Source organism: Streptomyces sp. NPDC048696, from assembly GCF_043198895.1.
Classification (GTDB): Bacteria; Actinomycetota; Actinomycetes; order Streptomycetales; family Streptomycetaceae; genus Streptomyces.
Map to the genome: position 1 here is coordinate 56,735 of NZ_JBICVJ010000014.1, position 115,343 is coordinate 172,077.

Below are 115,343 nucleotides of genomic sequence, written 5' to 3' on the forward strand. Positions count from 1 at the left end.
TCGACGTCCGTGTCGCCGCCGCTGAGGACGCCGATGAGGTGGCCGAGGCGGCCGGGCCCGCGGTAGTCCGCGAGCCACGGGCTGCCGCTGGTGCCGGTCCAGAACCCGGCGCACTCGATCCGTACGTCGCTCGCCCTGTCGCCGTCCCGGCGGCTGTCGGTGGTGCAGGAGATCGGCCGGTTGTCGGGGTTGTGGTCCTCGGCCGGGTAGCCGACGACGGTCACCCGGCGCTCGGGCCCCGAGGCCCAGTCCGCCTCGGCGGCGCCGACGACGCTCTGGACGCTGCGGCCGCGCGCGTCCGGCTCCAGGGTGAGGAAGGCGTAGTCGTAGGCGTCGTCGCCGTCCTTGGACCACTTGTCGTCGGTCTGCACGGCCTTGACCTTCCAGGTCCCGTACGGATACGAGCCCTTCACCGCCCCCGAGAACGCGGGCGCGAACTCCATCGAGCCGACCGACCCGGAGTCGGCGCAGTGCGCGGCGGTCGCCACCACGTTGCCCTTGGGGCTGGCGACGACGCTGGCGGTGCACCAGTGCCGGTCGCCGTCGACCAGCACGCCCACGGACGGCAGCCCGGCGGTCGCGCCGGCGGAGGTCTGCGGGGCCGGCGCGGGCGGGACCTCGTCGCTCTGGTCCGGCTGCGGTGCCGAAGCCGCCGACCAGCCGCATCCGGTGACCAGCGCGAGCATCCCCGTGGCGGAGACTCGCAACACCGTTCGCATCACGCGCATGGCGACCATCCTGTCGTATGACGGGTCGGAATGCGCTGAGGCCCCCGGGTGCGCGTCGACGCACCGGGGGGCGCAGCACCGTGGCTAGCCGTTTGCCAGTGCCTGTAGGCGGTCGTACGCGCCGTTGAAGTGGGAGTGGTCGCCCACCGTCGGGCCGGAGGAGGTGTACTGCCACATCGTGTAGTAGCCCCAGCCGGCCGGGAGTGTGCCCGGGGTGGTGTTGTAGCGGGCGATCCACAGCGGGTCGGTGGAGCCGAAGGCGGCGGAGTTCCCGGTGCACTGGGTCCACCAGCTGGTGGCGGTGTAGATCACCGCGTCCCGGCCGGTGCGGGCCCGGTACTCGCCCGTGAAGTCGGCGATCCAGCTGACCATCTCGCCCTGCGAGAGCCCGTAGCAGGCGGCGCCGTACGGGTTCCACTCGATGTCCAGCGCGCCCGGCAGCGTGCGGCCGTCGCCCGACCAGCCGCCGCCGTGGTCCACGAAGTAGTCGGCCTGGGTTGCGCCGTCCGTGGTGTCCGGTGTCGCGAAGTGGTACGCGCCACGGATCATCCCCACGTTGTACGAGCCGTTGTACTGCTGCGCGAAGTACGGGTTGGTGTAGTACGTGCCCTCGGTGGCCTTCACATAGGCCCACCTCACCCCGCTGTTCCAGAGCGTGGACCAGGCGACGTTGCCGTTGTGACTGCTGGTGTCGACGCCTTCGGTCTGGACGGCGAGGGTGTCGCCGGGCGGGCCGCCGACGCCGTCGTGGGCCGCGACGCCCATGCCCATGGTGGCGGTGCCACGGGCGGGGGGCCGGGCCGCGCCGGCGGTGCCGGGGGCGGTCAGCAGCAGAACGAGTGCGGAGAGGAGGATTCCGGCCGCGGCGAGGGGGCCGCGGCGGGCCGTTCCGGGTCTGTGCACGGGCATTGCGTGCCTCCGAAAGGCGTGGGGTGGGGGGGACGTGCCGGTCGACATGTCGCTGTGGACATGTCATGTCGAAAAAGCTACGCACGTAGACCGTGCCGCGAAAGGGTTTGCGGAACTGCCATTGGCCCAGGCCACTGGGGCGCCGACACCGGCCTTGCCCAGCTGCGGTGACGGATCGGATCCGTAACCAACTTTCAGACAGCGGCAGTTGGCGTCAGTCGTCCAGCCAGCCGCGCAGAGTGGCCCGCGCTCCCGCCTGGAAGCGGGTGTCCGCGTCCAGGTCGTGCAGCAGCCGGGTGATCCGGCGCCGGGCGGTGTGCACATGGACGCCGAGGCGGCGGGCGATCGCCTCGTCCTTGAGACCCTCGGCCAGCAGGCCCAGGAGCTCCAGCTGGTCCTCGCTCGGCCGCCCTTCGCCCGGGCACCGCCCCTCGCCCGGTCCCTCGGTCCGCGCGGCCCGTAATCGTCCCAACTCCGCCCCCAACGGTCCCGGATTGGACTAATCGCCCCCCAAACGTGCACAGGATTCTCGCTCCGTGCACAGCTGCCTCACAAGTGGGCATGTCCACAAGTCACCGCAGAGGCCCCGTTGAGGAGTTCGGGCACCGCGGGCTTGCATGGTCATGACCAGTCGGCGCTGTCAGGCGCCACCCGCCGTCCATCGGCCCGTGGAGGAAGACCTTGCGCAAGCCCAGAGCAGGTACGTCAGGAACAGGAACGGACCGGGCGGAGGGGTTACTCGCCCGGGGCGCGGGCGTCGCGGCCCTCGTCGGCGCGGCCGCGCTGCTCGCCACCGCCGTACCGGCGGCCCAGGCCGCGCCCCCGGAGCGGACCCCGGCCGCCGATGTCGTCCCCGGCACCGGCACCCGGACCCCGGCCCTCGTCGGCGGCCTCCACGAGAGCGCCGACGCCGAGGCCGCCCCGGCGGACGCGGCCCGCGGCCATCTCGCCGCGCAGCAGGGCCGCTACGGCATCGCGGACCCCCGCCGCGACCTCACCCCCGTACAGACGCTGAAGCAGGGCGCGGACGAGACCGTGCGGCTCCAGCAGAAGCACCACGGGGTCGAGGTGCTGGGCGGGCAGTACCTGGTGCGGATGGAGCACAAGGACGGCAAGCGGGTCGTCACCGGCACCTCCGGCAAGTACTTCACCGGGCTGACCACGTCGACCACCGCGACCGTCGCCGAGGACACCGCCGTGCGCCGGGCCGTCTCCTCGGTGGCCGCCCGCCTCGGCGGCGCCACCCTCGGCAGGAAGGACATCCGGCGGGCCGAGGGCGCGAAGAGCGCGGCGAGCGCCGCGCTCACCGGGACCTCGGCCGGCCTGGTCGTCATCCCCCGGGGCGCGGGCGTGCTCACCTACCGCGTCACCGTGCGCGGCACCGAGGCGAACACCGGCAGGCCGGTCCTCCAGGACGTGTACGTGGACGCGCACGCCGGGTTCCCGGTGCTCCAGTACAGTCGTATCAAGACGCTCACCGCGCCGAAGCCGGCCACCGGCACGCAGAGACCCGCGGCGGCGCGGGCGGCGGCGGGAAGCGACACCCCAGCCACCCCCGCCCACCCCGGCACCAGCGGCACCGGCGTCAAGTACAGCGGCGAGAAGGTCCCGCTGAACATCTACTTCGACGGCGCCGCCAAGCAGTACAGCCTCGTCGACCACGCGCGGATGGCGGCCACCAGCAAGAACACCCTGCACACCTGGGACGCGCGCGCGGTCGACGTCGGCGACGCGTCGGGACGGTGGCCCAGCGGGCTCAAGGAGTTCACCAACCCCGGCCCCGACTACAGCGGCGACGCCACCGCCGCCGGCGCGGTCGACGCGCACTGGGCGGCCGGGCAGGTCTACGACTACTACAAGAACGTGCACGGCCGCGACAGCCTCGACGGGCGCGGCATGGGCATCGACTCGCTGGTCGGGGTGACGCTCTTCGGCGGCCCGTTCGTCAACGCCTTCTGGGACGGCCAGAAGATGGTGTACGGCGGCGGCGACGATCAGTACAAGACGCTCTCCGCCGACCTCGACGTGGTCGGCCACGAGATGACGCACGGCGTGGTCGAGAACACCGCGAACCTGGTCTACGCGGGCCAGTCCGGCGCCCTCGACGAAGCGCTCGCCGACTACTTCGGCAACGCCATCGACGTCACCGTCAGCGGGACCAAGATGGACGACCCGGACTCCGGGCTCATCGGCGAGGACCTGTGCCGCACCGCCAAGCCCCGCGACTGCGCGTTGCGCGACCTCAACGACGGGCGCACCACGGCCAAGGACTACCTCGGCGTCTCCTTCGCCACCGACAACGGCGGGGTGCACCTCAACTCGACGATCTTCTCCGGCGCCCTGTGGGACATCCGCCAGGACCTCGACCCGAAGGACCCCTTCCTCGCGGACGAGCTCGTCTACAAGGCGCTCACCACATACATGACGCCGCTTGACGGCTACACCGAGGCCCGCAACGCGATCCTCGCGGCCGCCGAGGACCTGGGGCTCTCGGTGCGCCAGCAGAACATCGTCAAGCGCTCGTTCAACGCCCACGGCATCGTGCCCGGCTGGGAGAACGCCATCGGCGTCGACTCCGACCAGCTCTTCGGCAAGATCGACACGACCGGTACGGGCACGGCCGCGGGCGGCGGCTGGTGGGCCACCTCGAAGTCCAACGACGACGGCACCGAGCCGTACTCGATCTGGGCCGGCAAGGCGGACGGCACCGGCTCGCCCAAGCTGATCAGCCCCAACGACGGCCGCTTCCACGTATATCCGGCCACTGACGGCAAGAGCGTGGTGTGGGCCGCGTTCGGCACCAGCAGCCTCGACATCCTGTCCCGGCCGATCGCGGGCGGACCGATCAAGAAGCTGTACACCTCGACCACCATCGTGCAGAACCTGCGGGTCGAGAACGGCACCGTGGTCTTCGAGTCCTACGACTCGTTCGGCGGGCGGCACGTCGGCTTCCTGAAGCCCGGCGACCGCGAGCCGACCTGGGTGGACGGCGGCACCTACGCGCTGGGCACCGCGCTGCCCTCGCTGCACCACGGCAAGGCCGCGTACGCCAAGCTCTACCCGGTCGGCGACGACTACAAGATCGGTGTCGAGACGTACGACATCGCCACCGGCGCCACCCGGCTCGCCCAGCAGCTCGGGGAGCCGCAGGCCATCGGCCAGACCGGGATCACCGGCAAGAACGTGTTCTGGCTGGCCGACGAGAACCCCTCCGACCAGGGGCAGATGGCGGTGCGCCGGGCGACCCTCGCGGGCACCGGGACCACGGACATCAGCGCCGAGGCCGGGCCGGGCGCGCTGATCCCGTTCGACCTGACGGCCTCCGACGACGCGGTCACCGTGAACACCCTGCTGCCGGACACGCGGTACCGCAATGAGACCCTGCCCAAGCTGTGGCAGCTCAGCGCGGACGGCACCCGCAAGGAGCGGGTGTCCTGCAACCGCGGTGAGCAGCTGTACCCGTCGTCGGCGGGCGGCAGGAAGGTCGTCTGGCTGGACGGCACGACCGGCTTCACCGACCTGGTCACCCGGGACCGGCCCGCCGGAACCTGCTGACGCTCGTGATTGAGCCAAAGGGCCCCCGGCACCGGGTGCCGGGGGCCCTCGTCCACAGCGGACTGGGAAATACTGTCCCGTCGGGACAGCCGTGGGATGGGAGCTGATGTGGACGGTCCGGACCAGGAGTTTCTCGCACTCGAACGCGAGCTGGCCGTGTTCCTGCGGCGTGCCCGGGCGTCCTCCGGCGAGATGGCCCGCGCGGTCCATCCCGAGCTGGAGGCGGCCGCGTACGGGCTCTTCGTACGTCTTGAGGAAGGCGGGCCGCAGCGGGCCACCGAGCTCGCCGCGTACTTCGGCGTCGGCAAGGCGACCATGAGCCGCCAGCTGCGGGCCCTGGAGGACCTGGGCCTGGTGGCGCGCGAGCCGGACCCGGCCGACGGGCGCGCCTCGCTGGTACGCCTGACCGACGAGGGCCTGGCCCGCTTCCGCCGCGTCCGCGACGCCCGCCGCGCCCAGTACGTCACCAAACTGGCCGACTGGGACCGCATGGAGATCGCGGAACTGGCGAGACTGCTGCACCAGTTCAACGAACGAGCGGACATGCAGGAGCCGGGGTCCATGCGCCCCTGAGAGGGCGCCCCCTTAGGGGCGCGGGGCTGTGACATCGTGCGGCTCCGCCGCGATGGGGGTCCCCCCTGTTCGAGCGGAGCCGAGAACTTGGGGGAGCGAGCAACCCAGCACGGTCCGCAGCCGAACAACTACCCGCTCAAAGCTCGACGAACACGGCGGTCGCATCGTCGTGCGTCTTGCTGCGCCGCAGATACGTACGAGAGGTGTCGGCGGCCTCAAGCTCCCGCACCCGCTCCACAAGCCCCCGCACCCCCGCCTTGCGGATCAGCGCGAGGCAGTCCGCCCAGTCGCCCTCGCGGAACTTCTCCACCCAGCGGCTCGCGCCGTCCGTGAGCGCGGCGAGCGACCGCAGCTCGCGGGTGGGGGTGCGGCCGGTGACCGCCCGGGCGGTCACCGACGGATCGGCGGCGGCGGTGAAGAAGCCGCCCTCCTTGTTCCGGGCGAGCGCGTCGGCGACCTCGTCCGAGACCAGCGACGAGCCCGGCACCCGGTCGAGCCGGTCGTCGAGGACCGCCCGGACCGTGCCGTCCGGCGATTCGAGGAGCAGTACCGAGTCGGAGAGCACCAGGTGCTCCACGTACTCCTCGTCCCAGCGCGCCAGGACCACCGTCGCCTGCGGAGTGCGCGGGTGAGAAAGGTCACAGGTGTCGCGGTGGGCGTCGGCGGTGCGCCTGATGGACTCGGCGAGGATCTCGGTCAGCGTCATGTCGCGCCGCGAACCGGACAGTTCGGTCAGCGCGCCGCCGAGCCGGGCGGTGAACCAGGGCACGTCGTGCACACAGTCCCCGTTGCCCGGCGGTGGCGTCACCCCGTCGAGCACCACCAGCGCCCCGCCCCGCCCCGCGGCGGGCAGTACCTGGCTCACCCAGTCCTCGTTGGGGCGGGCGGGGTCGCCGGGGGCCGTGGTGAGTTCGATGCGCATACGGCCAGTCTGCACGACGCCTTCACGCGCCTTCCATGGCCGGTGAATTGGCCTGGACCAGTGCGGCGGGCTGCGGATTTCCCGGCGGATGTGGACCTGTCAGGAAGCTGTGGGCGGGCATCCTGCCAAAGCCCGCGCGGAAGTTCCAACCGGCCGCGCGCACGAGCGGGGGCAGGCATTCCGCGGGAGTTGATGGCCAACTCCCGAGTGTTGTTCACTCGTTCGGGTGGCGGGGTGGATGTTGCATGCCTCCTTCCCAAAACCACTGGAATGGTCGTAAGCCGCGCAGGGGTGGGAACGCGTCGCACAGGGCGCAGGAGACGCATGACCGGTCGTCACCTCGGCTTCATGGGTGGACGAGTCAAGATTGAGAGCACCGGTGCAGAACAAGCGGCCTCGGGGCAAGGACGGCGAACCCGCGGAGGGTGCCGCGCGCACCGTGCGGGTACGGACCCGGCTGGTCGCCTCGGTCGCCGTGGTCTCGCTCACCGTGCTCGGCGCGGGCGCGCCCGCCGTGCTCGCCGCCTCCTCGGACCTCAACGACTCGCAGAACCTGGTCACCCTCGCCCAGCTCGACCAGCAGGCCGTCACCCTGGCGCACGCGCTCGGCGATGAGCGCGACGACGTCACCGCGTACATCGCCGGCGGCCGCGACCCCCGCCAGGAGGCCCAGCTCAAGGACCGCGCGGCGCAGGTCGACCGGCGCATCGACGAGATCCGCGCCAACGCCTCCGCTACGCTCAGCCGCGACCTCGCCACCGTGCCGTCGCTGCGCCGCACCGCGCTCACCGGCAAGGGCACCGCCCTGGAGGCCCACCGGGCGTACACGGACGTCATCGCCAAGCTGCTCGCCGTCGCCGACGAGCTCGCCGACAAGACGCCGCCGCGCGCCGCCGAGGCCACCCGCGCCCCGGCCGACCTCGGCCGCGCCGCCGAACTGGCCTCCGCCACCCGGGGCCTGCTCGTCGCCGCGCTCTCGGTGCCGCAGAAGTCCGCCGGCACGGTGTACGACCCCGTCACCGGGCGGTACGTACAGAAGGACGCGGCCGACAGCGACGAGGCGCGCACCCGGGACGCGCTGAGCGCCGCCGGACAGCAGACGCGGGTGCGCGAGCAGTCGGCGCTGGCCGACTTCGACCAGGCCGCGTCGGCCGCCGCCCGCGACAAGCTCGCCACCACGGTCACCGGCCCGGACGTCGACGCCGCCGAGCGCTACCTCGCGCGCCTGACCGACCAGCCCCAACTCAGCGCCGCCGACCGCAAGCTGGGCGCCGACAAGGTCGATGCCGCGCTCACCGCCCGGGTCGACCGGATGCGCGGCACCCAGTCGGGGCTCGCGGCGGCCGAGGTCAAGCGGTTCGAGGCGCTGCGCGACGACGACGTCACCGACCTGGAGATCAAGGTCGCCCTGGTGGGCGCGCTCGTGCTGCTCGCCATCGGCGTCTCGGCCGGCACCGCCCGCTCGCTGACCCGCCCGCTCGCCGTGCTGCGGCGCGGCGCGGCGCGGCTCGCGGCGGCCCCCGAGAGCGAGGAGCCGGTCCGCTTCACCGGCCGCAACGACGAGTTCGCCCAGGTCGTACGGTCCCTGAACACGCTCCACGGCCGACTCTGCGACCTCGGTGTGCGCGCCGACACGCTCGGCGCGGAGGTCTCCGGCGCCCGCGCCGCCGAGCAGGCGCTCGCCGCCGAGCGGGCGGCGCTGCTCGCGGACCGCGCCGAACTCGCCGATTCCGTACGCGAGTTGACCGCCCAGCTGGAGCGGGCGCGCGGGACCGTGGAGCACACCTTCGTCAACCTCGGGCTGCGCAGCCTCGCGCTGGTCGAGCGTCAGCTCGGCATCATCGAGGGCCTGGAGGAGCGCGAGCAGGACCCGGACCAGCTCGCCACGCTCTTCAAGCTCGACCACATGGCCACGGTCATCCGCCGCCACGGCGAGAACCTGCTGGTCCTCGCGGGCGCCGAGCACCACCACAACCACCCGGGCCCGGTCCCGCTGGTGGATGTGCTGCGGGCCGCCGTCAGCGAGATCGAGCGGTACGAGCGCGTCGTCATCCAGGCCGTGCCGCCGCACGCGCAGGTGGCCGGGTTCGCCGCCGACGACCTCAGCCACCTCGTCGCCGAGCTCCTGGAGAACGCCACCTCGTTCTCGCCGCCGGACGCCCAAGTGCAGCTCTCCGGCTGGCAGTTGGAGAACGGCGAGATCATGCTCTCGGTCCAGGACGAGGGCATCGGCATCGGCCCCAAGCGCCGTACCGAGCTGAACCTGCGGCTCGCGGACCCGTCCACGTACGAGCCGGGGGAGCCCGGCACGGACGCGGGCGGCCTCGGTCTGCACGTCGCCGCGCTGCTGGCGCGCCGCCACGGCGTACGCGTCGAGCTGCGCGAGCAGAGCCAGGGCGGGGTGGCGGCGGTGATCGTGCTGCCCGAGGCGATCCTGCCGACGACGCCCCCGGTCGCGGCGCCGCATGTGATGCCGGTCCCGGGCGACGCCCCGAGGTTCACCCTGCCGGGCGCGCTGGCGGAGGCCAACTCCAATGTGCTGCCCGAGCGTACGGAACGGTCGGGGCAGATTCCGCTGGTCAAGGCGGCGGTGGCCGAGCCGGACGCGGCGGAGGCCGAGGCCGACGAGCCGGAGGCGCACGAGCCCGACGCGCAGGAGCCCGACGCGCACGAGCGGGTCGTGGACCAGCCGACGTTCGAGATGCGGCTTCCCGCGTCCGCGCCGGAGGCGTCCGCGCCCGATCCGGTCGCAGCCGAACCGGTTGTTCCCGCGCAGCGGGTCACCGACAAGGGGCTGCCCAAGCGCACCCCGAAGGTGGTCAAGGCGGGCGGCACCGTTCCGGCCGCGCGCAAGGGCGGCGCCGATGTGGCCGACGCCCTGCGCCGCCGCCTCGGCGGTTTCCAGCAGGGCGCCCTGGAAGGCCGCCGGGACGCCGAGTCGGAGATCTCGGACGCACGTGGCGACGCGCGTGGCGACGTACGCGACGACGCACGCGACGAAGAGAAAACGGTACAGACACCACAACAGACGGGGGAGACAGTCGAGGAGGCACGCAGTTGACTGCGACCGGCACCGGCACGTTCGGACTGAGCAGCGAGGCACGCAATCTGCACTGGCTGCTGAAGAATCTCGTGGAGGAGGTGCCGGGGCTCATCTCGGTCGCGGTCGTCTCGTCGGACGGGCTGCTGCTGCTCTCCTCCGACCCGGAGCAGCGGCGCGGCCGCCCGGAGCCGCGCCCCCAGGGCCCGCGCGGCTCCAGCGCCGACCTCGCCACCATCGTCTCCGGCATCGCCAGCCTCACCCACGGCGCCGCGCGCCTGATGGACGGCGGCAACGTCAAGCAGACGGTGGTCGCGATGGAGCAGGGCAGCGTCTTCGTCATGGCCATCAGCGACGGCTCGCTGCTCGGTGTGCACGCCACACCGGACTGCGACATGAGTGTGGTCGCGTATCACATGGCGCTCTTCGTCGGCCGCGCCGGACATGTGCTCACCCCCGAACTCCGCAGCGAGCTGCGCCAGTCGATGGAGGCCGTCCAATGAGTCCGTCCGCCCCGAAGCTGCCGATACGCGGCGCCGGCTGCAAACCGGCGCGTGTACGCCCCTACTCGCTGACCGGCGGTCGCACCCGCTTCGGGCACGTACTGCTCGTCGAGACGTTCGTGGCGGCCATCGAGGCGCCCGAGGAGCGCAAGGCGCTCACCGGGAGCGCGGCGCGGATCATGCCGGAGATGCTGGCGATCGTGGAGATCTGCCGCGCGATGCGGACGGTCGCGGAGATCTCGGCGCTGCTGCGGATGCCGCTCGGCGTCGTCCGCGTCCTGCTCAGCGACCTGGCCGACCAGGGAAGAATCCGTGTGTACGGGACCGGGCACGGCCCCGGTCGGCCGGACCGCGCGCTGCTCGAAAGGGTGCTCAGTGGACTCCGCAGGCTCTGACGTCCTGACTTCCGATGTCCCGGCTTCCGGCGTCCCGGCTCCCGAGGAGGAGCTGAAGGACTGGCAGCGCGACCGCACCCGGGCCCCCATCGCCACGAAGGTCGTGGTGGCGGGCGGTTTCGGCGTGGGCAAGACGACGTTCGTCTCCTCGGTCTCGGAGATCACCCCGCTGCAGACCGAAGCGGTGATGACCCAGGCGAGCGAGGCCACCGACGACCTCGCGGCCACCCCGGAGAAGTCGACCACCACGGTGGCCATGGACTTCGGCCGGATCACGCTCGACGACGACCTCGTCCTGTACGTGTTCGGCACGCCCGGGCAGCAGCGGTTCTGGTTCATGTGGGACGACATCGTGCGCGGCGCGATCGGCGCGGTGGTCCTGGCCGACACCCGCCGCCTCACCGACTGCTTCCCGGCGCTCGACTACTTCGAGAGCTGCGGCCTGCCGTACATCGTGGCCGTCAACCACTTCGAGGGCACCGAGTCGTTCGAGGCCGAGGACGTCCGGGAGGCGCTGACCGTGGCGCCGCACATCCCCGTGGTGATCATGGACGCGCGGGACCGGATCACGGTGATCGAGTCGCTGCTGAGCCTGGTGTCGCACGCGCTGGAGGAGCTGCCGGAGTAGTTCCTCCGGCACGTTCTCGCAGGACCCGCCGCCATGCGGCGTTGCCACAAGACCCCGCCACCCCCCGTGTCGTACCCCTTTACGTATCGGTATCGGAGAAAATTCGTATGCGGAGAATCCTGATAGTCGGAGCCGGGCAGTCCGGTCTTCAGCTGGCCCTCGGACTTCAGTCCCAGGGGTACGAGGTCACCCTGATGTCCAACCGGACGTCCGACGAGATCCGGTCCGGCCGGGTCATGTCCACGCAGTGCATGTTCCACACGGCGCTCCAGCACGAGCGGGACCTCGGTCTGAACTTCTGGGAGTCGCAGGCCCCGCGCATCGAGGGCGTGGGCGTGTCGGTCGCGGCGCCCGACGCCTCGCGGGCGGTCGACTGGGTGGGCCGCCTCGACGGCTTCGCGCAGTCGGTCGACCAGCGGGTCAAGATGGCGGGCTGGATGGAGACGTTCGCGCAGCGCGGCGGCCAGCTGGTGATCCACGGCGCGGCCGTCTCCGACCTGGACTTCTTCGCCCGCACCTATGACCTGGTGCTGGTGTCGGCGGGCAAGGGCGAGCTGGTCTCGATGTTCGGCCGGGACGCCTCGCGCTCCCCGTTCACCGAGCCGCAGCGGGCGCTGGCGGTGGCGTATGTGCACGGGCTCGGCCCGCGTCCCGAGCACCCGGACTTCGACGCGGTCCGCTGCAACCTGGTGCCGGGCGTGGGCGAGCTGTTCGTGATGCCGACGCTGACGACGTCCGGCCGGGCCGACATCCTCTTCTGGGAGGGCGTTCCCGGCGGCCCGCTGGACGTGTTCCAGGGCGTGACGGACCCGGCCGAGCACCTGTCGCTGACCCTCGCGCTCATGGAGAAGTTCACGCCCTGGGAGTACGCGCGGGCGACGAAGGTCGAACTGACCGACGAGGGCGGTACGTTGGCGGGCCGCTACGCCCCGACGGTGCGCAACCCCGTCGGCCGGCTGCCCGGCGGCGGCCTGGTCCTGGGCGTGGCCGACGTGGTCGTCGCCAACGACCCGATCACCGGCCAGGGCTCCAACTCGGCGTCCAAGTGCGCCGCGTCGTACCTCGCGTCGATCGTGGAGCACGGGGACGGGGCGTTCGACGAGGCGTGGATGCGGGCGACGTTCGAGCGGTACTGGGAGACCGCGGGGCCGGTGGTGAAGTGGACCAACGCGATGTTGGGGGTGCCGCCGGAGCATGTGCTCAACCTGATCGGTGCGGCGGGCGAACTCCAGCCGGTCGCCGACCGGTTCGCGAACGGGTTCGACGACCCGGCGGACTTCGAGAACTTCTTCTTCGAGGAGGAGAAGGCGACGGCGTACCTGTCGCAGGCGGCGTCATCCCCCACCCCGCCCGTTCCCTAAACCCTCCGGGGGTGGGTGGGGGTGGAGGTGGTTCTCCCGGGGGCTACGCCCCCGGACCCCTTGGCGGGGGCTGCGCCCCCTGCACCCCGCCACGGGGCTGCGCCCCCTGCACCCCGCCACGGGCTGCGCCCCTGCGGGTGGGTGGGTAGCGGGGCTTCGCCCCGGAACCCGTTTTCGGCTGCGGATCGTGCTGGGTTGCTCGCGCAGTTCCCCGCGCCCCTTGGATGGGCCCTTCGGGCCCTCCTTCAGGGGCGCGGGGAACTGCGCGAGCAACCCAGCACGGCCCGCAGACGAAAGCGGGGTGCAGGGGCCGCAGGCCCCGCGAAGGGGTCCGGGGGCGTAGCCCCCGGGAGTGGGGCACAGAGAACGCGGGACGGCGGTCTCCCGGCCGTTGGACCCGTGCCGCCCCGGCCGGAGGCCACCCGGCGGCGGCCCGCCGAGCGTGCCCCCCGGCCGGGGCACACCCCGTACCGAAACGCCGGACGACCGGAAGAAGACGACCGCAAGAAGGGGACCGCATGCTCGACCACCTCATCCGCCACGCGACCGTAGTCGACGGCACCGGCGCCCCCGCGTACCCCGCGGACATCGGCATCCAAGACGGCCGCATCGCAGAAATCGCCGAGCCCGGCACCCTCGCCACAACCGCCGCCCGTACCAGCGAGGACGCCACCGGCCTCGTCCTCGCCCCCGGCTTCGTCGACCCGCACACCCACTACGACGCCCAGCTCTTCTGGGACCCGTACGCCACCCCGTCCATGAACCACGGCGTCACCACGGTCGCGGGCGGCAACTGCGGCTTCACCCTCGCCCCCCTGCACCCCGACCGACCCGAGGACGCCGACTACACCCGGCGGATGATGGCCCGGGTGGAGGGCATGGCCCTGAAGGCGCTGGAGGAGGGCGTCGAGTGGGGATGGTCCTCGTTCGGCGAGTACCTGGACGCGCTCGACGGCCGCATCGCCGTCAACGCCGGATTCATGGTGGGACATTGCGCCCTGCGGCGGTACGTGATGGGCGCGGACGCCGTCGGCGGGCAGCCCACCCCCGGCCAGCTCGACGCCATGCTCCGGCTGCTCCACGACGCCATGGACGCCGGGGCCTGGGGGCTCTCCACCACCCAGTCCACCACCCACTCCGACGGCGACGGCGAACCCGTCGCCTCCCGGCACGCCCGCCCCGCCGAACTCCTCGCCCTGGCCAGGGCGGTCGGCGAGCACGAGGGCACCCAGATCGAGGCCATCGTGGCGGGCTGCCTGGACCAGTTCTCGGACGACGAGATCGATCTGCTCGTGGAGATGTCCGCCGTCGCCGGACGCCCGCTCAACTGGAACGTCCTGACCGTCGACGCGGCCGTCCCCGCCCGCGTGCCGCGCCAGCTCCTCGCGAGCGAGCGCGCCCGCGAGGCCGGTGGCCGCGTCGTCGCGCTCACCATGCCGATCCTCACCCCGATGAACATGTCGCTCGGCACGTTCTGCGCCCTCAACCTCATCCCGGGGTGGGGAGACGTCCTCGAACTCCCCGTCCCCGAGCGGATCGAGAAGCTGCGCGACCCGCAGGTGCGCGCCGAGATGCTGCGCCGGGCGAACAGCGAGGAGGCCGGGATCTTCCGGCGGCTCGCCGACTTCGGGCGGTATGTCATCGGGGACACCTACTCCCCGGCCAACGAGGGCCTGACCGGCCGCGTCGTGCGCGACATCGCCGCCGAGCGCGGCCAGGACCCCTTCCTCTGCCTCGTCGAGATCTGCGCCAACGACCGGCTGCGTACGGTCCTGTGGCCCATGCCGAGCGACAACGACCCGGCGAGCTGGGCGCTGCGCAGGGCGACCTGGGAGCACGAGGACGTGCTGCTCGGCGGCTCCGACGCGGGCGCCCATCTGGACCGGATGTGCGGCGCCCCGTACACCACGCGCTTCCTCGGCGACTGCCTGCGCGGCCGCGGACTGCTGCCGCTGGAGGCGGCCGTGAAGATGCTCACGGACGATCCGGCCCAGCTGTTCGGGCTGCGCGGGCGCGGCCGGATCGAGGTGGGCTGCCACGCCGACCTCGTCCTGTTCGACCCGGAACGGATCGACGCGGGCCCGGCCACCCTCGTGCACGACCTGCCCGGCGACAGCCCGCGCCTGGACGCGAAGGCGATCGGCGTGGTCTCGGTCCGGGTCAACGGAGTCGAGACGATCCGCGACGACGTGGTGACCGGCGCGGTCCCGGGCATCGTCCTGCGCTCGGGCCGCGACACGAGGACGGTGGCCACCAAGTGACCTCGTACGAGGAGAAGTTGTTCATCGGGGGCGAGTGGGTCGAGCCTCACGGTGGGCACTACGAGATCCTGAACCCCGCCACCGAGACCGTCGTCGGGCTCGCGCCCGAGGCGAGCCGCGACCAGGTGTACGAGGCGGCCGCCGCCGCGCGCGAAGCCTTCGCCACCTGGTCCCGCACCCGCCCCGAGGAGCGTGCCGCCGTCCTCGACCGGGCGGCCGACCTGATCCAGCGCGACTTCGCCCCGTACGCCGAACTCGCCCGCGCCGAGACCGGCGCCACCACCGCCACCGCACGCGGTATGCAGGTCGCGGTGGGTGTGTCGCGCTTTCGCCGGTACGCGAAGGGCGCGCTCGAACCGGTCGAGGCGGCGGTCGTCCCGCAGGTCAACGAGGCCGGGCCGATGGGGAAGGCGGGCGTCTTCGGCGCCATGACGATCCGTCAGCCCGTCGGGGTCGTCACCTGTATCACCTCGTACAACAACCCCTGGGCCAACGCGGCCGGCAAGGTCGCGCCCGCGCTCGCCATGGGCAACACCGTGGTGGTCAAACCCGCGCCGCAGGACCCGCTGTCCGTCCTGCGGATGGCGCGGGCGCTGGAGGAGGTGGGCGCGCCGAGAGGCGTGGTCAACGTCGTCACCGGCTCCGCGCCCGCCGTCGGCGAGGCGGCCGTCGACTCCCCGGACGTCGACATGGTCAGCTTCACCGGCTCCACGGCCGTCGGGCGGCGCATCGCCGAGGTGTGCGGCCGGGGGATGAAACGCCAGCTCATGGAGCTCGGCGGCAAGGGCGCGGCGGTCGTCTTCGACGACGCGGACCTGGGGGCGGCGGTGCTGGGGATCGGCACCACGTTCTCGTTCTACAGCGGCCAGATCTGCACGGCCCCGACGCGGGTCCTGGCCCAGCGGGCGGTGTACGAGGAGCTGATCGCCCGACTCGCCGCGTACATCGGGCACTTGCCGGTCGGCGACCCGGCCGCGCCCGGCACGGTGGTGGGTCCGGTGATCTCGGCGGCCCATCGCGACCGTGTCGAGTCGTACGTGGAACTCGGCCGCAAGGAGGGCGCGCGGGTGGTCGCGGGCGCCGAACGCCCCCCGCTCGACCGGGGGTTCTATGTCGCCCCGACTCTCCTCGCCGACTGCACCAACGACATGCGGGTGGTGCGGGAGGAGATCTTCGGGCCGGTGGTGGTCGTGGTGCCGTTCTCCGACGAGGAGGAGGCGGTGGCGCTCGCCAACGACAGCGAGTACGGCCTTCTCGACTACGTCTGGTCCGGCGACGTGGCGCGCGCGTTCCGGGTCGCTCGGCGGCTGCGGGCGGGGGGTGTCGGAGTGAATACCGTCGCCCGCAACATGGAGGCGCCGTTCGGGGGGTTCAAGATGAGCGGGGTGGGGCGGGATGTGGGTTCGTACGCGCTGCATGCGTACGGGGAGACGCAGTCCATCGTGTGGCCGGGGTGAGCGTTCCGCTTCGCGGGGCGTGCGGTCATTCGTCTGCGGACCGTGCTGGGTTGCTCGCGCAGTTCCCCGCGCCCCTTAGATGGGCCCTTCGGGCCCTCCTTCAGGGGCGCGGGGCTGTGACATTTGCGGCTCCGCCGCGATGGGGGTCCCCCCTGTTCGAGCGGAGTCGAGAACTTGGGGGAGCGACCAGCCCCCACCCACCCGCAGACGAAAACCGCACCCCCGCGGAGCGCTAGTCGCCCAGGAACACCGGGTTCGTGAACGCCGCCAGCGGGCCCGGCAACCCCGGTACCAGTGGGGCGTGGCGGAGCTCGGCGCGGACGTACGTCGCGTACGACGGTGTCGTCTGCCACTCGGCGGAACCCGTTCCGGACGACGGCAGTGGGGTCGTGAACAGGGTGCCCTGGTCGGTCACGAAGGAGGCCGTGCAGCCGGGCGCGCCGGTGACCTCCAGGCGCACGGTCACCCGCTCGTCCCGCTCCGCCCGCAACCGCTCGCCGATGCCCGCGTGCTGACCGTGTCCACCCGCAGCCGTCAAGGTCAGCGACACCGCCGACGACTCCGCCACGTACGAATGGCCCGCCTTCAGGCCCGCCTGGATCGCCGACCGGGAGAGCTCGTCCGCCAGGACGACCGTCTGGGGGCCGCCGATGCGGTCGGGGTCGCGGTGGGCGTCGCTGTTGCCCATCGCGGGTGTCCAGGAGCCGCCCGAACGGGCCGCCACCGCCAGGGTGTTGTCCCACTCCGCCAGCGTCACCTCGTCGTCGGGGGTGTACTGCCCGTTCCACACCTCCACCACGTCCGCCTCGCCGAACCCGAACTTCCACCCGCAGCCGACGCAGGTGGCGTGCGGGTGGGCCGGGACGACCAGGCCGCCCGCGCGGCGGATCTCGCGCGCGTAGTGGCCGAAGCGGTTGTCGCGGGCCCGGTAGCGCCAGTCGATGAACGTGCCGGGGTCGGTGCCGAGCGCCACCACGTGGCCGTTGCGGGTGGTGATCTCCTCGCCGGTGAGGATCAGCAGGTCGTCGCCCCACAGGCCCTCCCACGCCGGGTGTGAGGCGTGGGTGTTGTGCTCGGAGGTGTTGATGAAGTCCAGGCCCGCCGCGCGCGCGAGCGCCACGATCTCGGCCGGGGTGCGCCTGCCGTCCGAGTACCAGGAGTGCATATGGCAGTCGCCCCGGTACCAGGCCCGGCCCCGGCCCTTGGCCCGCGGCGGCGGGTACACCGGGGCCGGTGTGGTGCCGCGCTCGCCGAATCTGAGCGTGACGGTCACCGAGTACGGCAGGCCCTGCGGCGCGACCGTGTACGGGCCGAGCGCGATGTGCCAGGTCCCGGCCCGCACCGGACCCGGGATGTAGCCCGGGGTGGCCGCGTCCGCCCGGATGAAGAACTCGGTGCGGGCGCCGCCCGACCAGCCGCGGAAACCCCGGCCGCCCAGGGCGGTGCCGCGCTCGTCGAAGACGCCGATGTCCAGCGCGTTGTTCTGCGTCCCGGCGGGCACGGTGGTCTTCTCGTACGTGTACGAGACCGCCAGCTCCCGCACCCCGCGCGGGACCTCCACCGGGAGGTAGACGAAGTCCGGCGCGCCGGGCGGCAGGGTGCCCGTGACGACCCGGGTCCGGTCACCCGTGCCGCCACCGGCGCCCCCGTCGCCCGGGGCCGCGTTCGCGAAGCTCACGGTTCCCAACGTAAGCGCGGTGGCCGCTCCCGTCACGAACAGTCCGCGCCGTCCGATCGATCTGTCGTGCGCCGTTTCGTCCGGTCTGCTCTGCGGTCCGGTCATACCCAGTGCTCCCAGCGGGATGGAAATGGAAGGGGTGCCTGACAGTTCCCCCCACAGTCGTACGCTCGCGTGAACTCCCCTACAAGGAGCGGCGGTTGCCGAATGACCGGCCCGTGGCGGTTCCCGGCGCGCCATGGCCGGTTCGCGGCCCGCGATGGCCGTATGACCTCCCTTGCACCCGTGACCCCGCGGGGATATGAAGAGGCATGCGTATCGCCACCACGATCTTCCTCACCGACGAGACGGTCACTCCCGTATGGATCGCGCGCGAGCTGGAGGAGCGCGGCTTCGCGGGCCTCTACCTGCCCGAGCACACGCACATCCCCGTCGAGCGGATCTCCCCGTACCCGGCCGGCGGCGAGCTGCCGCGCCAGTACGGCCGCACCCTCGATCCGTTCGTCGCGCTGGGGCAGGCGGCCGCCGTCACCGAGACGCTGGGGCTCGGCACCGGGGTCACCCTGGTCGCCCAGCACGACCCGATCGACCTGGCCAAGCAGGCCGCCACCCTGGACCACCTCTCCGGCGGCCGCTTCACGCTCGGCATCGGCTACGGCTGGAACCGCGAGGAGGCCGCCGACCACGGCGTGGAGTGGTCCACGCGCCGCGAGCTCGTACGGGACCGGGTGGCGCTGATGCGGGCGCTGTGGGCCGAGGAGCCGACCGCGTACCAGGGCGCGTTCGGCTCGGTGCGGGCCAGCCACGCCCACCCGAAGCCCGTACGCGGCGGGGCGCCGCGCGTGCTGATCGGCGGCTCGCCCGGGCCGAAGCTCTTCGCGCACATCGCCGAGCAGGCGGACGGCTGGCTGCCGATCGGCGGCGCCGGGTTCACCGAGTCCCTGCCGCGGCTGCGCCAGGCGTGGGACGCGGCGGGCCGCGACCCGGGCGACCTCCAGATCGTCCCGTACGCGGTGGCGCCCAACCCCGGCAAGCTCGCCCACTTCGAGGAGCTGGGCATCGGCGAGATCGTGGTGCTGCTGCCGTCCGGCGACGAGTCGACCGTGCTGAAGGCGCTGGACGAGTACACCCCGTATCTGTGACAGGCTTCGGCGGCCCGGCCTCTTCGGTTCCTTTCGGGGCCTTCGGCCGGGCCGCCGCGTTGCTCAGCCGAGCGGAAGGTCCAGGTGGGACGGGTCGTCGGCCGGTGAGGTGACCGTGATCGTGCCGCCGGGGGCGTTGGCGTCCCCGTAGAACGGGTCGACCGTGTCGAGGACCAGCATCAGCCGGTGATCCGCCGGGATGTCGTACCCGGTGGCCTGGAACTCGACGTCGACGCTCACCGGACGGCCCGGGGAGTGGTCGAGCCGGGTGAAGGGCGCGTGCGTGACGATGTGCGCGCTGCCGTCCGGGCCGACGTCGAAGAGGTGGGCGACGAACGTCGACGAGGCGTGTGTCGAGGTGTACGTGAGGTGCAGCCGCGGGATGCCGCGCAGCCGCGCGCCCGACGGGTACCCGCCGGTGACCCAGACGGCGGCGTCCGCGCGGTCGATGTCGTGGGTGGGGTAGACCTTGGGGTTGCCCGCCATCTCCTGGTTGCCGGTCTCCAGGATCTTGTCGGCGACGGTGGCCGGGGTGTCGGTGCCGACGCGGAACTCGCTGGTCCAGCCGGTCTCCGGCTTCTCCGCGAGCCCGCCGTCGCGCTCGTGCCTGCCGCGGCCGTCGCCGCTGACGGCCGTGCTCGTCAGATACAGCCGGTCGGTGGTTTCGGTGACCGCGCCCCAGTCGTCCCTGAGCTCCAGCTCCTCGTTCCACATGATCTGGCCGAGCACCCGGCCCTCGGTGGCGATGCCGTTGGGCTCGCCCTTGAGGTGGTGGTCGAACCAGCGGTGGGCGTCGGCCCAGATCCGGTTGGGCAGCCCGATCATGCCGCTCATCTCCGGGCCCGAGTGGTCGCCTATGGACAGGTCGATACGGCGGGGGCCGGTCAGCGCCGTGAAGGTGCGCAGCGCCTGGTTGGCCGGGAACAGCGTCTCGTGCCAGGCGTTCGCGTAGAAGACCGCCACCGGGCGCCCGTTGAGCAGGTCGACGTAGGTGTACGGGGAGCGCTCGCGCGCCCACTCCAGGGTCTCCTCGACGTTCCGGTCGGCCAGCACGTCGTCGAAGGCCTGCTCGGTGCGGGCGCTGAGGCGGGCCCGCTGGGCGGCCTGGCGCAGCAGCCGCACCGACTCCACATGGCGGGTGCTGTTCTCGTAGAACGCCTCGCCCAGATCGCCCCAGGTGCTCAGCGCGGCCACCGCGTCGACGCGCGGGTCGTGGGCGGCGACCAGCTGGCTGATGCCCGAGCCGTACGAGTCGCCGAGGAAGCCGGTCTTCGTCACCGGGCCCTTGACCTGGTCGATCAGATACGTGAGCGCCGCGCGCCCGTCCGCCACGTCGAGCGGGCCCGCGACCTCCACCTCGCCGCCGGAGGCCCCGCCGAACTGGGCGAGGCCGAAGCCGCGCGGGGTGTAGGCCAGGACGTGGTAGCCCTTGAGCGCGAACCTCGTGGCCTGCACCGCGTACACCAGCCAGCCGAAGTCGGTCCACGGCGCGGGCATCACGATCGCCGGGCGCGGCCTGTTGCCGGTGTGCCGCCACAGCGCCCCGGCCAGCTTGACGCCGCCCTCGCCGGGGACCTGGACCTGGGCGAAGGTGAGCACGGAGAGCGCGCGGGTGACCTCGCCCGCCCGCGCGGGCGAGAGGTGCGCGGTGTCGCCGCTCCTGAGCGCGGCGGCGAACTGGGTGAGCGATGCCTCGTCGAGCTCCGGATACAGGCTCACGTGTTGCTCTGAAGTCACGTCAGTACCGTCCCACTTCGTCGGAGGTGCGGGATGTGGACTGCGGGTGGTTCTCAGGGCCCGGGCGCCATGGCGTTGCGGCCCTCAGTATCGACGCGGACACACAGAGAGACGCAGCCGTATGCGGCACTTTGGCCCAAAACATGTGCCGCGCCCGCTTCTCCGGGCCGCGAGCAGGCGCCCCCGGACCGCTCGTATGCTCGGGTAATGACTTCCAGCGCGCAGCGACCGCAGGCAGACGCACCGACCGCCAACGCGATGCGGCGCGCGCTGAAACGTGCCCGCGACGGCGTCGCGCTCGACGTCACCGAGGCCGCGGTGCTCCTCCAGGCGCGCGGCGACGACCTGGCCGACCTGACCGCGTCGGCCGCGCGCGTGCGCGACGCGGGCCTCGCGGCGGCGGGCCGGCCGGGGGTCATCACGTACTCCAAGAGCGTCTTCATCCCGCTCACCCGGCTGTGCCGCGACAAGTGCCACTACTGCACCTTCGTCACCGTCCCCGGCAAGCTGCGCCGGGCCGGGCACGGGATGTTCATGTCCCCGGACGAGGTCCTGGACATCGCCCGCCGGGGCGCCGAACTCGGCTGCAAGGAAGCCCTGATCACCCTCGGCGACAAGCCGGAGGACCGCTGGCCCGAGGCCCGCGAGTGGCTGGACGCGCACGGCTACGACGACACCATCGCGTACGTACGGGCCATGTCGATCCGGATCCTGGAGGAGACGGGTCTGCTCCCGCACCTCAACCCGGGCGTGCTGTCGTGGACGGACTTCCAGCGCCTCAAGCCCGTCGCCCCGTCCATGGGCATGATGCTGGAGACGACCGCGACCCGGCTGTGGTCCGAGCCGGGCGGGCCCCACTACGGCTCGCCGGACAAGGAACCCGCCGTGCGGCTGCGGGTGCTTGAGGACGCGGGCCGCTCGTCGGTGCCGTTCACCAGCGGGCTGCTCATCGGGATCGGCGAGACGTACGAGGAGCGCGCCGACTCGCTGTTCGCGCTGCGCCGGGTGGCCCGCGCCTACCACGGCATCCAGGAACTCATCATCCAGAACTTCCGCGCCAAGCCCGACACGGCGATGCGCGGCATGCCGGACGCCGACCTCGACGACCTGGTGGCCACCGTCGCCGTCGCCCGGCACATCATGGGCCCCTCCGGCTGCCTCCAGGCGCCGCCCAACCTGGTCGCGGGCGAGTACGCGCGGCTCATCGGCGCGGGCATCGACGACTGGGGCGGGGTCTCGCCGGTCACCATCGACCATGTGAACCCCGAGCAGCCGTGGCCGCTCATCGACGAACTGGCCGCGCGCTCCGCCGAGGCGGGCTTCGAGCTGCGCGAACGCCTCTGCGTCTACCCGGAGTTCGTGCGGCGCGGCGAGCCGTGGCTGGACCCCCGGCTGCTGCCGCACGTGCGCGCGCTCGCCGACGCCGGGACGGGCCTGGCGAACCCCGACGCGCCCGTGCGCGGCCTGCCCTGGCAGGAGCCCGACGAGAGCTTCACCGCGACCGGCCGCACCGATCTGCACCGCACCATCGACACCACCGGCCGCACCCACGACCGCCGCGACGACTTCGACGAGGTGTACGGCGACTGGGAGGCCCTGCGCGAGGCCGCGGCCCCCGGCATGGTCCCGTCCCGTATCGACACCGACGTACGCCAGGCGCTGGCCACGGCCGCCGACGACCCCACCAGGCTCACCGACGACGAGGCCCTGGCGCTGCTGCACGCCGACGGCCCGGCGCTCGACGCGCTCTGCCGGATCGCGGACGAGCTGCGCCGGGACGTGGTGGGCGACGACGTGACGTACATCGTCACCCGGAACATCAACTTCACCAACGTCTGCTACACCGGCTGCCGCTTCTGCGCCTTCGCCCAGCGCCGCACCGACGCCGACGCGTACACCCTCTCCCTCTCCCAGGTCGCCGACCGGGCCGAACAGGCGTGGGAGGTGGGGGCGGTGGAGGTGTGCATGCAGGGCGGCATCCACCCCGACCTGCCGGGCACCGCCTACTTCGACATCGCGCGCGCGGTGAAGGAGCGGGTCCCCGGCATGCATGTGCACGCCTTCTCGCCGATGGAGGTCGTCAACGGCGCCACCCGCACCGGCCTTTCGATACGGGAATGGCTGGCCGCGGCCAAGGAGGCGGGCCTCGACTCGATCCCCGGCACCGCCGCCGAGATCCTCGACGACGAGGTCCGCTGGGTCCTCACCAAGGGCAAGCTGCCCACCGCGACCTGGATCGAGGTCGTGAAGAGTGCCCACGAGCTGGGCATCCGCTCCTCCTCCACGATGATGTACGGCCATGTCGACCAGCCCCGCCACTGGCTCGGCCACTTGCGCACCCTGGCCCGCATCCAGCAGGAGACGGGCGGCTTCACCGAGTTCGTGACGCTCCCGTTCATCCACACCAACGCGCCGGTCTACCTCGCGGGCATCGCCCGCCCGGGCCCGACGATCCGCGACAACCGCGCGGTGACGGCGATGGCGCGGCTGCTCCTGCACCCGCACATCCCCAACATCCAGACCAGCTGGGTGAAGCTGGGCACCGAGGGCGCCGCCGAGATGCTGCGCTCGGGCGCCAACGACCTGGGCGGCACGCTGATGGAGGAGACCATCTCCCGGATGGCGGGCTCCAGTTACGGCTCGTACAAGTCCGTCCAGGACCTGATCGCGGTCGCCGACGCCGCGGGCCGACCGGCCCGGGCGCGCACCACGCTGTACGGCGAGGTGCCCGAGGAGCGGCAGCGCGCGGCCGCCGCCTCCGACGGCCATCTGCCCGAGCTGCTGCCGGTGCTGGAGGACTGAGACCGCCACGAGTCGAGGGACCGGGGCCGCCGCCCGGGCCGGGAGATCGCATACTGATCCCATGGCAGCGGCCAAACCCTCGATGCAGGAGCTGATCCGGCGGCGCAGACGGGCCGGGTTCGTCGGCCGACGCGGCGAACTCGCGGTGTTCCGCGAGAACTTCGCGCTCCCGCCGGACGACGAGCGGCACCGGTTCGTCTTCCACGTCCACGGCGCCGCGGGCGTCGGCAAGACCTCGCTCGTGCGCGAACTGGAGCACACCGCGCGCGAGCGGGGCGCCGTGACCGCGTACGCCGACGAGGCCGTCAACAGCGTCCCCGAGACGCTGGCCGCGATCTGCGCGCACTTCGCCCGCCAGGACCGCCCGCTCAAGGCCCTGGAGCGGCTGCTCGCCACCTACCGCCAGCGGCGTTACGAGGCGGAGTCCGCCGTCCCCGACGGGCCCCCGCCGCCCCCTTCGCCGGGTGGCCGCATCGCCGCCCGGGCCGGTCTCGTCGGCCTCGGCATGGTGCCGGGCGCGGGGGCGCTGGCGGGCGGCCTGGACCCGGACCAACTGGCCCTCGGCGCCGACCGGCTGAGAGCCGCGCTCAGCGCCCGCTTCGGCAAGCAGGAGGACGTCCAGCTGGTCCTGGACCCGCTCCAGGTGCTCACTCCCGTACTGGTGACGGAGCTGAGCCGGATCGCCGAGGACGTCCCCTGGATCACCCTGTTCTTCGACACGTACGAACGCACCGGCCCCTTCCTGGACACCTGGCTGCGCGACCTGATCACCACCGAGCGGTACGGGGCGCTGCCCGCCCAGGTGGTCGTCGTCCTCGCGGGCCAGCGCCGGCTCGACCCGGTCTGCTGGGCGGACAGCGCGGACCTGGTCGCGGAGCTGCCGCTCGACCTGTTCACCGAGGCCGAGGCGCGTCAACTCCTGGCGACCAAGGGCGTGCTGGACGAGGAGGTCGTCCGGGACGTGCTGCGCCTTTCGGGCCGTCTGCCGGTCCTCGTCTCCACCCTCGCCGAGAACCCGGGCGACGCCCGCGCGCCCGGCGCCACCGCCGTCGACCGGTTCCTCAAATGGGAGGCCGACCCGGTCCGCCGGGCGGCGGCGCTCGCCTGCGCGCTGCCCCGCCGGATCGACGAGGACATGTTCCGGGCGGCGGTCGACGAGGACGTGTTCCGGGGTGCGGTCGAGGCGGACGCGGCGGGGCTGTTCGGCTGGCTGTGGTCGCTGCCGTTCGTGAGCGACCGGGGCGGGCGCGCCCAGTACCACGCGGTGGTGCGCGCGGCGATGCTCGGCGTCCAGCGCACGGGTTCGCCGCAGCGCTGGAGCGAGCGCCATCAACGGCTGGCCGAGGCGGTCGCCGTACGCCGTGAGGCCGCGGCCGAGGAGCTGCCCGTGCGCCGCCTGTGGGGCCAGGAGCAGTGGCGCGAGCTGCGCCTTGAGGAGTCGTACCACCTGCTGTGCGCCCGCCCGCAGGCCGCGCTCGCGCGCGTGCTGCGCGACGGCGTGGACGCCTGCGACGCCGGGCCCGCCGTCGCCCGCCGCTGGGCCAGGACGCTGGCCGAGGCGGGCGAGGACGCGGACGCCGAACCGCTGCGCCGCTGGGGCGCGGACTGCCTGGCGGCACTGGACGACGAACGGGCGGGCACAGCCCGGATGCTGGGCCTGCTCCTGTCGCGGGGCCGGCTCTCGCCCGAAGGCCGGGCGTGCGCCCACATCGCACGGGGCCGGGAGCTGCGCGATGCGGGCAGCCACCGGGAGGCGCTGGCCGAGTTCGACCAGGCGATCGCGCTCGACCCGGAGCGGGCCAGGGCGCACTACGGCCGCAGCGTGGTGCGCAACGCCCTCGACGGCCCGGCCGCCGCGCTCGACGACATCGCCCGGGCCTGCGAACTGGCCCCCCAGGACGCGTACTACATCGGCTACCGGGGCGACCTGTACCGCAGGCTGGGCCGCTTCGAGGAAGCCCTCGCCGACCTCGACCGCGCGATCCTGCTCGACCCCGGCGACGCCTGGGCCCCCGCGAGCCGGGGCCGCACCCGCCACCAGATGGGCCTCCTGGAGGGCGCCCTGTCCGACCTGAACCGGGCCCTGGAGCTGAACCAGGACTACCTCTGGGCCCTGGTCCGGCGCGCCCAGGTCCGCCACGGCCTGGCGGACACGGCGGGCGCGCTGGCCGACCTGGACCGCGCGGAGCGCCTGGCGACGGACACGGCCTGGGTGGTCGGGGTGCGCGGCGACGTCCTGCGCACGGCGGGCCGCCACCGGGAGGCGGTGGCCGAGTACACCCGCGCCCTCGCGGCCGACGCGGGTTACGCGTGGGCGCTGGGCAGCCGTGCGATGTGCCTGGAGGAACTGGGCCGCCACGATGAGGCGCTGGCGGACTACGACCGGGCGCTTGAGCTCGACCCGACGTACGCGTGGGCGCTGATCATGCGGGCGAGACTGCGCTCGGAACTGGGCGACGCGGAGGGCGCGCTGGCGGACCTGGACGGCGCGGTGGCCCTGTCGCCGGACGACGTCTACGCGCTGACGTGGCGAGGCAGGATCAACCGTCGGCTGTGGCGCCCGGAGAGGGCGTCGGCGGACCTGGACAGGGCGGCGAGAATCGCCCCTCACGCGGTATCCCCCCTGGTGGAACGATCGTTCCTACGAGCGGACCTGGGTGACTGGACGGGCGAACTGGCCGACCTGGACAGCGCGGTGGCCCTGTCCGGCCCCGACGACCGTGGCATCCGCCTCCTGCGCGGCGAGGCCCACCGCCGGGCGGCACGCTACGAGGCCGCGCTGGCGGACTGCCGGGCGGCGGTCGAGGAGGAGCCGGAGGAGGCGCAGGCGGTGGCGGCGCTGGGGCAGGTGCTGCGGGGCCTGGGCCGCCACGAGGAGGCGTACGAGTACGCGAACAGGGCGGTCCTCCTGTCCGGTGAGTCGGGCTGGATGTGGGCGTCCCTCGCCGCGACCCACCTGGCCCTGTCCCGCCCGGCGGAGGCACTCGCGGCCCTGGACCGGGCGATCGAGCTGGACCCGAACGTGGGGTGGGCGCGGGGGAGCCGGGCGAGGGTGTGGCTGGCGGCGGGGCTTACGGAGGGGGGTGCGGGGGAGCGGGCCGCTGGGTTCATGGCCCGGGGTGCGGCGGAGCTGGAACGCTGCCTGTCCCTCGCCGACGGCCGCGCGGCCCGCGCGGCGGACCCCGACACCCCCGAGGGCATCGAAACCCTCTGCACCACCCACCGCGCCCAGGGCAACCACGCCCTGGCAGCGGCCCTGGCAACCCGGCTGCCGGGCGAGCGGGGCGCGTACCACCACGCGATGGCATCGAGCCGCGCGGGGTTGGCCTCGTCCCCGTGGGCGGAGGCGGGCGACGGGGTGGTGGCGGTGTGCGCGCGGGGGGAGTGGGAGCGGGCGGACGCGTTGGTCTCGGAGCTGGTGGGTGCGGCGACGACAGGGGCCGCCCCGGCCTGGGAGGCGTTGATGGAGGCGGCGGAGGGGTTGACGGAGCTGGGGCTGTGCGAGGCGGTGCCGCCGGGTGAGCTGCGGGACCGGGCGGACCGCGTGCGCACGGCGCTACGGGAGTGCCCCCCAACCCACCCGTTCCCTTGAGCCCTGGGCGGGCCCACCCCGTGGGGCTCAAGGAACTGAGGGGGCGCAGCCCCGCCCGGGGGTTCCGGGGGCGGAGCCCCCGGGAACACCCCTCCCTCCCTCACCCCAACCACCCCCGGAGGGTTCAGGGAAGGGGCGGGTGGGGGACAAAATTCGCCCCAAGTACGACACTTCGCATAACCATCGCGGTCTTATTCGGCACCCACCCAGTCGATTACAGTGCTTCGCCATGAGCGCAGCAGCCACCGGACCGGCCACGTCCATATGGGGCCGCACCGAGCAGCAGGACTTCCGCAGCCGAGTCCGCGGCAGCCTCCTCGGCGGCGCGATCGGTGACGCGCTCGGCGCCCCCGTCGCCCACCTGACCCTGAACGCGATACGCGCCCACCACGGCCCCGAGGGCGTGAGGACCCTCAACCCGCCGCCCCCGGCACCCCCGACCGGCCAGCCGGAGGCACCCGCACCCGCACCCGCCCCCACCGGCCGAATAACCGCCGCCACCCAACTCACCCTCTTCACCGTCGACGGCCTCATCCGCGCCCAGGTCCGCCGCGACACCGGCGCCTGGCATCCGCCGACCGACGTCCACCGGGCGTACCTGCGCTGGGCCGCCACCCAGCACGACTGGGGGCCGGACGAGCGGCGCAAGGACAATGGGTGGCTCGCCGCGCAGGAGTGGCTGTACAGCCGCAGGGACCCGGCGCGGCCCTGCCTCGTCGGTCTTGCCGACGACGTGATGGGCACCCTCGACCGCCCCAAGAACCCCGACGCCCGCGACCCCGCCGCCCTCACCCGCTCCGGCCCGTTCGGGCTGCTCGTCGGGTGGGAGCCGCAGCTCGTGCTCCAGCTCGCCGTCGAGTGCGCCGCCCAGACCCACGGCGCCCCCGCCGCGTACCTCTCGGCCGGGGCGTACGCCGTCATCGTGCACGGACTGGCCCGGGGCGAGTCCCTGGACGCGGCCGTCCAGCGCACCCTCGCCCTGCTCGCCCAGCGCCCCGGCCACCAGCCCGTCACTGACGCCCTCAAGCACGCGCTCGGCGCCGTACGCCAGGGCATGCCGAGCCCCGGCCTGCTCGCCACGCTCGGCGAGGGGCATCTCGCCGAGGAGGCGCTGGCCATCGCCGTCTACTGCGCCCTGGTCGGCGAGGACATCCGGCACGGCCTGCTCCTCGCCGTCAACCACGACGGCCCCTCCGACGCCACCGGCTCCCTCTGCGGCACCCTCCTCGGCGCCCAGCACGGCGAGACCGCCCTGCCGCCGGGCTGGCTCGCCGAACTGGAGGGCCGGCCCACCGTCCTGGAACTCGCCGACGACTTCGCCATGGAGATGACCCAGGGCCCGGCCCTGCATGGACCGGCCGTCAACACCCCGGGATGGCTGGCCCGTTACCCACGGGCGTGAGCCCGGCGCCCGCTGTCGAGGGACCGACTACCGCATCAACTCACCCGCGTTCACCAGCAGCGACTGCCCCGTGATCGCCCTCGCCCGGTCGGAGGCCAGGAACACCACGGCCTCGGCCACGTCCCCGTCCGTCGCCAGCTCCGGCAGCGCCATCCGCTCGGTGAGGCGGGCCAGTACCTCGGTCTCGGGCAGCTGCTCGGTGTGCGCGGTGAACTGGACGTACGCCTGGACCGGCGGGCCCCACATCCAGCCCGGCAGCACCGTGTTGACCCGGATCCGGTGCGGTCCGAACTCGCGCGCCATCGAGTACATCGCCGACGTCAGCGCCCCCTTCGACGCCGCGTACGCCGCCTGCCGCACCTGCGAGGGCGCCGCCACCGCCGACTGGGTGCCGATGACCACCACCGACCCGCCGCGCTCCTTCAGTGCGGGCAGGCACGCGCGGGTCATCCGCAGGGTGCCGAGCAGGTTGACGTCCAGGACGCCCTGCCAGGTGGCGAGGTCGGCGTCCTCGATCCCGCCGAAGTAGCTGTCCCAGGCGGCGACATGGACCACCGCGTCGATCCGCCCGAACCGTTCCACCGCGAGCGCCGCCAGCGCCTCGCACTGGACCTGCGAGGTGATGTCCGTGGGGCGGTACGCCGTGTGCGCGCCCTCGGGGTCGATCTCGTGGGCCGCCTTCACCAGGTTCGCCTCGGTCCGCGCCCCGAGCACCGCGTTGCCGCCGTCGCGCACCACGGTCGCGGCGACCCGGTGCCCGAGCCCCGCGCCGACCCCGGACACCACGACCGTCTTCCCGTCCAGCAACATCCGGTACCTCCCGGCTCTGGCAGTTCTTCTGACGGAGCGTCAGAGTAGGTCGGTCCGCAGCATGAGGGAAGCCATCGGGGAAAGCGCCGGGGCGGCACGGAAGGGGAGTGGCGTGGGCGAGGAGACCAGGAGCGAGACGTACGCGGAGCTTGCGGCCGTCGGGCCGTACGGCGTGCATCCGGGGCACGCGCTGATCACCATGGTCGAGCCGCATCCGGGCCATGAGTACGCCTACAACCGCTGGTACGAGGACGACCACTACTACGCGGGCGCCATGGCCATGCCCTGGATGTACGCGGGCCGGCGCTGGGTCGCCACCCGTGAACTCCAGGAGCTGCGCTACCCGGAGAAGTCCGCGATCGCGCGGCCGGTGACCGCCGGGTGCTATCTCTCCACGTACTGGATCACCGAGGGCCGCTACGACGACCACATGAAGTGGACCGTCGGCATCAACAAGCGGCTCAACCGGGACGGCCGCGTCTACCAGGACCGTACGCACGTCTTCACCGCCTTCCAGGACCACGAGGGCACCGTCTACCGGGACGGGGCCGCGGGGCCGCGCGACTTCCACGCGCTCGACCACCCCTACGCCGGGCTGGTGCTGGAGGTGATCGACGCCGAGAGTCCCGAGCGGCGCGGTGAGCTGGTCGAGTGGCTGCGGGACCGGCGGCTGCCCCGGCGGCTCGCGGGCGGGCCCGCCGCGATGGTGACGCTCTTCGGGCCCACCCCGCTGCCCGGCGACCGTATGACGTACGTCAAGCAGGTCGAGGGGGTCGGCACCCGGCTGACGCTGCTGTGGTTCCTGGAGCGGGAGCCGGGCGAGGTCTGGGCGGAGCACTTCGCGGGACTCGGTGAGGAGGTCGCCGAGTCGGGCCTCGGGCGGGTGGAGTTGGTCGCGCCGTTCCTTCCCACCGTGCCGGGGACCGACCGGTACGTCGACCGGTTGCGCTGAGCGGGCCGCGCGGGGAGGCGTACGTGCCCGGACAGCAACCAGCCCCCTCGGCCAGGACGGCGGACCGGTCGAGAGGGCCTTGCGCGGGTTGTGCGGGTTGTGCGGGTTGAACTACTGCGGGCGGTGCGGGTTGTACCGGTGGTGCTCCGTGCTGCGTTACGGGCGGCTGATGTCGAGGACGAAGGCCGACCAGGTCTCCGGGGCGAAGTCCAGGATCCCGAGCTCGGGGTTCTTCGAGTCGCGGACGGACAGCGTCTGGCGGTTCTGCGTCTTGACTTCCACGCAGTCGCCGTTCACCGCGGAGTACGAGGATTTGGTCCACTCCGCGAACGCGTTGGGCTGAACAGACATGGTAACTCCGATGGTTGTGCCGGTTTGTCTGGGTGTGGTGCACCCTGCCGCCGTTGCCAGCGACTGTGCGTGCGACGCTACGCCGCAACATCACCCGGAGCAGGGGGTGTTCACCCATTCGGGCGGCATATTCCATGGGGGTCTTTTGAGTTGAGGGGGCCTAGGTGTAAGGTGCGCGCCTCGCGGCGGGCGAGCCCCCACGGCTGGATTCCGTCAATCCCGGTAGCCGTCGGCCACCTCGTGGATGAACGCCCGGGACAGCTCCGCGCTGAGCGCCTTGGCCCGCAGATGCTCGTACATGACCGTGTAGCTCTGGACGTCGTTCGCCTTCTCCAGATACAGGTCGCTCGTCACGCCCTCCAGATAGACGACGCTGGCGTCGAGCGCGTCGTGGAACTCCAGGATCGCGAACTTGCCGTACATGCCCGGGTGCGCCCCGGCGTCGTACGGCAGCACCTGGAGCGTGACGTGCGGCTGCTCGCTGAGGTGCGCGAGATGTTCGAGCTGGGCCGTCATGATCTGCCGGTTGCCGACGACGCGGCGCAGCAGGGCCTCGTCGATCACCGCCCAGAAGCGCAGCGGGTTCACCGGGTCGGTGAGGCGGTCCTGGCGTTTGAGCCGGATCTGGATCCGTTTGTCGACGTCGGTCTGGGTGGCCTCGGGCCACATGCCCTCGATCACCGCCTGCGCGTACTCGCGCGTCTGCAGCAGCCCGGGCACGATCAGCGACTCGTAGACGCGCAGGCTCGCCGCGTCCGTCTCCAGACCGATGTAGACGCTGTACGGGATGTCGCCGAAGGCGTGCCACCAGCCCTGCTGCCGGGAGTCCTTGGCCATTTGCATCAGCGAGTCGACGATCCGGTGGTCGTCGACCTCGTACACCCCGCACAGATCGCGTACGTCGCGCTGGCTGATGGAGCGGCGGCCGTTCTCCAGCCTGCTGATCTTCGACTGGGAGACCAGCAGGCGCTCGGCGACCTCCTCGGCCGTCATGCCTTTCAGCTCGCGGAGCCGACGGAGCTCCTGGCCCAGTCGGCGTCGCCTGACGGTGGGATTGACGTTGGACGCCACGGGAACTGCACCTCCGGCTGCGGCACTTCGCTCTTTCTCTGCTCTTCCGCTCAGCAGACTGCCACCAATGTTCGTGGCCCCGCTGGGAAATGGCCACACACGGTGGAGTACCGGCTACCGGGGGTACGAAATTCTTTCTCGCGTTCCGCCGGGGGAAGCGAGTGCGGGAACTCGCGAAGCGGGCGCCGAAAGACCCCGGGGACCGCGGGAGGGCGTCGAAAAGACGCGAAGCGCGCGGGACCGGCGTCGGCCGGCCCCGCGCGCCCGTGCTGCGGCTCCCGAACCGGGTCGTGAGGGGGACGTCGGTGCGGCGGGTCGTACGGGTGGTGCGAGGCGTTCCGGTGGTGCTGGTGGAACGCGTGGTGCGGGTCTTGCGGGTCGTGTCTGCGGTGCGGGTGGTTCCGGTGATTCGGCGCATGCGGTGCTTCTGGTGCCCGGTGGTACGGGTGTGGTGCTAGTGGGCCACCGCGCGGGCCATGCTGCCGCGCCGCGGCTGCATCGGAACCCCGGGTGCCGTCGCGGTCGGGCGGCTGCCCGCCGTGGCTCCGGCGCCGGTGCCGTTGGCGTTGCGGCGCGGTGCCGCGCCCACACCGTTCTGGACGTCCATCACGGCGTGCGCCACGAGTCCGCCCATGGGGTCGTGCCTGATCAGGTCCCGGAGCCGGGAGCGGGATGAACGCCCCTCGTTGCCCGGGTACAGGTGCTTGCCGAGCCCGACCGCGTGGGCCAGCGCGGCAAGCGCCGCGGTCCGCGGGTCCGGCGGTACGCCGGTGCGGATCGCACTGTCCAGCCGGGACCTGATTTCCCGGCTGATCGCCGTGTCCGTCGCCTGGTAGCGAGTCGTCGGCAGCACCCCGCACATCTGGCCGGCCACGGCATGAACCATGCCGCACCTCTCCAGATGCGAGAGATACGTCTGGCGCAGCCCCAGCCGGGGCCCGCCGATCCAGTGGACGGCCCGTACCGGACTGCCGCGCCTGCGCAGCAGTTCCAGTGCGGAGTCCAGTGTCGGATCTCCTGTCGGCCGTGCCATCACCACGGCGATACGATCCCCGTCTGGGGCTATCCGTCCTGCCAGAGCCAGCTCCACTAGCTGTGCTCCGGCGAGGCCGAGGTCGAGCGACTGCGGCTGCGCTGTGGTACCCGTGGTCGGGTCCAGAGCGAGCAGCAGAAGCTCCTCCGGAATTGTTCTGCGGCTCCTGCCCATCCATGCCTCCCCGCGTGGATGAATGACAGGGTGACCCCTCTCACATTCATCTGTCGAGAGCGCCTGGGCGGTAAGTACGGGAACCGACAGGTATGTCGTTCTCGTCTAGCAGGGGGGTCAACCCCGCACACAGGACACTGGTAGATGGTTCGGACAGGTTCGGACGGCGCCCCGGGGCGCCGGGAGGAGGCATCGGTGGCGGGCGAGTCCCCCGACAGGTCGAAGCAGCAGCAGTCGTCGGGGGAGACGACTCCGGGCGAACGCGATCCGCGTGTAGCGGTGTTCGGGGCCGGGGACGGCCCCGCCCGCCCGTCCGGTTCCCCGGTGGACGCGGCCGAGTCCGTGAACGGTTCGGCGAATCGGTCCACCAACGGGTCTTCGAACGGGTCCTCCAAGGGGGGGTCCTCGAACGGGGCCGTGTCGGGCAAGGCCGGAACCAATGGTTCCGCCAACAGTTCCGCCAATGGTTCGGCGAACGGTTCCGTGAGCGGTTCGGTCAACGGGTCCGCGAACGGGTCCGCGAACGGGTCCGCTCCCGACCTCGCCGAGGACGGCGGCTCCGCTTCCGCCTCCACTTCCGCCTCCGCTTCGGTGGACCAGGCGACCGCCGTGTTCCGCGCCCCGCGCCAGGAGGACGCCGAGTCCCGTGACACCCGGCTGCGGGCGGCCGTGGCGGCGTGGGTGGCCACCGACGGCGACCCGGAGGACGGCGACACGCCGAGCGCCGAGGACGGTGCGAAGGCCGCGTCCGGCCCCGCCGAGCCCGACGACGTACGCGAGAGCGTGCCCGCCCCCGCGGCGGGGCCCGGCGACGAGCCGAAGCCGAAGCAGGAAACGGACGCGAAGCCGAAGCCCGACGCCGACGCCGAGCCGGTCGCTTCCGCGAAGCCGGACAGCGACAGCGAGCCGGACGCCGAGCCGAAGGGCGAAACCGAGCCGACGCCGAAGGCGGAAGCCGAGCCCGCCGTCGAGCCGAAGGCAGACGCGAAGCCGAAGGCCGACGAGGCCAAGGCGGAGCCCGACGCCCGGCCCAAGGCCGAGAAGCCCGCCGCCGCGGCCAAGACGGCCCCGGCCACCCCCAAGGCCGACGACGACGCCTCTGACGCCACCGCCGAGGACGGCGACGCCGACACCGACGCCGACAAGCCCGCCGCCCGGGCCGCCTCCTGGGGTGCGAAGCTCTCCCCGGGCAGCGAGGTCGACGGCGCGGACGCGGACAAGTCCGACGACAAGAACGACGACAAGGGCGGCGACGCGGTCGACCAGCCCACCACCGTCTTCAAGGCCGTCCGGCCCCCCGTCGTGGACCAGCCGACCACCGCCATCCGGCTGCCGTCCAAGGGGAAGGGCGCGGGGAAGCCGGAGTCCGACTCCGAGCAGACCAGCACCTTCGTCCCGCTGCGCTCCGACGACGTACGCCCCGCCGCGAAGGCGACCGAGGCCCGAGCCGGTGGCGAGGCCAAGGCCACGAACGCGGCCGCCCCGTACGTGAAGACCCCCACCTCCCCCCGCATCCAGGTCCCGGACGCCGCGCCCGCGCTGCCCGAGGCCGCCGAGCGGACCCGGCAGCAGCCGCTGCCGCCGAAGCCGCCGCTCGATCTGCTCGCCGAGCTGACGAACACGCCGCCCCCGGCGCAGACCCCGGTCCGTACCGTGGTCCGGCGGTTCAAGATCTGGACCCCGCTGGTCATCCTGCTGCTGGTGGTCTTCGCGGTCGTGCAGTACGTGCGCCCGTTGCCGGACCCGGCCCTGAAGATGACCTCGGCCGCGGAGTACACCTTCGACGGCGCCGCTCCCCAGCTGCCGTGGCCCACCGAGGGGCAGGGCCTGATCACCGTGTCGGGGCTCGGCACGGTGGGGCGGTTCGGCGAGGAGAAGCCGGTGCCGATCGCCAGTGTCACCAAGTCGATGACCGCGTACATCATCATGCGCGACCACCCGATGAAGCCCGGTTCCAAGGGCGCCTCCATCCCCGTCGACAAGCTCGCGGAGAAGGAGGGCGGCTACAACAAGACCGGCGACGAGTCGACCGTGGACACCATCAAGGCCGGTCAGAACCTCTCCCAGAAGGACGCGCTCAGCGCGGTCATGATTCCGTCCGCGAACAACGTGGCACGGCTCCTCGCACGCTGGGACGCGGGCTCCGAGGCGGCGTTCGTCAAGAAGATGAACGACACCGCGAAGGAGCTCGGGATGACGAACACCACGTACACCGACCCGTCCGGTCTGAACGCCACGACCGTCTCCACGGCGGTCGACCAGGTGAAGCTGGCCACCGAGCTGGTGAAGATGCCGGCGCTCGTCGACATCACCAAGCAGCCGAGCTGGACCGACCCGTCCGGCAAGGCGTGGCGCAACTACAACACCCTCGTCCCCTACAACGGCGCGATCGGCATCAAGACCGGCTCCACCACCAAGGCGGGCGGCAACCTGCTCTTCGCGGCGACCAAGGACGTCGGCGGGACGAAGCAGACGATCGTCGGCGCGGTCCTGAGCCAGCACAAGGGCGTCTCGATCCTCGACACCGTGAACAAGGTGAGCAAGGACGTGCTGATCGACACCCGCAAGAGCCTCACGTCGGCGACGGTGATCAAGAAGGACACGGTCGTCGGATATGTGGACGACGGGCTCGGCGGCAAGACGCCGGTCGTCGCCACCAAGGACCTGACCGTCGCCGGCTGGCCGGGGCTGCGGACCACCATCGCGCTGACGGCGACGGGCGCCAAGGTGCCGCACTCCGCGAAGGCGGGCACCGTGGTCGGGCAGCTGACCGTGGGTTCCGGTGCCGGTCAGGTCTCCGCGCCGGTGGCCCTGCAGAAGGCGCTCGCCGAGCCCGGCTTCGGGTCGAAGCTCACCCGTTTGGGCTGATCGTCGGCCGCTGACCACGAGGGCGCCCCGGTCTCCGGTGGCGCCCTCGTGCTAGCTTCGGTCAACTGGAGGACGCGGGGCGGCGTCCCTATGAGCGACGGGGCGAGAGACGTCCCATGAACGTGACAGTGTGAGGCGGGAGAGCCGCAGTGACCACCGCTGAGCCGACGCCCGCGCGCGCCGACGGCAGCAGCTCCGCCGAACCGGAGGGGCGAATACAGGACACGAACGAGGACCGGGACGTGAGCACGGACAGCGGCCTGGACACGCGCGTGGACGACACGTCCGAGGGCGATGCCCCCGAGACGGACCGCAGGCTGCTGTGCCGGGTACGTGCGCTGATGCTGAAGCATCCCGTCTGGTCGATGACGGCGGTCGCCGCCGTCGGGCACGTCCTGTGGTTCCTGTTCTTCGCCAACAGCGGCGGCGACCTCGCGGCCCAGGACGCCTGGGCCGAGTTCGTCGGCCGCCACCCGGCGTCCGCGTACAACCTGGCCTGGTACGGCGGGATGCACCCCGTCTCGTACAGCGTGGTGTCGCCGTATCTGATGTCGGTGCTCGGCGTGCGCAGCACGATGATGATCGCCGGCACCGTCTCGGTGACGCTGACCACGCTGATCCTGGTGCGGGTGCGGGCCGTGCGCAATCCGCTGCCGTGCGCCTTCGCGGCGCTGTTCGCCTTCCTGTGCAACGCCACGTCCGGCCGGGTGACCTTCGGGCTCGGCACGATGTTCGCGCTCGGCGCGGTCGCGGCGGTCTTCTGCTGGCCGCACCGCTGGCGCACCGAGCGGTGGGCCAAGGGCGCGGTCGTGGCTCCGCTGGCGGGCCTGGCGACCCTGAGCAGCCCCGTCGCGGGGCTCTTCCTCGGCGTGGTCGCCGCCGCGCTGTTCCTGAACGGGCGCCGCCCGGGCGCGTACTCCCTCGGTGTGCCGCCGGTCATCGTGGTGGCGCTCTCCGCGTGGCTGTTCCCGTTCTCGGGCACCCAGCCGATGTCGCTGGCCAGCACCTCGCTGCCGTTCCTCTTCGCGGTGATCGTGCTGTACCTGGCGCCCAAGGAGTGGAAGACGGTCCGCACCGGATCCGCCGTCTACGCCGTCGGCACGCTGCTGACCTGGCTGATCGACTCGCAGATCGGGTCCAATGTGACCCGGCTCGCGATGCTCTTCGCGGGCGTGGTGCTGCTGGCCACCCTGCCGTACGTGGTGCCCCGCTCGCGCCCGTGGTACGTCCTGGTCATCGCCTTCGCCGGGATGAACTTCTGGATCGGCTTCAAGGCCGTCGACGACATCGTCCGCACCCTGCCGGCCGCGTCCTGGGCGCGCGAGCTCGCCCCGCTCGTCGACCAGCTCCAGGAGGTCGGGGCCGAGCGCGGCCGCGTCGAGGTCGTGCCCGCCTCCAGCCACCGCGAGGCCTCGGCCCTCTCCCCGTACGTCAACCTCGCCCGGGGCTGGAACCGCCAGGCCGACATGGAGCGCAACCCGCTCTTCTACGACGACACGCTGAACTCGGCGAGCTACCGGGGCTGGCTGGACCGCTGGGCCGTCCACTACGTGGTGCTGCCCATGGGCCCGGCCGACGGCAAGGGCGACATCAAGGAGGCGAAGCTGCTCCAGGAGGGCCAGCCGTACCTCAAGGAGCTGTGGCGCAACGCCAACTGGCGGCTGTACGCGGTCACCGACCCGACCCCGCTCGCCGACCCGCCCGCGACCGTGCAGCGGGCGGACGAGGGCGAGCTGACGGTGATCGTGAAGTCCCCCGGCCGGATCCTGATCCGCATCCCGTACTCGCCGTGGCTGAAGCTGGTCGACGAGAAGGGCAAGGGTGTCGAGCCGCCGCAGGAGACCGCGGCGTCCAAGCGTCGGGCGCGTGGTGAGCCGAAGACGTACGACAACCCGAACGGGTGTTTGTGGAAGGCGCCGGAGGATGCGGCGGGGGATGAATGGACCGAGCTGCTCGCCCCCAAGGCGGGCACGTATCGCCTCGCGGCACCGTACAGCCTGCGGCGGGGTACGGCGTGCCCGGCGGAGCTGCGCACCCAGCACTGATTTCGGCTGCGGACCGTCTGTGGCTGGTCGCGCCCACGCGGCGGAGCCGCAAATCGACACAGCCCCGCGCCCCTAAGTGGGCCCTTCGGGCCCTCCTTTCGGCGACGCCCCGCGCTTCTGAATGGGCCCGAAGGGCCCTTCCAGGGGCGCGGGGAACTGCGCGACCAGCCCCCACCGTGCCGCAGCTCACCCGCAGCCGCAGCTCCCGTGGCGCCCGCCGTGCACCCCGGACAGGGCCGCCGGGCGGGCCGGGGACGGCGCAGACGGGGACGGGGGCGTGCCCTCGTGGACCACCCGGCCGCCCACCAGGGTCAGACGCACTCCCACCCCGGAGATCTCCCGCACGGGCACCCGTGTCACATCCCGGTCCAGGACCACCAGGTCCGCCGCCATCCCCGGCAGCAGGCGGCCGGTCAGCCGTTCCATGTGGAGCTGGTACGCCGTGCCCGCCGTGTGCATGCGCAGGGACGACGCCCGGCTCAGACCCTCCCGCTCCGGGTACAGCGCGCCTTCGCCCGCCTCCGAGCCCTCGCGGTCGACCGCCGTGCGGATCTGGTTCCACGTCTGGAGCGGGTCGACCGGCCAGTCCGAGCCGCCGGAGAGCGTGGCGCCGTGGCGCTCCAGGCTGCGCGCGGGGTAGAGCAGGCGGTGGCGCTCCGGGCCGATGTACGGCAGCAGCGCCTCCATCGTCCAGATGTCCCGCATCGCCCACTGGAGCTGCATGCACGCCACCACGCCGAGCGGCGCGAACCGCCGGTGGTCGTCGGGGTGCACCAGCTGGAGGTGCGCGACGGTGTGGCGGTTGCCGCGCCGCCCGTTCGCCCGCACCGCCGCCTCGTATCCGTCGAGCGCCGTCCGGACCGCCCGGTCCCCGATCGCGTGCGCGTGCAGCTGCCAGTCGGCGCGGTCGAGGACGGTCGCGAGGCGGCCGTAGTCGGCGGCGGAGACGTAGAGGTCGCCCCGGTGGTCCGTCGGCTTCCCGTCCGCGTCCAGGTACGGCGAGAGCAGCGCCGCCGTCTGCGACGGGTACTCGATCACCCCGTCCAGGAACACCTTGGCCGTGCCGAACCGCAGCCCGGGCACCTGCCCGTACCGCGCGCGCAGCTCGCGCAGGTGGCGCAGCGCCGCCGCCGGGTCCTTGGCCAGGTCCGGGCCGATCAGGAGCGCGGGCACGATCCGCTGCGGCAGCCGTCCGGCGGCGGCGAGCGCGGCGTACGTGTCGAGCTGGTGGGTCCCGACCGACGCGTCCATGAACGTGGTGATCCCGCAGGCCGCCGCCTGCGCGAGCGCCTTGGCGCAGGCGTCGACGAGCTGGGCTCGGGTGGGCGGCGGGATCACCCGGGTCAGGAGGTCCTGCGCGGTGTCCTTCAGCAGGCCGCCCGGGGTTCCGTCCGGGTCGCGCACGATGTGGCCGCCGGACGGGTCGGGGGTCGCGGCGGTGATTTGTGCGAGGTCGAGGGCGCGCTGGTTGGCCCAGGCGTTGTGCCCGTCGTCGCCGATGAGGGCGATGGGGCGGCGGGTGGGCAGCGCGTCGAGCATCCGGTGGTGCGGCACGGTACCGGCGGGGAGCAGCCCCACGGGGTTCCAGTCCTCGACGACCAGCCAGCCGTCCGGCTCGTGGGCGGTGTCGGCGACCAGGAACTCCCGGATCCGGTCCTGGAGTTGGGGGACGGTCAGGCTCTCCCCGGCCAGGGAGGGGTGGAGGGTGCGCTCGCCCGCGTTCAGCGGATGCGCGTGGCCGTCGTGGATCCCGCTCATGACGGTCGCCCCGCGCGCGTCCACGACTTCGGTGTCCCGCCCGATGAAGCGCTTCAGCGCCGCGTCGGTGCCGGTCGCGAGCACGGTCCCGTCCCGCCCGACGGCGACGGCCTCCTCGACGGGCGCGTGCGCCTCACCGGTGAGCACGCGCCCGTGGTGCACGACGAGCGCGGCCGACCGCCGCTTCGACGAGGCGGTGGCCGCCGTGGCCGCCGTGGCCGTGCCGGGTGCCGCGACCGGCACGGCCACGGCCGCGCCCAGGGCGGTCGCGAGGACCCGGCGACGGGAGGGCTGGGAACTGCTGCTGCGCATGGCTGCTCCTGGGGGTGGGTGGAGGGGCGGTGAGGGTGTCGTGACCGCCTCGACCCTTCGCGATTAATCCCTTAACCACCAGCGCCCCGCCGCAGACGATCCGCTCCGCGAACTCCCCTTCTTCCGACGGATTCCGTACGCTGAGACCCGTGCCCCGAGTGACCCGCGCCGAAGTGGCCCGCGCGGCCGAGGTGTCCACGGCGACCGTCTCCAACGCCCTGAACGGCACCGGCCGCATGGCCGAGGCGACCCGTGCGCGGGTGCGCGCGACCGCCGTCGCGCTGGGGTACGGCGAGCCCCCGCCGCGTACCCTCGGGCTCGCCGTCACCACGTACGGGACGCTCTCCTGGGACTTCGCCGGGATCCCGTTCTACGCCCGGGCGATCAGCGCCGCGACCGCCGCCGCCCACCGGCGCGGGTACGCCCTGATCGCGCTGCCCGCCGGGCCCGCCGAGGCGCTGTGGCGGACCGTGCCGGTCGCCGGGGTGGTGGTCCTGGACAGCCCGGCCGACGACCCCGTCGTCCGCGTGCTGCGCGAGCGGGGGCTGCCGCTGGTCTTCGACGGCCGCCCGGACCGGCTCGGCGCGCGCGAGGCATGGGTGGACAACGACCACCGGGCCACCACACGCGAGGTCCTGGACCACCTCGCCGCGCGCGGCGCACGCCGGATCGCCCTGGTCGCGGGCCCCGGCGAGGAGCACTACACGCGCGGCTGCCGCGCCGCGTACGAGGAGTGGTGTGCCGCACGCGGCACCTCGCCCCGCGTCGTGCCGCTGGACTTCGGCGATACGGCCGGTCGCACCCTGGACGCGCTGCTCGGCGGGGGCGATGCCCCGGACGCGGTGTACGGGCTCTACGACCCGTGCGGGCACCGGGTGTTGGCCTCGGCGGCGCGCTGCGGGCTGCGGGTGCCGGGCGATCTGCTGGTGGTGTGCGCCAGTGAGGACCCGGCGTACGCGACGACGGCCCCGCCCGTCTCCACCGTCTCGCTCGCCCCGCACCGCACGGCGCGGGCGGCGGTGACGGCCCTGGTGGACCTGGTCGAGGGCGCGTCCGGTGGGAAGGTGCCGCAGGAGCAGACGATTCCGGCGCGGTTCATGCCGAGGGAGTCGTCGCTGCGGGGGGCGACGACTCCCTCGGGTGCCGCCGGGTAGGCGGCGCCGCCGCTCAGACGACGCGCGGCGTCCAGCCGCTGTCGTCCCAGAAGCGGAGCTGGCGGGACTTGGTGGGGTGCGCGACGCGCGGGCCGCCCGGCTCGCCCAGGATCAGCGTGCTCGGGCGGTCCGGCGAGAACACCGGCCAGCCGGGGTCCCCGCTGCGGGCGAAGGACGCCACCGCGTCGACGAACGCGTTGCTGACCCCGCGCTCGCCGGGCCCGGTCCCGCACTCGGGGGCGTTCTCCGCGATCCCGTACGTGCCGAACAGGAACGGCGAGGTGTGCTCGTGCGGGGTGCCGAACCAGGGCGCGCGGGCCGGGTGCGCGAACTCCATCAGATACCCGGGCGCCGACCCCGTACGGGCGTGCCGCTCGGCGAGGCGGATGTCCAGGTACCGGAAGAGGCCGTCGCCCCAGATGTCGGTCCACAACGACACGGGATCCAGCGGCAGTCCGTCGGCCACGGCCGCCGCCCGGTACGCGTCGAGGCAGCCGTCCACCAGCGAGTCCGGCACGCTCGCGGCACCCTTGAGCAGCACCCCGCGCACGGCCTCGCGAAGGGACGCGTCGTCGGTCGGGGCCGGGGTGGGGATCGGCGAGCCGGGGCCGGTGTAGAAGGAGCCTTCCGTACGGGTGTGAACGGAGAGCACCGGCAGCGCGGGCGTGGGGAGTTGGTGGTCGAAGCCGTGCATCCAGCGCCCGTCGACGACCGGGCCCCGGTACTCGCGCCCGCTGCCCAGCGCGCGCCCGGCCGGGGCGCCCGCGAAGAGCCCGTTCCACGTGGTGCGGATCGCGTCGGCGGGGACCGCGCGCAATCCCCGTACCGTGGTGCCGAGTTGGGACGCCAGCTCCTCGTACGCCCGGCGCGCGTCCGGGACGGTCAGGGAGGTGGCGGGTGTCCAGACGTGGCAGGCGCTGATCGGCACGATCCGCCGCACGATGCTCCGTACATCCGCGCGCAGCGCCAGCTGCCAGGCCGAGGCGCCGCCCGCCGAGGTGCCGCTGAGGGTGATGTTGTGCGGGTCGCCGCCGAACGCCTCGGCGTTCTCGCGCACCCAGCGCAGCAGGGCCGCCTGGTCCTGGAGGGCCCAGTTGGCGCAGTCGCCGGTGGCGTCGTCGGTCAGGTCCTCGTGGTAGCCGAAACCGAACGGGCCCAGGCGGTAGTTGAAGGTGACCACCACGAGGTCGCCCCGGGCGGCGAGGCGGCTGCCGTCGTACGTGGGCAGGCTGCCCGCGCCGACCTGCCAGCCGCCGCCGTGGATGTAGACCAGGACCGGTCTGCGGCCGTGGGTGTCGGGGGTCCAGACGTTGGCGCAGAGCGCGTCCTCGCGGCTGTCCGGGTCGAGGTTCTGGGTGAACGCGGGCGCGAAGCGGGTGGCGTCGCGCACCTGCCGCCAGGGCAGCGGCGGGCGGGGCGAGGCGAATCTGAGCGGCCCCACCGGGGGGCGCGCGTACGGCACCCCCCGGAAGACCACGCTCTCGCCGGTCCGCTCCCCGGCCACCGGCCCGGCGGAGGTGTGCGCCACCACCGGGCCCGGCGCGGTCGCGGCGGCCGCCCGTGGCCCGACGACGGCCGCGCCCGCGGCCGCCGCCAGCACGGCCCGCCGCCGTATCGCGGGAGTCGGCACCTCAGCCGCCCTCGGGTACGAAGCGGATGCCGTAGTCGCGGATCCAGGTGTCCAGGTCCACGAGCCGTTCCATCACGGCGCGCCCGCTGTAGGGCCCGCCGATCGAGTACGAGCCCTCGGGCTTCTCAAGGAGGCGGCGCAGCCCGGCCGGGTCGACCAGGTCCAGGACGGGGGAGTCGCCCGCCGCCAGCTCCGCGATCCGCCCGCGCAGGGCGCGTTCGTACTCGATGTCCTGGGTGGAGGGGTACGGGCTCTTCTTGCGCTCGACGATCGAGGCGGGCAGCACGTCCTTCGTCGCCGCGCGCAGCAGGCTCTTCTCGCGGCCGTCGAACGTCTTCATCGCCCACGGGGTGTTGAAGACGTACTCGACCAGACGGTGGTCGCAGAACGGCACCCGGACCTCCAGGCCCACCGCCATGCTGATCCGGTCCTTGCGGTCGAGCAGGAAGGTGACGAAGCGGGTCAGATGCAGATGGCTGATCTCCCGCATCCGGGCTTCCTCGGCGCTCTCGCCCGCCAGCGCCGGGACGTCGGCCAGGGCCTCCTTGTAGCGCTGGTCGATGTAGGCGCCGAGGTCGAGCCGGTCCCACAGGCCGATGGTGCGCAGCGCGTCCAGACCGCCGGCCCGCCGGTAGGGCAGATGCCAGGGGAAGGTGGCCGAGGAGACGGCCTCCGGGTCGTGGAAGTGGCTGTAGCCGCCGAAGAGTTCGTCGGCGGACTCCCCGGACAGGGCGACCGTCGAGCGGGCCCGCACGGCCTGGAAGAGGAGGTAGAGCGAGTACTCCATGTCGCCGGTGACGGTCGGCAGGTCCAGGGCGCGCAGCACCGCGCCGCGCACCTCGGGGCTGAGCAGTTCGGCGTTGTCGAGGACGATGTCCTCGTGGTCGGTGCCGATGTGCGCGACGGCCTCCCGTACGAAGGGCGCGTCGGGCGCCTCCCACACCGCGTTGGCCTCGAACCGCTCGGCGTGCCCGGTGAAGTCGACGGAGAACGTACGGATCCGCTCGCCGTCGCCCTCGGCGTCCAGCGCGCGGGCGGCGATCGCGGTGACCGCGCTGGAGTCGAGCCCGCCGGAGAGCAGCGAGCACAGCGGTACGTCGGAGACCAGCTGGCGGCGCACGATGTCGTCGAGCAGTTCGCGCACGTGGGCGATGGTGGTGTCGAGGTCGTCGGTGTGCGGGCGCGACTCCAGCTGCCAGTACCGGATCTTGCGCACCCCGCGCCGCGAGATGCGCACCATGGTGCCGGGCCGCACCTCGTACATGCCCCGGAACACGGCGTGTTCGGGGGTCATCGTCAGCCCGAACACCTCGCGCAGGCCCTCGGCGTCGACGACCGCCTCGGCGAGCGGATGGGCCAGGATCGCCTTGGGCTCGGAGCCGAAGAGCACCCCGTCGTCGGTCGGGTAGTACAGGAGCGGTTTGACGCCCATCCGGTCGCGTACGAGCAGCAGTTCCTCGGTGCGGGTGTCCCAGATGGCGAACGCGAACATGCCGTTCAGGCGCTCCGCGAAGGACTCGCCCCACTCCAGATAGGCCCGCAGCACCACCTCGGTGTCACTGGCGGTACGGAAGCGATGGCCCCGGGAGGTCAACTCCTGCCGTAACTCGGGGAAGTTGTAGACCTCGCCGCTGTAGGTGATGACCGCCTGCGGGGTGCCGCTCTCCCCGGAGGTCATCGGCTGGCGGCCGCCCTCGATGTCGATGACGGCCAGCCGCCGGTGGCCGAGGGCCGCGTGCCGGTCGGTCCACACCCCGCCCGCGTCGGGCCCGCGGCAGACCATGGTGGCGGTCATGGCCCGGGCGCTGTCCTGGTGCTCGCTCACGTCGTGGGAGTAGCCGACCCACCCTGCGATGCCGCACATGTCTGGGACCCCTCTCTCGCCGTCAGGCGTACGTGTAGAACCGGCGGTGGTCGATGACCTCGGCGACCGTCTTGGTGTGCCAGGGGTAGAGGGGCGTGCTCGGGTCGGCGACCTCGGGGGTCGGCTCCTGCGGCAGGTAGTGCGGCACGTCCGGGTGCAGCGCCTGCCAGTCGCCCCAGATCTTGTCGATGAAGCAGTGGTGCAGGAAGAACACCGGGTCGTTGGGCGAGGAGATGTACATCATGTGCCCGCCCACCCACTGGTGGCCGGCGCCGTGCAGCTTCCCCGCCGGGGGCTCCCAGGCGAAGTTGGTGTAGCCCTCCAGATGGTTGCGGAAGCTGTTGTACGGGGGTGTGCTGCCGGAGGTGTAGTTCCACGGCGGGCAGTCGTAGACCGGCAGGTCCATGGTCTGCTGCAACTGCTCGGGCGAGGGCAGCGAGGGCAGCTTCTGCCCGATGCGGCGGATCAGGAACTTGCGGTCGTCCACGGTGTAGTGGCCGTTCAGCGCCGGGCTCTCGGGGCCCTCGGGCTGCACGTTGACCTTCAGCTCCCAGCCGTTCGGGTAGGCGAACGGGCCGGTCATGACCATGCCGTCGTCCGGGCGCCCGTCGCCACCCATGAAGTCGTCCTGCCACAGCGGCGAGTCCTTCGACTGGTCCATGGTCCAGTCCCAGTACGGCAGGGTCACCGTCGGGTCGACCCGGCGCAGCTCCTTCTCGAACTCCATCAGGTACTGGCGGTGCCAGGGGAAGAAGCCGGGGTTGATGTGCCCGACCCGCTTGCCGGTGTCCTTGTCCAGGTAGTCCTGGGAGTTCACGTCGACGTGCAGCTTGACGAACCTGTCGTAGATCCCGCGCCGCTTGATCTCCAGGACGGCCTTGATGAACCGCCGCCGCTCGCTGCGCGACAGGTCCAGGTGGTTCCTGCGGACGTGCGTCATGGCCTTGTTCCTCAATCTCGCGGGATCACATGGAGTGGTGGGAGGCTTCGCCGAGCGGTACGAGGTTGGCGCCGCGCAACTCGTCCACGGCGGCGCGCGCGGCGTGCAGCGGCGACTTGGCGACCTCGTAGTGGCACAGGGCGCTCAGGTAGGCGCCCTCGCCGAGCTTCATCAGGGACAGCGGCCGGCCGTCTATGGAGACGGCGTGGTCCGCGCCCATCGCGGTGACGCGGATGGCGCGGCCCTTGTAGGTCTCGGTGTAGTCGTCACCGTGGGCGGCGGGGGCGGCGGCGACGGCGTCACCGGACCCCGAGGCCCCGAACACGGCGATCCCGGCGGCTCCGGAGAGCCCGGTGACAACGGTGGCGGCAACAGCGCCCCGCTTGATCACGTCGCGACGATTCAGCATGGGGCGACCTTTCTGTGGTGGGGATGGGGCGGGCGGGGGGCGCCCAGCACCTGCGGTGCTGGGCGCCCTACAGGGGCGCGGGGGGTGTGACATTTGCGGCTCCGCCGCGGGCGCGCTCAGCCCAAGGCGGCCCGCAGACGAACAACCGCGCAGCGAACCGCTACTTCTCCAGGCAGAACTCATCGATCGGGTAACCGACATGCCGGTCCTCGCTGGGCAGGAACCCCAGAACGGTGTCCCCCGGCTTCAGCTCGGTGCTGTTGAGCACGACACCCCCGGGGCCGAGCACCCGCACGTGCCAGTCGTCCTGAAGAATCAGATTCACCCGCTGCCCGTTCGGCGCCACCGCGTCGATCGAGATCAGCGGCCGGGACTCGATCTTGACCCGCCCGACGGTGACCAGCCGCGTCTGCCCCTTGATGTCGACGGCGAGCACCTTGCTGCCCGCCTTCAGCTCGCTGAGGTAGTTGGTCCGCTCGTCCTTGGAGAGCGTGTACGAGTGGATCGCGCCCGCGTTGACCCGGAACGGCCGGGTCGGCATGTACGGCAGCGGGTGCGTCTCGCTGACGCACAGGACCATGCCCTTGGAGTGCGAGCCGACCAGGATGCCCTCGTCCTCGCGGAAGTACGTGCAGGTGTCGACGCAGGCGCGCTCGCCCATGCCGATGTGCTCGGTCTTCTCGACGGTGAGCTCGACGAGGTCGAGGTCGGGCACGTCGGCGGTGGCGGCGGCCTTCAGCTTGGCCGCGTCGCCGACCGCCGCCGGCGCCATCATCACGCCGTCCGAGCCGTGCTCCAGGACGCCGAAGATGATCTCGGCCTCCTCCACGTCCTTGGCCACCGTGATCATGCTGCCCTTGGCGCGGGCGGCCGCCGCGATCACGATCTCCAGCGGGATCTTGGTGGGGTCGCGGAAGAGCAGCACGCTCCACTTCTCGGTGCGCGCCGACTCGCAGGCGTCCTCCAGGGTGGGCGCGTCGATGATCTCCACGAAGCGGCCGAACTCGATGTCCGGGTACTTCAGGGCGAGTTCGGCCGGGGTCACGCCGTGCACGGCCGGGTCCACGATGACCACGGAGGCGTCGCCGAACTCGGCGGGCAGCTCCTTGCGCGGCAGCAGCACCTTGGTGAGGGTCGGCGGCAGGTCGGCGAAGTCGGCGGGGTCCTCGGCGACGATGCCTTCCAGGCGGTAGTGCAGGGCCTCCTGGAGGATGGCCTCCTTGGCGTCGCCGAGCGAACGGGCGTCGAGCCAGCTGATCTTCATGGGAAGAACTCCTCTTAAGAGACGGTGGTCAACGGGGCGGTGCGGTCATCGGCGGGTGCGTTGGGCGCCGGCACATGGTCGGTCGGCACCTCGCGCCGTACGGCGGGGTGGATCAGGCGGGACACCTTGGCGGCCATGGCCCCGGGGTCCGGTGCGAGGAAGACGTTGCGGCCCATCGCGACACCGGACGCGCCGCCGCGCAGCGCCTCGTCCACGTAGGCGAGCACGCGCTTCTCGTCGGGCTCGCGGGGGCCGCCGACCACGACGAGCGGGACGGGGGAGGCGCTGGTGATGTCCCGCATCTCGCCGATGGTCTCGGCGCAGACGGTCTTGACGATGTCGGCGCCCAGGTCGGCGGCGAGCGAGGCCGCGTGGGCGATCAGCGCCGGGTCACGGGGGTTGGTGATCTTCGGACCGCGCGGATACATCATGGCGAGCAGCGGAACGTTCCAGCGGTCGCAGGCGTCGCCGACCGCCGCCAGGTCCGCGATCTGCTGGCGCTCCTGGGCGGAGCCGAGGTTGACGTGCACGCTGACCGCGTCCGCGCCCAGCCGCAGGCACTCCTCGACGCTGGCGACCAGGTACTTCTCGTCCGGGTCGGGGGCGTGCACGGTGCTGGCGCTCAGATGCACGATCAGCGACGTACGGGCGAACCGGGCCGAGTCGACATAGCGCAGGCTGCCCTTGTGCAGCACCACGGCGTCCACGCCGTTGACGGCGAGCTGCCCCACCAGATGGTCGAGCCGGTTGCCGCCGGTCACCGGTCCGTCGGTGATCGAGTGGTCGAGCGGCACGATCAGCAGCCGCTCGCCGCCGTGGCGGTGCAGCCGCCGCAGCCGCAGCTTCCGGGCGAAGGAATGGGTCAACATCATCGAAACCTCCCCTGTGGGGGTCAGGCCGGTACGGGCGTGGTGCACCCGGGTGCGGCGTCGAGCTGGGCGAGACCGAATTCGTCGTGCAGTACCTGTGCCGCGCGTACGGCGTCGTGGTCCGGCACGGTCACCGAGATCCGCATCTGCGAGGCGGAGACCGAACTGGGCGTGATCGCGGCCGACTTGAGGCAGGTGAGCAGCCGGGCGGTGCTGTCGGAGCGGCTCAGCAGTCCCGTGCCGACGAGGGACAGCTTGGTGATGTTCGCGTCGCATTCGAGCGGCCGGCCCGGGGGTCCGGAGCGACGGGTCAGGAAATCGCTGAGCGGCTTCACGTCGTCGGTGTGCACGGTGATGCCGATGCTCACCCCGGTGCTCTCGTCGGAGAGCGCCGCCATGTCGACGGGCAGGGACTCCTGGGCGAGGAACGCGAAGACATCGGCCGCCGCGTCCACGTCCCCCGCGTCGAAGCGCAGGTTCACCCGGGCCACATCGGAATCGAGCACCACTCCGGTGACGGTCGTACGTGATTCGAGCATGTCGCTTTTCGTCTCCTCCCTGGCAGCGATCACGGTTCCGGGTCCGGTCCGTACGGAGTGCCTGACGTGGATGTCGACACCCCGGAGCGCTGCTAGTTCCACGGCACGTGCGTGCATGACTTTCGCGCCGGCGAACGACATCTCGGCCATCACGCCGACGTCGACGACCGGCAGGATCGATGCGGAGGGCAGGATGCGGGGATCCGCCGTGAAGACGCCGTCGACGTCGGTGTAGATCTCGCAGCGGGCGGCGCCGAGTTCGGCGGCCACGGCGACGGCCGTGGTGTCCGATCCGCCGCGCCCGAGCGTGATGACGTCGCGCCGGTCGGTCAGCCCCTGGAACCCGGCGACCACGGCCACCGCGCCCCGGGACAGCACCTCGTTGATGGTCTCGGTGTCGACGGCCACGATCACCCCGCGGCCGTGCGCGCCGGTCGCGAGGATCCCGGTCTGCGCGCCGGCGAGGGAGACGGCCGGGACACCGATGTGGTGCAGGGCCATGGCGAGCAGCGCCGCCGACGCGCTCTCGCCGGTCGCCAGGAGCTGGTCGGTCTCGCGGCCGCCCGCCTCCGCCCCCACCGACTGGGCGAGGCCGAGCAGCCGGTCGGTGGTGTCGCCCCGGGCCGAGACGACGACGGCCACCGGCTGTCCGCTGCCGTATACGGCCGCCACGCGCTCGGCCACGGCGCGGACCTGCCCCAGCGAGGCGAGCGAGCTGCCGCCGTACTTGTGCACCACGGGCGGGACGCCGCCTGCGCCGTTCGGGAGCACCATGAAGCACGTCCTTTCCTGCGGGTTCGGCGGGGCCGTTGCCTGGTTCCCGGTGCGGTCCTGTGCCGGCCCCACCGCCGCTGACGCTCCCGTGGACCGGTATCGGCCAGGTTTCACGGCGATATCGCGGTGTGCATGGCGCGATAACGCACACGAAACACCCCGCCAACGCATGCGAAATGCCCCGCGCCTGGTGGCACGGGGCATTGTCGGAAGGGTCGGGCGGGGTCAGGCCTGGGACAGCCTCAGCGCCGCCTGGAGCCGGAGGTTGGACTGCTGGAGGCTGCTCAGCCGGGTGCGTATCGCCCCGGACTGCTCGGTGCGCGCGCTCTTGAGGGTACGCAGTGAGGGCTGGCGCACCAGCGAGAGCGAGGCGACCGAGGACGGGCGGACCGGGACCGGCTCCACCGGCCTGCGGGGGCCGTCCAGGGACGGATCCTCCACCAGGATCGCCTGCTCCAGGGCCCGCAGGGATTCACCCGGGTCGATGCCCAGCTCCACCGAGAGGAGCGTACGGGTCTCCCGGAACTGCCGCAGCGCGTCCGCCTGCCGGCCCGAGCGGTACAGCGCCAGCATCAACTGCGCGCACATCTGCTCCCGGTAGGGGTTCTCGGCGACCTGCCGGTACAGCTCGCCGACCACCTTGCGATGGCGGCCCATCTGCAACTCCAGGTCGACGCACTCCTCCAGGACCGACAGCTGCTCCTCCCGCAGCATCGTCGCGGCCTGCCGCAGCACCCGGCTCTCCAGGCCCGCCGCCACCGGCCCCTTCCACTGCGCGAGCGCCGAGCGGAACAGGTCCACCGCCTGCTCGGGCTGCCCGTCCCGGGCAGCCTTGCGGCCCAGTCCCGCAAGGTGCTCGAACCGGGCCAGATCGAGGGCGGTGTGCGGCAGCCGGATGCGGTATCCGGCCGGATGGGTCTCGATGATGTCCCCGATGCCGCCGCCGACGAACTGGCGGCGGATGGCGGAGACGCAGATCCTCACCTGTCCCCTGGCGGAGGCGGGCGGGGTGTCCTCCCAGATGGCCTCCAGGAGCCGTTCGATCGGTACCACGCGGTCCGCTTCGAGTAACAGAGTGGCGAGCAAGGCCTGTTGGCGGAAGCCGCCGAGGCGGACCTTGTGGCCCGCGCACTCGACTTCGAGCGGCCCCAGTATTCGGAAGGTGAACGGTTCTTGGTCGCGCGCTGACTGCATTGGGCTGAGCCCCTCCCCACGTCGGCGGTGCACCATCACTTTTCGTCCCCCCAAAAGAAGCCGGTCCGCAAGGCCGGTCCGGCTTCCGGGTGCGGCGCTCCCGCCCGGCTCATGCGGTAGCCGGGCGGAGCGCGTACAGCAGGATTTCAGATCGTCGTCGGAGTCTGGGTGGAGGCACCGGTCTGCGGCGGTGCCGAGGGGGCCGGGGCGGGTGCTCCGGCCGGGGCGGGGCGGTTGATGCGCAGGGAGAGCGCCAGCATGCCCAGGGCGAGCACACCGACGGTCAGCGCCGCGTAGCCGACGCCGTGCGCGCCGCCGAGCGAGAAGCCCGAGGCACCCGCGACACCGCCGAGGCTGATGCCGATGTAGATCGTGCTCTGGTGCAGCCCGAGGACCATCGGGGCGGACTGCGGCGCGGCGGCGACCGTCCGCAGCTGCTGCGGCACGTTGATCATCCAGTGGCACACCCCCCACGCGGCGGCCAGGACGAAGGCCGCGGCCATGTTCCGGGCGAGCAGCGGGGTGAGCGTGGCGGCCACCACCAGCAGCGGCGCCCCGACGCGGATGGTCCGCACGGCGCCGATACGGTCGGTCAGGCGCCCGGTGAGCAGGTTGCCCGAGACCGCGCCGATGCCGAAGCAGAGCAGGATCAGCGAGGTGCGGCTCGCGTCGCCGTCGGTCGCCCGGTCCATCACCTGGTCCACGTAGTTGTAGACCGTCCAGCTGGTGCTCAGGCAGAGCAGGGTGGCCAGCAGCGTGACGAGCACCTTCGGCTGGCCGAGAGGCGCGAGCCGGGCGCGCAGGGTGGTGGCGGCCTGACCCGGCAGCTCGGGGATGGACGCCGCGATGCCGACGGTGGCGACCACGGTCAGGCCCACCACCAGCCAGAGCGTGGCGCGCCAGCCTGCCTGGTCGCCCAGCCAGGCGCCCAGCGGAAGCCCGAGCACGATGGCCGCGGTGAGCCCGCCGACCACCAGCGCGGTGGCCCGGCCGCTGCGCTCGGGCGGTGTCATCGCCCGTGCGGTGGCAAGGGAGTTGGCGGTGTACATGGAGGCGCCCGCTCCGGCCACCACGCGGCCCAGCATGGCCCAGGTGTAGCCGTCGGCGACCGCGGTGAGCGCGTTTCCGACGGCGAAGACGGTGAGCGCGCCCAGCAGCAGCTGGCGGGGCGGGCGGTGGCCGGTCGCGGCGGCCAGCATCGGCCCGCCGATCGCGTACGCCAGCGCGAACGCGGTGATCAGCCAGCCGGCGGTGGTCCGGGCCACGCCGAAGTCGTCGGCCATCGGATCGAGGATGGGCGCGATGACGAAGGTGTCGACGCCCATCGCGAAGTTTCCTACCGCGAGGACGAGTAATCGCAGACGCACAGTGGCTCCTTGGATGGGTACGGGGAGGGGGCGCGGGTGGGTGTCACCCGTCGGGCAGGAGCTTGAGTCCGGCGTTGCGGCCGAGGCCCAGCCGGTCGATGAGTTCGATGCACAGCAGCGCCATCTGCTCCAGGACGCGCGCGTTGTGCAGGTCCCCGGCGTCGAGGCCGCGCAGCCCCGCCCGGTCGATCAGCTCGATCACGGGGATCTTGGCCTCGTAGTCGTCGCCCGCCACGAACACGTCGAGGTGGGCGCCGTCGAGCCGGCCGGAGAACAGGGTGGCCGCGCAGGAGGTGTTGAACGCCTTGACCACGAAGGCCCGCGGCGCGGCCTCGGCGATCAGCTCCGTCATGCTGGCGGCACCCGAGCGCTCCGGCAGCGCCCCGGCCGCCTCCACCGGGTTGGTGGTGTCGATGAGGATCTTCCCGGCGAGCGCGGAGCTGTGCTCGCCGACGAAGGCCAGGACGTCGTCGGCGCCCAGGGCGAGGGTGATGAGCTCGGCGCGCAGGGCGCTTTCGACGTCCCCGGCGACGACCTTGCCCACGGCCCCCGCGCCCGCGTCGGCGGCCGCCCGCACCGCCCGGTCGCCGCACCGGTCGGCGAGCTGCACGGTCTCCCCGGCCCGGGCGAACAGATGGGCGGTGGCCCGGCCCATGGGGCCCGCGCCGATCACGCTGATGTTCACGCCGGTACCTCGCTGCGCCGTGCCTGGGGGGCGATGTTGTGGTTCACCCGGAACACGTTGGCGGGGTCGTAGCGCTCCTTGAGCGCGCCGAGCCGGGCGTACGCGTCGGGGGTGAACGCACTGCGGACGTGGTCGGCCCCCGCCGAGGCGTCCAGGAAGTTCAGGTAGCGGCCCCCGGTGGCCCAGGGGGCCATCGCGTCGACGAGGAGGTCGTCGGGGCCCGCCCCCATGTCCCGGGGGCCGCCGGGGGCGACGGTGAAAAGGCAGTACGCGGCGTCCCGGTTGCCCACCGCGTTGGCATGGCGCACCGGGCTCGCGAGCGCGCCGCCGAGGTGGCGCAGCTCGACCAGGCCCAGCGTGCACCCGGAGCCGGGCCCCGCGTGCGCGAGCAGCCGGTCGGCCGCCGCGCGGTCCAACGGGCCGAGCATCGCGGTGCGTTCGTGGTACGCGTACGGCACGGTCGGGTCGCCGTGCACCGAGGCGATCTCGGTGTACGGCATCTCCCGCACGGTGTCGAGCAGCCGGGGCCCCGACTCCCGCAGCCGCTGGACGAGCTGTTCGCCGGCCGGGGCCGACCCCGTGAAGGCGATCCGCACCTGGGTGACGAAGCGCCCGCGCAGCTCGACCGGCAGCGCGGGGTCGTCCGGGAAGCGCACCAGGGCGATCGAGGAGGTCATCTCGCGCGGCACCCGGGCGGTCCATTCCAGCCAGGTCCGCAGCACGTCCGGGGCCAGCGCCCCGTCGAAGCTGAGGCACCCCCCGTACAGCCTGCTCACCGGCATGAGGCCGATCTCCAGCGAGGTGACCACGCCGAAGTTGCCCTTGCCGCCGCACAGCCCCCAGAACAGCTCGGGCTCGCGCTCCTCGTCGACCACGCGTATCTCGCCGTCGGCGGTCACCACGTCGATGCTGCGGATGTGGTCGGCCGCGTAGCCGAAGGTGCGGGCCATGACGGCGAGGCCGCCGCCGAGGGTGTACGAGACGGCGCCGACCAGCGGGGACGAGCCGTTGAGCGGCGCCAGGCCGAACGCGGCCCCCTCGTGGATGACCTGCTCCCAGCGCACCCCGGCCGCCACGCGCGCGCTGCCCCGCTCCGGCGCCACGCGCAGCCCGGTCATCCGCCGGGTGGAGATGAGCACCGCGCCGTCGGCGGCCATGGCCGCGCCGTGGCCGGTCGCCTGCACCGCCACCGGCAGCCGCCGGGCGGCCGCGAACCGGACCGCCGCCGCCACGTCCGCGGCCCCGGTCGCGCCGACGACCAGCGCGGGCCGGTGCTCCAGGAGCGTGTTGAAGCCCGCGCTCTCCTCGGCGTGACCCGGCTGCCCGGGCAGCAGTACGGGCCCGCGCACGACGGCGGCGAGCCCGGCCGCCTCGTCGGCGCCGATGGGCGGGGTGTGCTGGACGGCGGATCGCACGACTGAAGCCTCCTGTGTCGGCAGGGGAGCCCGGGCCGCCGACGGCGGCCCCGTACCCAGATCGTCGGCCGCCGCCCGCCGGCGCCGCCATCCCGAGATGAAGGTGTTCCCACCTCGGCATCCCCCTCAAGTGAGGGGGTGTGCACGGGGGTTGGAGTGGGGGACCATGGAGGGGACGACTCGCACATGACGAGGTACCGAGCCGCGCCCCACGAGTCGCGCACCCGACGAGGAGTGACCGGTCCCGTGACTGCGCCCAGGAACGCGAACGCGAGCACCGCCCGAGCCATCGACGCGCTCCTCGCGGACATCCGCACCGCCCCCGACGCCCTGGCGCTCTTCGCCACGGCCTCCGACCAGCTGCGCCGACTGCTGCCGTACGACGCGGCGGTGTGGCGGGCCACCGACCCGGTGACCGGCATGATGACCTCGCCGATCCGGGTGGAGAACCTGACGTCCGAGGGCTGTTCGGTGTACTGGGAGTCCGAGCTGCTCACCGAGAACGTCAACCTGTTCCGCGATCTGGCCCGCGCCGCCGTGCCGGTGGCCGGGCTGCGCGCGGCGACCGGCGGGCTGCCCGGCCGCAGCACGCTCTACCGCGACTTCCTCGCGCCGCGCGGCCTGGACGACGAGCTGCGCGCGGTGCTGCGGGTGGGCGGCCACCCCTGGGGCCAGGTGAGCCTGTTCCGCGCCCAGGGAGCACCGGCGTTCGGCGCCGACGACGCCTTCGTCGTACGGGAGTTGTCCACGGCGATGGCCCGGCGGCTGCGGTCGTTCACCGAGCCCTCCGCCGAGCCGACCCCGAGCCGTGGCCCCGGCCCGGGCCTGCTGCTCTTCGACGCGGGCGGCCAGCTGCTGTCCGTCAACGACGAGGCGCGCGAGCTCCTGGACGACCTCGTCCCCGGCCCCACGACGGCGACCGCGCTCGGTGTGCGCGTACCCGCGTGGATGCACAGCACGGCGAGCAAGGCGCGGGCGATAGCGGCGGGCTGGGACAAGGGCAGCGCGCGGGTGCGGGTGCGCAGCAGGGGCGGCCGCTGGCTGGTCTGCCACGCCTCCTGCCTGCGCGGCGCGGACGGCGAACTGGGCGTGTCGGCGGTGGTGATCGAGCGCGCGTCGATCTCGGAGGTCGCCCCGCTGATGGTGAAGGCGTACGAACTGACCGACCGGGAACTGGAGATCACCCAGTACATCGCGCGGGGCCTGGGCACGGCGGAGATGGCCGGGAAGCTCTTCCTCTCCCCGCACACGGTCCGCGACCATGTGAAGGCGATCTTCGAGAAGGTCCGGGTGTCGAGCCGGGGCGAGCTGGTGGCCAAACTGTTCACGGAGCACTACGCGCCGCTGGCGGAGGAGTCGGAGGAGCGGGTGTGGGGGTGAGGGCGACGCGTCGGTGCCGGTTCGACGGCGGCGGTTGGCGGGGCGGCCGGGAACGGTTCCCGTGCCCTCGGGGAACGGCCTGAAGTAGCCGTACACACGGCCCACCCATCTCTTCCACACAATCCACACATGTGTTTGACTCGGCGGGCTGGTGGCGGACGTGCCCGGGGTGTCCGGGGGGAGGCTTGTCGTGGCGAAGAGGACGTCGGCTGCGGCGGCACGGTGGGGAGCGGGCGACTCCGGAGCGCTGGAGATCCTGGAACTGCTCGCCGCGCAGGCGCCGTTGCAGGAGATCGACGAGGTGCTGCTGAGGGTCCACGACCGGGGCGCCAGCGCCGACGAACTGGCGCGTATCCATCGGGCGGGCCGCCTCGGCCGCACCGTACACGGCCTGCTGAGCGGCCGGCGGCGGCGTGAACTCGACCTGGCGGCCCTCATCGAGACCTCGCGCGACCTCATGGGCGCGTGCGATGTGGACGGCCTGCTGAAGGTGGTGGCGCAGCGAGCCCGCCAACTCCTGGACGTGGACGTGGCGGTGGTGACCCTGCTGACGTCGAAGGACGGCGATTCGGTCGTCCGGGCGTCGGCCGGAGTCTGCAACTCCTTCCACACGGGCATCCAGTTGACGGGTGGCCGTGGCATCGGCGCGGTGGTCCGGGCCACCGGCGCGCCGTTCTGGACGTCCGACTACCTGACCGAGCCGGACATCGACCACGACCCGGCGCTCGACGCGATGGCGGCCCGCGAGGGCGTGCGCTCGGTCCTCGCCCTGCCGCTCCACCACGACGGCGGCAGCGTAGGCGTGCTCTACCTCGGCCAGCGCGAGGTCCGCCCCTTCGAGCCCGCCGAGGTCGCCCTGATGGGCTCGCTGACGGACCTGGCGGCTGTGGCCATCGACAAGGCCCAGTGGGTGGAGCTCTACAACGCCGAGGTGGCCAAGCTGGAGGAGCACAGCGCGCTGGCGATGGAGACGATCGAGGCGGAGCGCCGACTGGAGGTGGTACGCGACCACATCCTGGGCCTGGCCCTGTCCGCCCGGGGCCTGGCGGCGCTGGCGGACGAGGTCGGCATCCTCCTGGACGGCGAGGCGATCGTCCGCGACCACCAGGGCGGCGTGGTGGCAGGCCGCGAGTCCGCCTTCCCGGCCCCCCAACTCCCCGCCCCGGCCCCGTCCCCCCGCCCCCCGGTCCTCCTGGACGGCGGAGTCTGGCAGGCGTCGGTCTGGGCGGGCACGACGTGGCTGGGCCACCTCCTGTTCCGCCCCCGCACCCCCCTGGACCCGGAGGGCGAACGCATCCTGGCCTACACGGCACAGGCGTCGGCGGTGGCGCTGCGGATGCGGGCGGGGGCGTCGGAGCTCATTGGGCCGCATTGAGGGGTCGGCCCCGCTGGTGCGAAGCCGGTCGTCTCAGGGTTCGCCCAACACGCGTCGGGCATCGGCGACGACCCGGTGCGCGTCGGCCCCGTAGACCGCGGACTCGCTCAGGGTCTGCCATACCCGGAGATAGGTGGCGATGCTGTCGGCGTCGTCGATCCACAGCTCGGCGTGCCAGTCCTCCACGACCACGAGCCGCTCGTCGTAGACCCAGAAGCTGTTGCCCGGCCAGATCTTCAGCGACGCCGTGAAGGGGACGATGCCCAGCTCCACGGTGTCCAGGCCGATGACACCGGAGAGGTGGTGCAACTGGGCGGCGAGCACGGACGGCGGGCAGACCAGGGACCGCAACGCGCCTTCCCACATCATGATCCGGTACTTCCGGCCCGGCCGGTACAGCCCTTCCTGCCGCTGGATCCGGGCGCGTACGGCGTCCTCGGTGTCTCGCGGCGACCGCATCAGGTCGGCGTGCCGGTTGAAGGTGTGCCGGGCGTACTCGGGGATCTGCACCATGCCGGGGACGAGGACGTTCTCCCAGATGGTCAGGACGCGTGTCCGCTCGTGCTCCACCGTGACGGCGTCCTGCACGGGCCGGTGTCCCGAGGCGAGTTGGCGACGCCACGACCGGATGTGCGACTCGAACCCCCGCAGCCGGGCGAGCAGTTCTTCATAGGTGTCGGGCTGTCCGGTCCCGTCCGCCCAGGCCCGCAGGTCCTCGGCTGTCGCCGTCTGTTTGCCGTTCTCCAGCTTGCTGATCTTGACCTTGGTCCATCCCGACCCGAGCCGCTCAGCGAGCTGAGTACCGGTGAGCCGACCTTCAGGCGCCGTGAACCGGAGTTCCCGGAGCCGGATCCCGAGATCCTCGCGCGCTTTCTGGTAGTCCGTGCTCACCGGTACTCACCTGCTTACTCCTCCTTCGCGGCCAGCTCGGCCACAAATTGCCTGTTCGGGGTGGCGTAGTGCTGCGCCACGTCACGCAGCCGGTTGTACTGGTTGACGCGCGCCGGTTCGGTGATCAGCTCGGCGCCCGTGAGGTTGTCGTCGTCATCGAACAGGCACAGCGCGACGATGTGGGAGTCGAAGATCCAGAAATCCTCGTCCGGAAGGTCTGCACGCCTGGCCTCGTCGCGCCACATGTTCCGGACTTCCTCACCGAGCTCGGTGTTGTGCTCGGCATGCGCCAGCAGGTACAGCTGGCCCTCGGTCGGCGGGTTGTCGACGATCCGGACGCGCCCGACGTACGCGCCATCCCGCGTCTTGGCGCCGATCGTACGAGCCCACGGTGAGTCCATGTCCCATGTCGGCGTCTCACCCCGGGCGAATTGGGCGTAGGTATCGGTCGCCTGGTCCGACGCGTAGCCCTTGCGCATCTCCAGGTGCCAGGCGCTGTGCCGGAAGTTCTCGAACATTCGGGCAAACGTGTCCGGGCCGAGGACGCGCGGTTCGGTGTCCCGGTCCTTGGGACCGAAGTCGATCAGCGTGTTGCGCGGCACCACGACCGGGATCTCGTCCTCGTCCAGGTGCTGGAGCTGGGCGATGTCCTCGGGGTCGGTGAGCCGGGGGCCGTGCACGATGACCTCACCCGTGTCCAGGTCTTCGTGCACAGCGGGACAGGAGCCGCCACCACTGCCGGTGCCGTTGAAGCGCAGCCGTCGCGCCATGATCAGTTCCTTTCGTCGAGGACTGATCCCGTAAGCATCATGCAGACCAACGCCCCGTGGGTCCGGTTGGTTCGGCCTTCGTGAATAACATCGCGCAACTCCGCCAGGTGGTCAAGAAACTTCGAGTAACTCGCGTGGTGTCGATCAACTCACCATCCCTACCTTCCGGTTCATGGCAATGCAGATCAATGCATCGGAGTCTCAGGCGGCAACCGAGCTGCTGAGGGCAGCGCTGAAACGTGCGGGGATCGTTCTCCCGTCGCTGGGTACCGACGACGGATCATCCCTGGGGCTCGTCACCTTGGGGCGCGTGCGCCCCGACGTGGCGGTCCGGCTGGCCGCTCGTCTGGACATGGGGCAGGACGTATGAACGGGGCCGTGGAAACTCAGCGCGCGGTTTCCGATTGGCTCGCGTCCGCGCACCCCACACCTGCGAGGGCGTGGCTGGAGTGGCAGCGGGGTGGCATCGCGATGCTCCCGACGGGCCGGGTCTTCGACACGGTCCGCGTCTCCGCCGCGATCGTCCACGCGGCCGCGCAGAGCGGCGACTCGGGCGCCGTCGGCGCGTACCTCGCCCGCGTACTGGACGGACCCGTCATCCACGACGCCTACGACACGAGCGTCTGGTACTACGCCCTCGTGCCGCCGGGCAGCTGCGCCCACCACCGAGCCCCCGACGCGACACTGCTCGGCCCCGACCCGACCTGGCTCGGCGTCCCCGCCGTGCACCGCACCGCCCGCCCCGGGGTGTACTGGCTGCTCCCGCCCCGCCACCGCGCGGACCACTGCGCACCGGCAGGCGTGGACGAGGTGATCCACCACGGGCGCCACCGCATCACCGAGTGGGGCCCAGGGCCGGGCGGGCCTGACCTGGACACGATCGAGCGGGGCTGCCGAGACCTCCTCGACGGGTCGGCGGACCACGCGCACGACCTGGCCGCCGCGACGGAATCGACCCTGCGCGCCCGCGGCTACCTCATGCTGCTGCTCCCGGTCCTGGAGGACGCCGAGGCACGAATCCCCTCCGACGCTCCCGCACGCAGCCGCGTCCTCCTCGCCGTCACCGACGCGAAGCGCCAACTGGACCTGGCCACACGGGAAGCCAACCCGACCCGCCAGTACGCACACGTACGGCGCCTGGTCGACTGCTGCCACGGTTGCGTCAAGCTCCTGCGCGAGCTCGACGCGCAAGCCCCTGCCCGATGAGTACGACGAAGGGCCGGACCGGGAACACGCCCCGGTCCGGCCCTTCGCCGTACATCACTCGCTGAAGCCTGTGCCCCCGGCAGGATTCGAACCTGCGACACCCGCTTTAGGAGAGCGGTGCTCTATCCCCTGAGCTACGGAGGCGGGGCAACGTGCGGCCGCCGCTGTGGGCAGCCCAGGACAGGGTAGCGGATGGGGGCGGGGGAGCGGGGTGGGCGGGTCGCGGCCCGGGGTGACCGGCCAGCCCCGCTCCGGCCAGCCCCGCTCCGGCCAGCCCCGAGCCGGGGGCCGCCGATCTCGTGGAGGGAGGCCGCCCCGCGCCGCAGACCGCCTCCCCCCAGACGTCACCCGCCCACCCACGCCTCCCCCCCCCGCCCGCCTCGGCGGAAGCGCCGGGCCCAGCGCCCCGCCGACCTGGCGGAACGCGTTGCCGCGGCCGCCGCCATCCCCGCGAGGCGCCGCAGGTGCCCTGACACCCTCACACGCCCGCGCAAGGGCACGAACTCCGTCAAATTCGGGCCGAGAATCCGCCGCAATTTCCGGTACCGGCGGTACGACTTCGGTTTTCCTCGCGCGCTCCGCAAGAGTCGGCAGTCGATGTCCGTGGCGTTGGAGTCGCCCACTCTGGGGGAGCAAAAAGTGACCGGTCTCCGCACATTGCGTACGTACCTCCGCACATTTCCCGCCGCCCAGCAGCCGGACTGGGCAGGCCACCCGGAACTGGAGCGGGTGCGGGAACAGCTCGCCTCGCTGCCGCCGCTCGTCGACGCCGCGGACGTCGACGGGCTGCATGCGCGGCTCGCCGCCGTCGCGGCCGGAAAAGCGCAGGTCATCCAGTCCGGCGACTGCGCCGAGGACTGGGCCGAGACCGGTCACGGCGATGTCGCCCGCAAAGTGGGACTGCTGGAAATGCTGGCCGGGGTCATGAGGATGGCCTCGCACAAGCCGGTCGTACGGGTCGGACGGCTCGCGGGGCAGTACGCCAAGCCGCGTTCGCGGCCGACCGAGAACGTGGGCGGTGTGGAGCTGCCGGTGTATCGGGGGCATATGGTCAATGCCCCGGAGCCCCACCCGGAGTTGCGCCGGCCTGATCCGGCTCGGATGCTGACCGGATATCAATCGGCGTACGCAGTAATGGAGTTGCTGGGGTGGAGTGCTGCCCGGCGCGGTCGGATTCCGTACGACACTCCGGTGTGGACCAGCCATGAGGCGCTGCTGCTCGACTACGAGTCGCCGCTCGTACGCCGCCAGGAGGACGGGCGGCTGCTGCTCACCTCGACCCACTGGCCGTGGATCGGCGAGCGCACCCGTCAGGTGGACGGCGCGCATGTCGCGCTGCTCGCCGCCGTCGCGAACCCGGTGGCCTGCAAGGTCGGCCCGGGTATGACCGCCGGGGACCTGCTCGCCCTGTGCGACGCGCTCGACCCGCTGCGCACGCCCGGACGTCTCACCCTGATCGCCCGCATGGGGGCCGACCGGGTCGGCGAGCGGCTGCCCGGGCTGGTCGCGGCCGTGCGCGCGGCGGGCCATCCGGTCGCCTGGCTGACCGACCCGATGCACGGCAACACCGTCAGCGCGCCCGAGGGGCTCAAGACACGGCTGGTGGACACGGTCGTACGGGAGGTCGTGGAGTTCCACCACGCGGTCACCGCCGCGGGCGGGGTTACGGGCGGGATGCATCTGGAGACCACGCCGGACGCCGTCACCGAGTGCGTCACCGATCCGGAGCGGCTGCACGAGGTCGGCGACAAGTACATGAGCTTCTGCGACCCCCGCCTCAACCCGCGCCAGGCGGTCGCGGTGGCCTCGGCCTGGCTGGGCTGACCTCGTGGGGGCGGGGCGCATATGTTGGGGGTGCGCCGCCCGTATCCGTATCAGCCCTCACAGCCCGTATCCGTATCAGCCCGCACAGGAGGACACCCCGTGCCGCAGCCGCACCCCCCGGCCTCCGCCGAAGCGCTGCTCACCGCGCCCGGAGCGCCCTTCGCCGTGGAGCGCGGGGCGGACGGGGTGCCCGTTTATGTGGCTGGGCCACGGACCTTGCGGGAGTTCGTGGAGGTCACCTGGGCGTACGGGGAGCGGCCGTTTCTGGTGGCGGAGAGCGGGACGTATACATACGCGGAGTTCTTCGCGGCGGCCTCCGCGCTGGCCCGGCGGCTTGTCGGGGTGTACGGGCTGCGGCGCGGCGACCGTGCCGTCGTGGCCATGCGCAATCTGCCCGAGTGGCAGCTGGCCTTCTGGGCCGCGCAGCTGGCGGGGCTCGTGGCGGTGCCGCTGAACGCCTGGTGGGCCGAGGACGAGTTCGCGTACGCGCTCGACGACTGCGCGCCCCGGGTGCTGCTGGTGGACGGGGAGCGGCTGGAGCGGGTCGCGGGGTGGGCGCGCGGGGCCGGGGTCGCGGGCATCGTCTTCGAAGGCGTGGACGGTGAGCTTCCCGAGGGGTTCGAGGCGTACGGGGGCGGGCTGGCGGATCTGCTGGAGCTTGCGGCGGCCGAGCCCGGCGCCGGGCCGCCCGACGTGCCCCTCTCTCCGTCCGACGACGCCACGATCATCTACACCTCCGGCACCACCGGGCGGCCCAAGGGCGCCGTGGCCACGCATCTCGCGCAGGCCGGGGCCGCGCTGAACCCCCGCTTCCACGCCGCCATGTCCGCGCTCGGGCGGGGCGAGGTGCCGGGGCAGGGGGCGGCGCCGGTCTCCCTGGTGACGTATCCGTTCTTCCATGTGGCGGGCTTCAGCGGGTTCTACTCCGTGATGGGGTCGGGCGGCACGCTCGTCATGATGCGCAAGTGGGACGCGCGGCGGGCGCTGGAGCTGATACGCGAGCACAAGGTGACGCACTACGCGGGCGTCCCCACCACGGCACTGCAACTCCTCGACGCGGCGGAGGAGACGGGCGACGCCATGGCGTCGCTGCGGATGTTCAACACCGGTGGGTCCGCCGCGCCGCCCGGGCTTGTGGGGCGGCTCGGCTCGCGGTACGGGGAGCGGATCGAGCCGCGCAACGGGTACGGGCTGACCGAGACGAGCGGGGGAGTGCTGGCCAACTTCGGTGCGGAGTACCGGGGTTGGCCCGACAGCGTGGGGCGGCCCACGCCCACCACCGAGGTGCGGGTCGTCGGCGGCGACGGGCGGGACGTGGCGGACGGCGAGGTGGGCGAGCTGTGGCTGCGCGGTCAGTCGAACATCCGGGGGTACTGGAACGACCCCGGGGCCACCGAACTCGCCTTCGTGGACGGGTGGTTCAGGACCGGGGACCTGGCGGTGGCGCGGTCCGGCCGGGTCTCGGTGGTCGACCGGATCAAGGACATGGTGATCCGGGGCGGGGAGAACGTGTACTGCGTGGAGGTGGAGGCGGCGCTGCACAGCCATCCGGCGGTGCTGGACGCGGCGGTCCTGGGTGTGCCGCACCCCCGGCTGGGGGAGGAGGTGGGGGCGGCGGTCCAGGCGGGGGCTTCCGTGACCCCGGAGGAGCTGCGCACGCACGTGGCCCGCACCCTGGCGGCCTTCAAGGTCCCGGAGCATGTCGTGATCGTGGGGGTGCCGCTGCCGCGGAACGCGACGGGAAAGGTACTGAAGCGCGAGCTCCGAGACTGGTTCTCCCCCACCCCACCCCTTCCCTGAACCCTCCGGGGGTGGGTGGGGGCGAAGGCGGTTCTCCCGGGGGCTTCGCCCCCGGACCCCTTGGCGGGGGCTGCGCCCCCTGCACCCCGCTTCGTTCGGCTGCGGACGGTGCTGGGTTGCTCGCGCAGTTCCCCGCGCCCCTTGGATGGGCCTTTCGGGCCCTCCTGTAGGGGCGCGGGGAACTGCGCGACAAGCCCCCACCGGCCCGCAGCCGACCGACAACCGCCGGAGGCTTTCGGGAAGGGGTGGGGTGGGGAACCAAACCCACGAACACCGGCCCGCAGGCAAATCACCGCACGCGGAAGCAAGGGGCGCGGGGAACCGCGCGGAGAGCCGTACACAAACCTCAGCCCCGCGTCACCCGTACCCGATAATTCCCCAGCTCATCCACCCCCAGCACCGCCACCCGCACACCCCGCTCCCGATCCGTGAAGTGTTCCCCGGGGGCGAAGGGGGCGTCGGAGAGTTCGGCCTGGACGTTGGGGCGGCGGGTGCAGCCGCCGCTGTCCTTGGTGCTGTCGGCGACCGTGATGGGGCCGCGGCCCGTGTCGACGTCCGTGTTGACGCGGTAGATCAGGACGCCGGGCTTGCAGACGGCCTCGTCGTTGCCGGTCCGGGTGCGTACTTCGAGGGCGTAGCCGGACTCGTCCGAGAGCGGGACGAAGACCAGCTTGCGGCCGGTGCCCGGCGCCGAGAGCGGGGTCAGCACGTACTCGCTCGTACCCGGCCGCGACGCGCAGCCGACCTGCGAGTTGTCCACCCAGCCCAGCTTCCACTTGTGCCAGCCGAGCATGTCGTTGTTGGCGCCCCAGTCCTCGGACATGATGTCCCAGTGGCCGACCGCCCCGCCGCCCTCGGGCGTGTACAGGTCGGGCAGCCCGAAGATGTGGCCGTTCTCGTGCGGCAGCACCCGGTACCCGGTCTCGTGGTACGAGCCCGACCCGTCGTCCTGGCGGCTGTAGACGAAGGACGTGTTGGACAGCGGCACGCCGTTCGCCACCGGCGCGTCCTCGTTCCCCGAGAAGGTGACGGACAGGACCGTGTCCAGCGCCGACGGGCCCGCGTTCGGCGTCATCAGGATGTTGACCAGGTCGTACGCGGCGAAGTTCACCCGTGAGCCGGCCGCCGCCACGATGTCCTTGACCAGCCGGTGGTAGCCGGGCTCGTACGGCGCGCCGCGCTCTATCCCGTACGCCGAGAACGCCTGCGGCATCCGCAGCCACTGCGGGATCGGCGCCTCGGGGCGGTAGTCGAGCCGCCCGTACGACGCGGTGCGGAACCACTGCGTGGTCTGCGGGAAGAACTCCGCGTACCGGCTCAGCGCGGGCTGCGGACCCGGCGCGTCCGGGAAGTCGACCATCAGGGTGAGCGCGCGGACCGTGCCGGTGGAGTGCGCGTAGCCGGGCGGGGTCGGCAGGCCCTCCGACATCTGCACGCCCATCGTGGCGCTGATCCGGCACGGCCCGAGCGCCAGGTCGCCGCCGGTCGCCACCGGGCCCGCCGACGCCCGCGAGGGGGCCACGAGCGTGGTGCTGCCGGACGTCATCGAGGCCAGGACCACGGCGGCCAGGGCGGCCCCGGCGAGGGTGCGGCGCCGGCGCGGGTCGCGCGGCCTGCCGGATATCGGGCGGCGGGGCCCGCCGGACTCCTCCATACGTACGTCCATACGCACGCCCGCCTTCGGCCGTCCGGCAGCAGGCCGGTCCCTGACTGCGCTCGTGCGATCACCCTGTGTCGGGCGTGTCGCGGGCGCGCGCTGGGTGGGCCGGGCGTGTGGTTTTCCGATCCGGAGGTTGTGACTCAGGTCACACAAAACTGCCCGGCCGGTCGGAAATAACCGGGGAGCCTTTCCCCGTTTGCACCTGTGTCCCGCCGAAACGGGGAGAGCTTCCCCGCTTCGGAAACGTGTCAGAGCAGCTGCGAGACGTACGAGCAGCTTCGAGACCAGCAGCTTCGAGACTTCGAGAAGGAGTACGCGCCGTGTCCACCGCCACCGCACCCACCGCCGCAGAGCCGCGCCGCGCCCCGCGCCCGCGGGCCGACGCCCTGCGCAACCGGGAGCGGATCATCGCGGCGGCCCGCGAGATGTTCGTCGAGGAGGGCGCCATGGTGCCGCTCGACGAGATCGCGCGGCGCGCGGGCATCGGCAACGCGACCCTCTACCGGCACTTCCCGGACCGCGCCGAGCTGATCACCAGCGTGGTCCTCGCCGTCATGGAACGCGTCGCGGTGGCGGCGGAGACGGCGGCGGCCGAGGAGAGCGACGCCTTCGCCGCGCTGCGCCGGTTCGTGTACGCGGCGGCCGACGAGCGCATCGGTGCCCTGTGCCCGATGCTCTCCGAGGGCTTCGAGCGGAACCTGCCGGAGCTGGAGGCCTCCCGTGACCGCCTGGACGGGGCTGTCACGGACCTCATGGCGCGGGCGCGGCGCAGCGGCCAGTTGCGCGACGACGTCGCCGTGGGCGATCTGATGGTCGCCCTCTCCCAGCTCACCCGGCCGCTGCCGGGCACCGCGTGCCCGAACATCGACCAATTCGTCCGCCGCCATCTGCAGCTGTTCCTCGACGGGCTGCAAGCCCCGGCGCGGTCCGAGCTGCCGGGCACGGCGGCGACCCTCCAGGACCTCAGCCAGATGCAACCGAGCGCTGTCGGGTAACGCGCCAACCGAGTACATCGAGCAACCGCCCGGCAGCGCACCGGACTTCAGCCCCCGCCGCAACACTCGCAGCACCCAAGACTTCCGTACTCACTCCGCAGACCTCCGCAGACCTCCGCAGACCTCCGCAGACTTCAGCACTCCGCTTTCCGCACAACGCGTCCCAAGGTGGCTACACCCATGTCAAAAACAGCCCAGGCCCCGGCTCAGGACCTCGCTCCTGACCCCAGTCGCTGGAAGGCCCTCGCCTTCATCGCGCTCGCCCAGTTGATGGTCGTGCTCGACGCGACGATCGTGAACATCGCCCTGCCCTCGGCCCAGAAGGCCCTGGACATCTCCGACGGCAACAAGCAGTGGGTCATCACGGCCTACGCCCTCGCCTTCGGCGGACTGCTGCTCTTCGGCGGCCGCATAGCCGACCTGTGGGGCCGCAAGCGCACCTTCGTCGTCGGTCTGCTCGGCTTCGCCGCCGCGTCCGCGCTCGGCGGCGCGGCCACCGGCGAGGCCATGCTGCTCGGCTCCCGCGCGCTCCAGGGCGCGTTCGGCGCGCTGCTCGCGCCCGCCGCGCTCTCCCTGCTCGCGGTGATGTTCACCGACGCCAAGGAGCGCGCCAAGGCGTTCGGCATCTACGGCGCGATCGCCGGTGGCGGCGGCGCCGTGGGCCTGATCCTCGGCGGCTTCCTCACCGAGTACCTGAACTGGCGCTGGACGTTCTTCGTCAACATCCCGTTCGCGATCATCGCGGCCGCCGGTGCCTACTTCGTCATCCGTGAGCCCTCGGGCACCCGCAACCGCTCGCCCCTGGACGTCCCGGGCGTGGTCCTGTCCACCCTCGGCCTGGTCGCGCTCGTCTACGGCTTCACCCGCGCCGAGTCGGCCGGCTGGTCCGACACGCTGACCGTGTCCATGTTCGTCGCCGCGGCCGTGCTGCTGCTCGCGTTCGTGGCCACCGAGGCCAAGGTCAAGCACCCGCTGCTGCCGCTGCGCGTCGTCACCAACCGCAACCGGGGCGGGGTCTACCTCTCCCTGGGCCTCGCGATCATCGCGATGTTCGGCCTCTTCCTCTTCCTGACGTACTACCTCCAGGTCGTGAAGGGCTACTCGCCGGTCAAGACCGGCTTCGCGTTCCTGCCGATGATCGCGGGCATGATCACCGGCTCCACCCAGATCGGCGCCCGGCTGATGACCCGGGTCCCGCCGCGCCTGCTGATGGGCCCCGGCTTCCTGACCGCCGGCGTCGGCATGCTGATCCTGACCCAGCTGAAGATGGACACCTCGTACGCCGGGCTGATCCTGCCGGCGCAGATCCTGCTGGGTCTCGGCATGGGCACGGCCTTCATGCCCGCGATGTCGCTGGCCACCATCGGGGTCCAGCCGCGTGACGCGGGTGTCGCCTCCGCGATGGTCAACACCTCGCAGCAGGTCGGCGGCGCCATCGGCACCGCTCTCCTGAACACCATCGCGGCCTCGGCCACCACCGCGTACGTCACCTCGCACGCCGCCACCGCCAAGAGCGTGGAGCTCCTGAAGCTCCAGGCGATGGTGCACGGCTTCACCAGTGCCATCTGGTGGGCGGTCGGCATCCTGTTCCTCGCCTCGGCGATCGCGGTCACGCTGATCACCACGGGCAGCCCGGGCGCCGGCCCGGTCTCCGGCGAGGGCGACGCCGTCGAGGACGAGGTCCGCATCCCGGTGGTCGCCCACTGAGACAGGCCCTCGGGCCCATGGGCCCGCCACCTTGGTACGTACGGTGCGTACGTACGTAACGCACCGCGACCTGCCCTGGTTCCTCAACGGAGCCAGGGCAGGTCCGCGTTCGCGTCCTTGGGCTGAAGGCCCTCGGCGATCAGGCGCATGATCTGGCCCAGCTGCTCGGCCTGTTCGGGGGTGAGCCGGTCGAACATCGCCTGGCGCACGGCGGCGACATGGCCGGGCGCGGTGCGCTCCACCACCGCGAACCCCTCGTCGGTGAGCGCCGCGAACTGGCCGCGCTTGTCCGAGGGGCAGTCCTCGCGGCGCACCCAGCCGTTCTTCTCCAGGCGGGCGATCGCGTGCGAGAGGCGGGACCGGGTGATCTTGGCGCCGATGGCCAGCTCGGTCATCCGCAGCCGCCGCCGGGGCGCCTCGGAGAGCTGGATGAGCAGCCCGTAGTAGATGTGCGGCATTCCCGCGTCACGCTGGAGCTGGCGGTCCAGATGGTCTTCGAGGAGCGTGGTGGCATGGAGGTAGGCGCGCCAGGTGCGCTGCTCGTCGTCGGTGAGCCAGCGCGGCTCCTCGGCGGGGGTGGTGGTCATGGACTCCACTGTACGACTACTCCTTGAAAGTTGAACTAGATGGAGATAATCTCGACGCCAATAGAAACTTTAGAGTTCAAGTAGATCTCTTCACGGCCAGTAGACAGGGAGTCCGCCATGACCGCCACCTCCGCAGTCGACCCCGGCGCGACCCGTGACACCTCCGTCGCCGCCCACGCGGGCGGACCGGGCGGCGACGCGGGGCGGATGCCCGCCCTCTACCTCTCGCACGGCGCCCCGCCGCTCGCCGACGACGCCCTGTGGCCCGGCCAGCTCGCCGCCTGGTCCGCCGCGCTGCCGAAGCCGAAGGCGATCCTGATGGTCTCCGCTCACTGGGAGGAGGCCCCGCTCGCGCTCGGCGCCGTTGAGACCGTCCCGCTGGTGTACGACTTCTGGGGTTTCCCGGAGCACTATTACCAGGTCACGTACGCGGCTCCCGGCGCCCCGGAACTCGCCGACAGTGTACGGAAGTTGCTGCGCGGCGCAGGAACGCCGGTCCAGGACATCGCGGACCGCGGCCTCGACCACGGCGCGTACGTCCCGCTGGTGGAGATGTTCCCGGCGGCCGACATCCCGGTCCTGCAGATCTCCCTGCCCACGCTCGACCCCCAGAAGCTGATGGCGATCGGCCGCAAGCTCGCGCCGCTGCGCGACGAGGGCGTACTGATCGTCGGCAGCGGCTTCTTCACCCACAACCTGGCCGCGCTGCGCCACCAGGGAGGCGTGCCCGCCTGGTCGGCCGAGTTCGACGACTGGGGCGCGCGGGCGCTGGCGGCGGCCGACGTGGACGCCCTGCTCGACTTCGCGCACAAGTCCCCGGCCGGACGCCTCGCCCACCCCAGGACCGAGCACTTCGCCCCGCTCTTCGTGGCGCTCGGCGCATCGGACGCGTACGGCGAACTGGACGCCCAGCGCAGCGTCATCGAGGGCTTCTGGATGGGCCTGGCGAAGCGCTCGGTGCAGTTCGGCTGACGCGCGCATGAGGCAACCGCAGGCACCGGCCCGTACCTCGTAAGAGGTACGGGCCGAAGTCCCTTTGCGCTACGGCCTAAAGCTCCTTCTCGTACCAGGCGACGTCCCAGTAGCGGTCGAACTTGCGGCCCACTTCCCGGTAGGTGCCGACGTACGCGAAGCCGAAGCGGGCGTGCAGGCGCGCCGAGGCCTCGTTGGGGAGCGTCATGCCCGCGTACGCGCGGTGGACGTCCTCCTTGCGCAGGGCCTCGAAGAGCGCGTCGTAGAGCAGCGAGCCGACGCCGCGCCCTGCGGCGTCGGGCGCGAGGTAGACGCTGGTCTCGACCGAGGTCGAGTACGCGGCCTTCGGCCGGAAGGGGCTGCTCGTCGCGTATCCGAGAATCCGGGCAGTCTGGACATCCTGAGCAACCAGAAGGCGGTGTGGGCCGTCTTCAGGATGGGAGCGCAGCCACGAAAGACGCTCCTGCGGGGTGAAGGCGACCATGTCGAATGTGATGGCGGTCTCACGGATGTAGTGATTGTAGATCTCCGTGAGGGCCGTTATGTCGGCCTCGACACCGGCCCTGACCTGCACCTCTGTACGTCCTTGCGGCATCCGTCCTCCGTCCGTGGCGGCACAGGGTACTGCATGATCACGAAAATCGATGGGCGGGACGGGAATTCTGTCCGGATTCCAGCCGTTGTTTCCATCGGATGCAGGGCACCCGCGAGGGTGTCGCGACCTACACAGCAAGGGAGCACGCATGGCAACCCGCGCCGTCGCCCGCAGTCGGTCCGCCAGCAGCGGATCCGAGTCTGGGAGCAGTGTTCGCGCCGTCAGCGGGGAGATCGCCGACCGCGACCTGGTCGGGATGTACCTCGACGAGATCGCGCGCACGCCGCTGCTCGACGCCGCCAAGGAGGTCGAGCTCTCCCAGATCATCGAGGCCGGTGTGTACGCACGCCAGATCCTCGACGGCGCTGTGACATCAGCCGTTGTCACGGCGGGGGAGAGCAAGGCCGGTGGCGCCAGCCCCGAGGAGCTTCAGGCGCTCGTCGCCGAGAGCGAGCGCGCCAAGGACCTCTTCATCCGTTCCAACCTCCGCCTCGTGGTCGCCGTGGCCCGGCGCTACCCGAGGGCGGGCCTGCCCCTGCTCGACCTGATCCAGGAGGGCAACGCGGGCCTGGTGCGCGCGGTCGAGAAGTTCGACTACGCGAAGGGCTTCAAGTTCTCCACGTACGCGACGTGGTGGATCCGCCAGGCCATCACGCGCTCGATAGCGGACCAGTCCCGTACGATCCGGCTGCCCGTCCACCTGGTGGAGGAGCTGGGCCGGATCCGCCGGGTGCAGCGCGAGTTCAACCGGGAGAACGGCCGCGAGCCCGAGCCGGCCGAGGTCGCCGCGGAGCTGGGCTCCACGCCGGAGCGGGTCATCGACGTCCTGGACTGGGCGCGCGACCCGGTCTCGCTCAACATGTCGGTCGACGACCAGGGCGAGACGCAGTTCGGCGACCTCCTGGAGGACACCTCGGCGATCTCCCCCGAGCAGTCCGTCCTCACGCTGCTGCGCAGCGAGGAACTGGACGACCTGATCGGCAAGCTGGACCAGCGCACCGCCTCGATCATCAAGATGCGCTACGGAATCGTCGACGGCCGCGAACGCACGCTGACGGAGGTGGGCAAGGAACACGGCCTCACCCGCGAACGAATCCGCCAGATCGAAAAGCACGCGCTGCTGGAACTGAAGAAGATGGCCAGGGACACGGGCTTCGACGCGGCGGCGTAAGGGGGCCGCAGGCCCCTTTGAGGGGCGCGGGGCTGCGACATTCGCGGCTCCGCCGCGATGGGGGTCCCCCCTGTTCGAGCGGAGCCGAGAACTTGGGGGAGCGACCAGCCACGCACGGACCCGCCCCCGAAGGGCTTTTGGGGGCGCGGGGCTGCGACATTTGCGGCTCCGCCGCGTGGGCGCGACCAGCCCCCACCGGCCCGCACCCGAAAACGCGCCTCCCAGGACGGCCGCGGTCCCGGGCGCGCGTTCAGGGGCGCGGGGAACTGCGCGACCAGCCCCCACCGGCCCGCACCCGAAAACGTGCCCCCCGGAACCCCGCTCCGCCCCCCCCCGAGCCGCCCGGCGAGGGCTTTAGGGAAGGGGCGGGGAGGGGCAAAAGCCCGCCGCAGGCGCCCCAGACCCGCACCCACCCATCCCCCCCAAGACGAGCCCCCGGCACCCTCCCCCCCCCGGTGCCGGGGGCTCCCCCGCGCCCAGGAGGGCCGGGGCGGGGCCCGGGGCCAAGGCCCCGGAACTACAACGGGGCCCCGGAACTACAACGGCCCCGCCGCCCGAGACAGCCGCGCCCCCAACTCCGCCAGATAAGAAGCCATGGCCACCGGCTGAGCCACCACGAACTCGCAGTCCACCAGCGCCAGCCGAATCGCCAGCCACTCCGGCGAGTCGGCGACCCGCACCCGCAGCCGGCACCGCGACTCGCCCAGCGCCTCCGGCACCCCCATCGACCCGGGCAGCCGAGCCGTCACGAAGTCGGCCGGCGCCTCGAACGTCACATCCAGATCGACCGTCGGCTGCATCCGGGCCAGCGACCGGCTCACGAACTCCGCCGGGTCGCGCGCGGGCAGCTCCCGTGGCGCGAACCGCGCCCCCGTGGCGAACGGATCGGCCACCCGGTCGACCCGGAACGTACGCCAGTCCTCGCGCTCCACGTCGTACGCGACGAGGTACCACCGCCGCCCCGTCGACACCAGCCGGTACGGCTCGACCTGGCGGTGCGACTCGCTGCCGTCGCCCTTGCGGTACGCGAACCGCAGCCGCTCGTGCCCGGTGACCGCCGACGCCATCACGGTCAGCGTGTGCGGGTCGACGGTCGCGCTGTCCCCGCCCCACCCCCCGGTCAGCGGCATCGTCGCGGCCTGGAGCGTGGCGACCCGGTGGCGCAGCCGGGACGGCAGCACCTGCTCCAGCTTGGCGAGCGCCCGTACGGACGCCTCCTCCACCCCGTCGACCGCGTGCCCCGCGCCCGCCCGCAGCCCGACCGCGATCGCCACCGCCTCCTCGTCGTCGAGGACCAGCGGAGGCATCGCCTTCCCCGCGACCAGCCGGTACCCGCCGTCCGCGCCCAGCGTCGCCTGGACCGGATAGCCGAGCTCGCGCAGCCGGTCGATGTCCCGGCGGACGGTGCGCCGCGAGACGCCGAGCCGGTCCGCGAGTTCGCCGCCGGGCCACTCGCGGGGCGTCTGGAGCAGGGAGAGGAGCTGGAGCAGCCGAGCCGGGGTGTCCGTCATGGATCCAGGGTCCCAAAAATTAGGACGCGATCTGGCCTATATAGGGTCTAGCTTTCTTCTCATGACCTCCACAACGACCAGTCCCCCAGAAGACGCGACCTCGGCCGCCGGCACGGCGGCAGCCGCGACCGACCGCCGCCGGTGGTTCGCCCTGGCCATCGTGATGACCGCGGCCTTCATGGACCTGGTCGACGTCACGATCGTCAACGTTGCCATCCCCTCGATCCAGAAGGACACCGGGGCGACCTTCGCCTCGATCCAGTGGATCACCGCCGGGTACGCGCTGGCCTTCGCCGCAGGGCTCATCACCGGTGGCCGCCTCGGCGACATCCACGGCCGCAAGAAGCTGTTCCTCATAGGCATGACCGGCTTCACCATCGCCTCCGCGCTGTGCGGCTTCGCCGCCAACCCGGAGATGCTGGTCGCCTCCCGCATCCTCCAGGGCGCCATGGCCTCCCTGATGGTGCCGCAGGTGCTCTCGATCATCCACGCGACCTTCCCGGCGGAGGAGCGCGGCAAGGTGTTCGGCATGTTCGGCGCGGTCATCGGCCTGGGCGCGGTCTCCGGGCCGATCCTGGGCGCGCTGCTGACCGAGTGGAACCTGTTCGGTCTCGAATGGCGCCCGATCTTCCTGATCAACCTGCCGGTCGGCATCGCCGGTCTGATCCTGGGTGCCAGGTTCATCAGCGAGTCGAAGGCGCCGAAGGCCCTGAAGCTCGACCTCGTGGGCGTCGCGCTTGTCACCCTCGGCCTGCTGATGCTGCTCTACCCGCTGACCCGCGGCCGCGAGCTGGGCTGGCCGCTGTGGGGCTATCTGTCGATGGTGGGCAGCCTGGTCGTCTTCGGCGCGCTCGTGGCGTACGAGCGGGTCAAGGCGCGCCGGGACGGCTCGCCGCTGGTGGAGCTCTCGCTGTTCCGGGTGAAGAGCTTCGCGGCGGGCATCGCGGTGCAGCTGACGTTCGGCATCGTGATGGGCATCTTCTTCCTGGTCTGGACGCTGTACATGCAGATCGGCCTGGGCTGGAGCGCGCTGCGCGCGGGCCTGACGGGCATCCCGTTCTCGATCGCGATGTCGGCCGCGGCCGGTATGTCGGTCCAGGCGCTGGTGCCCAGGTTCGGCCGCAAGGTGCTCCAGGCGGGCGCGCTGATCACCGCCCTCGGCATGCTGGTCTACATCTGGGAGGCGCACCACTTCGGTACGGACATCGCCCCCTGGCAGATGGCGCTGCCGCTGGTGGTGCTCGGTATCGGCATGGGCCTGATCGTCGCCCCGCTCACCGACGCGGTCCTCTCCGAGGTCCCGCAGGAGCACGCGGGTTCGGCGTCCGGCCTGATCAACACGGTCCAGCAGATGGGCAACGCGCTGGGTCTCGGCCTGGTGTCGGTGGTCTTCTTCGGCTCGATCAGCGACAACCTGGCGCTCTCCGACATAGGCCCGGCGTTCTCCACCGCGTTCCAGCACTCGCTGTGGGTCGTGGCCGGGGTCTGCGCGGTGATCTTCATCGGCATGTTCCTGCTCCCGGCCAAGCCGAAGCAGCACCTGGAGGGCGGCGCCTCGGACGAGGTGCCCGCGGACGCCCCGAAGGAGCCCGCGCTGACGCCGTGAGGTGACCAGCGCACGGGGAACGTGAACGGCGGTCCGGAGGCCAACTGTGGCCCCCGGACCGCCGTTTCGTTTCTGCCGCCGTGTCGTCCGGATCAGGCGGCCGTGGCCGCCGCCTCGCGCTCCGCCTGCTCCATCCGGGCCCGGCCCTTCTTGCCCGTACGGATCGTGTAGAACATCAGGCCGCCGAGGACCGCGAACGGGAGGGCGTTCGAGACGCCGACCATCGTGTCCGTGTCGAGCACGTACACCAGCGCTGCCTTCAGGCTCGCCTCGGCCAGGAACGCGACACCCCAGATCACGGTCAGTTTGCGCTGTGTCCGGCGGAAGCCCGGGTACTGGTCCCACATCGCGTTCCACTTCGCCACGCCCTCGCGCGTGCCGTCCGTGCCGAACTTGCGGCCGAAGTAGAAGATCAGCGGCCGCTTGAGCGTGAGGCTGAACAGGAACGCGAGGCCGAGCAGTCCGGTCAGCGCCGAGTCCTTCAGGAACAGCAGCTTCGCGCTGTTGTACGCGAGCGCGCTCACCGCGCTGAGCAGCAGCGTGATCAGGATCATCATGCCGAACTCGTCGACGCGCCGGTGGAGCGCGAAGTACAGACCTATCTCGGCCACCGGCCACGCCGAGATGAGTAGCAGCGCGGGCACCTCGCTCATCCCGTGATCGGTGAGCATCCCGTAGGTGATCCACGGTAGGACGACGCTGAACAGAATCGTCGGACCCCATGTGAGCAGCGTTGTTCTGGCACTACCGGCACTGGACATGCCGAACTCCCTTTCCCCCGCCGACCGGTCGTGGTCGGATCGGCGGAAGCATAGAGAGCGAAAGGGGGTTGGCGGAAATTGAACCCCGGAAGGCCGCGAGCAGTTCCCGTCCAGCTGTGCTGACGTCGCGTCATGAGACGTGCGCGCGGCGTTCCATCGCCGTGCGCGCCGCTTCCTGCGACGCGTACACCTCGCACATGTGGCTGCCGTCCGGCGTCGCCGTGTGCTCGACTTCCCACAGGCTCAGCTCGGTGCCGTCGAGCAGCAGGAACGCGTGCTCGTAGAGGATGACGCCGCCGTCCCGCCGGTCCGTGCGGCCCTGGCCGCCGAGCGCGCGGGTGATCTGGTGGGCGAGGGCGCCGCGCAGCAGGCGGGCGACCGGCTCGCCGGGGCGGTCCGGGTTCTCGGCGCGGCGCAGCAGCCGGCGCGCGTGGTCGGCCGACTCGTCCGGTACGTACATCCGCGTCGCCCCGGAGGACTCCACCGGCGCGAGGTCGCTCAGGGGATCCGGGCCGTGCCAGCCGTCCAGGCCGTCCACGCCGTCCAGTTCGCCCAGGTAGCTCAGATATCCCAGCGGCCCCAGGCCCGACGGCGCGCCCAGCCGGGCCGCCGCCAGCTTCGCGCTCTCCTCGTCCGCGTACAGCTCGTTGCCCCGCTGGTGGACGAGCTCCCAGAGGGTGACCGTGGTGCCGTCGAGCAGCAGGTACGTGTGGCGGTACGTCTCGCGGCTGAGCCCCGGTCGGCCGGGGCCGCCCGAGACGTGCAGCGAGGAATGGAGCGACGTGGTGTGCGCGAGGGCGGAGTCGAGGCTGTCGACCAACTCGTCCGGCAGCTCGAAGGAGTTCAGTGCGCGGCCGAGCAGACCGGCGACGTGCTCCTCGGCTGTTTCGTACTCGCACTCGTTGGGAACCAAGGCGTCTCCCCGCCGTAGCTGTTCGTCACGTAGAGGGTGCTCAACGTAGCCCCTGCGCGCGTTTCGCGCAGGGGGCATGGCCGAAACATTCTCATCGGCTTGGAACGGAAACGGGCGGCGGTCCGGGGTCGTTCCCGGACCACCGCCCGCGGCGGGGCGCCGCGCCGACTAGGCCGCGCTGCCCGCCTGCCACTCGCTCCAGCCCATGTTCCAGCCGTTCAGGCCGTTGTCGGGGGCGATGGTCTTGTCGGGCGAGCCCTTGACCGTCACCACGTCGCCGATGAGCGTGTGGTCGAAGAACCACTTGGCGGGGGTGTCGCCCTGGGCTCCCTGGACGTCCCGCAGGCCCACGCACCCGTGGCTTGTTCCCTCGTTGCCGAACGGGTCGCCCTTGTACCAGTAGTTGCCGTGGATGAAGGTCCCCGACTCGGACAGGCGCATCGCGTGCGGCACGTCCTTGATGTCGTACTCGCCGCCGAAGTTGACCGTGGCGCCGTTCATCCGCGTCTCGGTGAACTTCTCGGAGATCACCATCTGGCCGTTGTACGTGGTGTGTTCGGAGCTGCCCGTCGAGACCGGGATGGTCTTGATCGTCTTGCCGTCCTGCTGGACGGTCATCTGCTGCGTCTTGGCGTCGACCGTGGAGACCTGGTTGCGGCCGATGGTGAAGGTGACCGTCTTGGACTGGACGCCGTAGACGCCGTTGGCGCCCTGCACCCCGTCCAGCGCGATCTTCATCGTCACCTTCGACCCGGCCTTCCAGTAGTCCTTCGGCCGGAAGTCGAGGCGGTCGGCGCCGAACCAGTGGCCGACCACCTGCTGGCCGCTGCTGGAGCTGACCGTGATGTGCGACTGGACGGCCTTCTTGTCCGTGATCGACTTGTCGAAGTTGAACGAGACCGGCATGCCGACGCCGACCGTGGAGCCGTCGTCCGGCGTGTAGGTGCCGATGAAGCTGTTCTTCGTGGTCACCGTGGTGAAGGAGGAGTTCTCGGTCGCGGGGCGGCCCTTGTCGTCCTTGCCGGTCGCCATGATCTTGTACTGGGTGCCCCGGTCCAGCTTCGCGGTGGGCTTCCAGGACAGCCCGTCGGCGGCGAGCGCGCCCGCTATGGCCTTGTTGGTCTGCGCCTCGACCATGGTGACCTGGGTGAGCTTGCCGCCCTGGGCGGTGACCGAGGTGCCGTTGATGCCCGCGTTGGACGAGCCGTTCTTCGCGGAGATCGTGATCTTCAGGGTGGAGGCGTCCTTGGCGGCCGAGGCGTCCGAGCCCTTCTTGTCGTCCTTCCCGGCGCCCGACGCGCTGCCGCCGCAGGCGGTCAGGGTCAGGGCGCCGAGCAGCAGCGCGGAGACGCCGGCCAGCGCCCTGCGCCGGTTGGTGCGCCGAAGCTGCGGGGTGCGGGGCTGCGGCTGCGCGGCGGTGTCCGGCGAGATCACGGGCTGCTCCATCTGTGCGGGCGTTGGTCAACGCGAGCGTGCGTGGAGTACCCGCGCATGTGCTGTGCGTGCGTTACTCCAGTACGTGCACAGAGCACACATATAAGGTGAATGGTTGCGAGAGTGAGGTGTGACTCACGCCACATCTGGCCGTTCCGGCGGACTCAACTCCCGTACAAATCATGGTAAGACGGGAATGTCCCACCCGCACCTGTCCCGCTCACTCCCGTCACACCCGCTCCCGTCACCCCCTCGGCGGCGAGCACGGCCTTGGTGATCGCGCGGGCCACCAGGTCCGCGCCCGCCGCGAGTACGTCGTTGAGGCCGAGCGGCGACAACGGCTCCCCGCTGCCGGTCGCGAGGGCGAACACCGTGTCGCCGTCGTGCAGGAGATGGACCGGCCGGATGGCCCGGGCCATGCCGTCGTGCGACGTACCCGCCAGCTTCTGGGCCTGCGCCTTGGTGAGCGGCGCGTCGGTGGCGACGACAGCGAGCGTGGTGTTCAGCGGCGGCAGGCCCATGGCGGCCCGGCTCTCGGCGATCCGCTTCAACGCGGCTTCGTGGACGGCCGGTTCGGGATACGTGAGGCGGCCCTCCAGCCCGTACAGGGCGCCGGTGACGGGGTCGAGCACCGAGCCGACGGCGTTGACGACGACCAGCGCGCCGACCGTGACGCCCGAGGCGAGCTGGGTGCTCGCGGTGCCGACGCCGCCCTTGAGGCCGCCCACGACGGCCCCGGTCCCGGCGCCGACGTTGCCCTGTTCGACCTCGGCCGTGGCGGCCGCGACGGCCGCGCGGCCGGTCGCCGCGTCCGGGCGGGCGCGCCAGTCGCCGCCGCGCCCGAGGTCGAAGAGGCAGGCGGCCGGGACGACCGGAACGACCTGCTCCGGCTCGGGCCCCACCCGTACCCCGCGCCCCCGCTCCTCCAGCCAGGCCACCACACCACCGGCCGCGTCGAGCCCGTACGCACTGCCGCCCGTCAGGACGACGGCGTCGATGCGCTCCACGACATTGCGCGGGTCGAGCGCGTCGGTCTCCCGGGTGCCGGGCCCGCCGCCACGTACGTCCACGGCGGCGACGGCACCCGGGGCCGGGGCGAGGACGACGGTCGTACCGCTGAGAGCGCGCTCACCCGGAACGCGCGCGTGCCCGACGAGGATGCCGGGGACGTCGGTGATCGAGTCGGTCATGAACCTGACGGTACGCCTGCGGGGGCGCGGGAGCCGGGGCTTGTGCGGTGACGCCGGTCCGGGTCCGCGGGCATCGGGTCACGCCCGCGCCGGGCTCTCGGGGGTACGCCGGCTCAGCGCCGTCCCGACGGCCACGGTCGCGGCGGCGGCCAGGCCCGCCACGAGGACGGCACGCTCACCCGCGAACGTGCAGGCCAGAATGGCGAGCGCCGAGACGGGCAGGGTCAGTTGCTGGGGCGTGGTGCGCTTGAAGTGGCGGGCGTGCAGGGCCCAGACGGTCAGCATGAACACGGCGGTCGGCACCGTGACGGCGGCCGACGCGGCGGCGGTCGAGATGTGTGCCTTGCCGACCCGCTGCTCCACGGCGACCTCCATCCCCGCGCCGATCGCGGCGGCCGAGCCGAGGAGGACGGAGTGCCCGTACCCCCAGACGAACGCCTGCCGGTTGGAGGTGAGATGCCCGGCGATGGGCACCGCGAAGTAGATCCACCACGCGGCGAAGACGATCAGCAGCCCACCGCCCGCGAGCGGCAGCAGATCGCCCAACGCGTCGTGCTCGTCGAGCGCCTGCTGCACGGCCACGGTCGCGGCGGAGACGGTCTCGCCGAGCACGATCAGGGTGAACAGGCCGTACCGCTCGGCGATGTGGTGCGGGTGCCAGCTGGTCTGGGTGGTGCGCTCGGCGATCACGGGTACGGAGAGCTCGGCGGCGGCCAGCACCACGAACACCCACGACCGGGCGGAGTGCGGCACGAAGAGCAGCCCGACCCAGCCCAGCTGGCACACCACGAGCCCGGCCGCGTACCGCAGGGCCATCCGGCGCTCACCTGGGCCCGACGCCGAGCGGGCGGCGCGCAGCCACTGACTGGTGAGCGCGAGCCGCATCACGATGTAGCCGACGATGCAGACCCCGAAGTCGCCGTTGTCGAAGGCGCGGGGCACCCCGGCGGCGAGGATGAGCACCCCCGCGATCTGCACCAGGGTGACCACCCGGTAGAGCGGGTCGTCGCTGTCGTAGGCGGAGGCGAACCAGGTGAAGTTCATCCACGCCCACCAGATGGCGAAGAAGACGGCCAGATAACCGGCGATCCCGTGGCCGACGTGCCCCTCGGCGAGCGAGTGGACCAGCCGGGCGCCGGCCTGGGCGACGGCGACCACGAAACAGAGGTCGAAGAAGAGTTCCAGGGGGGTCGCCGCGCGGTGTTCCTCGTGGCGACTGCGTGCGGTCATGCGAGGCATGGGGCCTAGGAGACCAGATGGAAAGGGCGGGGAATCCCGTAACGCGCCGCCATGGGGATTCTCGTGGTGCGCCGCTCGTGGGTTCCCCTTGCGCGCCGCTCGCGGGTTCCCGTAACGCCTCCTTGGGCTCGTGGGCTCACGTGACGAGCCGTAGGGCCCATGGGTCCCCTGCCGGGCGGGACCTAGGGCAGGGCCAGGACACGACATTGGCCTCTCACCTCTCCCTTTCCCCAGGCAGAGCCTTGAGGTATCAGGACTCGTCTCACCCCCCTGGGATCCACCATGAGTTCCGCACTTCACGAACGGCCCGCGCAACGGCCCGCGCGGCCGACGCCGACAGACTCCGGCCCGGTGCCCGGCGGCCAGGACCGTGACCAGTACCGCCCCGGCCGTACGATCACCGACTGGGAGCCGGAGAACGAGGCGTTCTGGCAGTCGGTCGGCCGCAGGGTCGCCCGCCGCAACCTGTGGATCGCCGTCCCCGCCCTGCTCGTCGCGTTCGTGGTGTGGCAGGTCTGGTCGGTCACGGCGACCAACCTCAAGGACGTCGGCTTCGGGTTCAGCACCTCGCAGCTGTTCTGGCTGACCGCGATCCCGGGGCTGACCGGCGGCACGGCCCGGATCCTCTACACGTTCCTGGGCCCCATGATCGGCCAGCGCCGCTTCACCGCCCTGTCGACCGTCGTGCTCGTGGTGCCCCTGATCTGGCTGGGCGTGGCGATCCAGAACCCGGACACCCCGTACGCGGTCATGGTCTCCATCGCGGCCCTGTGCGGCATCGGCGGCGCGAACTTCGCCTCCTCCCTCGCCAACATCGGCTTCTTCTTCCCGAAGGCGCAGAAGGGCAACGCGACCGGCATCAACGGCGGCCTCGGCAACCTGGGCGTCTCGGTGGTCCAGCTGGTCACCCCGATCGTCATCACCTCGTCGGTGATCGCACTCGGCTCCGCCCAGCACAAGGCCGACGGCACCCCCGTGTACCTCCAGAACGCGGCCTTCCTGTGGGTGCCGGTCCTGGTGGTCCTGGCGGCCGTCGCCTGGTTCGGCCAGAACGACCTGAAGGTCGCCGCCACCCCCTTCCGCCAGCAGAAGATCATCTTCCGCCGCAAGCACACCTGGCTGATGACCTGGCTGTACGTGGGAACCTTCGGCTCGTTCATCGGCTTCGCGGCGGCCCTGCCGCTCCTGATCAAGACGACGTTCCCGGCGTACTCCATCGCCACCTACGCCTGGATGGGCCCGGCCCTGGGCGCGCTGGCCCGCTGGGCGGGCGGCTGGATCGCGGACCGGCTGGGCGGCGCGCGCGTCACGATCCTCTCCTTCGTCGGCATGGCGCTCTCCATCATCGGAGTGATCAACTTCCTTCCCGCCGGAACGGATTCCGGCAACTTCTACGGCTTCTTCGCCTGCTTCCTGTCCGCCTTCCTCTTCTCCGGCATCGGCAACGGCTCGACGTTCCGGCAGATCCCGGTGATCTTCCGCAACCGGCAGCTGAAGGGCCTGGAGCCCGGCACCCCTGCGTACGCGAAGGCCCTGAAGCAGTCCGAGATGGAAGCGGGCGCGGTGACCGGCTTCACCTCGGCGATCGCCGCGTACGGCTTCTTCTTCATCCCGGCGATGTTCGCCAACTTCGCGGTCACCAGCGCGATGTGGGGCTTCGTGGCCTTCTACGCCAGCTGCGTCCTGGTCGCCTGGCACTACTACGCGCGGCACTCGGCGGAAGCCCCGTCCTGACCGGGGGCGACACCGAGCCCGACGGGGGCCGGGGACACCGGCTCCCACCCTCCCCAGAATTCGGAAGGCGCACACCATGACGGTGACCGCAGGCGAAACGACGGACGCTGCAAGGACAGAAGCGACGGACGCTGCAAGGACAGAAGCGGCGGACGCTACAAGGGCAGAAGGGACAGAGGTGAAGGCGAACGGCGGCGCCTGGCGCGGCTTCGCACCCGGCCCGTGGTGCGACACGATCGACGTCCGCGACTTCGTCCAGCGCAACTACACCCCGTACGAAGGCACCGCCGACTTCCTCACCGGCCCCACGCCCCGCACCACCGCCGTCTGGGACAAGCTGCTCGCCATGTTCCCGACGGAGATCGCGAACGGCATCCACGACGTCGACACCCGCACCCCCTCCCGTATCGACGCCTTCGCACCCGGCTACATCGACCCCGACCGGGACCTCATCGTCGGCCTGCAGACGGACGCCCCGCTCAAGCGCGCCATCATGCCCAACGGCGGCTGGCGCATGGTCGAGAGCGCCCTCACCTCCTACGGCCACGAGGCCGACCCCGACGTCAGGGACATCTACACAAAGCTGCGCAAGACCCACAACGACGGCGTGTTCGACGCCTACACCCCGGAGATCCGCGCCTGCCGTTCCTCCGGCATCATCACGGGCCTGCCCGATGCCTACGGCCGGGGCCGCATCATCGGCGACTACCGCCGCGTCGCCCTCTACGGCGTCGACCGCCTCATCGAGGCCAAGCGCGCCGACCAGGACGCGCTCGCCCACGAGTGGCCCACCGAGAGCGTCATCCGCGACCGCGAGGAGACCGCCGAACAGATCCGCGCCCTCGGCGAGCTCAAGTCCATGGCGCTCTCCTACGGTTACGACATCTCCGGCCCCGCCACCACCGGCCGCGAGGCCGTCCAGTGGCTGTACTTCGGCTATCTCGCCGCCGTGAAGGAGCAGAACGGCGCGGCCATGTCGATCGGCCGCATCGACACCTTCCTCGACATCTACCTCCAGCGCGACATCGCGTCCGGGACCCTCACCGAGTCCCGGGCCCAGGAGTTCATCGACGACTTCGTCATCAAGCTCCGCATCGTCCGCTTCCTGCGCACCCCCGAGTACAACGAAGGCTTCTCCGGCGACCCGACCTGGGTCACCTGGTCCATGGCGGGCCTCGGCGAGGACGGCCGCCCGCTGGTCTGCCGTACGACCTTCCGCGCCCTGCGCACCCTCTACAACCTCGGCCCGGCCCCCGAGCCCAACCTCACCGTCTTCTGGTCCCAACGCCTTCCCTCCGGTTTCAAGGAGTACGCGGCCCGGGTCGCCATCGACACCAGCGCTCTCCAGTTCGAGTCCGACGAGCTGATACGCCCCAAGTACGGCGACGACACCGCCATCGCGTGCTGCGTCTCCGCGATGGCCGTCGGCAAGCAGATGCAGTTCTTCGGCGCCCGCGTCAACGTCGCCAAGGCCCTGCTGTACGCGATCAACGGCGGCCGCGACGAGCGGACCGGCGCCCTGGTCGTCGAGGGCTTCGAGCCGATCACCGACGAGTACCTGGAGTACGAGACGGTCGCCGAGCGGTACGACGCGATGCTCGACTGGCTCGCCAGGACGTACGTCCACGCCCTCAACGTCATCCACTGCATGCACGACAAGTACGCCTACGAGCGCATCGAAATGGCCCTCCACGACCGGGAGATCCTGCGTACGATGGCGTGCGGCATCGCCGGTCTCTCGGTCGCCGTCGACTCCCTCTCCGCCGTCAAGCACGCCCGCGTCAAGGTCGTCCGCGACGACACCGGCCTCGCCGTCGACTACGAGATCGAGGGCGACTACCCGGCCTACGGCAACAACGACGACCGCGCCGACGCCCTCGCCGAGCGCCTGGTGCACGACTTCATGGAGAAGGTGCGCCGCCACCCCACGTACCGCGACGCGGTGCACACCCAGTCCGTCCTGACGATCACCTCCAATGTCGTCTACGGCAAGAAGACCGGCCACACTCCCGACGGCCGCCGCGCCGGCGCCCCCTTCGCCCCGGGCGCCAACCCCATGAACGGCCGTGACCGGCACGGCTACATCGCCTCCGCCCTCTCCGTCGCCAAGCTCCCCTACGACGACGCCGAGGACGGCATCTCCCTGACCAACACCATCACCCCCGACGCCCTGGGCCGCACCCCCGAGGAGCGCATCGCCAACCTCGGCGGCGTCCTCGACGGCTATATGGCGAGCGGCGGCTTCCACATGAACGTCAACGTCCTCGACCGCGCCACGCTTGAGGACGCCATGGCCCACCCGGAGAACCACCCCCAGCTGACCATCCGGGTCTCCGGATACGCCGTCAACTTCGTCCGGCTCACCCGCGAGCAGCAGCTCGACGTCATCAACCGCACCTTCCACGGCGCGCTGTAGCCCCGTTGGCGCACCGGCCATCCCGAACAGTCAGCCCGAACCGCCGGCCCGAGCACCGAGGAGCCCGTCATGACCGTGCTGACCGGTCGGCCCGCGGGGGTGGTGGCCCCGGCCGCCACCCCGGCGGCCGCCGCGACCCGCCGCCCCGTCGAGGGCTCGGTCCACTCCTGGGACCTGTCGACGGGTGTCGACGGCCCCGGCAGCCGCTTCGTCACCTTCCTCTCCGGCTGCCCGCTCACCTGTCTGTACTGCCACAACCCCGACACCTGGCGGATGCGGAACGGCAGCCGCACCTCGGCCGACGACGTGATCGCCGAGGCCCGCAAGTACACGGCGTTCATCGCGGCCGCCGGCGGCGGCGCGACCGTCAGCGGGGGCGAACCCCTGCTGCAGCCCGTCTTCACCGGCGAACTGCTGCACCGCCTCAAGCACGAGCTCGGCCTGCACACCGCGCTCGACACCTCCGGCTTCCTCGGCGCCCGCGCCACCGACGCGCTGCTCAGGGACGTCGACCTGGTGCTCCTGGACCTCAAGTCCTGGGACCGGGACACCTACAAGCGGGTGACCGGCCGCCCGTTGCGGCCCACCCTGGACTTCGCCCACCGCCTCGCGGACCTCGGCCAGGACGTCTGGGTACGGTTCGTACTCGTCCCGGGGCTCACCGACGACCCCGCGAACATCGAGGGCGTCGCCGCCTTCGCCGCCCGCCTCGGCAATGTCTCCCGCGTCGACGTCCTGCCCTTCCACAAGCTCGGCGAGGCGAAGTGGCAGGCGCTCAAGATGCCCTTCACCCTGCACGACACGCCGTCCCCGACCCCCGACGAGGTCGCCGCCGCCCGGGCCGTCTTCACCGCCCACGGCCTGCACGCCATCTGACTGAAGGGTTCACCCCACCGCCTGTCAAAACAGGTGAAACCATCCCAGAGCCACCTACGGTGGCCAGGTGACCGAGCCTCCCGCAGCATCGCCGCCCGCCGTCGCGCTGCGCGCGACCGTGGCCGGTACCGCCGTCTCCTTTCTGCTGGTCCTCGCCATCCTCTTCGGCAGCCGTGGGCTCAAGGACTTCGACTCGGCGCTCCTGCCGTACGCCGTGGCCACCGTCTTCCTCGCCTTCGGCGTCGCCTACCGCTACACCGTCTGGATCTCCTCTCCGGGCGCCCGCCGCCTGTTCAAGCAGGGCTGGCGCAGCCTGTTCTCCGTCGCCAACTTCCGCCGCGCCCCCACCGCCCTGCCGAGGATGGCCGCCACCTATCTCGGCTTCCAGAAGTTCCTCGGCGCCCGCTCGCACGCCCGCTGGGCCGCCCACCAGCTGATCTTCTGGGGCTGTCTGCTGGCCGCGGCGATCACGTTCCCGCTGACCTGGGGCTGGTTCACCTTCACCGCCCCGACCGGTTCCGGACCCGGTTACGAGATGCGGATCTGGGGCGTGAGGCTGCTCGGTTTCAATTCGCTGAACTTCGTCGGCTGGCTGATGTTCCACGGCCTGGACATCGCCGCGGTCCTGGTCATCCCCGGTGCCGCGTACTTCCTGTGGCGCCGGATGAAGGACCGGGGCGCGATCACCGGCCAGCGGTTCGCCTACGACCTGGTCCCGCTGCTCCTGCTGATCGTCATCTCCGTGACCGGTCTCCTCCTCACCTTCTCGTCGATCTTCCTGCACGGCGGGGGCTATGAGTTCCTGGCGCTGCTGCACATGGTGACCGTGGTGCTCACCCTCATCTACATCCCGTTCGGGAAGTTCTTCCACATCGTCCAGCGGCCGGCCGCTGTCGGGATGCAGCTCTTCAAGTACACCGCCCGCCAGGACGAGCGGCTCTTCCACTGCCGCCGCTGCGGACAGCTGATCGACACCGCTCCTTACGTCGAGAACCTGCGGGGCACCATGCGCGACCTGGACCTCGGCTTCGACGCCTGGGCCGAGTACTGCCCGCGCTGCAAGCGGGTGCTGCGCGGCACCGCGTACCTCTCGCACGTCAAGAAGGGCTACAAGTGACCCAGCACGTCCCGCTGGACCCGTCCATCGCCCCGCCCGGCACCCGCAACTTCCGGGACGCGGGCGGCATCCCGGCCGACCAGTGGCACGCCGACCAGATCGGCGAGACGCTGGTCCCCACCCACTGCTGCTTCTGCGGGGTCCAGTGCGGGATGTATCTCCGCGTCGACGGCGGCGGCAAGGTCTTCGGCGTCGAACCCCGCAACCACGACATCAACCGGATGCGACTGTGCCCCAAGGGCATCAACGCGTATCAGCAGGTCAACCACCCCGACCGGCTGACCGCCCCGCTGCTGCGCCGCTCCCGTGACGAGCCGCTGCGCGAGGCGTCCTGGGAGGAGGCCCTGGACTTCACGGTCGCCGAGATCCGCCGCATCCAGGCCGCCCACGGCAACGACGCCTTCGGGCTGCTCGGTGGCGCCAGCCTCTTCTCCGAGAAGACCTATCTGGTCGGCAAGTTCGCCCGCGTCGCGCTCAAAACGCGGCACGTCGACTACAACGGCCGGCTGTGCATGGTCTCCGCCGCGGGCGCCAACAAACTCGCCTTCGGCATCGACCGCGCCGCCAACCCCTTCTGCGACATCCTCCTCACCGACTGCCTGCTCATCGCCGGGTCCAACGTCGGCGAGTGCTTCCCCGTCATGACCCAGTACCTGTGGGGCGCCCGTGACCGGGGGGCGTCCCTGATCGTCGTCGATCCGCGCGAGACGGCGATCGCCCGCACCGCCGACATCCATGTCGCCCTCAAGCCCGGCACCGACTCGGCCTTCTTCAACTCCGTCCTCCATGTGGTCATCAAGGAGGAGCTCGACGACGAGGGCTTCGTCGGCGCCCACACCACGGGCTGGGAAGAGGTCCGCGACAAGGCCGCCGAGTATCCCCCCGAGCGCGCCGCCGAGATCTGCGGGATCCCGGCCGCCCAGATCGTCGAGGTGGCCCGGACGTTCGCCCGCGCCCCCAGGGCCATGGCCTGGCACGCCCGGGGCATCGAACACCACTCGCAGGGCGTGGAGAACTGCCTCTCCGTCATCAACCTCTGCGTCGCCACTGGCAACCTCGGCAGGCCCGGCGCCGGCTACGGCACCATCACCGGCCAGGGCAACGGCCAGGGCGGGCGCGAGCACGGCCAGAAGGCCGACCTGCTGCCGGGCGGGCGCTCCATCATGAACCCCGAGCACCGCCGGCAGATCTGCGAGATCTGGGGCATCGAGGAGTCCGAACTCCCGCCCGCCGGAACCTCGATGATGGAAATGGTCCATCAGATGCGCCGCCAGGAGATCCGCGGCCTGATCGGTATCTGCAACAACCCCTTCGTCTCCCTCCCGAATTACACGACCGTCAAGAACGGCTACGACACCCTCGAATTCCACGCTCAATTCGACTTCTTCCTCTCCGAGACCGCGGCCAACGCGCACGTGGTCTTCCCCGTCACCACCTGGGCCGAGGACGAAGGCGTGATGGCCAACGCCGAGGCCCGGGTCGTCAAGCACAACAAGGCCCAGGAACCCCCCGCCGGTGTCCGCACCGACACCTGGGTGATCTGCCAGCTCGCCCAACGCCTGGGCGCGGGGGACAAGTTCGCCTTCCCCGGCTCGCGCGAGGTCTTCGACGAGCTGCGCACCGCCTCCGCCGGAACGGTCAACGACTACTACGGCATCACCTACGAACGCCTGGAGGAGACCGGCGGGATCGCCTGGCCCTGCCCCTCCACCGACCATCCGGGCACCCCCCGCCTCTTCGAGGACGGACGGACCTGGCACCCCGACGGCAAGATCCATATGCAGGTGGTCGAGTGGCACCCGCCCATGGACCCGTACGACGACGAACACCCCCTCTCGCTCACCACCGGCCGGACCGTCGCGCACTTCCTCTCCGGCAACCAGACCCGCAGGCTCGGCGCCCTGGTCGAACAGACCCCGCGCCCCTGGGTCGAGGTCCACCCCTCACACGGCTTCCGCAACGGCGACCCGGTCCGCGTCGTCACCCGGCGCGGCAGCGAGGTCTTCCCCGCCCTGGTCACCGAGGCCATCCGCCCCGACACCGTCTTCATCCCGTACCACTGGCCGGTCCCCACCTCCGCCAACGCGCTGACCATCGACGCCCTCGACCCCCGTTCCAAGATTCCCGAGTACAAGGTCTGCGCCTGCCGCATCGAGCCCGGCGAGCGGATCGACGAGGTCCCGGCGCCCCCGACCGCGCCCGGCCAGGTGGCCTACCCGGCGACCCTCTCCCGCACCGATCCGCTGCCGCCCACGTCCCCGCAGGGCCGTGGCACCGCCGAGAGGAGCTGACACCCGCGATGATGGGCAGAACGATCTTCATCGACCCGGGGCGGTGCATCGGCTGCCAGGCCTGTGTCTCGGCCTGCCGCGAGTGCGACTCGCACCGGGGCAAATCCATGATCCATCTCGACTACCCCGACGAGGGGCACTCGGTCGCCTCCCTTCCCACGGTCTGTATGCACTGCGAGGACCCGGTCGCCCCGTGCGCCGAGGTGTGTCCCGCCGACGCGATCCTGGTGACCGCCGACGGTGTGGTGCAGCAGGCCGACACCACCCGCTGCATCGGCTGTGCCAACTGCGTCAACGCCTGCCCCTTCGGCGTACCGAAGATCGACCTCCAGGCGAAGCTGCAGATGAAGTGCAACCTCTGCTACGACCGCACCGCCTATGGCCTCGCCCCCATGTGTGCCACGGTCTGCCCCACCGGCGCCCTCTTCTACGGAACCCTTGAGGAGCTCCAGGCCGAGCGCCCCGGTGTCCGCGTCGCCGACTCCTTCACGTTCGGCGATGTCGTCGTCTCCACCGGAGTGGCGATGGTCGTCCCGGCCGACAAGGTGCAGTGGCCGGTGCCCGGTGGCCTCCCGGTCGTCGAGGTGAACGGGAGAGCCGTGCGATGAGTACGCCGGAACAACCGTCCCCGGGCCGCCCGGAACCGGTGCCGGAGCCAGGCTCTGAGCCAGGCCCTGAACCAGCCACCACACCAGCCTCCTCACCGGCTGCCGGACAGACTCCGGCACCTGCTGCGGAGTCGGCCGCTGCACCGGCCGTGGGGCCGGCCCAGGCACCTGCCGCGCCACCGGGCGCGAGGCCCTGGCCGGACCCCGCTCAGGAGGCGCTGCGCGACCGCGTCGCCGCCGACTCCCTGACCACCCGCCGCGACTATCTGCGGATCGTCTCCACCGTCTCCTGCGGGCTCGCCGTCGGCGGTGTCGCCGTCGCCGGGGGAGTGCTCCACCGGCACGGTGACAGTGACGACACCCCCAGGGCCAAGCGCGTCGCCGCACGGCTCGGCCCCGGCGAGTCCATCGCCTTCCGCTTCCCCGGCGAGGACGACCGCGCGGTCGGCGTACGCCTCAAGGACGGCACCCTCGTCGGCTACTCCGCTGTCTGCACCCATCTGGCCTGCGGGGTGCTGTGGCGGGAGGAGCGGGGCAGCGAGGGGGAGCTGTACTGCCCCTGCCACGAAGGGGTCTTCGACGCCCGGACCGGAGAGGTGACCGCCGGGCCGCCGCCGCGTCCGCTGCCGAAGGTGCTCCTCGTGGAGGAGGTCGACGGAAGCGTCTGGGCGGTGGCCACCACCCGCTCCGGAGAGAGCGTCAAGGACGCCATGTGCCGGCAGTTCGGAAACCAGAGCCCGGACATGGCCGCCCGGATCGGCTGCTCCGGGACGCGGGCCCAGACCGAGAACGGCGAGCGGACATGAAGAGCGAGCGGACATGAATGCCGACAGCGGTACGGGGGCGGGCGCGGGTATGGGTGACGGTGGCGGGGCGGTCCCTCCTCGGCCGCAGTACACACCCGGCAGTGCGCAGCCCCGGCTCAACCGCCCGGTGCGGGACCGGTACCCCCAGATCCGCTCCACCAGCGGGTACGGCGACCCCCGGATCCGCCGCACCGGTCCGGGGCCCGGCGCGGGCACCGAGCAGGAGCCCGAGCGGTCCTCGAAACTCAGCGCCCGCCTCGCCCTGGCCGTCACCGTGGTCATCGGCCAGCTCTGGGGTCTGACGGTCGTCGTCAACGAGTGGATGAAGGGCGCCACGGCGACTGCCTGGTGGGGAGCGGGTTTCCTGGGCCTGTCGTTCGTCGTGGTCCTCGGGCTGTGGCTGCTCGACCCGAGGGACCGCTGAGGGGAGGGGGAGGGTTTCAGGGCTGCCTTGTCATCCTGGGCAGGGGCAGGGGCAGGGGCAGGGGCAGGGGCAGGGGCAGGGGCAGGGGGCGGCGTCGAGGTCGAGGTCGGTGCCGGAGCCCGGGCCGGGGCGAGGGGTGGGAGCTGGACTGGCGCCGTCGTCGGCGCGGTGTCGCCGTACCCTGGAAGCATGAGTACCGCCCCCGCCCCCGGACCGCGCGACGCGAAGCCGGCGCCCGACCCGAAGCCCAGGCCCGCGCTGGTCTTCGACGATCCGCTCGACCAGCAGTCGTCGGACGACACGGACCGTGGGTGGGGTGAGCGGGCCCCCGCCGGTGGCAGCGCGGGCGACCTCGCGCGCTTCCTCGACGAGAAGCCGCCCCACCACATCTGACCGACCCACCGGCTTTGACGGGTCCACCACGTCTGACCGGCCCGCCGGCTCGGACAGGCCCGCCAGCGCGTCCATGTCCAGTCGCTCGGACCGGCCCATCGGGTCGACGCCGCCGGACGGCCCCACCGCATCGGGCGCGTCCACCAGGCCCGCACAGCCCGACGCACCCGCCCCGTGAGTCCTAGGGCGCGCTGTGTCCCGAGCCGCGCTGGGAGATCAGGGCGTCGCGGATCTCCTTCAGGACCTCCAGCTCGCTGACCTCCAAGGTCTCCTGGACCCCTTCCTTCGCCCTGTCCCGCTGGGTCTTCTTGGCCAGGTACTTGGACATCGGCAGCACCATCAGGAAGTACACGACGGCCGCGGTGACGATGAAGCTGAGCATCGCGCTGAGGACCGAACCCCACATGATGGGGATGCCCGAGACCGCCTCGCCCGTCTTCGGGTCGATGCCGCACGGTCCCTTCAGGCATGAGCTGTAGCTGTTCAGGTCCTTCGTGCCGAACGCGCCGACCAGGGGGTTGATGACGCCCTTCACGACCGAGTTCACGACCGCGGTGAACGCGGCGCCGATGACCACCGCGACCGCCAGGTCGACCACATTGCCGCGCATCAGGAAGGCCTTGAAGCCGTCCAGGACACCGCCGCCCTTCTTCTCGTCGGTCACGAGTGAGCCTCTCTTCGCAGGTGCAGGAGGTGGAGCAAACCGTTCCGCAACCTACGTCAGCGCATGGCCGGGATGTCCAATCCGCGTACGCAAACAGGTGACTTGACAGGAAGTCAGTGCTATTCGTGCGATTCAGCACAGCGTCACCGCCAGCCGGGCCGAGGCTCCCGCGCCGACGAGCGTCGGGGCGGTGGCTCGGGGGACGGAGAGGACGATCAGCGCTCCGCCGTCCGGAGAGGGGGCGCGCGGCCGGGGCACGTCGATCACCCGCGCGCCCGACGCCACCACCCGCGCCGCGCCCTTGCCGCCCGGGGGCGAGTCGGCGGACGCGATCACATCGACCCGGTCGCCGGGCCGCAGCAGCCCGACCGTCTCCGCGTCCGCGATCCGTACCGGCGCGGACACCACGTCGACGGCCTGGCGCGCGGGCTGGGGTGACGCGGTCCGCTGGTGGACGTCCGTACTCGCGGCAGCCGCCGTATCGCTGACGTGCGCAGCCGTGCGGCCGGGGCCGCCCGCTCCTGTGGCCGCAAGGGCGGCCGCCGCCACGGCCAGTCCGGCGGCCATCGCCCGCCGACGGCGTCGCACCGCCCGCCGCAGCCGGTGTTTGCCGCCGCGCACCCGCAGCGGGGGGAAGGCGGGCACGCCGATCGGCTCGGGTGCGGCGGACAGCGCGGGGGAGGGTGTGGGCAGGGCAGGGGGCATGGACATCGTGGGTCACCACCGATCGTGCGGAGCGAGTGCTGCTCGAACGCTCCTCACGATCCCCGCCCTGCCAACTTCCCGCTGAGCCCTGTGGATTGCTCCCCGATTGTGGATAACTCCGTCACCCGTTCGAGCGGGTGGGGGCTGCGGACCGGCTACGGCAGCCGGATCCCCGTGTCCAGCCCGTCCAGCGCCCGGGCGCACAGGCAGTCGCGGGCCTCGCCCCCGGGCAGCCCGGCCACCGCGTCGAAGAGCACCGTCCGCAGCCGGTCCACATTGGCCGCGAAGACCCGCAGCACCTCCTCGTGGGAGACGCCCTCGCCCGTCTCGGCCCCCGCGTCCAGGTCGGTCACCAGAGCCATCGACGTGTAGCAGAGCCCCAGTTCACGGGCGAGCACGGCCTCGGGGTGCCCGGTCATGCCGACCACCGACCAGCCCATCGCCGCGTGCCACCGCGACTCCGCGCGCGTGGAGAACCTCGGGCCCTCTATGACGACCAGCGTGCCGCCGTCCACCGGCTCCCAGTTCCGCCCGTGCGCGGCCGCCAGAGCCGCCTTGCGGCCCTCGGGGCAGTAGGGGTCGGCCAGCGCGACATGGACGACGTTCGGGATCGAGCCGTCGGGCAGCGGGTAACCGTCGTAGTACGTCTGCGTGCGCGCCTTCGTACGGTCGACGAGCTGGTCCGGCACGAGCAGGGTCCCCGGCCCGTACTCGGGCCGCAGACCGCCCACCGCGCACGGGCCGAGCACCTGCCGTACGCCCACCGAGCGCAGGGCCCACAGGTTGGCGCGGTAGTTGATGCGGTGCGGCGGCAGGTGGTGGCCGCGGCCGTGCCGGGGCAGGAACGCGACCCGGCGCCCGGCGATCTCGCCCAGGAACAGGGAGTCGCTGGGGCTGCCGTACGGGGTGTCGACCTGGATCTCGGTCACGTCCTCAAGGAACGAGTAGAAGCCCGAACCGCCGATGACGCCGATCTCTGCGTTAGCCATGCGGAGCACACTAGCCGGGGCCGTCGGCCGCCAGAACGGGCGTACGGACTTGTACGCACGCACCTCGCGGACCGGCACGCACGCACCTCGGGACCGCGCCGACGCACCACGCGGACCGGCACGCGCGCACCTCGCGGGTCTGTACGCGCGCACCTCGCGCACCCGTACGCGCGCACCTCGCGCACCCGTACGCGCGCACCTCGCGCACCCGTACGCGCGCACCTCGCGCACCCGTACGCGCGCGTGGATCACGCCTCCGTACGTGCGCACTCCGTCGACCAGCCGGTACGCCGAAGACCCCGCTGTGCGCGACGGCGGGGTCTTCGAATGTCTGGAGCGCGCGACCTGGTGAGGTCAGGCGGCCGACGACGAGCTGGTGGAGCTCGACGGCGTCGAGGAGGACGCGGCCGGCTTCGAGTCGGAGCTCGACGACGTCGACGGCTTGGCGGCCGAGGACGACGCGGGCGTGCTGCTCGACGACGCGCCACGGCTGTCGTTGCGGTAGAAGCCGGAGCCCTTGAAGACGATGCCGACGGCCGAGAAGACCTTCTTGAGGCGGCCGTCGCAGCTCGGGCAGACGGTCAGGGCGTCGTCGGTGAACTTCTGCACCGCTTCAAGGCCCTCGCCGCACTCGGTGCACTGGTACTGGTAGGTCGGCACTTTGTCTTCCTCCTGGCACTCTCACTCGATGAGTGCTAACGACGGTCCATAGTGACGTATTCCGCTGGATCAGTCCACCGTCACAGGAACTCGGTGACCGACGCCACTACGGGCGACGGTCCGGCTCTCGGTGCGCGGCGCGAGCCGCGAGCGCAGCGCGACCAGCGTGACCAGGGCCAGCGCGGTACCCGCCAGGGGCACCAGGAAGCCCGCGCTGGAGCCGTGGGCGTCGGCCAGCCGGCCGGCCACCGTGACCGCGCCGGCCTGGCCCAGCGCCACCGCGCCGGTCAGCCAGGTGAAGGCCTCGGTCCGGGCGGAGGCCGGGACCAGGGACTCGACCAGCGTGTAGCCGGTGATCAGGGCCGGGGCGATGCAGAGGCCGACGATCAGGCCGAGGCCGCCGAGCAGCACCGCGGAGTGCATCGCCCAGAGGCCGGAGGCCGCCAGGGTCAGTCCGGTGTAGCCGGCGATCAGACGGGTGCGGGGCGCGGACTTCCAGGCGATGGCGCCGCACGCGATGCCCGCCAGCATGTTGCCCGCGGCGAAGATCCCGTACAGCAGACCGTTGGCGCCGGGGTTGCCGATCTCCTCGGAGAACGCGGTCAGCGAGACCTGCATGCCGCCGAAGACCGCGCCGATGCCGAGGAAGGACACGGCCAGGACGCGCACACCGGGGATGGAGAGCGCGGAGACGTGCTCCTCGCGCGCGTGGCCCGCGAGCTCGCGGCTGGGCTGCGGCTGGGTGCGGTGCTGGGAGGCGAAGAGCAGGCCGCCGACCAGGGTCAGCGAGGCCTCGGCGATGAGACCGGCGGCCGGGTGGACGCCGGTGCACAGCGCGGTGGCGAGCACCGGGCCGATGACGAAGGTGAACTCGTCCGTGACCGACTCGAAGGCCGCGGCCGTCGGCATCAGGGGCGAGCCCTCCAGCTTGGCCGCCCAGCGCGCCCGCACCATCGGCCCGACCTGCGGCACCGAGGCACCGGTCGGGACGGCGGCCAGGAACAGCGCCCACAGGGGGGCGCCGGCCAGGGCCAGCGCGATCAGTACGGAGCCGGAGGCGGCGTGCACGAGGACGCCGGGCAGCAGGACGGCGCGCTGGCCGAACCGGTCGGCGAGCTTGCCGCCCTGCGGCGCGAAGAGCGCCATGGAGACGCCGGTGACGGCGGCGACGGCGCCCGCGCTGCCGTAGGAGCCGGTGGTGTGCTGGACGAGCAGCACGATGCTGATGGTGAGCATCGCGAAAGGCTGCCGGGCAAAGAATCCGGGCAGGACGAACGTCAGGGCGCCAGGTGTGCGCAGGAGCTGCCCGTATCCGGGACGACGCTCAGAAGTGACCGTGGATGCCACGGTCCTTGCCTTTCTGCCGCCTGGTAGCGCGCCCCTGGTACGGGTGAGTACGGGCGTTGCCGAGAGCTGTCCTCATGCGCGGAACTGCGGTAGATGCCGGGGCTCACTGCGAGAGCCTCCGACCGCCATACGGTCGCGCCAGCTCTGCGTCAGGCAGAGTTGGTCGATCAGTGGTGTGCCTTCATGCTACAGGGGGAATCGGATCTGCGCCTGAGAAAGCGCGCAGATGGCCGAGATCACACCTGTGATTAACCGGATCCTCCCCCGGTTGTTCCCTGATTCGATGGACGCGAGACGCTGCTTCCGTCGTCCTGACCGCCCCGACCGCCCCGACCGCCCCAGCCGCCGGGCGGCCCTAGCGGCCCGCGCCGCCCGCCCCCAGCCAGCCCGCGAGCTTGCCGCCCTGTCCGACCGCCCGCAGCCGGGCCTCGGCCGCGTCCCGTACCGGGTCCGTCGCCACGACGAGCAGTTCGTCGCCGCGCCGCAGCACGGTCGTCGGCCCCGGTACGAAGCTCTTGTCGTCCCGTACGACCAGCGTCACCGCGGCGCCCGGCGGCAGTCGCAGCTCGTGCACCTCGACGCCGTGCATCCTGGACTCGTCCGGGATCGCCACGGACAGCAGATGGCCGCGCAGCCGCTCCAGCGGCGCCGACTCGATCCCCAGGTCGGAGGCCGCCTCGGTCTCGGAGACCCGCAGCTTGCGGGCGAGCCAGGGCAGGGTCGGGCCCTGGACGAGGGTGTAGACGACGACCAGGACGAAGACGATGTTGAAGATCCGCTCGCTGCCGTCGATCCCGGAGACCATCGGGATGGTGGCCAGGATGATCGGTACGGCGCCGCGCAGCCCCGCCCAGGACATCAGGGCCTTCTCCTGCCACGGCATCTTGAACGGCAGCAGGCTGACCAGGACCTCCAGCGGCCGCGCCACCATCGTCAGGACGAGGCCGATGATCACGGCGGGCCAGAAGTCGCCGGAGAGCTCGTGCGGGGTCACCAGCAGGCCGAGCAGGACGAACATGCCGATCTGGGCGATCCAGCCGAGCCCGTCGGCGAAGCCCCGGGTCGCGGGCCAGTGCGGCAGCTTGGAGTTGCCGAGGACCATCGAGGCCAGGTAGACGGCGAGGAAGCCGGAGCCGTGGGCCATGGCGCCCGCCGCGTACGCGGTCACCGCGATGGCCATCACGGCGATCGGGTAGAGGCCGGAGGCGGGCAGCGCCACGTGCCGCAGCCCCCAGGAGCCGAGCCAGCCCACCGCGAGCCCGACGCCCGCGCCGATCGCCAGCTCAAGGGCGATCTTCCCGGCGAGCAGGTACCAGGAGTCCACCGGGCCCGGCGTGGAGAAGGCGACGACCAGGATGACCACAGGCGCGTCGTTGAAGCCCGACTCGGCCTCCAGGACACCGGTGATCCTGGACGGCAGCGGCACCTTGCGCAGCACGGAGAAGACGGCCGCGGCGTCCGTGGAGGACACCACCGCACCGATGATGAGGGACTGCCGCCATTCGAGCCCGACCAGATAGTGCGCACCGGCCGCGGTGACCCCCACGCTCACCGCGACACCGGCGATCGACAGCACCATCGCCGCCGGCAGCGCCGGGCGGATCTCCTTCCACTTGGTGCCCAGACCGCCTTCGGCCAGGATCACCACCAGGGCGGCATAGCCGATGACCTGGGTCAGTTCGGCGTTGTCGAACTTGACGTCGAAGATCCCGTCCTGCCCCATCGCGACGCCTATGCCGAGGTACAGGAGCAGGCTGGGGAGCCCGCTGCGCGAGGAGACGCGCACCGCCGCGACGGCGATGAGCAGGACGAGCGAGCAGATGAGCAGGAGCTCGTTGAGATGGTGGACAGTCAGTGGCCGATCCTTCCCCTCACGCGCCGTCGGGCGCCCTCACGTACAGGTGCTGGAACGTTTCTTCAGTCACCCGGTACTTCGTTACCTTACCTAATCTTTGACGAGTTCTTTACGCGCGGCCGTACCGTGACGCCGGTCCGACGCCCCGGTGACGGCGGTCCGGCGCTCATAGAAGACACCGCGTCCGGGGCTGTCAGCGGCTGCGCCTATGGTTGCTCCAGCACCTAGGACCACCCTGCCCCTCGAAGGACAGCGATGCCCGCCAACACAACCGCCCCTTCCGCCAAGACGAAAGTCAGGAAGAAGGGACGCCGCGCCCGCCTCCTCCTGATCGTCCTGGTGCTGGCGCTCGTAGCGGGTGTCGGGTACGGCGCTTACTGGGGCGTCAGCACGGTGCGCGCCTCCTTCCCGCAGACCACGGGATCCATCCAGCTCAAGGGCCTGTCGGGCCCGGTCGAGGTCAGGCGCGACGACTACGGAGTGCCGCAGGTCTACGCGGACAGCGACACCGACCTCTTCATGGCGCAGGGCTTCGTCCAGGCCCAGGACCGCTTCTGGGAGATGGACGTCCGCCGTCACATGACCTCCGGCAGGCTCGCGGAGATGTTCGGCAAGGACCAGGTCGAGACGGACTCCTTCCTGCGCACTCTCGGCTGGCGCCGGGTCGCGCAGCAGGAGTACGACACCAAGCTGTCACCGCAGACCAAGAAGTACCTCCAGGCGTACGCCGCCGGTGTCAACGCGTATCTCAAGGGCAAGAGCCCCAAGGAGATCTCGGTCGAGTACGCGGCGCTGGACTTCGTGCACGACTACAACATCGAGCAGTGGACGCCGGTCGACTCGGTGGCCTGGCTCAAGGCGATGGCCTGGGACCTGCGCGGCAACATGCAGGACGAGATCGACCGTTCGCTGATGACGAGCAGGCTCAGCCCGCAGCAGATCAAGGACCTGTATCCGCCGTACCCGACGGCCACCCACCGGCCGATCGTCGACGAGGGCTCGGTCAACAAGACCACCGGCAAGTACGACCCGAACCGCGAGCCGGGCACCGGCACCGCCCTGTCGGGCACCGCCCAGGGGGCGGCGCAGGGCGCGCAGACGCAGCTCGCGCGGCTCTCCGACAACCTCGACAAGATCCCGGCGCTGCTCGGCCCCAACGGCAGCGGCATCGGCTCCAACTCCTGGGTCGTCTCCGGCAAGTACACGACGACCGGTATGCCGCTGCTCGCCAACGACCCGCACCTCGCGCCGATGATGCCGTCGCTCTGGTACCAGATGGGTCTGCACTGCCGGACCGTCTCCGCGACCTGCGGCTACGACGTGGCGGGCTACACGTTCTCCGGGATGCCCGGTGTGGTCATCGGCCACAACCAGGACGTCTCCTGGGGGTTCACCAACCTCGGCGCCGATGTGACCGACCTGTACCTGGAGAAGATCTCCGGCAACAGCTACACCGTCGACAACAAGCAGGTGCCCCTCACCACGCGTGAGGAGGTCATCAAGGTCGCGGGCGGCAAGAGCAAGACGATCACCGTGCGCGAGACCGACAACGGTCCGCTGGTCTCCGACCGCAACGACGAGCTGGAGAAGGTGGGCCAGAAGGCCCCGGTGACCACCTCCGCGCCCGACCGGGGCGAGGGGTACGCGGTGGCGCTGCGCTGGACCGCCCTGGACCCGGGCAAGTCCATGGACGCCGTCTTCGAGCTGGACCGGGCCAAGGACTTCAAGTCCTTCCGGGCGGCCGCCAAGGACTTCGAGGTCCCCTCGCAGAACCTGATCTACGCGGACACCAAGGGCCACATCGGCTACCAGGCGCCGGGCCGGATCCCGATCCGGGCCACCGGCTTCGACGGCACCATGCCCGCTCCCGGCTGGGACTCGAAGTACGCGTGGAAGAAGTACATCCCCTTCGAGCAGCTGCCTTACGAGTACGACCCCAAGCGCGGCTACATCGTCACCGCCAACCAGGCCGTGGTCGACGACAAGAAGTACCCGTACCTGCTGACCAAGGACTGGGGCTACGGCACCCGCAGCCAGCGGATCAACGACCTCATCGAGTCGAAGACCAAGGACGGCGGGAAGATCTCCACCGAGGACATGCAGAAGATGCAGATGGACAACAGCAGCGAGATCGCCGCGCTGCTGACGCCCGCTCTGCTGAAGGTCGACGTGTCCGACCCGGCCGTACGCGAGGCCCAGAAGCTCCTTGAGGGCTGGGACTACACCCAGGAGTCCGACTCGGGGGCCGCCGCCTACTTCAACGCGGTCTGGCGCAACGTCCTCAAGCTGGCCTTCGGCAACAAGCTCCCGAAGGAACTCCGGGTCAAGGGCGAGTGCCTGTACGTCCTTCCGCCGGTCGGCTCCGGCCCGGTGGACGACCCCAACGCGCGCGTACGCGAGTGCGGCCAGCGCGACCCGGACTCGGCGCAGCCGGACGGCGGCGACCGCTGGTTCGAGGTGGTGCGCCGCATCTTCCCCGACCAGAAGAACGTCTGGTGGCAGTCGCCGGGCAGCCGTCTGGACAAGGCCACCACGACCCGCGACCAGTTGCTGGCGCGCGCCATGAAGGACGCCCGCTGGGAGCTGACGGCCAAGCTCGGCAAGGACGTCACCACCTGGAGCTGGGGCCGGCTGCACCAGATGACGCTGCGGAACCAGACCCTCGGCACCGACGGGCCGGCCATCGTCAAGTACCTCCTCAACCGCGGCCCGTGGAACCTGGGCGGCGGCGAGGCGGCGGTCAACGCCACCGGCTGGAACGCGGGCGGCGGCGACTACGGGGTGACCTGGGTGCCGTCGATGCGCATGGTGGTGAACCTGAAGGACTTCGACAAGTCGAAGTGGATCAACCTCACCGGCGCCTCGGGCCACGCCTACAGCGCGCACTACTCGGACCAGACGTCCAAGTGGGCCAAGGGCGAGCAGCTGGACTGGTCGTACACCGCCAAGGCGGTGGACACCGCGACGGTGGACAACCTGACGCTCAAGCCGTGAAGCGGGTCACGCCCTTCGGGGTGACCACGGCGTGAACGGGGTGGTCGTGCGGTTCCTCCGGGACCCGGGCGACCACCTCGCCGTCGTAGAGGAGCACTACGCGCGCGGGGTCGTGGCCGGCGGCCGCGATCCGGGCGAGCACCCGGTCGTACGAGCCGCCGCCCCGGCCCAGGCGCATCCCGCGCGCGTCGACGGCGAGGCCGGGCAGCAGTACGGTGTCGGCCTCCAGGACGGCGGCCGGGCCCAGCCGGGTCCCGGCGGGCTCCAGGAGGCCCCGGGCGGCCCGTACGAGGCGGTCGGCGCCCTCGTACACAGCCCAGTCCAGGTCATTGTCCGATTGCAGTACGGGGAGCAGGACGCGGATGCCCCGCGTGCGAAGCGCGTCGAGCAGTGCGCGCGTGCCGGGTTCGCGCCCCACCGAGACATAGGCGGCCACGGTGGTGGCCGCCGAGAGCTCGGGCAGGGCCAGCGCCCGGCGGGCCAGGGCCTCGCCGGCCGCGCGGACGTCGTCGTCGGTCAGGAGGCGCCGGACACCCAGGAGTTCCCCGCGCAAGAGGGCCTTTTCGGCTGCACCATCACTCACAGTGTTTTCACTATCCCCTTAAATGACCGGTTATGGGAGCGAATTAACCGGAGGATAATCTTCCGCCCATACGCAGCGGTTAGTGTGCTGCGCATGACTCAGTCGCCCCCACGGATCACCAAGGCTGTCATTCCGGCGGCAGGCCTCGGCACCCGGTTCCTGCCGGCCACCAAGGCCACCCCCAAGGAGATGCTGCCGGTCGTCGACAAGCCCGCGATCCAGTACGTGGTCGAGGAGGCGGTCGCCGCCGGTCTCTCGGACGTGCTGATGGTCACGGGGCGCAACAAGCGTCCGCTGGAGGACCACTTCGACCGCAACTACGAGCTGGAGGAAGCGCTCTCCCGCAAGGGCGACGAGGCCCGGCTCGCCAAGGTCCGCGAATCCAGCGACCTCGCCGCCATGCACTATGTGCGCCAGGGCGACCCCAAGGGCCTGGGCCACGCCGTGCTGTGCGCCGCGCCGCACGTCGGCGACCAGCCCTTCGCGGTCCTGCTCGGCGACGACCTCATCGACGCGCGCGACCCGCTGCTCTCCCGGATGGTCGAGATCCAGGAGCGCGAGGGCGGCAGTGTGATCGCCCTGATGGAGGTCGAGCCGTCCCAGATCCACCTGTACGGCTGCGCGGCCGTCGAGCCCACCGGCCACGGCGACGTCGTACGGGTCACCGGCCTGGTGGAGAAGCCCGAGCCGGCGGACGCGCCCAGCAACCTGGCCATCATCGGCCGGTACGTCCTCGACCCGGCCGTCTTCGCGATACTGCGCCAGACCGAGCCGGGCCGCGGCGGCGAGATCCAGCTCACCGACGCGCTCCAGCAGCTGGCCGAGGACGAGAAGATCGGCGGCCCCGTGCACGGGGTGGTCTTCAAGGGCCGCCGCTATGACACCGGCGACCGCGGGGACTATCTGCGGGCCATTGTCAGACTCGCGTGCGAACGTGAAGACCTGGGCCCGGACTTCAAGGCCTGGCTTCGCAGTTATGTCACCGAGGAGATGCAGGCACCGTGAGCAACACGATCTGGTCGGTCGACGAGCACCTGGAGGACGTCCTCGCCGCCGTCAAGCCGCTCGAACCCATCGAGCTGCAACTGCCCGACGCCCAGGGCTGCGTCCTGGTCGAGGACGTCACGGTGCCGGTCGCCCTGCCGCCCTTCGACAACAGCTCGATGGACGGGTACGCGGTGCGCGTCGCCGATGTGGCGGGCGCCAGCGAGGAGTTCCCCGCCGTGCTCACGGTGATCGGCGACGTCGCCGCGGGCAGCGGTGAGCTCCCCGCCGTCGGTCCCGGCCAGGCCGCCCGGATCATGACCGGCGCCCCGCTGCCGCCCGGCGCCGAGGCCGTCGTCCCGGTCGAGTGGACCGACGGGGGTACGGGCGGGGGCCCGGCCACCACCATGCGCCCGGCCGGCGCCGCGCCCGAGGGCGCCGGCGGCGAGGTCCGGGTGCACCGCCCCGCCGAGGCCCGCGCGCACGTACGCGCGCGTGGCAGCGACGTCCAGGCGGGCGACCTGGCCCTGGCGGCCGGGACGGTGCTCGGAGCGCCCCAGATCGGCCTGCTGGCCGCGATCGGCCGCGGCACCGTGACCGTACGCCCGCGCCCGCGCGTGGTCGTCCTGTCGACCGGCAGCGAACTCGTCCAGCCCGGCGAGGAGTTGGGCCAGGGCCAGATCTACGACTCGAACAGCTTCGCGCTCGCCGCCGCCGCGCGTGAGGCGGGCGCCATCGCCTACCGGGTGGGCGCGGTCACCGACGACGCCGAGACGCTGCGCGCGACCATCGAGGACCAGCTGATCCGCGCCGATCTGCTGGTGACGACGGGCGGCGTCAGCGTCGGGGCGTACGACGTGGTCAAGGAGGCGCTGTCCTCGGTGGGCGACGAGGACGAGCCGGGCAGCGGGATCGACTTCCGCAAGCTCGCCATGCAGCCCGGCAAGCCCCAGGGCTTCGGCTCGATCGGCCCCGACCACACCCCGCTGCTGGCCCTGCCGGGCAACCCGGTGTCGTCGTACGTCTCCTTCGAGCTGTTCGTACGGCCGGCGATCCGCACCCTGATGGGCCTGCCGGACATCCACCGCCCACGCGCGCGTGCCGCCCTCAGCGCCGACAAGCCGCTGTCGTCCCCGGCGGCCAGGCGCCAGTTCCTGCGCGGTACGTACGACGCGGACGAAGCCACCGTGACGCCGGTCGGCGGCTCCGGATCGCATCTGATCGCGGCCCTGGCGCAGGCGGACTGCCTGATCGTGCTCCCGGAGGACGTCACATCGGCGGAGCCCGGCACGGAGGTCGAGGTGATCCTGCTCGGCTGAGGGGGCCGGGGTGGCGGTAGCGTGTCTGCCCACACAGGCCGGACCGGGAGCGCCACACACCATGAGTACGCAAGGCAGGCTGACCCACATCGACGAGGCGGGCGCGGCCCGTATGGTCGACGTCTCCGAGAAGGACGTCACGGTCCGCACCGCGCGCGCGAGCGGACGCGTGCTCGTCTCGCCCCGCGTCGTGGAGCTGCTGCGGGGCGAGGGCGTCCCCAAGGGCGACGCCCTGGCGACCGCCCGGATCGCCGGGATCATGGGCGCCAAGCGCACCCCGGACCTGATCCCGCTCTGCCACCCGCTCGCGGTCTCCGGTGTGAAGCTGGACCTCGCGGTCGCCGACGACGCGGTACAGATCCGGGCGACGGTGAAGACGACCGACCGCACGGGCGTCGAGATGGAGGCGCTGACCGCCGTGTCGGTGGCCGCGCTGACGGTCGTCGACATGGTGAAGGCCGTGGACAAGGCGGCCGTCATCACGGACATCCGGGTCGAGGAGAAGACCGGCGGCAAGTCGGGCGACTGGACCCGCCCGGAGGCGGAAGGGGCGACGCCGTGAGCGCCACGACGGACCCGGGCGGTGCGGCCGCCATGGCGGATCCGGCCGCCACGACGGATCCGTCCAGCGCGACCGTCCCGGCCTCCGGCGCTCCCGGCAACGCCCCCGGATACCGCGCGCTCGTCGTCACCGCCTCCAACCGGGCCTCGGCCGGGGTCTACGCGGACAAGGGCGGCCCGCTCGTGGCCGAAGGACTCGCCGGACTGGGCTTCCTGGTCGACGGCCCCCGGGTCGTGCCGGACGGTGACCCGGTCGAACAGGCCCTGCGGGACGGGGTGGCGCAGGCGTACGACGTCATCGTCACCACCGGCGGCACCGGTATCTCGCCCACCGACCGCACCCCCGACGCCACCCGTCGCGTCATCGACTACGAAGTGCCCGGCATCGGCGAGGCGATCCGCGCCGAGGGCCTGGCGAAGGTCCCGACCGCCGCGCTCTCGCGGGGCCTGGCCGGGGTCGCGGGCGGCCGCACCCTGATCGTCAACCTGCCGGGCTCCACCGGCGGCGTCCGCGACGGCCTGGCGGTCCTCGGGCGGCTGCTGACGCACGCCGTCGACCAGATCCGGGGCGGCGACCACCCCAGACCCACGGGGAGCCCAAGCTGAACGTCCCATCGTGGCCGGTCGAGCTGGCGGACGGCGATGTGGTCCTCCGCCCCATAAAGCTGCGCGACCAACGGGCCTGGCGCGAGGTGAACCGGCGCAACCGCGAGTGGCTGCGCCCCTGGGAAGCGACCATTCCGCCGCCGGTGCCGGGCGCCCCGGCCGCCCAGCGGCCCACGTACCGGCAGATGGTCCGGCATCTGCGCGCCGAGGCGAACGCGGGCCGGATGCTGCCGTTCGTGATCGAGTACCAGGGCCGCCTGGTCGGCCAGCTCACGGTCGCCGGGATCACCTGGGGCTCGATGTGCTCGGGACACGTCGGGTACTGGATCGACCGCGAGGTGGCGGGCCGGGGCGTGATGCCGACGGCCGTCGCGCTCGCCACCGACCACTGCTTCCGTACGGTCGGACTGCACCGTATGGAGGTCTGCATTCGGCCCGAGAACGGGCCGAGCCGGCGGGTCGTGGAGAAACTCGGATTCCGCGAGGAGGGCCTGCGCCCGCGCTATCTCCACATCGACGGTGGATGGCGGGACCATCTGGTGTACGCGCTGACGGCGGAAGAGGTGCCGGAGGGGCTGCTGCACAGGTGGAAGCAGGCGCGCCGGGCGCACCACGAGAAATGAAATATACGTTCGAATTCGATTGCCTACGTTTGTTTCGTTCCACCGAACCGATCTGAAGAATCACAAAAAAAGCCAGTGATATCAGCCAGATCGTGCGACACACCGGCTCAATTGGCGTATCCCGTCGCGCCCATCCCTCTACCGTGTGGTGTGTGAGCAGCAGCGGCCTCATTTACGCAGTCATCGTCGGGGCCTGGGCCGCCTACTTGGTGCCGATGTGGCTCCGCAGGCAGGACGAGCTCAATGAGGCCCGTCCGACGGAACGCTTCAGCACTGCCATCCGGCTGCTGTCCGGACGGTCTGCCATGGAGCGCCGGTACGCCAAGGAGCTGCGGCAGCGAGGTTCTGGCGCCATCGCACCCGACGCCGACCCGGACGCGCCCACGGAGTCCCTGGGGGACCCCACAGGTGGTGCCGACGTCCGCGACTTCGGCGTGCCCCGGACGCACCCGACGGGTACGGGGGGCGCGCGGCGGGAGGGCCGGGTCACAGAGGGGCCCCCTTCGGAGGCCGCCCGCCACGAGGGCCACTCCCACGCCGAGGACCGGGCAGCCGACAGGGAGCACCGGGACGAGCGGACGGGTGAGCGGACGGGTGTGGGGCGCCGGAGCGAGGAGCGACCGGAGGGCGCGCGGCAGGACGCCGGGCGCCGGCGCACCGACCGTTCCGCCGATGCCGCAGAACGCGCCCGTCGCGCCCGGCGCAGCGCGGTCCTGGCGCGCCGCCGGCGTACCACGGTGATCCTCTTCCTCACGTTCACGCTGGGCGCGGTGGTGGCGGCCGTGGGCGGCCTCGGCTTCCTGTGGGTGCCCGCTGTCCCGGCCGTACTGCTCAGCGCGTACATCGTGCATCTGCGGGCGCAGGAGCGGCGGCGGTTCGCGTTCGTCATGGACCGGCGCCGGGCCGAGATCGCCGCGCAGCGCCTGCGCGAGCGCCAGCCGCGCCGTCAGCCCCCCGCCGTGGCGGAGACCGAGGACGAGCCGGAGCCCCACCCGGCCCCGGAGCCCGAGCCCGTCGTCTCCCCGCAGGAGGCCGACCGGCGCGCGCTGGTCGAGCAGACCGACCACGCGGAGTGGGTCGACCAGCAGCGCGAGCGCGGCCCCGAGCGCGGTGACAGCTGGGAGCCGGTCCCGGTGCCGCTCCCGACGTACGTGACGGCCCCGGTCGCCCCCCGCGCCACCGGCAGCATCGACCTGGGTGCCCCGGACACCTGGTCATCGGCCCGCTCCTCCACCGCGGACCCGACGGCCCCGGCCACCCCGGCACCCGGCCGGCGCACGTCCCCAAGTCGCCGCAGGACCCCGCTCTTCGACCAGTACGCGGAGCAGGACCGCCCCCGCGCGGCCAACGAGTGACGCCCGTCTCGCCCACCAGCGGGGATCGGATTTCCAAGCACCCCGATCGGGGTGCTAATGTTTCACCCGTTGCAAGGGCCTGTGGCGCAGTCCGGTAGCGCACCTCGTTCGCATCGAGGGGGTCAGGGGTTCGAATCCCCTCAGGTCCACAACAATGACTGTTCTTGAGTCAGCTCAGGAAGAGTTCACAAGATCCCGTCCGGTCGTGAAGACCGGGCGGGATCTTTTGGTTTCCGGGGTTTCCGGGGTGTCCGGGATGGGCCGCGACGGATCGCGTCGCGGCCGGGCGTCAGGGCTGTTGGCGTTGGAGGCGGAAGTCCGGGCAGACGTCGGGGTCCGCGTCGTCGTAGACGGTCGTGCGGGTCGCGTCCGTGCCGATGGTGAGTTTGTCGAGGGTGTCGCCTTTGAGGAACAGGGTCGGCTTGGTGAAGTGCAGGCGCAGGAGTGCGCGGTCCGTGGAGGACGTGGCCGGGGCGATCTCCCAGGTGCCGGAGCCGTTGAACGTGTCGCCCAGTTCGGACCGGTGGTAGTCGCCCGTGGGCCACTTCTCCGCCTTCATGGCGCCGCCCGAGGACAGGGTCAGGCGGACCGCCTCGGCCTTGTAGGAGCCCTTGTAACTGCCGATCAGCTCGCCGGGGGTCGCTGACTTCGCGGCGACCGGGACGCAGCGTTGCAGGGCGTCGGAGCCGCACGCCGTGAGGGGGGCCGCGAGTACGGCGACGGCGGCCACGGCTCCGAGGGTGCGTCGGGAGCCATGGGGCCTGCGGGAGCCGTGGGGCGTGCGGAGGCTGCGGGGGCGGTGGGGCATGGTGCTACTCCTTCCCTGCTGCCGGGATGCGTTCGGTCCACGTCATCTGCTGGCTGACGGTGGAGAAGACGCCGCTGTCGCGGTTCGTCTTCTTCAGCCAGTCGTAGTAGCCGATGAAGTGGAGGAAGGACTCGTTGCTGGTCTTGTTGTTGAGCGTGTACTCGACGACGAGGGAGCCGTCGGGGTCCTGGCCCTTGACCGAGTAGTCGAGGGAGTACGAGCCGACGAACGCCTCGCCCAGATGGTCCGGGTCGCCGGTGGCGATCGCCGGGATGTCGGTGAGGACGAGCTTTTCGAGGGCGCCGATCTTTCCGCCCTTGGAGATCGAGTAGCTGACGCTGCCCTCGTCGTTGCCGTCCTTGCGCCAGTTGGCGAGGGTGTCCGCGCGGAGCTGTTCCATGCTGACGCTGGACTTGATCAGCTCGGTCATCCGGTCGCCGTCGTGGTACTCGCGGTCGCGCGGCCCGCTCCCGCTGACCCAGTCCATGCCCAGCGAGTACGGGGTGTCCTTCTGGGTGAGCGGGTACGGGTCCTTGCCCTGCATCGCCAGGTCGAGGGCGTTGTAGTCGGCCTGGCTGATGGTGTTGGTGGTGGCGAGGTTGTTGTGCTGTGGGTTGGTGTTGAACCAGTCGCCGAGCCCGATGTCCGACATCAGCGAGAACGCCAGGTTCCGGTCGGCGACGACGCCCCGCTTCACGATCTCGACGATCTCGTGCTGGGCGTCCTCGATGGCCTTCGCGTCCGCCGAGCCCTTCTCGACCACCTTGCAGACACCGTTGACCATGTCGGGGGAGACGGCGCCGCTGGAATCGATGTGCAGACCCTTGTCCTGGGCGCGCTTGACGGCGTCCTTCAGGTCCTTCTGTACGGACTTGAGCTCGCCGAGCGCGTCGTCGAGGACCCCGACCGCTGCCTCCGCGACCTTGGCGGCCGCCCCGATCTGGCGCTCGATGTCGTCGATCATCCGCCAGGCGTACGGGGCCGCCGCGCCCTCCCAGTAGCCCTTGTCGCGCAGCGGCGTCAGCATCTCGTCGTGGACCCGCTTGGGCAGGCCGGTCAGGCCCGTGTGCGTGGCACGCCACTGGTCGGCGAGCTTCTGCAGCGGGCCGAGGTCGGTGCTCAGGATCTCCTGGTAGAACGACGGCACTTACAGCCCCTCCAGCTTCGAGCGGCGCGGTACGACGCACTGCAGTGATTCGTCGACGGCGGTGTCCGTCTTGTGATAGTCCCGGGCTCCGACGCGCAGGCTCTCGGCGATGCGGCCCAGCCAGCCGGCCACGGTGCCGGCCTGCTTCTCCCACTGCTTGGCGGCCGTGCGGATGGCCTTGGCCGAGTCCCAGCCGTCCATCGCCGCCGACGCCTTCTGCGCGGGGTCCGCCAGTGCGGCCGCCGGCTTGGTGAAGGCGGTGTGGATCTCGTCCGCGTGGCCGGCCGCCGTGGTGAGGACGCCGGGCGCGATCCGGAGCATGTCCTGGGGCGGCCCCGGGGGTGCGGCGGGCGGGAACGGCCGGAAGTCGGGCCGGGGCGCGAGCGGTGGGGCCTGGGGCGTCGGCTTGAGGAAGGGGGAGCCGGTGAGGGGCGGGCCGGTGAGCGGCGGGCCCGGGCGCAGGGGGACCGGGGTGAGGGGGTCCACATAGCTGTCGGCGGGCGGGGCCTTGGTGACGCCGGCGAGCCATTCGGAGTGGTGCCGCTTCAGCTCGTCCGGCGACAGCGGCAGTTGGGACGGTTCGGGCAGCTTGTCGTCGCTCATGCGGAATCCCCCGTGTGGTGCGCTTACGTTCAGCAGCCTAACCCGCAGGTGGGGGGCCTGATGGCAAGCCGTGACGGGGGTGGGGCGGTGGGTGTGGGCGGCTGTTGTGGGGGTCTGGTGTGGGGGTGTGGTGTGGGTGGTCCCGGGTGGGTGGCGGTGCGGTCGGCGCTACCCCAAGGGGCGCTTCGGTGGGGGTCCTTGGGGTGTCAGCGCGAGCTCTCACGTCGGCCTGAACTCACGTCGGCCTGAACTCACGTCAGCCCGAGCGCACGTCAGCCCGAGCGCACGTCGGCCTGAACTCACGTCGGCGCGAACTCATGCCAGCCGCTCACGTCACAGCGGCTTCGCGTAGCAGCGGCTGCTCTCGTACTCGCGGTAGTGGCCGAACTTGGTGCAGGGCGCGTAGCCGGTGGAGGTGTAGAGGGCTATCGCCTCCGGCTGCTTGTCGCCCGTCTCCAGCACCATGCGGATGCGGCCGGCCGCGCGGGCGTCGGCTTCCAGGGCGGCCAGGATGCGGCGGGCCAGGCCCAGGCCGCGGGCCTCCGGGATGACGTACATGCGCTTCAGTTCGGCGTCGCCGTCCGAGTAGCCCTCGTCGTTCTTGTCCTGGGTGCGCCAGCCGCCGGTGGCGATCGGGCGGTCGTCCGCGTCGTACGCGATGAGGTACAGCCCGTTCGGGGGTACGAACATCGAGGCGTCGAGCGGGGTGGCGTCGCCCTCGTCCCCGTACCGCTCGGCGTATTCGAGCTGCACCTGGTCGTTGAGCTTGATGGCGTCCGGGTGGTCGTACCCGAGGGTGCGGATATGCATGCGTTCCAGCGTACTTCTATGCAGGCGATCACGGTGACCGGGTCGGTATGGTGCCCCGGTGCTCACTGTTACCTCTGTGAATGTAAATGGGCTCCGCGCCGCTGCCAAGAAGGGCTTCCTGGAGTGGCTGGCCGGGACCGACGCCGATGTGCTGTGCCTCCAGGAGGTACGGGCCGAGCCGCAGCAGCTGACCGCCGACGTGCGCGAGCCCGAGGGGTGGCACGTCGTGCACGCGCCCGCCGCCGCCAAGGGCCGGGCCGGGGTCTCGCTCTACACCCGCCGCGAGCCCGAGCGGGTACGGGTCGGATTCGGGAGCGCGGAGTTCGACGGCAGCGGGCGGTACGTCGAGGCGGACCTGCCCGGCGTCACCGTCGCCAGCCTCTACCTCCCCTCCGGTGAGGTCGGCACGGAGAAGCAGGACGAGAAGTACCGGTTCATGGGGGAGTTCCTGGCGTATCTGAAGGAGCTCCGGGCGCGGGCGGCCGCCGACGGGCGCGAGGTCGTCGTCTGCGGCGACTGGAACATCGCCCACCGCGAGGCCGACCTCAAGAACTGGCGCGGCAACAAGAAGAACTCCGGCTTCCTGCCGGAGGAGCGGGAGTGGATGTCCCGCGTCTTCGGCGAACTCGGCGACGGGGCCGCTTCCGACGCCGGTTACGTCGATGTCGTGCGCGGGCTGCACCCCGAGGAGGAGGGCCCGTACTCGTGGTGGTCCTACCGCGGGCGCGCCTTCGACAACGACACGGGCTGGCGCATCGACTACCAGGTCGCGACGCCGGGGCTGGCCGCGCGGGCGGTCAAGGGGTACGTGGAGCGGGCCGCCAGTCATGGGGAGCGGTGGAGTGATCATGCGCCGGTGACTGTGGTGTATGAGGTGTAGGCGTACGTAGGTGTACGCGCTGTCGGCGTACGGGGGTTACGTCGGCGGGGTGCTCTCGTCGGGCTCTTCTGCCTCTTCCGTGGCCGGGCCCTTGGCCATGTGGCGGTCCAGGGCCATCGACAGTTCCGCCTCGACCACGTTCTTGGCGAGTGGGCGCAGGCGGGCGATGTCCTCGTCGGGGGCGTGGGCGCGGAGCAGGGTGAGGAAGAGGCGGGCCAGGGCGTCCGCGTGGGTGCGGACCTCGCGGCCCGCAGCCAGGACCGCCGCCAGCGGGACTCCCTCGCGTACCAGCGCGGCCGAGACGTCGAGCAGTCTGCGGCTGGTGTGGACGATCTCCTCGCCGTCGACGGCGAGATAGCCGAGGTCGAGCGCGGCCGCCAGGTTCTCCGGGGTCACCTCGCCCGCGAAGTGGTCGGCCAGGGCCTCGGGGGTCAGGCGGACCGGGGTCTCCTCGGTCGGCTCGACCAGGCCCAGCGCCTCACCCGCGTCCCGGCCGGACTCGAACGCGGCGGTCAGGTCGGCGATGCCGGAGAGGGTGTGGCCGCGTTCCAGGAGTGCGGTGATCGTGCGGAGGCGGGCCAGGTGGTGGTCGTCGTACCAGGCGATACGGCCTTCACGGCGTGGCGGCGGGATGAGGCCGCGCTCGCGGTAGAAGCGGAGGGTGCGGACGGTGATGCCGGCTTTGGCGGCGAGCTCGTCCATGCGGTACTCGCGGGGCGGGGCGGGGTCGACTGCGGGCCCCTGCGGGGTGCGGGCGGCCTCGGCCCGGGCGGCTGCGGGCACCCCGCGCGTGCGGGCCGCGTCGGCCCGGGCGGCTGCGGGCACCCCGCGCGTGCGGGCGGCCTCGGCCCGGGCGGCTGCGGGCACCCGTTCGGCGCGGGCCGCCTCGGTCCCGCCGACTGCGGGCACCCCCTCCGTGCGCGGGGCCTCGGTCCCGGCGGGGGCTTCGCCCCCGGACCCCGCGTTCGGCTGCGGGCCGTCGTCCGCTGTGCCCACCCGTTCCGCCCCAGCGGAACGACTGCCCACAGCGTGGCGGGGGGCTGCGTCCGTTGTGCCTGCCCGTTCCGCCCCAGCGGAACGACTGCCCACAGCGTGGCGGGGGGCTGCGTCCGTTGTGCCCACCCGTTCCGCCCCAGCGGAACGACTGCCCACAGCGTGGCGGGGGGCTGCGTCCGTTGTGCCTGCCCGTTCCGCCCCGGCGGAACGACTGCCCACAGCTGGGTGGGGGAGCGCTGGGCGGGAACTGGCGCCCGCCGCCCGGCCGCCCGTGGCGGAGGTGGAACCGTCGCCCGCAGGGGGGTGCGGGGTGGCGGAGCCGGAATGATCGGCCCCCGTGCCTGCTCCTCCGTCTGTCACGTCCGCCAGCCTATGTTGTACCGCCGGTAACTTTCCCCGGCTGACCCCTACCGCTCGGTATGCGGCTGCTCTACTCTCCCCATTGTGCCAGTGATTACTGGCAGAGTCGCTACGTACAGACGACGTCCTGCATGGAGGCGGTGGCATGGGCCAGCACGAGCGCGACCACGAGCGCGTACGCGTCGCGGTGATCGGATCCGGGTTCGGGGGGCTCGGGGCCGCCGTGCGGTTGCGGCGGGAAGGGATCACCGACTTCGTCGTTCTGGAGCGGGCCGACTCCGTCGGGGGGACCTGGCGGGACAACAGCTATCCCGGGTGCGCCTGCGACGTGCCGTCCCATCTGTACTCGTTCTCCTTCGCGCCCAACCCCGACTGGCCGCGCACCTTCTCGGGGCAGCGGCACATCCGGGCCTATCTGGAGCACGTCGCCGACGTCTTCCGGCTGCGTCCGCATCTGCGCCTCGGGCACGAGGTCACCTTGATGCGGTGGGACAGCGAGCAGTTGTGGTGGGTCATCGAGACGGCGCATGGTGCGACCATCACCGCCGACGTCGTCGTGTCCGCCACCGGGCCGCTCTCCGACCCCAAGATCCCCGACATCCCGGGGCTCGACTCCTTCCCCGGCAAGGTCTTCCACTCCGCCCGCTGGGACCATGACTACGACCTGCGCGGCAAGCGCGTCGCCATGGTCGGGACCGGGGCGTCCGCGATTCAGATCGTCCCGGCCATCCAGCCCCGGGTCCGCAGCCTCACGCTCTTCCAGCGCACCCCGCCCTGGGTCATGCCGCGCGTCGACCGGGCGATCAGCGCGCCCGAGCGCTGGCTGCACCGGCAGTTGCCCTTCACCGGGGCAGCGCGCCGCGGACTGCTGTGGGGCATACGGGAGTTGCAGGTCAGCGCGTTCACCAAGCGACCCAATGAGCTGGGGCTCGTCGAGTCGCTGGCCAAGCGGAACATGGCCCGGGCCATCAAAGACCCGGCCCTGCGCGCCAAGCTGACCCCCGACTACCGCATCGGCTGCAAGCGGATCCTGCTGTCGAGCGAGTACTACCCGGCGCTGGCGAAGCCGAATGTCGACCTGGTCGCCTCGGGGCTCGGCGAGGTGCGCGGGTCCACCCTCGTCGCCGCCGACGGGACCGAGACCGAGGTCGACGCGATCGTCTTCGGCACCGGCTTCCACGTCACCGACATGCCCATCGCCGACCGCGTGGTCGGCGCCGACGGGCAGACGCTCGCCGAGGCGTGGAAGGGCGGCATGGAGTCGCTGCGCGGCGCCACCGCCGCCGGGTTCCCCAACTGGATGACGATCATCGGGCCCAACACCGGACTCGGGAACTCCTCCATGATCCTGATGATCGAGTCCCAGCTCAGCTACATGGCCGACTACCTGCGGCAGTTGAACGTGCTCGGCGGGCGCGTGGCGCTCGGCGCCCGGCCGTCCGCCGTCGGCGCCTGGAACCGGCGCGTCCAGGAGCGCATGAAGCGGACCGTCTGGAACACCGGCGGCTGCACCAGCTGGTACCTGGACCCCAGTGGCCGCAACACCACCATCTGGCCCGGCACGACCGGCGAGTTCCGCAAGGAGACCCGTGCGGTCGACCTCGGGGAGTACGAGGTGATCCGCGCCCGGGCCGCCGCCGAGCCCACGGACAAGCCCGCGCCCGCCAAGGCCCGTCGGAGCGGCACCGGCCAGGGCGAGGCCACCACCCCCGAGGCGGTGGCCTCGTGAGTCCCGTCCGTACCCCCCACGTCACCGCCGGTCCCTATGCCCCGCCCACCCCCGCCCGTACGCTCACCGCCGTCTCCGTCGACGGCGCCCGGCTGCACGTCGAGGTGCACGGCCGCGAGGGCGCCCCGGCCGTCGTCCTCGCGCACGGCTGGGCCTGCTCGACCGCTTTCTGGGCCGCGCAGATCCGCGCGCTCGCGGGGGAGCACCGGGTGATCGCGTACGACCAGCGCGGCCACGGACGTACGCCCGCGCACGCCGTCTGTTCCACCGACGCGCTCGCCGACGACCTGGAGGCGGTGCTCGCCGCGACGCTCGCGCCGGGCGAGAAGGCCGTGCTCGCCGGGCACTCCATGGGCGGGATGACGCTGATGGCGGCCGCCCGGCGGCCGGGCCTTCGCGAGCACGCGGTGGCGGTGCTGCTGTGCAGTACGGGCAGTTCGCGGCTGGTGGCGGAGTCCTTGGTGGTGCCGATGCGGGCGGGGCGCCTGCGCACCCGGCTCACGCACGCCGTCCTCGGCTCGAAGGCCCCGCTCGGGCCCGTCACGCCCGTCACCAAGAAGGTTCTCCGGTACGCGACCATGGGCCCGGGGGCCGCGCCGGACCGCATAGAGGCGTGCGCCAGGATCGTGCACGCCTGTGGGCGGCGGCCCCGGTACGCCTGGTCGCAGGTCCTGAGCGGGCTCGAACTGGACGATCTCGTACGGGAGTTGCGGGTGCCCACCGCAGTCGTCGCGGGCACGGCCGACCGGCTGACCCCGCCCGTGCACGCCCGGCGGCTGGCGGCCGCGCTGCCCGTCTGCGCGGGGCTCACCGAGCTCGCCGGTGTCGGGCATATGACTCCGGTCGAGGCGCCGGAGGCGGTCACGGAACGCATCCGTGAACTGGTTCGTACGTATGTGACGGTCGAGGAAGGTGTGGCATGAGCAGGGTGAGCCTGGAGGGACAGGTCGCGGTTGTCACGGGAGCTGCCCGGGGAGTCGGCGAGCTGCTGGCCCGCAAGCTGTCGGCGCGCGGCGCGAAGGTGGCGCTGGTCGGCCTGGAGCCGGACGAGTTGAAGAAGGTCGCCGCACGGCTGCACACCGAGGCGGAGTCCTGGTTCGCCGACGTCACCGACCACGAGGCGATGGCGCGGGTCGCGGGCGAGGTGAAGGAGCGGTTCGGCAAGGTCGACATCGTGGTCGCCAACGCCGGGGTCGCCTCCGGCGGGCCGTTCGTGGACTCCGACCCGGAGGCGTGGCGGCGGGTCATCGAGGTCAATCTGATCGGCGGCGCGGTCACCGCCCGCGCCTTCCTGCCCGTACTGATGGAGAGCCGGGGCTACTTCCTGCAGATCGCCTCGCTCGCCGCGATCACGCCCGCGCCGATGATGACGGCGTACTGCGCCTCCAAGTCGGGCGTGGAGGCGTTCGCGCACAGCCTGCGGGCCGAGGTGGGTTACAAGGGCGTACGGGTCGGGGTCGGGTATCTGTCCTGGACCGACACGGACATGGTGCGCGGCGCGGACCAGGACGAGGTGATGCGGGAGCTGCGCCAGCGGCTGCCGTGGCCGTCCAACCGTACGTATCCGCTCGGTCCGGCCGTCAACCGGATCGTGGCGGGCATCGAGCGGCGGTCCTCGCATGTGTACGCGCAGTGGTGGCTGCGCGGGATGCAGTCCGTGCGGGGGTATCTGCCGTCGGTGATCGGGGCGGTGGGGCAGCGGGAGATGCGGCGCTTCGAGCCTCGGCTCGCGGAGGTCGGGCGCGGGCTCGTGGGGGCGGGCGGGGCCGCCGACGAGCAGGAACGGGTGGTTCGTCACCGGCCGTAATCGACCGAAATGCGTGCTGTGTCCGTGCGTGCCACGCTGGTCGAGGCCCGGAGGAACCGTGGGACAAGCCCCGGTTCCCCGCCCCTCACAGCGTTGTAGGAGTGAACCTCGATGGGCAACAAGGACCAGTTCCAGGACAAGGCGCGCGAGGCCGCGCAGCAGGCGAAGCAGTCCATGCAGGCCAAGAAGAACAAGGGCCAGGACACTGCCCAGCAGCGGTCCCAGCAGATGCCGGACGAGGCGCAGCGGGCGCAGCAGGAAGCGCAGGACAAGCTGGACATGGACTACGACATCTGACGCTCGCTGCGTTCGCGGTACGAAGTGGCGCATCCCCGGTTTGCCTGGGGGTGCGCCACTTCGCGCGTGCGGTTGAGGGGCGCGGGGCTGTGTCATTGTGCGGCTCCGCCGCGATGGGGGTCCCCCCTGTTCGAGCGGAGCCGAGAACTTGGGGGAGCGACCGGCCACGCACGGTCCGCAGGTGGACGCCGCCGCCGGAGGCTTTCGGGAAGGGGCGGGGTGGGGGTTCAAGCAGGGTGCGCAGCC

93 protein-coding genes, 2 tRNA genes and 2 pseudogenes (1 of these 97 cut by a window edge) are annotated in these 115,343 nt (G+C 71.8%); 51 read left to right on the forward strand and 46 right to left on the reverse strand.

The genetic code is table 11. The features are described 5' to 3' along the window. From ACGFRG_RS27180 to ACGFRG_RS27190, 3 genes and pseudogenes are all read right to left on the reverse strand, one after another. Positions 1-728: the 5' portion of a trypsin-like serine peptidase gene (locus ACGFRG_RS27180; RefSeq protein WP_393268080.1), read on the reverse strand. Its footprint begins 64 nt before the window's first position; the window shows 728 of its 792 coding nt (coding positions 1-728); its start codon is at positions 726-728; the stop codon falls past the left edge of the window. Positions 729-812: 84 nt separating this feature from the next. Further along, positions 813-1,637 carry a lysozyme gene (locus tag ACGFRG_RS27185; RefSeq protein ID WP_393268082.1) on the reverse strand — a complete coding sequence of 275 codons (825 nt, stop codon included), beginning with the start codon at positions 1,635-1,637 and terminating at the stop codon, positions 813-815. Positions 1,638-1,851: 214 nt separating this feature from the next. Further along, a pseudogene (locus ACGFRG_RS27190) lies at positions 1,852-2,031 on the reverse strand (helix-turn-helix domain-containing protein); the annotation flags it as partial. 287 nt (positions 2,032-2,318) lie between these two features. Between ACGFRG_RS27190 and ACGFRG_RS27195 the strand changes: the two are divergent. Further along, positions 2,319-5,192: a M4 family metallopeptidase gene (locus ACGFRG_RS27195; protein WP_393268085.1), complete on the forward strand. Its 2,874-nt coding sequence runs from the start codon at positions 2,319-2,321 to the stop codon at positions 5,190-5,192. A gap of 96 nt (positions 5,193-5,288) precedes the next feature. Next, positions 5,289-5,765, forward strand: a complete 477-nt coding sequence (locus tag ACGFRG_RS27200; protein ID WP_361430681.1) for a MarR family transcriptional regulator — start codon at positions 5,289-5,291, stop codon at positions 5,763-5,765. 136 nt (positions 5,766-5,901) lie between these two features. On the opposite strand, the gene ACGFRG_RS27205 is transcribed toward ACGFRG_RS27200, so the two are convergent. After that, complete coding sequence (locus ACGFRG_RS27205; RefSeq protein ID WP_393268088.1) at positions 5,902-6,687, reverse strand: hypothetical protein; 786 nt, start codon at positions 6,685-6,687, stop codon at positions 5,902-5,904. A gap of 379 nt (positions 6,688-7,066) precedes the next feature. Between ACGFRG_RS27205 and ACGFRG_RS27210 the strand changes: the two genes are divergently transcribed. From ACGFRG_RS27210 to ACGFRG_RS27240, 7 genes are all read left to right on the forward strand, one after another. Next, positions 7,067-9,748 carry a nitrate- and nitrite sensing domain-containing protein gene (locus ACGFRG_RS27210; RefSeq protein WP_393268091.1) on the forward strand — a complete coding sequence of 894 codons (2,682 nt, stop codon included), beginning with the start codon at positions 7,067-7,069 and terminating at the stop codon, positions 9,746-9,748. Beyond that, positions 9,745-10,230 carry a roadblock/LC7 domain-containing protein gene (locus ACGFRG_RS27215; protein ID WP_361430679.1) on the forward strand — a complete coding sequence of 162 codons (486 nt, stop codon included), beginning with the start codon at positions 9,745-9,747 and terminating at the stop codon, positions 10,228-10,230. The genes ACGFRG_RS27210 and ACGFRG_RS27215 overlap by 4 nt, the downstream gene beginning before the upstream one ends. Further along, positions 10,227-10,625: a DUF742 domain-containing protein gene (locus tag ACGFRG_RS27220; protein WP_393268093.1), complete on the forward strand. Its 399-nt coding sequence runs from the start codon at positions 10,227-10,229 to the stop codon at positions 10,623-10,625. The genes ACGFRG_RS27215 and ACGFRG_RS27220 overlap by 4 nt, the downstream gene beginning before the upstream one ends. Then, entirely contained in the window at positions 10,606-11,253 is a 648-nt protein-coding gene (locus ACGFRG_RS27225) for an ATP/GTP-binding protein (protein ID WP_361430677.1), read from the forward strand. The genes ACGFRG_RS27220 and ACGFRG_RS27225 overlap by 20 nt, the downstream gene beginning before the upstream one ends. A 107-nt stretch (positions 11,254-11,360) precedes the next feature. Next, complete coding sequence (locus ACGFRG_RS27230) at positions 11,361-12,614, forward strand: styrene monooxygenase/indole monooxygenase family protein (protein WP_361430676.1); 1,254 nt, start codon at positions 11,361-11,363, stop codon at positions 12,612-12,614. Positions 12,615-13,132: 518 nt separating this feature from the next. Further along, positions 13,133-14,875 (forward strand): amidohydrolase family protein, encoded by a 1,743-nt coding sequence (locus ACGFRG_RS27235; RefSeq protein WP_393268097.1) that lies wholly within the window; start codon positions 13,133-13,135, stop codon positions 14,873-14,875. Beyond that, positions 14,872-16,332, forward strand: a complete 1,461-nt coding sequence (locus ACGFRG_RS27240; RefSeq protein ID WP_393268099.1) for an aldehyde dehydrogenase family protein — start codon at positions 14,872-14,874, stop codon at positions 16,330-16,332. The genes ACGFRG_RS27235 and ACGFRG_RS27240 overlap by 4 nt, the downstream gene beginning before the upstream one ends. Positions 16,333-16,564: 232 nt before the next feature. On the opposite strand, the gene ACGFRG_RS27245 is transcribed toward ACGFRG_RS27240, so the two are convergent. Beyond that, positions 16,565-18,115, reverse strand: coding sequence for a CehA/McbA family metallohydrolase (locus ACGFRG_RS27245; protein WP_361433162.1), 1,551 nt, complete (start codon positions 18,113-18,115; stop codon positions 16,565-16,567). Between the two features lie 206 nt (positions 18,116-18,321). On the opposite strand from ACGFRG_RS27245, the gene ACGFRG_RS27250 reads away from it, so the two are divergent. Further along, positions 18,322-19,152, forward strand: a complete 831-nt coding sequence (locus tag ACGFRG_RS27250) for an LLM class F420-dependent oxidoreductase (RefSeq protein ID WP_361433160.1) — start codon at positions 18,322-18,324, stop codon at positions 19,150-19,152. 63 nt (positions 19,153-19,215) lie between these two features. Here ACGFRG_RS27250 and ACGFRG_RS27255 read toward each other — a convergent pair whose 3' ends face one another. Then, complete coding sequence (locus tag ACGFRG_RS27255) at positions 19,216-20,889, reverse strand: CocE/NonD family hydrolase (RefSeq protein WP_393268103.1); 1,674 nt, start codon at positions 20,887-20,889, stop codon at positions 19,216-19,218. 207 nt (positions 20,890-21,096) lie between these two features. Between ACGFRG_RS27255 and ACGFRG_RS27260 the strand changes: the two genes are divergently transcribed. The 3 genes from ACGFRG_RS27260 to ACGFRG_RS27270 all read left to right on the forward strand — a co-directional run bounded on the left by ACGFRG_RS27260 (position 21,097) and on the right by ACGFRG_RS27270 (position 28,685). Beyond that, complete coding sequence (locus ACGFRG_RS27260) at positions 21,097-23,691, forward strand: bifunctional FO biosynthesis protein CofGH (protein ID WP_393268105.1); 2,595 nt, start codon at positions 21,097-21,099, stop codon at positions 23,689-23,691. 61 nt (positions 23,692-23,752) lie between these two features. Next, entirely contained in the window at positions 23,753-27,283 is a 3,531-nt protein-coding gene (locus tag ACGFRG_RS27265) for a tetratricopeptide repeat protein (RefSeq protein WP_393268108.1), read from the forward strand. Between the two features lie 229 nt (positions 27,284-27,512). After that, on the forward strand, positions 27,513-28,685 hold the full coding sequence (locus ACGFRG_RS27270; RefSeq protein ID WP_393268110.1) for an ADP-ribosylglycohydrolase family protein: 1,173 nt from the start codon (positions 27,513-27,515) through the stop codon (positions 28,683-28,685). Positions 28,686-28,712: 27 nt separating this feature from the next. Here the strand turns inward: ACGFRG_RS27270 and ACGFRG_RS27275 are convergent, their stop codons facing one another. Further along, positions 28,713-29,495 carry an SDR family oxidoreductase gene (locus ACGFRG_RS27275; RefSeq protein WP_393268112.1) on the reverse strand — a complete coding sequence of 261 codons (783 nt, stop codon included), beginning with the start codon at positions 29,493-29,495 and terminating at the stop codon, positions 28,713-28,715. A gap of 112 nt (positions 29,496-29,607) precedes the next feature. Between ACGFRG_RS27275 and ACGFRG_RS27280 the strand changes: the two genes are divergently transcribed. Then, the gene (locus ACGFRG_RS27280) at positions 29,608-30,447 is read left to right on the forward strand and encodes a hypothetical protein (RefSeq protein ID WP_393268114.1); all 840 of its coding nucleotides are present in this window, start codon (positions 29,608-29,610) and stop codon (positions 30,445-30,447) included. A 156-nt stretch (positions 30,448-30,603) separates the two neighbouring features. On the opposite strand, the gene ACGFRG_RS27285 is transcribed toward ACGFRG_RS27280, so the two are convergent. From ACGFRG_RS27285 to ACGFRG_RS27295, 3 genes are all read right to left on the reverse strand, one after another. Next, a complete protein-coding gene (locus tag ACGFRG_RS27285) occupies positions 30,604-30,798 on the reverse strand; it encodes a DUF397 domain-containing protein (protein WP_361433145.1) in 195 nt (64 codons plus the stop codon). A gap of 213 nt (positions 30,799-31,011) precedes the next feature. Next, entirely contained in the window at positions 31,012-31,869 is an 858-nt protein-coding gene (locus tag ACGFRG_RS27290; protein ID WP_361433142.1) for a helix-turn-helix transcriptional regulator, read from the reverse strand. Positions 31,870-32,323: 454 nt separating this feature from the next. Then, positions 32,324-33,076, reverse strand: a complete 753-nt coding sequence (locus tag ACGFRG_RS27295; RefSeq protein WP_361433140.1) for a GPP34 family phosphoprotein — start codon at positions 33,074-33,076, stop codon at positions 32,324-32,326. Between the two features lie 483 nt (positions 33,077-33,559). On the opposite strand from ACGFRG_RS27295, the gene ACGFRG_RS27300 reads away from it, so the two are divergent. Both ACGFRG_RS27300 and ACGFRG_RS27305 read left to right on the forward strand, forming a co-directional pair. Beyond that, entirely contained in the window at positions 33,560-35,944 is a 2,385-nt protein-coding gene (locus tag ACGFRG_RS27300; protein ID WP_393268117.1) for a D-alanyl-D-alanine carboxypeptidase, read from the forward strand. Positions 35,945-36,093: 149 nt separating this feature from the next. Beyond that, positions 36,094-37,989, forward strand: a complete 1,896-nt coding sequence (locus ACGFRG_RS27305; protein WP_393268119.1) for an MFS transporter — start codon at positions 36,094-36,096, stop codon at positions 37,987-37,989. 186 nt (positions 37,990-38,175) lie between these two features. Here the strand turns inward: ACGFRG_RS27305 and ACGFRG_RS27310 are convergent, their stop codons facing one another. Further along, entirely contained in the window at positions 38,176-40,059 is a 1,884-nt protein-coding gene (locus ACGFRG_RS27310; protein ID WP_393268122.1) for an amidohydrolase, read from the reverse strand. 149 nt (positions 40,060-40,208) lie between these two features. On the opposite strand from ACGFRG_RS27310, the gene ACGFRG_RS27315 reads away from it, so the two are divergent. Beyond that, positions 40,209-41,213, forward strand: a complete 1,005-nt coding sequence (locus ACGFRG_RS27315; protein WP_393268125.1) for a LacI family DNA-binding transcriptional regulator — start codon at positions 40,209-40,211, stop codon at positions 41,211-41,213. 13 nt (positions 41,214-41,226) lie between these two features. Here ACGFRG_RS27315 and ACGFRG_RS27320 read toward each other — a convergent pair whose 3' ends face one another. The 11 genes and pseudogenes from ACGFRG_RS27320 to ACGFRG_RS27370 form a co-directional block, all read right to left on the reverse strand. Further along, positions 41,227-42,843, reverse strand: a complete 1,617-nt coding sequence (locus ACGFRG_RS27320) for a carboxylesterase/lipase family protein (RefSeq protein ID WP_361433129.1) — start codon at positions 42,841-42,843, stop codon at positions 41,227-41,229. Between the two features lies 1 nt (position 42,844). Then, positions 42,845-44,707 carry an asparagine synthase (glutamine-hydrolyzing) gene (asnB, locus tag ACGFRG_RS27325; RefSeq protein WP_393268127.1) on the reverse strand — a complete coding sequence of 621 codons (1,863 nt, stop codon included), beginning with the start codon at positions 44,705-44,707 and terminating at the stop codon, positions 42,845-42,847. A 22-nt stretch (positions 44,708-44,729) separates the two neighbouring features. Then, positions 44,730-45,647 carry a tyrosinase family protein gene (locus tag ACGFRG_RS27330; RefSeq protein WP_361433124.1) on the reverse strand — a complete coding sequence of 306 codons (918 nt, stop codon included), beginning with the start codon at positions 45,645-45,647 and terminating at the stop codon, positions 44,730-44,732. Positions 45,648-45,672: 25 nt separating this feature from the next. Then, positions 45,673-46,056, reverse strand: coding sequence for a tyrosinase family oxidase copper chaperone (locus ACGFRG_RS27335; RefSeq protein WP_393268131.1), 384 nt, complete (start codon positions 46,054-46,056; stop codon positions 45,673-45,675). 160 nt (positions 46,057-46,216) lie between these two features. After that, entirely contained in the window at positions 46,217-47,320 is a 1,104-nt protein-coding gene (gene griH, locus ACGFRG_RS27340) for a 3-amino-4-hydroxybenzoic acid synthase (RefSeq protein WP_361433889.1), read from the reverse strand. 45 nt (positions 47,321-47,365) lie between these two features. Further along, positions 47,366-48,189 (reverse strand): annotated as a pseudogene (locus tag ACGFRG_RS27345) (2-amino-3,7-dideoxy-D-threo-hept-6-ulosonate synthase). Positions 48,190-48,212: 23 nt separating this feature from the next. Continuing rightward, positions 48,213-49,502 (reverse strand): aspartate kinase, encoded by a 1,290-nt coding sequence (locus ACGFRG_RS27350; protein WP_361433891.1) that lies wholly within the window; start codon positions 49,500-49,502, stop codon positions 48,213-48,215. A gap of 225 nt (positions 49,503-49,727) precedes the next feature. Then, a complete protein-coding gene (locus ACGFRG_RS27355; protein ID WP_361433893.1) occupies positions 49,728-50,696 on the reverse strand; it encodes an AfsR/SARP family transcriptional regulator in 969 nt (322 codons plus the stop codon). A 146-nt stretch (positions 50,697-50,842) separates the two neighbouring features. Next, entirely contained in the window at positions 50,843-52,063 is a 1,221-nt protein-coding gene (locus ACGFRG_RS27360) for an MFS transporter (protein WP_361433895.1), read from the reverse strand. A 43-nt stretch (positions 52,064-52,106) separates the two neighbouring features. Further along, a complete protein-coding gene (locus ACGFRG_RS27365) occupies positions 52,107-52,748 on the reverse strand; it encodes an NADPH-dependent F420 reductase (RefSeq protein WP_361433897.1) in 642 nt (213 codons plus the stop codon). Then, positions 52,745-54,163 carry an FAD-binding oxidoreductase gene (locus tag ACGFRG_RS27370; RefSeq protein WP_393268137.1) on the reverse strand — a complete coding sequence of 473 codons (1,419 nt, stop codon included), beginning with the start codon at positions 54,161-54,163 and terminating at the stop codon, positions 52,745-52,747. Before ACGFRG_RS27370 ends, ACGFRG_RS27365 begins: the two co-directional genes overlap by 4 nt. A gap of 246 nt (positions 54,164-54,409) precedes the next feature. Between ACGFRG_RS27370 and ACGFRG_RS27375 the strand changes: the two genes are divergently transcribed. Together ACGFRG_RS27375 and ACGFRG_RS27380 are read left to right on the forward strand one after the other, a co-directional pair. Then, positions 54,410-55,543 (forward strand): helix-turn-helix transcriptional regulator, encoded by a 1,134-nt coding sequence (locus tag ACGFRG_RS27375; RefSeq protein ID WP_361433901.1) that lies wholly within the window; start codon positions 54,410-54,412, stop codon positions 55,541-55,543. Positions 55,544-55,733: 190 nt separating this feature from the next. Next, positions 55,734-56,918 carry a GAF domain-containing protein gene (locus ACGFRG_RS27380; protein ID WP_361433903.1) on the forward strand — a complete coding sequence of 395 codons (1,185 nt, stop codon included), beginning with the start codon at positions 55,734-55,736 and terminating at the stop codon, positions 56,916-56,918. 33 nt (positions 56,919-56,951) lie between these two features. On the opposite strand, the gene ACGFRG_RS27385 is transcribed toward ACGFRG_RS27380, so the two are convergent. Further along, on the reverse strand, positions 56,952-57,809 hold the full coding sequence (locus ACGFRG_RS27385; RefSeq protein ID WP_393268141.1) for a helix-turn-helix domain-containing protein: 858 nt from the start codon (positions 57,807-57,809) through the stop codon (positions 56,952-56,954). Between the two features lie 14 nt (positions 57,810-57,823). Next, entirely contained in the window at positions 57,824-58,579 is a 756-nt protein-coding gene (locus ACGFRG_RS27390) for a DUF6879 family protein (RefSeq protein ID WP_361433907.1), read from the reverse strand. A 172-nt stretch (positions 58,580-58,751) separates the two neighbouring features. Here ACGFRG_RS27390 and ACGFRG_RS27395 point away from each other — a divergent pair, with 172 nt between their 5' ends. Next, positions 58,752-58,949 (forward strand): hypothetical protein, encoded by a 198-nt coding sequence (locus ACGFRG_RS27395; protein ID WP_361433909.1) that lies wholly within the window; start codon positions 58,752-58,754, stop codon positions 58,947-58,949. 101 nt (positions 58,950-59,050) lie between these two features. After that, positions 59,051-59,785, forward strand: a complete 735-nt coding sequence (locus tag ACGFRG_RS27400) for a DUF6415 family natural product biosynthesis protein (protein WP_393268144.1) — start codon at positions 59,051-59,053, stop codon at positions 59,783-59,785. A 71-nt stretch (positions 59,786-59,856) separates the two neighbouring features. On the opposite strand, the gene ACGFRG_RS27405 is transcribed toward ACGFRG_RS27400, so the two are convergent. After that, positions 59,857-59,929, reverse strand: a tRNA-Arg gene (locus tag ACGFRG_RS27405). 495 nt (positions 59,930-60,424) lie between these two features. Between ACGFRG_RS27405 and ACGFRG_RS27410 the strand changes: the two genes are divergently transcribed. After that, positions 60,425-61,609: a 3-deoxy-7-phosphoheptulonate synthase gene (locus ACGFRG_RS27410; RefSeq protein WP_393268147.1), complete on the forward strand. Its 1,185-nt coding sequence runs from the start codon at positions 60,425-60,427 to the stop codon at positions 61,607-61,609. A gap of 21 nt (positions 61,610-61,630) precedes the next feature. After that, positions 61,631-63,409 (forward strand): class I adenylate-forming enzyme family protein, encoded by a 1,779-nt coding sequence (locus ACGFRG_RS27415; RefSeq protein ID WP_393268150.1) that lies wholly within the window; start codon positions 61,631-61,633, stop codon positions 63,407-63,409. A gap of 346 nt (positions 63,410-63,755) precedes the next feature. Here ACGFRG_RS27415 and ACGFRG_RS27420 read toward each other — a convergent pair whose 3' ends face one another. Next, positions 63,756-65,063, reverse strand: coding sequence for a M6 family metalloprotease domain-containing protein (locus ACGFRG_RS27420; protein ID WP_393268255.1), 1,308 nt, complete (start codon positions 65,061-65,063; stop codon positions 63,756-63,758). A gap of 326 nt (positions 65,064-65,389) precedes the next feature. On the opposite strand from ACGFRG_RS27420, the gene ACGFRG_RS27425 reads away from it, so the two are divergent. Next, entirely contained in the window at positions 65,390-66,064 is a 675-nt protein-coding gene (locus ACGFRG_RS27425; protein WP_393268153.1) for a TetR/AcrR family transcriptional regulator, read from the forward strand. A 180-nt stretch (positions 66,065-66,244) separates the two neighbouring features. Next, a complete protein-coding gene (locus tag ACGFRG_RS27430; RefSeq protein WP_361427243.1) occupies positions 66,245-67,771 on the forward strand; it encodes an MFS transporter in 1,527 nt (508 codons plus the stop codon). 83 nt (positions 67,772-67,854) lie between these two features. On the opposite strand, the gene ACGFRG_RS27435 is transcribed toward ACGFRG_RS27430, so the two are convergent. Further along, on the reverse strand, positions 67,855-68,367 hold the full coding sequence (locus ACGFRG_RS27435; RefSeq protein ID WP_393268155.1) for a MarR family winged helix-turn-helix transcriptional regulator: 513 nt from the start codon (positions 68,365-68,367) through the stop codon (positions 67,855-67,857). Between the two features lie 198 nt (positions 68,368-68,565). Here ACGFRG_RS27435 and ACGFRG_RS27440 point away from each other — a divergent pair, with 198 nt between their 5' ends. Continuing rightward, the gene (locus ACGFRG_RS27440; RefSeq protein ID WP_393268258.1) at positions 68,566-69,330 is read left to right on the forward strand and encodes a dioxygenase; all 765 of its coding nucleotides are present in this window, start codon (positions 68,566-68,568) and stop codon (positions 69,328-69,330) included. Between the two features lie 76 nt (positions 69,331-69,406). Here ACGFRG_RS27440 and ACGFRG_RS27445 read toward each other — a convergent pair whose 3' ends face one another. Next, positions 69,407-69,925, reverse strand: coding sequence for an N-acetyltransferase family protein (locus tag ACGFRG_RS27445; RefSeq protein WP_361427248.1), 519 nt, complete (start codon positions 69,923-69,925; stop codon positions 69,407-69,409). A gap of 148 nt (positions 69,926-70,073) precedes the next feature. Between ACGFRG_RS27445 and ACGFRG_RS27450 the strand changes: the two genes are divergently transcribed. Next, entirely contained in the window at positions 70,074-71,096 is a 1,023-nt protein-coding gene (locus ACGFRG_RS27450; RefSeq protein ID WP_361427251.1) for a sigma-70 family RNA polymerase sigma factor, read from the forward strand. Positions 71,097-71,632: 536 nt separating this feature from the next. Here the strand turns inward: ACGFRG_RS27450 and ACGFRG_RS27455 are convergent. Next, the gene (locus ACGFRG_RS27455; protein ID WP_361427254.1) at positions 71,633-72,607 is read right to left on the reverse strand and encodes a YafY family protein; all 975 of its coding nucleotides are present in this window, start codon (positions 72,605-72,607) and stop codon (positions 71,633-71,635) included. Between the two features lie 61 nt (positions 72,608-72,668). On the opposite strand from ACGFRG_RS27455, the gene ACGFRG_RS27460 reads away from it, so the two are divergent. Continuing rightward, a complete protein-coding gene (locus ACGFRG_RS27460; RefSeq protein WP_393268160.1) occupies positions 72,669-74,213 on the forward strand; it encodes an MFS transporter in 1,545 nt (514 codons plus the stop codon). A 92-nt stretch (positions 74,214-74,305) separates the two neighbouring features. On the opposite strand, the gene ACGFRG_RS27465 is transcribed toward ACGFRG_RS27460, so the two are convergent. The 5 genes from ACGFRG_RS27465 to ACGFRG_RS27485 all read right to left on the reverse strand — a co-directional run bounded on the left by ACGFRG_RS27465 (position 74,306) and on the right by ACGFRG_RS27485 (position 79,750). Next, positions 74,306-74,974, reverse strand: a complete 669-nt coding sequence (locus ACGFRG_RS27465) for a VC0807 family protein (RefSeq protein ID WP_361427257.1) — start codon at positions 74,972-74,974, stop codon at positions 74,306-74,308. Between the two features lie 130 nt (positions 74,975-75,104). Then, the gene (locus tag ACGFRG_RS27470; RefSeq protein ID WP_393268164.1) at positions 75,105-75,887 is read right to left on the reverse strand and encodes a DUF6227 family protein; all 783 of its coding nucleotides are present in this window, start codon (positions 75,885-75,887) and stop codon (positions 75,105-75,107) included. 168 nt (positions 75,888-76,055) lie between these two features. After that, complete coding sequence (locus ACGFRG_RS27475) at positions 76,056-77,333, reverse strand: Ig-like domain-containing protein (RefSeq protein WP_361427263.1); 1,278 nt, start codon at positions 77,331-77,333, stop codon at positions 76,056-76,058. Positions 77,334-77,485: 152 nt separating this feature from the next. After that, positions 77,486-78,511 carry a P1 family peptidase gene (locus ACGFRG_RS27480; protein ID WP_393268167.1) on the reverse strand — a complete coding sequence of 342 codons (1,026 nt, stop codon included), beginning with the start codon at positions 78,509-78,511 and terminating at the stop codon, positions 77,486-77,488. Between the two features lie 78 nt (positions 78,512-78,589). Next, positions 78,590-79,750 (reverse strand): low temperature requirement protein A, encoded by a 1,161-nt coding sequence (locus ACGFRG_RS27485; RefSeq protein ID WP_393268170.1) that lies wholly within the window; start codon positions 79,748-79,750, stop codon positions 78,590-78,592. A 282-nt stretch (positions 79,751-80,032) separates the two neighbouring features. On the opposite strand from ACGFRG_RS27485, the gene ACGFRG_RS27490 reads away from it, so the two are divergent. From ACGFRG_RS27490 to ACGFRG_RS27530, 9 genes are all read left to right on the forward strand, one after another. Next, positions 80,033-81,484 (forward strand): NarK family nitrate/nitrite MFS transporter, encoded by a 1,452-nt coding sequence (locus tag ACGFRG_RS27490; protein ID WP_361427272.1) that lies wholly within the window; start codon positions 80,033-80,035, stop codon positions 81,482-81,484. A 76-nt stretch (positions 81,485-81,560) separates the two neighbouring features. After that, positions 81,561-83,900, forward strand: a complete 2,340-nt coding sequence (pflB, locus tag ACGFRG_RS27495) for a formate C-acetyltransferase (RefSeq protein WP_393268174.1) — start codon at positions 81,561-81,563, stop codon at positions 83,898-83,900. Between the two features lie 69 nt (positions 83,901-83,969). Continuing rightward, entirely contained in the window at positions 83,970-84,776 is an 807-nt protein-coding gene (pflA, locus tag ACGFRG_RS27500) for a pyruvate formate-lyase-activating protein (protein ID WP_393268176.1), read from the forward strand. A gap of 67 nt (positions 84,777-84,843) precedes the next feature. Beyond that, complete coding sequence (locus ACGFRG_RS27505) at positions 84,844-85,893, forward strand: MFS transporter (RefSeq protein ID WP_361427281.1); 1,050 nt, start codon at positions 84,844-84,846, stop codon at positions 85,891-85,893. Then, the gene (locus tag ACGFRG_RS27510; RefSeq protein ID WP_393268179.1) at positions 85,890-88,184 is read left to right on the forward strand and encodes a molybdopterin oxidoreductase family protein; all 2,295 of its coding nucleotides are present in this window, start codon (positions 85,890-85,892) and stop codon (positions 88,182-88,184) included. The genes ACGFRG_RS27505 and ACGFRG_RS27510 overlap by 4 nt, the downstream gene beginning before the upstream one ends. Positions 88,185-88,192: 8 nt before the next feature. After that, positions 88,193-88,792, forward strand: coding sequence for a 4Fe-4S dicluster domain-containing protein (locus ACGFRG_RS27515; RefSeq protein ID WP_188277186.1), 600 nt, complete (start codon positions 88,193-88,195; stop codon positions 88,790-88,792). 149 nt (positions 88,793-88,941) lie between these two features. Continuing rightward, entirely contained in the window at positions 88,942-89,598 is a 657-nt protein-coding gene (locus tag ACGFRG_RS27520; RefSeq protein WP_393268183.1) for a ubiquinol-cytochrome c reductase iron-sulfur subunit, read from the forward strand. 49 nt (positions 89,599-89,647) lie between these two features. After that, a complete protein-coding gene (locus tag ACGFRG_RS27525; RefSeq protein WP_361427593.1) occupies positions 89,648-90,022 on the forward strand; it encodes a hypothetical protein in 375 nt (124 codons plus the stop codon). A 189-nt stretch (positions 90,023-90,211) separates the two neighbouring features. After that, on the forward strand, positions 90,212-90,415 hold the full coding sequence (locus ACGFRG_RS27530) for a hypothetical protein (protein WP_361427291.1): 204 nt from the start codon (positions 90,212-90,214) through the stop codon (positions 90,413-90,415). 181 nt (positions 90,416-90,596) lie between these two features. Here the strand turns inward: ACGFRG_RS27530 and mscL are convergent, their stop codons facing one another. The 3 genes from mscL to ACGFRG_RS27545 all read right to left on the reverse strand — a co-directional run bounded on the left by mscL (position 90,597) and on the right by ACGFRG_RS27545 (position 92,773). Next, positions 90,597-91,079, reverse strand: a complete 483-nt coding sequence (gene mscL / locus ACGFRG_RS27535) for a large conductance mechanosensitive channel protein MscL (RefSeq protein ID WP_361427294.1) — start codon at positions 91,077-91,079, stop codon at positions 90,597-90,599. A 132-nt stretch (positions 91,080-91,211) separates the two neighbouring features. Beyond that, entirely contained in the window at positions 91,212-91,790 is a 579-nt protein-coding gene (locus tag ACGFRG_RS27540; RefSeq protein ID WP_393268187.1) for an RcpC/CpaB family pilus assembly protein, read from the reverse strand. 149 nt (positions 91,791-91,939) lie between these two features. Continuing rightward, positions 91,940-92,773, reverse strand: a complete 834-nt coding sequence (locus tag ACGFRG_RS27545) for an S-methyl-5'-thioadenosine phosphorylase (protein ID WP_393268190.1) — start codon at positions 92,771-92,773, stop codon at positions 91,940-91,942. On the opposite strand from ACGFRG_RS27545, the gene ACGFRG_RS27550 reads away from it, so the two are divergent. Continuing rightward, complete coding sequence (locus ACGFRG_RS27550; protein ID WP_393268192.1) at positions 92,772-93,125, forward strand: hypothetical protein; 354 nt, start codon at positions 92,772-92,774, stop codon at positions 93,123-93,125. The two genes, ACGFRG_RS27545 and ACGFRG_RS27550, sit on opposite strands and share 2 nt — an antisense overlap. Before the next feature lie 2 nt (positions 93,126-93,127). Here the strand turns inward: ACGFRG_RS27550 and ACGFRG_RS27555 are convergent, their stop codons facing one another. The 3 genes from ACGFRG_RS27555 to ACGFRG_RS27565 all read right to left on the reverse strand — a co-directional run bounded on the left by ACGFRG_RS27555 (position 93,128) and on the right by ACGFRG_RS27565 (position 96,635). After that, complete coding sequence (locus ACGFRG_RS27555; protein WP_361427306.1) at positions 93,128-93,433, reverse strand: FmdB family zinc ribbon protein; 306 nt, start codon at positions 93,431-93,433, stop codon at positions 93,128-93,130. A gap of 69 nt (positions 93,434-93,502) precedes the next feature. Beyond that, positions 93,503-94,780, reverse strand: coding sequence for an MFS transporter (locus ACGFRG_RS27560; protein WP_393268196.1), 1,278 nt, complete (start codon positions 94,778-94,780; stop codon positions 93,503-93,505). A 355-nt stretch (positions 94,781-95,135) separates the two neighbouring features. Further along, positions 95,136-96,635, reverse strand: coding sequence for a potassium/proton antiporter (locus tag ACGFRG_RS27565; RefSeq protein ID WP_393268262.1), 1,500 nt, complete (start codon positions 96,633-96,635; stop codon positions 95,136-95,138). Between the two features lie 255 nt (positions 96,636-96,890). Here ACGFRG_RS27565 and ACGFRG_RS27570 point away from each other — a divergent pair, with 255 nt between their 5' ends. Next, a complete protein-coding gene (locus tag ACGFRG_RS27570) occupies positions 96,891-99,629 on the forward strand; it encodes a penicillin acylase family protein (RefSeq protein ID WP_393268199.1) in 2,739 nt (912 codons plus the stop codon). Here the strand turns inward: ACGFRG_RS27570 and ACGFRG_RS27575 are convergent. Next, positions 99,619-100,182 carry a 5-formyltetrahydrofolate cyclo-ligase gene (locus tag ACGFRG_RS27575; RefSeq protein ID WP_393268202.1) on the reverse strand — a complete coding sequence of 188 codons (564 nt, stop codon included), beginning with the start codon at positions 100,180-100,182 and terminating at the stop codon, positions 99,619-99,621. The genes ACGFRG_RS27570 and ACGFRG_RS27575 overlap by 11 nt on opposite strands. A gap of 123 nt (positions 100,183-100,305) precedes the next feature. On the opposite strand from ACGFRG_RS27575, the gene galU reads away from it, so the two are divergent. From galU to ACGFRG_RS27610, 7 genes are all read left to right on the forward strand, one after another. Next, positions 100,306-101,217, forward strand: coding sequence for a UTP--glucose-1-phosphate uridylyltransferase GalU (gene galU, locus ACGFRG_RS27580; RefSeq protein ID WP_361427318.1), 912 nt, complete (start codon positions 100,306-100,308; stop codon positions 101,215-101,217). Continuing rightward, complete coding sequence (gene glp / locus ACGFRG_RS27585) at positions 101,214-102,515, forward strand: gephyrin-like molybdotransferase Glp (RefSeq protein WP_361427321.1); 1,302 nt, start codon at positions 101,214-101,216, stop codon at positions 102,513-102,515. Before galU ends, glp begins: the two co-directional genes overlap by 4 nt. Before the next feature lie 61 nt (positions 102,516-102,576). Next, positions 102,577-103,077, forward strand: coding sequence for a cyclic pyranopterin monophosphate synthase MoaC (gene moaC, locus ACGFRG_RS27590; RefSeq protein WP_393268206.1), 501 nt, complete (start codon positions 102,577-102,579; stop codon positions 103,075-103,077). 32 nt (positions 103,078-103,109) lie between these two features. Further along, on the forward strand, positions 103,110-103,682 hold the full coding sequence (locus ACGFRG_RS27595; protein WP_393268265.1) for a molybdenum cofactor biosynthesis protein B: 573 nt from the start codon (positions 103,110-103,112) through the stop codon (positions 103,680-103,682). After that, positions 103,679-104,305, forward strand: a complete 627-nt coding sequence (locus tag ACGFRG_RS27600; RefSeq protein ID WP_361427602.1) for a GNAT family protein — start codon at positions 103,679-103,681, stop codon at positions 104,303-104,305. Before ACGFRG_RS27595 ends, ACGFRG_RS27600 begins: the two co-directional genes overlap by 4 nt. A gap of 152 nt (positions 104,306-104,457) precedes the next feature. After that, positions 104,458-105,660 carry a gephyrin-like molybdotransferase receptor GlpR gene (glpR, locus tag ACGFRG_RS27605; protein ID WP_393268209.1) on the forward strand — a complete coding sequence of 401 codons (1,203 nt, stop codon included), beginning with the start codon at positions 104,458-104,460 and terminating at the stop codon, positions 105,658-105,660. A 75-nt stretch (positions 105,661-105,735) separates the two neighbouring features. Next, positions 105,736-105,809: transfer RNA gene (locus ACGFRG_RS27610), tRNA-Ala, on the forward strand. A 140-nt stretch (positions 105,810-105,949) separates the two neighbouring features. On the opposite strand, the gene ACGFRG_RS27615 is transcribed toward ACGFRG_RS27610, so the two are convergent. From ACGFRG_RS27615 to ACGFRG_RS27630, 4 genes are all read right to left on the reverse strand, one after another. Further along, on the reverse strand, positions 105,950-106,390 hold the full coding sequence (locus ACGFRG_RS27615; RefSeq protein ID WP_393268212.1) for a hypothetical protein: 441 nt from the start codon (positions 106,388-106,390) through the stop codon (positions 105,950-105,952). Between the two features lie 82 nt (positions 106,391-106,472). Continuing rightward, positions 106,473-107,615 (reverse strand): hypothetical protein, encoded by a 1,143-nt coding sequence (locus tag ACGFRG_RS27620; protein WP_393268214.1) that lies wholly within the window; start codon positions 107,613-107,615, stop codon positions 106,473-106,475. Then, a complete protein-coding gene (locus ACGFRG_RS27625) occupies positions 107,616-108,218 on the reverse strand; it encodes a hypothetical protein (protein ID WP_361427335.1) in 603 nt (200 codons plus the stop codon). 333 nt (positions 108,219-108,551) lie between these two features. After that, a complete protein-coding gene (locus ACGFRG_RS27630) occupies positions 108,552-109,028 on the reverse strand; it encodes a GNAT family N-acetyltransferase (RefSeq protein WP_361427338.1) in 477 nt (158 codons plus the stop codon). Between the two features lie 58 nt (positions 109,029-109,086). On the opposite strand from ACGFRG_RS27630, the gene ACGFRG_RS27635 reads away from it, so the two are divergent. Further along, positions 109,087-109,908, forward strand: coding sequence for an exodeoxyribonuclease III (locus ACGFRG_RS27635; RefSeq protein WP_361427341.1), 822 nt, complete (start codon positions 109,087-109,089; stop codon positions 109,906-109,908). Between the two features lie 36 nt (positions 109,909-109,944). Here the strand turns inward: ACGFRG_RS27635 and ACGFRG_RS27640 are convergent, their stop codons facing one another. After that, positions 109,945-110,610 carry a MerR family transcriptional regulator gene (locus ACGFRG_RS27640; protein ID WP_393268269.1) on the reverse strand — a complete coding sequence of 222 codons (666 nt, stop codon included), beginning with the start codon at positions 110,608-110,610 and terminating at the stop codon, positions 109,945-109,947. A 799-nt stretch (positions 110,611-111,409) separates the two neighbouring features. Here ACGFRG_RS27640 and ACGFRG_RS27645 point away from each other — a divergent pair. The 4 genes from ACGFRG_RS27645 to ACGFRG_RS27660 all read left to right on the forward strand — a co-directional run bounded on the left by ACGFRG_RS27645 (position 111,410) and on the right by ACGFRG_RS27660 (position 115,097). Then, complete coding sequence (locus ACGFRG_RS27645) at positions 111,410-112,993, forward strand: flavin-containing monooxygenase (RefSeq protein WP_393268217.1); 1,584 nt, start codon at positions 111,410-111,412, stop codon at positions 112,991-112,993. Then, on the forward strand, positions 112,990-113,916 hold the full coding sequence (locus ACGFRG_RS27650) for an alpha/beta fold hydrolase (protein WP_393268219.1): 927 nt from the start codon (positions 112,990-112,992) through the stop codon (positions 113,914-113,916). The genes ACGFRG_RS27645 and ACGFRG_RS27650 overlap by 4 nt, the downstream gene beginning before the upstream one ends. Beyond that, a complete protein-coding gene (locus ACGFRG_RS27655; protein WP_393268222.1) occupies positions 113,913-114,800 on the forward strand; it encodes an SDR family oxidoreductase in 888 nt (295 codons plus the stop codon). The genes ACGFRG_RS27650 and ACGFRG_RS27655 overlap by 4 nt, the downstream gene beginning before the upstream one ends. Before the next feature lie 111 nt (positions 114,801-114,911). Further along, the gene (locus ACGFRG_RS27660; protein WP_393268225.1) at positions 114,912-115,097 is read left to right on the forward strand and encodes a hypothetical protein; all 186 of its coding nucleotides are present in this window, start codon (positions 114,912-114,914) and stop codon (positions 115,095-115,097) included. Positions 115,098-115,343 lie beyond the last annotated feature (246 nt).

What these genes read in the sequence shown, in the direction of transcription:
- ACGFRG_RS27185 (WP_393268082.1), bottom strand. Translation starts at nt 1,637, where the DNA reads ATGCCCGTGCACAGACCCGGAACGGCCCGCCGCGGCCCCCTCGCCGCG.
- ACGFRG_RS27200 (WP_361430681.1), top strand. Translation starts at nt 5,289, where the DNA reads ATGGGAGCTGATGTGGACGGTCCGGACCAGGAGTTTCTCGCACTCGAA.
- ACGFRG_RS27205 (WP_393268088.1), bottom strand. Translation starts at nt 6,687, where the DNA reads ATGCGCATCGAACTCACCACGGCCCCCGGCGACCCCGCCCGCCCCAAC.
- ACGFRG_RS27220 (WP_393268093.1), top strand. Translation starts at nt 10,227, where the DNA reads ATGAGTCCGTCCGCCCCGAAGCTGCCGATACGCGGCGCCGGCTGCAAA.
- ACGFRG_RS27230 (WP_361430676.1), top strand. Translation starts at nt 11,361, where the DNA reads ATGCGGAGAATCCTGATAGTCGGAGCCGGGCAGTCCGGTCTTCAGCTG.
- ACGFRG_RS27235 (WP_393268097.1), top strand. Translation starts at nt 13,133, where the DNA reads ATGCTCGACCACCTCATCCGCCACGCGACCGTAGTCGACGGCACCGGC.
- ACGFRG_RS27245 (WP_361433162.1), bottom strand. Translation starts at nt 18,115, where the DNA reads ATGACCGGACCGCAGAGCAGACCGGACGAAACGGCGCACGACAGATCG.
- ACGFRG_RS27250 (WP_361433160.1), top strand. Translation starts at nt 18,322, where the DNA reads ATGCGTATCGCCACCACGATCTTCCTCACCGACGAGACGGTCACTCCC.
- ACGFRG_RS27260 (WP_393268105.1), top strand. Translation starts at nt 21,097, where the DNA reads ATGACTTCCAGCGCGCAGCGACCGCAGGCAGACGCACCGACCGCCAAC.
- ACGFRG_RS27265 (WP_393268108.1), top strand. Translation starts at nt 23,753, where the DNA reads ATGGCAGCGGCCAAACCCTCGATGCAGGAGCTGATCCGGCGGCGCAGA.
- ACGFRG_RS27270 (WP_393268110.1), top strand. Translation starts at nt 27,513, where the DNA reads ATGAGCGCAGCAGCCACCGGACCGGCCACGTCCATATGGGGCCGCACC.
- ACGFRG_RS27275 (WP_393268112.1), bottom strand. Translation starts at nt 29,495, where the DNA reads ATGTTGCTGGACGGGAAGACGGTCGTGGTGTCCGGGGTCGGCGCGGGG.
- ACGFRG_RS27285 (WP_361433145.1), bottom strand. Translation starts at nt 30,798, where the DNA reads ATGTCTGTTCAGCCCAACGCGTTCGCGGAGTGGACCAAATCCTCGTAC.
- ACGFRG_RS27295 (WP_361433140.1), bottom strand. Translation starts at nt 33,076, where the DNA reads ATGGGCAGGAGCCGCAGAACAATTCCGGAGGAGCTTCTGCTGCTCGCT.
- ACGFRG_RS27310 (WP_393268122.1), bottom strand. Translation starts at nt 40,059, where the DNA reads ATGCGCAGCAGCAGTTCCCAGCCCTCCCGTCGCCGGGTCCTCGCGACC.
- asnB (WP_393268127.1), bottom strand. Translation starts at nt 44,707, where the DNA reads ATGTGCGGCATCGCAGGGTGGGTCGGCTACTCCCACGACGTGAGCGAG.
- ACGFRG_RS27330 (WP_361433124.1), bottom strand. Translation starts at nt 45,647, where the DNA reads ATGACGCACGTCCGCAGGAACCACCTGGACCTGTCGCGCAGCGAGCGG.
- ACGFRG_RS27335 (WP_393268131.1), bottom strand. Translation starts at nt 46,056, where the DNA reads ATGCTGAATCGTCGCGACGTGATCAAGCGGGGCGCTGTTGCCGCCACC.
- griH (WP_361433889.1), bottom strand. Translation starts at nt 47,320, where the DNA reads ATGAAGATCAGCTGGCTCGACGCCCGTTCGCTCGGCGACGCCAAGGAG.
- ACGFRG_RS27350 (WP_361433891.1), bottom strand. Translation starts at nt 49,502, where the DNA reads ATGGTGCTCCCGAACGGCGCAGGCGGCGTCCCGCCCGTGGTGCACAAG.
- ACGFRG_RS27355 (WP_361433893.1), bottom strand. Translation starts at nt 50,696, where the DNA reads ATGCAGTCAGCGCGCGACCAAGAACCGTTCACCTTCCGAATACTGGGG.
- ACGFRG_RS27390 (WP_361433907.1), bottom strand. Translation starts at nt 58,579, where the DNA reads ATGGCGCGACGGCTGCGCTTCAACGGCACCGGCAGTGGTGGCGGCTCC.
- ACGFRG_RS27395 (WP_361433909.1), top strand. Translation starts at nt 58,752, where the DNA reads ATGGCAATGCAGATCAATGCATCGGAGTCTCAGGCGGCAACCGAGCTG.
- ACGFRG_RS27400 (WP_393268144.1), top strand. Translation starts at nt 59,051, where the DNA reads ATGCTCCCGACGGGCCGGGTCTTCGACACGGTCCGCGTCTCCGCCGCG.
- ACGFRG_RS27415 (WP_393268150.1), top strand. Translation starts at nt 61,631, where the DNA reads ATGTTGGGGGTGCGCCGCCCGTATCCGTATCAGCCCTCACAGCCCGTA.
- ACGFRG_RS27420 (WP_393268255.1), bottom strand. Translation starts at nt 65,063, where the DNA reads ATGGAGGAGTCCGGCGGGCCCCGCCGCCCGATATCCGGCAGGCCGCGC.
- ACGFRG_RS27430 (WP_361427243.1), top strand. Translation starts at nt 66,245, where the DNA reads ATGTCAAAAACAGCCCAGGCCCCGGCTCAGGACCTCGCTCCTGACCCC.
- ACGFRG_RS27440 (WP_393268258.1), top strand. Translation starts at nt 68,566, where the DNA reads ATGCCCGCCCTCTACCTCTCGCACGGCGCCCCGCCGCTCGCCGACGAC.
- ACGFRG_RS27445 (WP_361427248.1), bottom strand. Translation starts at nt 69,925, where the DNA reads ATGCCGCAAGGACGTACAGAGGTGCAGGTCAGGGCCGGTGTCGAGGCC.
- ACGFRG_RS27450 (WP_361427251.1), top strand. Translation starts at nt 70,074, where the DNA reads ATGGCAACCCGCGCCGTCGCCCGCAGTCGGTCCGCCAGCAGCGGATCC.
- ACGFRG_RS27455 (WP_361427254.1), bottom strand. Translation starts at nt 72,607, where the DNA reads ATGACGGACACCCCGGCTCGGCTGCTCCAGCTCCTCTCCCTGCTCCAG.
- ACGFRG_RS27460 (WP_393268160.1), top strand. Translation starts at nt 72,669, where the DNA reads ATGACCTCCACAACGACCAGTCCCCCAGAAGACGCGACCTCGGCCGCC.
- ACGFRG_RS27465 (WP_361427257.1), bottom strand. Translation starts at nt 74,974, where the DNA reads ATGTCCAGTGCCGGTAGTGCCAGAACAACGCTGCTCACATGGGGTCCG.
- ACGFRG_RS27475 (WP_361427263.1), bottom strand. Translation starts at nt 77,333, where the DNA reads ATGGAGCAGCCCGTGATCTCGCCGGACACCGCCGCGCAGCCGCAGCCC.
- ACGFRG_RS27480 (WP_393268167.1), bottom strand. Translation starts at nt 78,511, where the DNA reads ATGACCGACTCGATCACCGACGTCCCCGGCATCCTCGTCGGGCACGCG.
- ACGFRG_RS27485 (WP_393268170.1), bottom strand. Translation starts at nt 79,750, where the DNA reads ATGCCTCGCATGACCGCACGCAGTCGCCACGAGGAACACCGCGCGGCG.
- ACGFRG_RS27490 (WP_361427272.1), top strand. Translation starts at nt 80,033, where the DNA reads ATGAGTTCCGCACTTCACGAACGGCCCGCGCAACGGCCCGCGCGGCCG.
- pflB (WP_393268174.1), top strand. Translation starts at nt 81,561, where the DNA reads ATGACGGTGACCGCAGGCGAAACGACGGACGCTGCAAGGACAGAAGCG.
- pflA (WP_393268176.1), top strand. Translation starts at nt 83,970, where the DNA reads ATGACCGTGCTGACCGGTCGGCCCGCGGGGGTGGTGGCCCCGGCCGCC.
- ACGFRG_RS27515 (WP_188277186.1), top strand. Translation starts at nt 88,193, where the DNA reads ATGATGGGCAGAACGATCTTCATCGACCCGGGGCGGTGCATCGGCTGC.
- ACGFRG_RS27525 (WP_361427593.1), top strand. Translation starts at nt 89,648, where the DNA reads ATGGGTGACGGTGGCGGGGCGGTCCCTCCTCGGCCGCAGTACACACCC.
- ACGFRG_RS27530 (WP_361427291.1), top strand. Translation starts at nt 90,212, where the DNA reads ATGAGTACCGCCCCCGCCCCCGGACCGCGCGACGCGAAGCCGGCGCCC.
- ACGFRG_RS27540 (WP_393268187.1), bottom strand. Translation starts at nt 91,790, where the DNA reads ATGTCCATGCCCCCTGCCCTGCCCACACCCTCCCCCGCGCTGTCCGCC.
- ACGFRG_RS27550 (WP_393268192.1), top strand. Translation starts at nt 92,772, where the DNA reads ATGCGGAGCACACTAGCCGGGGCCGTCGGCCGCCAGAACGGGCGTACG.
- ACGFRG_RS27545 (WP_393268190.1), bottom strand. Translation starts at nt 92,773, where the DNA reads ATGGCTAACGCAGAGATCGGCGTCATCGGCGGTTCGGGCTTCTACTCG.
- ACGFRG_RS27570 (WP_393268199.1), top strand. Translation starts at nt 96,891, where the DNA reads ATGCCCGCCAACACAACCGCCCCTTCCGCCAAGACGAAAGTCAGGAAG.
- galU (WP_361427318.1), top strand. Translation starts at nt 100,306, where the DNA reads ATGACTCAGTCGCCCCCACGGATCACCAAGGCTGTCATTCCGGCGGCA.
- moaC (WP_393268206.1), top strand. Translation starts at nt 102,577, where the DNA reads ATGAGTACGCAAGGCAGGCTGACCCACATCGACGAGGCGGGCGCGGCC.
- ACGFRG_RS27595 (WP_393268265.1), top strand. Translation starts at nt 103,110, where the DNA reads ATGGCGGATCCGGCCGCCACGACGGATCCGTCCAGCGCGACCGTCCCG.
- ACGFRG_RS27625 (WP_361427335.1), bottom strand. Translation starts at nt 108,218, where the DNA reads ATGAGCGACGACAAGCTGCCCGAACCGTCCCAACTGCCGCTGTCGCCG.
- ACGFRG_RS27630 (WP_361427338.1), bottom strand. Translation starts at nt 109,028, where the DNA reads ATGCATATCCGCACCCTCGGGTACGACCACCCGGACGCCATCAAGCTC.
- ACGFRG_RS27640 (WP_393268269.1), bottom strand. Translation starts at nt 110,610, where the DNA reads ATGGACGAGCTCGCCGCCAAAGCCGGCATCACCGTCCGCACCCTCCGC.
- ACGFRG_RS27645 (WP_393268217.1), top strand. Translation starts at nt 111,410, where the DNA reads ATGGGCCAGCACGAGCGCGACCACGAGCGCGTACGCGTCGCGGTGATC.
- ACGFRG_RS27655 (WP_393268222.1), top strand. Translation starts at nt 113,913, where the DNA reads ATGAGCAGGGTGAGCCTGGAGGGACAGGTCGCGGTTGTCACGGGAGCT.
- ACGFRG_RS27660 (WP_393268225.1), top strand. Translation starts at nt 114,912, where the DNA reads ATGGGCAACAAGGACCAGTTCCAGGACAAGGCGCGCGAGGCCGCGCAG.